The sequence below is a fragment of the Pseudomonas sp. GWSMS-1 genome (genome assembly GCF_049847425.1).
GTDB lineage: Bacteria > Pseudomonadota > Gammaproteobacteria > Pseudomonadales > Pseudomonadaceae > Aquipseudomonas.
In genome coordinates this window covers 3,811,857-3,923,601 of the sequence record NZ_JBMHHV010000005.1, presented here as the reverse complement: position 1 = coordinate 3,923,601, position 111,745 = coordinate 3,811,857, and the positions used below count along the sequence as shown (strand labels likewise).

Below are 111,745 nucleotides of genomic sequence, written 5' to 3'. Positions count from 1 at the left end.
AGATCAATCCACTGGGTGGTTGCTTGCCTATTTTGGTACAGATGCCGGTATTCCTGGCGCTCTACTGGACCTTGTTGGAAAGCGTAGAAATGCGCCAAGCCCCTTGGTTGCTGTGGATAACTGACCTGTCGATTAAAGACCCGTTCTTTATCCTGCCGATTATCATGGGCGCCACCATGTTTATTCAGCAGCAGCTCAACCCGACTCCGCCGGACCCGATGCAAGCCAAGGTTATGAAAATGATGCCAATCATCTTCACCTTCTTCTTCCTCTGGTTCCCTGCAGGTCTGGTGCTGTACTGGGTGGTCAACAACGTCTTGTCCATTGCGCAGCAGTGGTACATTACGCGCAAGATCGAAGCCGCAGCCAAGGCCGCAGATGCCTAAGCCGTGAGCGCTTCTAAGCTGTAACAAACGCCCCTTTTCAGGGGCGTTTTGCTATGTCGTTTTCAGGAGAACCGCATGCCAACCGTGACTGAAACCATTGCCGCCGTCGCTACTGCCCAAGGGCGTGGCGGGGTTGGTATCGTGCGTGTATCCGGCCCTATGGCCGGCCAGCTTGCAGCGGCCATTTGCCAGCGCGATTTGAAACCTCGCTACGCGCATTACGGCCCTTTCTTTGCCGATGCCGAGCAGGTGTTGGATGAAGGATTAGCGTTGTACTTCCCGGGTCCGAACTCCTTTACCGGTGAAGATGTGTTGGAACTGCAGGGGCATGGCGGCCCCGTGGTGCTCGACCTGCTGTTACGCCGCTGTGTACAACTCGGCGCGCGCTTGGCGCGACCGGGTGAATTCAGTGAACGTGCCTTCCTCAATGACAAACTCGACCTGGCTCAGGCCGAAGCCATTGCAGACCTGATCGAGGCCAGCTCTGAACAAGCCGCACGCAATGCCTTGCGTTCACTGCAAGGTGAGTTCTCCCGCCGGGTGCATGGCTTGACTGAACGCCTGATCAGCCTGCGCATTTATGTCGAAGCGGCTATCGATTTTCCTGAAGAAGAAATCGACTTTCTCGCCGATGGCCATGTACTCAGCCTGCTCGAAGGCGTGCGCAACGACCTCGCCGGGGTGCTGCGTGAAGCCGGGCAAGGTGCGCTGCTGCGCGATGGTATGACCGTGGTCATCGCCGGTCGGCCCAACGCCGGTAAATCCAGCCTGCTCAATGCACTGGCTGGACGCGAAGCGGCCATCGTTACTGAGATCGCCGGCACCACACGCGATGTACTGCGCGAACATATCCACATCGATGGTATGCCACTGCACGTAGTGGACACTGCCGGCCTGCGCGATACCGACGATCAAGTCGAGCGGATTGGTGTGGAGCGTGCGCTCAAGGCGATTGGTGAAGCCGATCGCATCCTGCTAGTGGTGGATGCCACAGCCCCGGAAGCGGACGATCCCTTTGCTCTGTGGCCCGAATTTCTTGATCAGCGCCCTGATCCAGCCAAGGTCACCCTGATTCGCAACAAAGCCGACCTGTCGGGCGAGTCGGTGGTACTGGAAGTCAGCAATGACGGCCACGTCACCATCAGCCTGTCGGCCAAATCGACTCAAGGCCTGGACCTGCTGCGTGAACACCTGAAGGCCTGCATGGGTTATGCACAGACCTCAGAGAGCAGCTTCAGCGCCCGTAGGCGTCACCTTGAGGCACTGCGCAAGGCCGCCACTCACCTTGAACATGGCCATACTCAGCTAACCCTCGCAGGCGCCGGAGAACTGCTCGCGGAAGACCTGCGTATGGCGCAACAGGCCTTAGGTGAAATCACCGGGGCCTTTAGCTCCGATGACCTGCTGGGGCGGATCTTTTCCAGCTTCTGTATCGGCAAGTAATCACCGCGTCGGTTAGCGACGGATACCCTTTCGCCTTCAAACAGCGCACTATTTTCAGTGCGTTGCGTACCCATCAGCAGGTCGATATTGCTGATGGGTGACGCCTGGGCGAGCTGTTTATCGTCTTCACTACCTCTCGCCTGTAACTGACCCTCCCTACGCCTCACGCCCACAACTTTTTATTTATGCCGTTCGGGTAGGCGTTTGTGTGGGCGAAAAGTACACCCTTAGTGATTTATTTCGCTGACTAAGCCCTGTGGAAAACTCGACCTAAGCCCTGCTCATAACCCTGTGATAAAACAGAGGATAAACACCCCTGTGGATAACCATCACTTTCATCCACAGCTTGCGTACGGCAATTGAACAGGCTGATGGCAGGATTGGCACAGCCTTTCAAAACTCTGTACATATTGAATTTACTGGCCTGTAGCAATCTATCCACAGAAAAGCCGTTACTCATTAATAAACATAAAAACAAAGCTTTATAAAAATTCATTCTTTTAATCTTTATTAACCGCCTGGTTAAAAAGGCCTTCAGGGCGGCTGGCTATTTTTTGTGCAAAGGCTTCTTTCACACTGGCTAACTCCCTATACTTGCCGCCTTTCCCGCTTTTCAATCCAAAAAGCCCCCCATTTCTCAACAGGCACGAGGTGCGTGGTGGATTTCCCTTCCCGTTTTCAAGTGATCGTCATCGGCGGCGGTCATGCCGGTACCGAAGCTGCACTGGCAGCTGCACGCATGGGGGTAAAAACCCTGCTGCTGACTCATAACGTGGAAACACTTGGGCAGATGAGTTGCAACCCAGCCATTGGCGGGATTGGCAAAAGTCACCTGGTCAAGGAAATCGACGCCCTCGGCGGTGCTATGGCTGAAGCCACAGACCGTGGTGGTATCCAGTTCCGGGTGCTGAACAGCCGCAAAGGCCCAGCCGTTCGCGCCACTCGTGCTCAGGCTGATCGCGTGCTGTACAAAGCGGCCATCCGTGAAACCCTGGAGAACCAAGCCAACCTGTGGATATTTCAGCAGGCAGCCGATGACCTGATCGTCGAAAACGACGAAGTCAAAGGCGTGGTTACGCAAATGGGCCTGCGTTTCTTCGCGGATTCCGTGGTGTTGACCACCGGCACCTTCCTTGGCGGACTTATCCACATTGGTCTGCAGAATTACTCTGGCGGTCGCGCCGGTGATCCACCTTCGATTGCCTTGGCGCAACGTCTACGTGAATTGCCGCTGCGCGTCGGCCGCTTGAAAACCGGAACACCGCCTCGCATTGATGGCCGTTCGGTGGATTTTTCGCTGATGACCGAGCAACCGGGTGACACACCAACGCCGCTGATGTCTTTCCTCGGTCGCGCTGAACAGCAACCGCGTCAGGTCAGTTGCTGGATTACCCACACCAACGCCCGTACCCACGAAATCATTGCCGCCAATCTTGATCGCTCACCGATGTATTCCGGTGTGATCGAAGGCGTCGGCCCGCGTTATTGCCCGTCGATCGAAGACAAGATCCACCGTTTTGCCGACAAGGACAGCCATCAGGTATTTATCGAGCCCGAAGGCCTGAATACCCATGAACTGTATCCGAATGGCATTTCCACCTCGTTGCCGTTCGATGTGCAGTTGCAGATCGTGCGCAGCATCCGCGGGATGGAAAACGCGCATATCGTCCGTCCCGGCTACGCCATCGAGTACGACTACTTCGACCCACGCGATTTGAAGTACAGCCTGGAAACCAAAGTGATTGCCGGGCTGTTTTTCGCCGGGCAGATCAACGGCACCACCGGTTACGAAGAAGCCGGTGCGCAAGGCTTGCTCGCGGGTTGCAACGCTGCGCTGCGCGCCCAGGGCAAAGACAGCTGGTGCCCGCGTCGCGATGAGGCTTACATCGGTGTACTGGTCGATGACCTGATTACCCTGGGTACCCAAGAGCCGTATCGCATGTTCACCTCGCGCGCCGAATACCGGTTGATCCTGCGCGAAGACAACGCTGACTTGCGCCTGACCGAAAAAGGCCGCGAGCTGGGCTTGGTCGATGATGTGCGCTGGGCAGCGTTCGCTGCCAAACGCGAAGCCATTGAGCTGGAAGAACAGCGCCTGAAAAATACCTGGGTGCGCCCGGGTACGACTCAGGGCGATGCGATTGCCGCGCATTTCGGCACACCGCTGACCCACGAATACAACCTGCTCAACCTGCTCGCGCGCCCGGAAATTGATTACGCCGGGCTGGTGACCATCACCGGCGGCGGTGCGCAGGACCCGCAGGTGGCCGAACAGGTCGAGATCAAGACCAAATACGCCGGTTATATTGACCGCCAGCAGGACGAAATTGCCCGGTTGCGCGCCAGTGAAAACACCGCGTTACCGATCGATATCGACTATGCAGGGATTTCCGGGCTGTCCAAGGAAATCCAGCACAAGCTTGGCAACAGCCGTCCAGAAACCCTCGGCCAGGCCTCGCGGATTCCCGGCGTCACCCCGGCAGCGATTTCTTTGCTGCTGATTCACCTAAAAAAACGCACTGCCGGTCAGCAGTTGGAGCACAGCGTTTGATGTCGTTGGTCACTACACGTCACGCCGAAGAGTTGCGCGAAGGCGCCCGCGAACTGGGCGTCGAACTCAGCGTCGAACAGCACGAGCAGTTGCTCGCCTATCTGGCATTGCTGATCAAGTGGAACAAGGCCTACAACCTCACTGCCGTGCGCGATCCGGACGAAATGGTCTCGCGCCATCTGCTCGACAGCCTGTCTGTGGTCGAATATGTGCGAGTGGCTGGGGATAACTGGCTGGACGTCGGCAGCGGCGGTGGTATGCCGGGTATTCCCCTGGCCATCCTGTTTCCCGAGCGCCAGTTCACCCTGCTCGATTCAAACGGCAAGAAGACTCGCTTCCTGACTCAGGTGAAGCTCGAGTTGAAACTGGCCAACCTGCAAGTTATCCACAGCCGCGTTGAAGAATTCACCCCAGTTGTTCCATTCAGCGGGATTTGCTCGAGGGCGTTCAGTTCACTGGAAGATTTCAGCAACTGGACCCGCCATCTCGGCGATGGCAATACCCAATGGCTGGCGATGAAAGGTGTGCACCCGGATGATGAACTGCAGGCCCTGCCTGCAGATTTCCGTCTCACGGCCACCCATGTACTCAAGGTTCCCGGTTGCCAAGGTCAGCGCCATCTGCTGATACTGCGGCGCTCGGTTTAGGGGGAACGGCAGCATGGCTAAGGTATTCGCAATCGCTAACCAGAAAGGCGGGGTGGGTAAAACCACAACCTGCGTGAACCTGGCGGCTTCCCTGGTCGCGACCAAGCGTCGCGTATTGCTGATTGACCTCGATCCACAAGGCAACGCCACCATGGGCAGTGGTGTGGATAAGCATGCGCTGGAGCACTCGATCTATGACGTGCTGATCGGTGAATGCAACCTGGTTGATGCCATGCAGTTCTCCGAACATGGCGGTTATCAACTGCTGCCGGCCAACCGTGACCTGACCGCTGCCGAAGTGTCGCTGTTGGAAATGAATATGAAAGAAAGCCGGCTGCGTAATGCGCTGGCACCGATCCGTGAGAATTACGATTACATCCTCATCGATTGTCCACCGGCACTCTCGATGCTCACCATCAACGCCCTGGTGGCCTCCGATGGCGTGATCATTCCCATGCAGTGTGAGTATTACGCGCTTGAGGGCTTGAGTGACTTGATCAACAGCATCCAGCGTATCGCTGAGTTGCTTAACCCAAGCCTGAAAATCGAAGGCCTGCTGCGCACCATGTATGACCCGCGCATCAGCTTGACCAACGATGTCTCGGCGCAGCTCAAGCAGCACTTCCCTGACACGCTCTACCAAACCGTAATCCCGCGCAATGTGCGCCTGGCCGAGGCGCCAAGCTTTGGTATGCCGGCGCTGGTGTATGACAAAAGTTCCCGCGGGGCCATTGCCTACTTGGCGTTGGCTGGCGAATTGGTCCGCCGCCAGCGTGTTAAAGCGCGCGGCGTAACCGCATAAGGAAATACCCATGGCTGTGAAAAAACGAGGACTGGGACGCGGTCTGGATGCCCTACTGGGCGGTTCAAGCGTCAGCGCATTGAAGGATGAAGCGGCGCAGGTCGACAGCCGTGAACTGCAGTACGTGCCACTGGATTTAATCCAACGCGGCAAATACCAGCCACGTCGCGATATGGACCCCACCGCTCTGGAAGAACTGGCGCAGTCGATCAAAGCCCACGGCGTCATGCAGCCGATCGTGGTGCGGCCGATTGGCGACGGGCGTTTCGAAATCGTCGCCGGTGAACGCCGCTGGCGCGCGAGCCAGCAAGCCGGTCTGGACAAAATCCCGGCCATGGTCCGCGAACTGCCGGATGAAGCGGCCATCGCCATGGCGCTGATCGAGAACATCCAGCGCGAAGACCTCAACCCCATCGAAGAAGCGATGGCGTTGCAGCGTTTGCAGCAAGAGTTCCAACTGACCCAGCAGCAAGTCGCCGACGCTGTGGGTAAATCACGGGTGACCATCAGCAACTTGCTGCGCCTGATTGCCCTGCCGGAAGAGATTAAAACTCTCCTGGCCCATGGCGACTTGGAGATGGGCCATGCCCGCGCTTTGCTCGGTTTACCGGCCGAACAGCAGACCGAAGGTGCGCGACACGTTGTCGCACGCGGTCTCACTGTGCGCCAAACCGAAGCGCTGGTTCGCCAGTGGTTGAACAGCCAAGATAAGCCCGCGACCGAGGTCAAAGCCGACCCGGACATCATCCGCCTGGAACAGCGGCTGGCCGAGCGCCTGGGCTCGCCGGTGCAGATCAAGCATGGGCAGAAAGGCAAAGGTCAGTTGGTGATCAGCTACAGCTCGCTGGATGAACTGCAAGGCGTGCTCGCTCACATTCGTTGAAACAATTGCACGTGTAGCGACTAGTCGGAAATCACTACCCAGCTGTTGAATGGGGGGGAACCGCCCCTATACTCTGCGCGCATTTCGTCGGCACAAACTATGCCAAGTTACTGATTTAAAGTGCCGGCGCCCGAGTTCAGCTTTCAGGAAAACCAGATGGACGTTCGCATGCCGAATCGCCTGCCCTTCCATCAGCTAGCTGTTTTTCCGGTACTGCTGGTGCAGCTCTTGGTTGTGCTGCTTCTGGCTCTGGTGTTGTGGCTGTGGCTAGGCACCGTAGCGGGTTACTCCGGGTTGTGTGGCGGCTTGATTGCTTGGCTGCCGAATGTGTATTTCGCCCACAAGGCGTTCCGGTTTAGTGGAGCGCGGGCTGCTCAAGCCATCGTCCGGTCTTTTTATGCCGGTGAGGCGGGCAAACTGGTTTTAACGGCAGTGCTGTTTGCACTGACCTTTGCAGGTGTGAAGCCTTTAGAGCCGCTAGCGGTATTTGGCGTGTTCTTCCTGACCCAACTGGTCAACTGGTTCGCACCGCTGCTGATGAAAAAAAGACTTTCGAGACCTTAAGGCGTTTGAGGCAACCATGGCAGAACAAACAGCTTCGGGCTATATCCAGCACCACCTGCAGAACCTGACTTACGGGCAACTGCCGAATGGTGATTGGGGCTTTGCCCACACCGCGCAAGAAGCAAAAGAAATGGGCTTTTGGGCGTTCCACGTCGATACCCTCGGCTGGTCCGTTGCCCTTGGCTTATTTTTCGTCCTGCTGTTCCGTATGGCAGCGAAGAAGGCCACCTCCGGTCAACCTGGCGGTCTGCAGAACTTCGTTGAAGTGCTGATCGATTTCGTTGATACCAGCGTCAAAGACAGTTTCCATGGTCGCAGCGCAGTGATTGCACCATTGGCGCTGACGATCTTCGTCTGGGTCTTCCTGATGAACGCCATCGACTTGATCCCGGTCGACTGGATTCCACAGTTGGCGATTCTGATCAGTGGCGATGCGCACATTCCATTCCGCGCCGTTTCCACCACTGACCCGAACGCGACCCTGGGCATGGCCCTGTCGGTATTCGCGCTGATCATTTTCTACAGCATCAAGGTCAAGGGCATTGGCGGCTTTATCGGCGAACTGACCCTGCACCCGTTCGGTAGCAAGAACCTGTTTGTGCAGGCGCTGCTGATCCCGGTCAACTTCCTGCTGGAATTCGTCACCCTGATCGCCAAGCCTATTTCCCTGGCTCTGCGTCTGTTCGGCAACATGTATGCCGGTGAGTTGGTATTTATCCTGATCGCTGTGATGTTCGGCAGCGGTCTGCTCTGGCTGAGTGCCTTGGGCGTTGCCTTGCAGTGGGCGTGGGCGGTATTCCACATCCTGATCATTACCCTGCAAGCGTTCATCTTCATGATGCTGACCATCGTCTATCTGTCGATGGCGCACGAAGACAACCACTAAGAACGCCTAGGCGCTCATAGTGGACGCCCGCAAGGGCACAGAAGCACCGGTTTTGTTTTACCGCTTTACCCTTAGAAAACCTTAACCAATACGACATAAAAAGTCGGGAGGAAAGATGGAAACTGTAGTTGGTCTGACCGCTATCGCTGTAGCACTGCTGATTGGCCTGGGTGCCCTGGGTACCGCCATTGGTTTCGGCCTGCTGGGCGGCAAGTTCCTGGAAGGCGCTGCGCGTCAGCCGGAAATGGTTCCAATGCTGCAAGTGAAAATGTTCATCGTCGCCGGTCTGCTCGACGCCGTGACCATGATCGGTGTTGGTATCGCACTGTTCTTCACCTTCGCGAACCCCTTCGTTGGTCAACTCGCAGGCTAATGCTCTGGAATCCCAGTAATGGGATTTCAAGTAATTGGTTTGACGGACAACGAACGAGCGAGGTGTTGGCGTGAACATTAATGCAACCCTGATTGGCCAGTCCGTTGCCTTCTTCATCTTCGTGCTGTTCTGCATGAAGTACGTGTGGCCTCCGGTCATTACGGCTTTGCAAGAACGTCAGAAGAAGATCGCAGACGGCCTGGATGCTGCTAGCCGTGCGGCTCGTGACCTGGAGTTGGCCCAAGAGAAAGTGGGTCAGCAACTGCGCGAAGCCAAAGGCCAAGCAGCCGAGATCATTGAGCAAGCCAAGAAACGCGGTACCCAGATCGTCGACGAAGCCCGTGAACAGGCTCGCGTCGAAGCTGACCGTGTGAAGGCTCAGGCTCAGGCCGAGATCGAACAGGAAATCAACGGTGTCAAAGACGCGCTGCGTGCCCAACTGGGTAGCCTGGCCGTTAGCGGTGCCGAGAAGATTCTGGGCGCATCTATCGACCAAAACGCGCATGCGGAGCTGGTTTCCAAACTGGCAGCCGAAATTTAAGCGAGGGCGCGATCATGGCAGAACTGACCACGTTGGCCCGACCTTACGCCAAGGCTGCCTTTGAGTATGCTCAGGCCCACCAGCAACTGGCCTCTTGGTCAGCCATGCTCGGCCTGGCTGCAGCGGTGTCGCAAGACAACACCATGCAAAGCCTGCTCAAAGCACCGCGTTTGACGAGTACAGACAAGGCCACCACGTTTAATGACGTGTGTGGTGACAAGTTCGACGCCCAGGTACGCAATTTCATTCACATCGTCGCTGAAAACGATCGCCTGGCCCTGTTGCCAGAGATCGTTGAACTGTTCGAGCTGTACAAAGCCGAGCAGGAAAAATCGATCGACGTGGACGTTACCAGTGCCTTTGCATTGAGCGATGAACAGCAAGACAAACTCGCCAAGGTTCTCAGTGCACGGCTCGGCCGAGAAGTGCGTCTGCACGCCGCGGAGGATGCCACCCTTATTGGTGGTGTCGTTATCCGCGCCGGCGACCTGGTTATCGATGGCTCAGTTCGCGGCAAAATCGCGAAGCTGGCCGAAGCATTGAAATCTTGAGTTTGAAGGGGCAGCAGAGCTATGCAGCAACTCAATCCTTCCGAAATAAGTGAAATCATCAAGGGGCGTATCGAGAATCTCGATGTCGCCTCTCAAGCCCGTAACGAAGGCACTGTCGTCAGCGTATCTGACGGTATCGTGCGTATTCACGGTCTCGCCGACGTTATGTACGGCGAAATGATCGAGTTCCCGGGCGGTGTCTACGGTATGGCACTGAACCTGGAGCAAGACTCCGTGGGTGCAGTGGTTCTGGGGGCTTATACCTCCCTGGCCGAAGGCATGAGCGCCAAGTGCACTGGCCGCATCCTGGAAGTTCCGGTTGGTCCGGAATTGCTGGGTCGCGTTGTCGACGCACTGGGCAACCCAATTGACGGCAAAGGCCCGCTCAACAACGTCGCTACCGACGCTGTTGAGAAGGTTGCGCCGGGCGTGATCTGGCGTAAGTCGGTCGACCAGCCGGTGCAAACTGGTTACAAGTCGGTTGATGCCATGATCCCGGTTGGCCGTGGCCAGCGTGAGCTGATCATCGGTGACCGTCAGATCGGTAAAACCGCTCTGGCCATCGACGCCATCATCAACCAGAAGAACAGCGGCATTAAGTGCGTATACGTTGCCATCGGTCAGAAGCAATCGACCATCGCCAACGTGGTTCGCAAGCTGGAAGAAAACGGCGCACTGGCTAACACCATTGTTGTCGCAGCTTCCGCTTCTGAATCCGCTGCACTGCAGTTCATTGCACCGTACGCCGGTTGCACCATGGGCGAATACTTCCGCGACCGCGGTGAAGACGCGCTGATCGTTTATGACGATCTGTCCAAGCAAGCAGTGGCTTACCGCCAGATTTCTCTGCTGCTGCGCCGTCCGCCAGGCCGTGAAGCCTACCCAGGCGACGTGTTCTATCTCCACAGCCGTCTGCTGGAGCGCGCTTCCCGCGTATCCGAAGAGTACGTTGAGAAGTTCACCAATGGCGCCGTGACTGGCAAGACCGGTTCCTTGACCGCTCTGCCGATCATCGAAACCCAGGCTGGCGACGTTTCCGCGTTCGTTCCGACCAACGTGATCTCGATCACCGACGGTCAGATCTTCCTGGAATCGGCCATGTTCAACTCGGGTATCCGTCCTGCGGTCAACGCCGGTATTTCGGTATCCCGCGTGGGTGGTGCTGCACAGACCAAGATCATCAAGAAGCTTTCCGGTGGTATCCGTACCGCTCTGGCTCAGTACCGTGAACTGGCAGCATTCGCCCAGTTTGCTTCTGACCTGGACGAAGCCACCCGTAAGCAGCTTGAGCATGGTCAGCGCGTTACCGAGCTGATGAAGCAGAAGCAATATGCGCCAATGTCGATTGCTGACATGTCCGTATCGCTGTATGCCGCTGAGCGTGGTTTCCTGGTCGACATCGAAGTTGCCAAAGTTGGCGCTTTCGAACAGGCCCTGATTGCTTACTTCAACCGGGATCACGCCGCTCTGCTGGCGAAGATCAACGAGAAGGGTGACTTCAATGACGACATCGATGGCCAGCTGAAAGCCGGTATCGAGAAGTTCAAGGCCACCCAAACCTGGTAAGCCGCAGTGGGGATCGCGAGGTCCCCGCTTGCTAACCCGATAGGTGTCAAATGGCAGGCGCAAAAGAGATTCGCAGCAAGATTGCGAGCATCAAAAGCACGCAGAAGATCACCAGCGCCATGGAAAAGGTGGCGGTCAGCAAAATGCGCAGAGCACAAATGCGCATGGCTGCTAGCCGTCCCTACGCGGAGCGTATCCGTCAGGTGATTGGTCATCTGGCCAACGCCAACCCGGAATACCGTCACCCGTTCATGATCGAGCGCAATGTTAAGCGTGTTGGTTATGTCGTGGTGAGCTCGGACCGTGGTCTGTGTGGTGGTCTGAACACCAACCTGTTCAAGGCTCTGGTCAAAGACATGGCGAGCAATCGCGAGCAAGGCGTGGAGATTGATCTCTGCGTGGTTGGCAGCAAAGGGGCGGCGTTCTTCCGTAACTTTGGTGGCAACATCGTTGCTGCGATCAGCCACCTGGGCGAAGAACCATCGATCAATGATCTGATTGGTAGCGTCAAGGTAATGCTCGATGCGTACCTCGATGGTCGTATCGATCGTTTGTCCGTGGTCTCGAACAAGTTCATCAATACCATGACGCAAAAGCCGACAGTGGAGCAGTTGATTCCGCTGGTGGCCGATCCGGATAAAGAACTCAAGCACCACTGGGATTACCTGTACGAACCCGACGCCAAAGAGCTTCTGGACGGCTTGATGGTACGTTACGTGGAGTCGCAGGTTTACCAGGCAGTGGTTGAGAACAACGCGGCTGAACAAGCGGCCCGGATGATCGCGATGAAAAACGCCACCGACAACGCTGGCGATATCATCAAAGACCTGCAGTTGGTTTACAACAAAGCACGTCAGGCAGCGATCACCCAGGAAATTTCGGAAATCGTCGGCGGCGCTGCCGCGGTTTAAGCACGGTTCAAATATTCAGAGGAACCAAAGATGAGTAGCGGACGTATCGTTCAAATCATCGGCGCCGTTATCGACGTGGAATTCCCGCGTGATCAAGTGCCGAATGTTTATGAAGCGCTGAAAGTAGTCGGCGCCGAAACCACTCTCGAAGTTCAGCAGCAGCTGGGCGACGGCGTGGTACGTACCATTGCAATGGGTTCGACCGAAGGCCTCAAGCGTGGCCTGAGCGTTGGCAGCACTGGCGCAGGTATCCAGGTACCGGTTGGGGTGAAAACCCTGGGCCGTATCATGGACGTGCTGGGCAACCCAATCGACGAAGCTGGCCCGATTGGCGAAGAAGAGCGTTGGGGCATTCACCGTGCCGCGCCTTCCTACGCTGAGCAAGCTGGCTCCAACGAACTGCTGGAAACTGGCATCAAGGTTATCGACCTGGTTTGCCCGTTCGCCAAGGGCGGTAAAGTCGGTCTGTTCGGTGGTGCCGGTGTAGGCAAAACCGTAAACATGATGGAACTGATCCGTAACATCGCCATCGAGCACAGCGGTTATTCCGTGTTCGCCGGTGTGGGTGAGCGTACTCGTGAGGGTAACGACTTCTACCACGAGATGAAGGACTCCAACGTTCTCGACAAGGTAGCCCTGGTTTACGGTCAGATGAACGAGCCACCAGGCAACCGTCTGCGCGTAGCACTGACCGGCCTGACCATGGCCGAGAAGTTCCGTGACGAAGGCCGTGATGTTCTGTTCTTCGTGGACAACATCTACCGTTACACCTTGGCCGGTACTGAAGTATCCGCACTGCTGGGCCGTATGCCTTCCGCAGTGGGTTATCAGCCGACCCTGGCCGAAGAAATGGGCGTTCTGCAAGAGCGTATTACTTCGACCAAGACCGGTTCGATCACTTCGATCCAGGCCGTCTACGTTCCTGCGGACGACTTGACCGACCCAAGCCCGGCGACCACCTTCGCCCACTTGGACGCCACTGTTGTACTGTCCCGTGACATCGCCTCCCTGGGTATCTACCCAGCGGTCGATCCACTCGACTCGACGTCGCGCCAGCTGGACCCGATGGTTATCGGCCAGGAGCACTACGACACCGCTCGCGGCGTTCAGTACGTGCTGCAGCGCTACAAAGAGCTGAAGGACATCATCGCGATTCTGGGTATGGACGAACTGTCCGAAACAGATAAGCAGCTGGTATCCCGCGCTCGTAAGATCCAGCGCTTCCTGTCCCAGCCGTTCTTCGTGGCCGAAGTCTTCACCGGTTCGCCAGGTAAGTACGTTTCCCTGAAGGACACCATTGCCGGTTTCAGCGGCATTCTGAAAGGTGACTACGATCACTTGCCAGAGCAGGCGTTCTACATGGTTGGCAGCATCGAAGAAGCTGTCGAGAAAGCGAAGAAACTGTAATCACCCGTGCGCCCGGTAACGGGCGCTTACGGTCTGTTTGCCCACCTCATCGTGTGCAAATAGATCGATAGTGAGGTTAGACATGGCTATGACAGTCCATTGCGACATCGTCAGCGCAGAAGGCGAGATCTTCTCCGGTCTGGTCGAGATGGTGATTGCGCACGGCAACCTGGGTGATATTGGTATCGCTCCAGGCCACGCGCCGCTGATCACCGACCTCAAGCCGGGTCCGATTCGTCTGGTCAAGCTGGGTGGCGAATCCGAGGTGTTCTACATCTCCGGTGGCTTCCTGGAAGTTCAGCCGAGTGTGGTGAAAGTTCTCGCCGATACCGTGCAGCGTGCTGCCGATATCGATGAAGCTGCTGCTCAGCTGGCCCTGCAGGCCGCTGAGAAAGCCTTGAATGAGAAAGGCGCGGAGTTCGACTACGGTTCCGCCGCCGCTCACCTGGCTGAGGTCGCGGCTCAGCTGCGTACCGTTCAGCAGTTGCGCAAGAAGTTCGGCGGTTAATTCCGCTGCTTCATCGCAAACGAGTAAAAGGGTAGCCTTGGCTACCCTTTTTCTTGCCTGTCATTTCATCTTTTCAGTTGGTTGTGTTGTGGAGTTATCCACAGGGAACAACCGACGCCTGCCCAGGACCCTCTTCTATGTCGCTCGATATCGTCATCCTCGCCGCCGGCCAAGGCACCCGCATGCGTTCGGCCTTGCCCAAGGTGCTGCACCCGGTTGCCGGTAAAGCCATGCTCGGTCATGTGATCGACACTGCCCGTCAGCTCAAGCCGAATGGCATCCATGTGGTGATCGGTCATGGCGCTGAGTTAGTGCGCGAGCAATTGGCGGCAGATGACCTGAATTTCGTCCTGCAAACGGAGCAACTGGGCACAGGTCATGCCGTGGCTCAGGCACTGCCGGCACTGACGGCCGACCGTGTGTTGATTCTCTACGGTGATGTGCCGTTGATCGAAGTCGGCACCCTAGAGCGTTTGCTGCAGCGCGTATCAGAACAGCAGTTGGGGTTGCTGACGGTCAACCTGAATGACCCAACTGGCTATGGCCGCATCGTTCGTGATGAAAGTGGGGTGGTGAAGGCCATCGTTGAGCACAAAGACGCGACGGCTGATCAGCGTCTGATCAGTGAAGGCAACACCGGCATTCTCGCCGTACCGGGCAAGCGCCTGGCTGACTGGTTGGGCCGCTTATCCAACAGCAATGCTCAAGGCGAGTACTACCTAACGGACGTGATCGCCATGGCGGTGGCCGATGGTCTGGTCGTCGCCACCGAGCAGGCGGCTGACGAAATGGAAGTGCTGGGCGCCAATGACCGCATCCAGCTATCGCAGCTGGAGCGTCACTACCAGTTCCGCGCGGCGCGCCGTTTGATGCTGCAAGGGGTGACCCTGGTTGACCCGGCGCGTTTTGATTTGCGCGGCGAAGTCACGGTAGGCCGCGATGTGTCGATCGACATCAACGTCATCCTCGAAGGTCAGGTCGTCATCGAAGATGGCGTGCAAATCGGCCCGAACTGCGTGATCAAGAACAGCACTCTGCGTAAAGGTGCCATCGTCAAAGCCAACAGCCATCTGGAAGGTGCCGACGTGGGCGAGGGTGCCGATTGCGGGCCGTTCGCCCGTTTACGTCCGGGTTCCGTGTTGGGTGCCAAAGCCCATGTGGGTAACTTCGTCGAGCTAAAGAACGCCAAGCTGGGTGAAGGCGCCAAAGCTGGCCATCTGAGCTATCTGGGCGACGCAGAAATCGGCGCACGGACCAATATCGGCGCCGGCACCATCACCTGCAATTACGATGGCGCCAACAAGTTCAAAACCGTGCTGGGCGAAGACGTGTTTATCGGCTCCAACAGCGCTCTGGTGGCTCCGGTGACACTCGGTGACCGCGCTACCACCGGTGCAGGTTCCGTAATAACCAGCGACGTACCGGATAACACCCTAGCCGTCGGCCGCGCCAAGCAGCGCAATATCGAAGGTTGGAAGCGCCCGACCAAGAAGTGAGGATGGACGTAGGATGAGTTAGCCGCGTATCGACGTAACCCATCGTCAGCATGGGTATCGCTGTGTTCAACCCATCCTAAGACCCGATGACAAAGGCGGCCTTGGCCGCCTTTTGTCGTTTTCAGGCTTGACGCAAAAGCTTCGTTAGGTTTTGATTCGCACCGATATCTTTCGAATCGAAACTTTTAATGTCGAAACGCAACACGCCACAACGCCGTCACACCATTCTTGCCCTGCTCGCCGAGCAAGGTGAAGTGAGTGTCGACGCCTTGTCGAAAGCCTTCGCGACCTCTGAAGTAACCATTCGCAAAGACCTCGCGGCGCTGGAAAAGAGCGGCCTACTGTTGCGTCGCTACGGTGGTGCGGTGCCCATGCCGCAGGAGCTGATCAGCGATGTTCAGCCGATCTCGCAGTACAAACAGGCCATCGCCCGTGCTGGCGTGGCGCGCATTCGTGAGCATGCGCGAATCATCATCGACAGCGGCACCACCACGGCGGCAATGATCCCGCAGCTAGGCTATAAACCCGGCTTGGTGGTGATGACCAATTCGCTGAATGTCGCCCGTGCCATCAGCGAACTGGAGCATGAGCCCATACTGCTGATGACCGGCGGTACCTGGGATCCGCATTCCGAATCCTTCCAGGGCCAAGTGGCCGAGCAAGTGCTGCGTTCCTATGATTTCGATCAGCTGTTTATTGGTGCTGATGGCATCGATCTGAACCGTGGCACCACCACCTTTAATGAGTTGCTTGGGCTTAGCCGGGTGATGGCGGAGGTGGCCCGCGAAGTGGTGGTGATGGTCGAGAGCGACAAGATCGGCCGCAAGATTCCCAACCTGGAGCTGCCCTGGGGCGGCATCCATACCCTGATCACTGACGAGCGCCTGGATAACCAGGCCCGTGAACAATTGACTGCGCGTGGGATCAAGCTGATCTGCGCCAGCGTCGAGGCTTAAGGAGAAGTTTATGTGTGGCATCGTAGGCGCAATCGCCGAACGTAATATCACCGCCGTGCTGGTTGAAGGCCTCAAGCGCCTGGAATACCGCGGCTACGACAGCGCCGGTGTGGCGTTGCTCAACGATCAGGGCGAACTGCACCGCAGTCGCCGTGTCGGCAAGGTCAGTGAGTTGGAGGCGGCATTAAGCCAGGAGCCGCTGGCTGGTCGCCTGGGCATCGCCCACACCCGTTGGGCCACCCACGGTGCGCCAAGCGAGCGTAATGCCCACCCGCACTTTTCTGGTAAAGAGCCCGGCAGTGAGCTGGCGGTGGTGCACAACGGCATTATCGAGAACCACGAAGAACTGCGTGCTCAGCTCAAGGGCCTCGGTTACACGTTCAGCTCCGACACCGACACCGAAGTGATCGTCCATCTGCTTGATCACACCCTCAAATCTCAGCCTGATTTGACCGCCGCGCTAAAACTGGCAGTTAAGCAACTGCACGGCGCTTATGGCCTGGCGGTTATCAGCGCCAAGCAGCCTGATCGTCTTATCGCAGCTCGCAGTGGCAGCCCGTTGGTGATTGGTCTGGGCCTGGGTGAGAACTTCCTCGCCTCCGACCAACTGGCACTGCGTCAGGTCACCGACCGTTTTATGTACCTTGAGGAAGGTGACATCGCTGAAATTCAGCGCGACAGCGTACAGATTTGGGACGCCTCGGGTGAGCCTGTAACGCGCGAGAGCGTGCAATACCACGAGGGTGCGGAAGCCGCCGACAAAGGCGAGTACCGTCACTTTATGCTCAAGGAAATCCACGAGCAGCCCAAGGTCGTGCAGCGTACCTTGGAAGGCCGTCTGGGCACTGATCATGTATTGGTGCAGGCGTTCGGCCCCCAGGCCGCCGAGCTGTTCGCCAAGGTCCGCAATGTACAGATCGTCGCCTGCGGCACCAGTTACCACGCCGGCATGGTCGCTCGTTATTGGTTGGAAGGTCTGGCCGGGATTCCCTGCCAAATCGAAGTGGCCAGCGAATTCCGTTACCGCAAGGTGGTGGTGCAGCCAGATACCCTGTTTGTCAGCATTTCCCAGTCTGGCGAAACTGCCGACACCCTGGCCGCGCTGCGTAATGCTAAAGAGCATTCACCTGGCAAGGGTGGCTACCTCGCCAGCCTGGCAATCTGCAACGTCGGCATCAGCTCGCTGGTGCGTGAGTCCGATCTGACCCTGCTGACCCAAGCCGGCCCGGAAATCGGCGTGGCGTCGACCAAGGCCTTCACCACCCAGTTGGTCGCACTGATGCTGCTGACCCTATCCCTCGGCCAGGTGCGCGGCACCCTGGATAAAACCCTGGAAGCCGAGTTGGTGGAAGAGTTGCGCCGGTTGCCGACCCGCCTCGGTGAAGCCTTGGCCATGGACAGTGTGGTGGAGAAGGTGTCCGAGTTGTTCGCTGAGAAGCACCATGCACTGTTCCTCGGCCGTGGCGCGCAGTACCCGGTGGCAATGGAAGGCGCGCTCAAACTCAAGGAAATCTCCTATATTCACGCCGAAGCCTACCCAGCTGGCGAGCTCAAGCATGGCCCGTTGGCGTTGGTAGACAGCGACATGCCGGTGGTGACCGTGGCGCCGAACAACGAGCTTCTGGAAAAGCTCAAATCCAACCTGCAGGAAGTCCGCGCCCGTGGCGGTGAGCTGCTGGTGTTTGCCGACGAGCAGGCGGGCATGAGCAATGGCGAAGGCACCCACGTGGTCAACATGCCGCACATCCACGACGCTCTAGCACCGATTCTCTACACTATTCCGCTGCAACTGTTGTCCTACTACGTGGCCGTGCTCAAGGGCACTGACGTTGACCAGCCGCGTAACCTGGCCAAGAGCGTAACGGTTGAGTAAGCAGGGGCGAGTTGATGCAGCGTGAAGAGATAAAAAATAAGCAGGCGCAGGGCGTAGTCTTTGATACGCATATCATCGTCAACCCGGCCAATACCCGGGAGTGGATCGTGCTGTTGAAGAAAGGCGCGGGCACCAGCTTCTTTCTGGTTGATGACCAGGAGCAGGTGGAGTCCTTCGCCGACCTCAATGATCTGATCGAAGAGTTACGCCTACTCGGCATCAAAGGCGCAGAGATTCATCTCTAACAGGCTGTCCACCAGGGTCACCCAATGCCCATTCGCTATGCGAGAAGTTTGACCGGCCGCACGCGCAGTGCGGCTGCCAACCGGCATCTGGGGTTTACCCTGGCCTTTGTTGCCGGCGCGATCAACGCCGGTGGATTTCTTGCCGTGCAGCAATACACTTCGCACATGACCGGCATTGTCTCGGCCATGGCCGATAACATCGCTTTGGGCGCGTATGAGCTGGTCTGGGGTGGCCTCGGCGCGGTGCTGTCGTTTCTGCTCGGCGCGGCGTGCTCGACGGTGATGATCAATTACTCACGGCGGCGGCATCTGCACAGCGAATACGCCTTGCCGCTGTTGCTGGAGGCCCTGTTGCTGCTGTGTTTCGGCTTTTTGGGTGCGTCACTGGCGTAGATTACCGGCCTGTTTGTACCGCTGACGGTGATGCTGCTGTGTTTCATCATGGGCCTGCAGAACGCGCTGATCACCAAGCTTTCAAACGCCGAAATCCGCACCACGCATATCACCGGAATCATCACTGATATCGGCATCGAGCTGGGCAAGCTGTTCTATTGGAATCGCACGCGCGGGCCTGAAATAGCCCGGGTGATGGCCGACCGTCAGCGGTTGCGGGTGCTCAGCCTGTTGGCGCTGTACTTCTTCCTTGGTGGGGTGATCGGCGCACTGGGTTTCAGCTACCTGGGGTACATCGCCACCGTGCCGCTGGCCTTGCTGTTGGTGTTGCTGGCCAGCGTGCCGGCGCTGGATGACCTGCTGTCACTCGCGCGGCGGGCGCTACGCCGCTGAAGTCGCCCGGTTGGTAATGCTCAAGCGTCTGACGACCTGAACAGATGACGATGCTCGGCGTTATACAGCGCCGAGTCGGCGAACTGTTCGGCGTGCAGCACGCGGCCGACGAGGATCAGTGCAGTACGGCGAAAGCCCTTGGCGCGCACCTGCTCCTCGATGGTGGCGAGCGTGCCACTGACCCAATCCTGATCCGGCCAGCTGGCCCGGTGCACCACCGCAATCGGACAGTCCGCTCCGTAGTGCGGCAGCAATTCGTCAACGATCTTACTTAGGTGTACCACGCCGAGGTGAATGGCCATGGTCGCACCGTGGTGCGCCAGATCACTCAGCTGCTCGCCCGCCGGCATCTCCGACTTGCTCGCATAGCGGGTGAGAATCAGCGTCTGTGACACCTCGGGCAGGGTCAGTTCGCTTTCCAGCAGGGCGGCGCAAGCAGCGGTGGCAGTGACGCCGGGAATGATCTGGAAGGGAATTTCCAGCCGACGCAGGTGGCGGATCTGTTCGCCAATCGCGCCATACAGCGACGGGTCGCCGGAATGCACGCGGGCCACGTCCTGGCCTGTGCTGTGCGCCTGGGCAATCAGCTCGATAATTTCATCCAGATGCAGTTCAGCGGTGTTCACCACCTGCTCAGCGCTATGGCCTTCCAACACCGCTGCCGGCACCAGCGAGCCGGCGTAGAGAATCACCGGGCAGCTGTGTAACAGGCGCTGGCCTTTGACGGTGATCAGCTCGGGGTCGCCGGGGCCGGCACCGATAAAGTAGACGGTCATGAAAAATCCTTGGCTGCAATCGACGCCAGCGCGCAGGTGGCGCTGGCATTACGGGTTTTGCCGCCGAGCAGGCGGGCAGGTTGGTCGCCTAGGCGTTCGGCCAGCGCCAGGGCGCAAGGTTCGGCGACTGCCGGACTACCGGTGGCGGCCAGGGTAATCGGCGAGCCTTGAACACCTAACTGATAGGGCTGCAGTTCTTCCGAGCTGAAACAGCTCAGCTGCAGGCCGAGGCGTTTGGCCAGTGCCTGCAGGGCCGGCTCGTCACGCTTGTGCGTGATGCTCGCCAGCCCCGCCAAGTTATCCACAGTCAGGCCATGCGCCTGCAGGCTGTCGAGCAGCAATGTGGATAAGTCCTCCAGGCTGCAGTCGCTGCGACATCCGAGCCCGGCGACCACTTGAATAGCAGCGGGGCAGTTATCGACAGGGCTGGGCATGATCTACGGCGCTCGGTTTGTGCGGCGGCGTAGCTGATCATGGCGGCTCTTACCGGTCAACCGTGATTGACCGGCCGTCATGGTCTGCGTAGCCTTGCCGCGTTCGAGGTTCTTCGCGGCTCTGCCGCGAAGCTAAGAGGGAACAAGGTGAATGCCTTGGCTGCCCCCGCAACTGTGAACGGTCGAAAGCCCTTCAATACACCACTGCCATGGGCGGGAAGGTAGAAGGGTCGCGCAGCGCGCAGACCGTGAGCCAGGAGACCTGCCTCGTCACGTTTTCGACAACCGGGCGGGGTGATCCGGTGGTGTTGGCTGACGCCCCGTGGCTGTCATGTCTGTGCCGCCTCCTGCTCGTCTTTCTTTCGACGTCACGCAGGACTCGCCATGCAAACCCTCGGCAAACTTCCCGTCACCATCGTTACCGGCTTTCTCGGTGCCGGTAAAACCACCTTGCTGCGCCACATGCTGGAAAACGCGGGCGGTCGGCGTATCGCTGTGATCGTCAACGAGTTCGGCGAGCTGGGCATCGACGGCGAAATCCTCAAACAGTGCTCCATCGGTTGCAGCGAAGAAGAAGCCAACGGCCGCGTCTTTGAGCTGGCCAACGGCTGTTTGTGCTGCACCGTGCAGGAAGAGTTTTTTCCGGTGATGCGCGAGTTGGTGGCACGCCGTGGCGACCTCGACCATATCCTGATTGAAACCTCCGGTCTGGCCCTGCCCAAGCCGCTGGTTCAGGCCTTCAACTGGCCAGAAATCCGTAACGCCTGCACCGTTGATGCGGTGATCACTGTGGTCGACAGCCCGGCTGTGGCCGCCGGCACCTTCGCTGCCTTCCCTGATCAGGTTGATCAGCAGCGCAAGCTTGACCCAAACCTCGACCACGAATCGCCGTTGCATGAGCTGTTCGCCGACCAACTGGCAAGTGCTGACCTAGTCATCCTTAATAAAGCCGACCTGCTCGACGCCGACGCCCTGGCAGCGGTGCGCGCCGAAGTGGCGGAAGAGTTGCCGCCAGCGGTGAAAATCATCGCAGCCCACGGCGGTGAACTGCCGCTGAACGTGCTGCTGGGCCTGAACTGCGAAACCGAGCTGCACATTGAAGGCCGCAAAACCCACCATGACCTAGAAGGGCATGAAGATCACGATCACGACGAATTCGACTCGTTCCACGTGGAACTACCGGAGGCCGAGGAGGCGCGTTTGCTGGGCGCATTGAAGGACGCAGTGGCCAAGCATGGCATTCTGCGCATCAAGGGTTTCGCGGCGATTCCCGGCAAGCCGATGCGCTTGCTGCTGCAAGGTGTTGGTCAGCGTTTCGACAAGCACTTCGACCGCGCCTGGCAGGCCGATGAAGCACGGGTCAGCCGCTTGATTGTCATCGGTCAGCAGCTTGATCAGGCCGCTATCACCGCTGAATTGCAGGCGGCACTGGCGAACTAAGCCCCCATGCACCTAATCCGTACCCAGCCTGGCAGCCAAGTGCCGGTCGACAGCATCGCCGACCTCGGCCAGACCCCGGCCGAGCTGGTGATTCTCTGCACCGGCGATTCGCAGCTGTCGTTGCTGGCAGAGGTGGCGCGGCAGTTACCCGAGGATTACCCGAGCCTGCGCCTAGCCAGTCCGGCGCAGCTGAGCAATCACGCCTCGGTGGACCTTTATGTCGAGCAGGTGCTGCAACACGCCAAGGTCATCCTGATTGCCGTGCACGGCGGCGTCAGTTACTGGCGCTACGGCATCGAGCGTTTGGTTGAGCTGGCCGAGCGCGGTGCGCGGGTGATTATGGTGCCTGGCTGCGACAACCCTGACCCCGAGCTGATGGGCCTGAGCAATGTGCCGCAGGCTGAGGCCGAGCGGCTCTGGCAGTTCCTCCGTCAGGGCGGCGCGCAGAATGCTCGGCAGCTGTTTAATTGCACCGCTAGCCAGTGGTTGCAACGAGACTATGCCTGGGTCGAGCCGCAGCCGTTGCCGCGCGTGGGCCTGTATCACCCGCAGCAGGCCAGCGCGGTGTTGGCCGACTGGCAGGTCAATTGGCAAGCCGCTGCGCCGGTGGTGGCGCTGCTGTTTTATCGCACCCAGGTGCAGGCGGCAAACACCGGCTTTATCGACGTGTTCTGCCAATGCTTGCAGGCTCAGGGTCTGAATCCGCTGCCGATTGCCGTGGCCAGCCTCAAGGAGGCCGCCTGCCTAGCCCAGGTCGAAACCTGGCTGGATGACACCGGCACGGCGCTGATCATCAACACCACCGCGTTCGCCTTGTCCAACCCGGAAGCGCCGAGTGCGCGGCCATTCCGCCGCGATATCCCGGTGCTGCAGGCCATTTGCTCGCTGGATAACCATGCGCAGTGGCACGCCAGCGCCCAGGGCCTGGGCTCGCGTGACCTGGCCATGCATGTCGTGTTGCCCGAGCTGGACGGCCGGCTGATCACCCAGCCGATCAGCTTTAAAGGCCTGGCCTGGCGCAGTGAGCGCAGCCAGAGCGATGTGGTGTGTTATCAGCCGCATTTAGCGGGGATGGATTTTGTCGCTGAGCTGGCGCGCAACTGGATCGCCCTGGCCGACAAGGCCAACGCCGACAAACGCATCGCCCTGGTGCTGGCCAACTATCCGACCCGCGACGGGCGCATCGGCAACGGCGTCGGCCTGGACACCCCGGCGGCGGCGCTGAACATCCTCCAGACCATGCAGCAGCAGGGTTACCCGGTGGATAACCTGCCGGCGAGCGGCACTGCACTTATCCACAGCCTGCTCGGCGGGGTGACCAACGACCTTGATAACCTGGACCTGCGGCCTTGCGCGCAAAGTCTGGCGCTGGACGATTACCTGGCGTTCTTCCACAGCCTGCCGCAAGCCAATCAACAGTCGGTGCTTGAGCGCTGGGGCGCACCTGAAACGGATCCGATGTTCCGCAGCGGGCGGCTGATGATCGCCGGCCTGCGCTTCGGCCTGACCTTTGTCGGCATTCAGCCGGCGCGCGGTTATCAGCTGGATGCAGCGGCGGTGTATCACGACCCCGATCTGGTGCCGCCGCATGGCTACCTGGCGTTCTACTGCTGGTTGCGTAAGGTGTTTGCTGCCGATGCAGTGATCCACGTCGGCAAGCACGGCAACCTGGAATGGCTGCCGGGCAAGAGTGTCGGTTTGTCCGCGCAATGCTGGCCGAGCGCGATTTTTGGCCCGCTGCCGAATATCTACCCGTTTATCGTCAACGATCCGGGCGAGGGCGCGCAGGCCAAACGGCGTACCCAGGCGGTGATCATCGACCACCTGATGCCACCGCTGACCCGCGCCGAAAGCTACGGTCTATTGCGTGATCTGGAGCGCCTGGCCGACGAGTATTACGAGGCCAGCCAGCTCGATCTGCGCCGCGCCGCCGAGCTGCGTGGCGAGATTCTGCTCAAGGTGCGCGAGGCCAGCCTGGATCGTGAATTGGGCCTGCAACTCAACGAAGACCCCAACAGCTGGCTGCCGCAGCTCGACGCCTATTTATGTGATTTGAAGGAATCGCAGATACGCGACGGCCTGCATGTATTCGGCGAATCACCGGCCGGCACGCTGCGCCGCGATACCTTGCTGGCGCTGCTGCGCATCCCCCGTGGCGACGGCCAGGGCAGCAATGCCAGCCTGCTGCGCGCCTTGGCCAGCGATCTGCAGTTGGACTTCGACCCGCTCGACTGCGACATGGCCGCGCCCTGGCAAGGCCCGCGCCCGGCGCTGTTGGCAGGGTTAAGCGATGAGGCCTGGCGCAGTGCCGGCGATACCCGCGAGCGTTTGGAGCTGTTGGCCCTACGCCTGATTGATACCGCAGATGGAGAAGCCGTGGGTGCGCAAAGTCGCCAGGTGCTGCAGCGTTTGCGTGAGCAGATCGCCCCCTTGCTGGATGCCTGCGGCGCGGCTGAGATGCACGGCCTGTTATCGGCCCTGGATGGGCGCTTTGTCCCTGCCGGGCCGAGTGGCGCGCCGAGTCGCGGTCGCCTTGATGTACTGCCCACTGGGCGCAATTTCTACAGCGTTGATGTGCGCAACCTGCCCACGCCGACGGCCTGGCGCATCGGCGTGCAAGCGGCGGATCGGCTGCTTGAACGGCATTTGCAGGACCACGGCGACCACCTGCGTCAGCTCGGCCTGTCGATGTGGGGCACGGCGACCATGCGCACCGGCGGTGATGACATGGCCCAAGCCCTGGCGCTGATGGGTGTGCGCCCGGTGTGGCAGGCCGGCAGCCAGCGCGTTGAACGCTTCGAGGTGCTGCCGTTGACGCAACTCGGCCGCCCGAGGGTGGACGTGACCTTGCGCGTTTCCGGGTTCTTCCGCGATGCCTTCAGCAACCTGATTCGCCTGTTCGATGATGCCGTGCAGGCAGTGGTTGACCTGGATGAGCCAGAGGACATGAACCCGCTGTCGGCGCAGGTTTGGCGTGAATCCCTGACCCTGCAAGACAGCGGCCTGGACGAAGCCGAGGCGCGCAAGCAAGCCGGCTGGCGGATCTTCGGCTCCAAGCCGGGGGCTTATGGCGCGGGCGTGCAGAACGCTATCGAAGAACGCCTGTGGCAAACCCGCGAAGACCTGGCCGAGGTCTACCTCAACTGGGGCGGCTACGCCTACGGCAAACACAGCGAAGGCACCCCGGCGCGGGCGCAGTTCGCCGAGCGTTTGGAGCAGATGCAGGCGGTGCTGCACAACCAGGACAACCGCGAGCACGACATCCTCGACTCTAACGACTACTACCAATTCCAGGGCGGCATGCTCGCGGCCGTGGAAACCCTGCGCGGGGCCAAAGTGGCCAGTTACCACGGCGACAACAGCCAACCGGATACCCCGCGCATCCGCACCTTGAAGGAAGAGCTGAATCGCGTGGTGCGCGCCCGCGCGGCCAACCCCAAGTGGATCGAAGGCATGAAGCGCCATGGCTACAAAGGCGCGTTCGAGTTAGCGGCGACCATCGACTACCTGTTCGCCTTCGACGCCACCAGCGAGCTGGTCGACGACCACCAATACGCGCTGCTCACCGATGCCTATTTGCTCGACAAAAGCACCCGAGACTTTATCCAGCAACACAACCCCGGTGCCTTGCAGGACATCCTTGAACGCCTGCTCGAAGCTCAACAGCGGGGCCTCTGGCAGGAACCGGGTGAGTACCGCGAGACCCTGGAAAACCTGCTGATCGACAGCGAAGAATCCTAGGGTAGATCGCTGTCGCGACACTCAGCGCAGGGCTAAAAACCTCGCGGCTAAAGCCCCTCCCACGGAGCAGCTAGTTCTGTGGGAGGGGCTTTAGCCGCGAACCGGTTGGGTTAAAACAGCTTCGCGAATGTCCGTGGCCACAGGCTGATCGATGCTCGCGCCGTCAGGGTTAAACCAGCTCGCGCATGCGCACGGCGGCGTCGACTAGCATGCGTTCGGTGCCGTCCCAGCCCAGGCAAGCGTCGGTGATCGACACGCCGTAGCGCAGCTCGCCGCCGAGGCTCTGGGCGCCATCGAACAGGTGGCTTTCGATCATCACTGCGCGTAAGGTGCCGTCGCCGGCCAGGCGTTGATCGAGCACGCTGCGCAGCACGTCGGGCTGGCGCAGCGGGTCTTTGCCGCTGTTGGCGTGGCTGCAGTCGACCATGATCCGTGGCGTGATGCCTTGGCGCTCCAGTTCGGCGCGCGCCGTGGCGATGCTGGCGGCGTCGTAGTTCGGCGCACCGTGGCCACCGCGCAGTACCAGGTGGGTGTCCGGGTTGCCCTGAGTCTGCACCAGCGCCGGATGGCCGTGCCCATCGACGCCGAAGTGCTGATGGGCATGCGCCGCCGAGCGCATGGCGTCGCAGGCGATACCGAGGCTGCCATCGGTGCCGTTCTTGAAGCCCACTGGCATCTCCAGGCCGCTGACCAGCTCGCGGTGCACCTGGGATTCGCTGGTGCGTGCGCCAATTGCCGCCCAGCCGAGCAGGTCGTCGAAGTAGCCCGCCACCAGCGGTTGCAGAATCTCACTGGCCAGCGGCAGGCCCAGTTCCAGCAAGCGCAGCATCAAGAGCCGCGAGCGGCGCAAGCCTGCGGCCATGTCGCCGCTGCCATCCAGCGCCGGATCGTAGACCAGGCCCTTCCAGCCCACCGTGGTGCGCGGTTTTTCGACGTAGGCGCGCATCACCAGCAGCAGGCGATCGCCCACCCGTTGGTTAAGGGCGGCCAGGCGCTCGGCGTATTCGAGTACGGCGGCATCATCGTGCAGGGAGCAGGGGCCGACCACCACCAGCAGGCGCGGATCGTGACCGTCGAGAATGGCGCGGATCGACTGGCGCTGTTGCTGCACCTGGCGCGCCAGGGCGGCAGAGAGGGGCAGCTCTTCGCGCAACTGGGTGGCGCTAGGCAAGGGCGAGGTGTGGCGACGGGCCGCTGTGGTGACCAGGTGCAGGTCGGCGGGTTTAACGGTGGAGCGGGAATTGACGGCTACGGACATGGTGATTTCCTCGGCCGGCGCGGATGTTACCGCGTGCGGCGTTCTAACTGGGGCGATGGGGTGTTCGATTGAGTGGATGTGCGGCGCTGCCGCCGGTAAATCGCCAGTCGTAGCGGTAATAGGTTTGGTAGGTGATGCAGTTGATATAGGCGCTCATGCTGAAATCCTCTGTGAACAATCGATGTGCCGGAAAAACAAAACCCCCGGTCGGGAGGCCGACCGGGGGTTTCGAGAAACTGTCTGGTGGCGACCCTGAGTTGCTAGGGCGCCTGTGGGGTATCAGGCGCGCTTGTGGCTAAACCAATACCCATAAAAATACGCAGCAGCCGCCATCACAGACGTCTGGGCACGCGCGATGACGATGCAGGCTGCATCGAGGCGGGTGCTGTTCAGGATCAGGGTTGGCGACATGGGAAGCTCCGTTGAATGGTTCTGAAGGTAATTCAGGGGGCGGGACGATTGCAAGCCCTAGGCGCGCGCTAAAGCGCTTGCCGAGGGTTTTTACTCAGGTGTGGATTAGGTTTTTTTCATCCGTCCTTGCACTGACGTGTGTCGCATTTCGCTCCTAATACCCGGGTTTAGCGCTTGAGTTTCGCCACGCGCCAGCCTTGCCCAACCGCCGGCCATAGCAGAACAGCACAATGGGATTCGACGACCCGCTGTTACAATGCCGGCCTTTGCCCAGCCGGATTGCGCCATGACCGATACCGCCCATTTCCCTCTCGCTGCCGTGGTCGGCGCTGACGATCTCAAGCTGGCGTTGTGCCTGGCGGCGATTGATCCGGCGATTGGCGGCGTGCTGATCGAAGGGCCGCGCGGCATGGCTAAATCGACTCTGGCCCGTGGCCTGGCCGATCTGCTAGCCAGCGGCACCTTTGTCACCCTGCCGCTGGGCGCGAGTGAGGAGCGCATCGTCGGCACCCTCGATCTCGACGCCGCGCTGGGCGAGGGCCGCGCGCAGTTCAGCCCCGGCCTTTTGGCCAAGGCCAATGGCGGCGTGCTGTACGTGGATGAGGTCAACCTGCTGCCCGATCACCTGGTCGACCTGCTGCTGGATGCCGCCGCCAGCGGGGTCAACCATATCGAGCGCGACGGCATTTCCCATCGGCATGCCGCGCGCTTTGTGCTGATCGGCACCATGAACGCGGAAGAGGGCGAACTGCGCCCGCAGTTGCTCGACCGCTTCGGCCTTAATCTGGCCCTGGACGCCCAGCCGCAACCGGCGCAGCGCGCCGAGATTGTCCGCCGCCGACTGGCCTTTGATGCCGACCCGCAGGCGTTTCTGCAGCGTTGGCAGGTGCAACAAAACGAGCTGCGCGAGCGTTGCCAGAGTGCCCGTGAGCGCCTGGCGGCGATTCCCTTGGCTGACGCCGCGTTGGAGCAAATCAGCCAGCGTTGTTTTGCCGCCGCCGTCGATGGTTTGCGTGCTGATCTGGTCTGGCTGCGCGCCGCTCGGGCGCATGCCGCCTGGCGCGGCGTCGAGCAGATTGCCGCCGAGGATATCGACGCAGTGGCAGACTTCGTTCTGCGTCACCGTCGCCGGCAGAATCCGCCGCCTGCCGCGCAGCCGCCACACTCTCAGCCCGAATCTCAGCCAAACAACAGTGCGCCCAGCGAACAGCCACAAGCGCCGCAAGGCGAAGGCCAGTGGGGCGAGTTACCCGCCCAAGTGCAAAGCCTCGGCGTCCGGCGTGAACCGCCACGCTGGACAAAAAAGCCCTAGGCATCCGCCCGCGCACAGCCCCAGGCGCGGATGCCCGGGCCGCTCCCGGCACACTCGGCAATGGTCGCAGCGGTGCCAGTCGCAGTGGCACTGCGGGTCGTATCGACTGGCCGGCGAGCCTGCTTAAAGGGCGTCCGCGTACTCGACAGGATTTGCTATTACGTCCGAGCAGCAGCAAGCCGGCTGAACTCTGGCTGGTGATCGTCGATGCCTCGGCCTCGACTCGCCGCCATGGTGCACTGAGCAAGGCCAAAGGTCTGCTCAGTGAAGTATTCGAGCAGGCACGCCGGCAACGTGCGCGCCTGGCCTTGCTGCACGCCACTGGCCGCCAGGCGCAGTGGCTGTGGCAGGGGCAGAAAGCCTCCCAGGCCTTGCAAGATTGGCTTGCCGAATTGGGCGCGGGCGGCGGCACGCCGTTGCTTGCCGCTGTGCAGCAGGCCGCCAACTGGCAGGCGCGGCGTCAGCGCTTACACCCGGGCGAAACGCAGCGGTTGTTGATCATCACCGATGGCCGTCTGCGTGACTGGCCGGCGTTAGCGCCAAGCGTTTGCCCGGCGCTGCTGGTGGACATTGAAAGCGCGCCGATCCGCCTCGGCCGCGCCCGCCAACTGGCCGCTGAGCTGGGCGCAGACTACCGACATATCGATTCGCTGCCGCTGTTAGCTGGCAGCCTGGAGACAGCCTTATGAAAACCCTGTTGATAATCGGCATCGGTGCCGGCGACCCGGACTACCTGACCGTGCAGGCGATCAACGCGCTGAACCGCACGGACGTATTCTTCCTGATGGACAAGGGCAGCGCCAAGGACAGCCTGATCGGCCTGCGCAAGACCATCTGCGAGCGCTTTATCCAGGGCCGCGACTACCGCTTTGCCAGCGCCGAGTGCCCGGAGCGGGTGCGCGATTTGCCGGACTATCGCGGCAGCGTGGTCGACCTTAATCAGGACAAACAGCAGGTGTTTGAAGGAATGATTCGCGAGCAAATGGCCGACTGCGAAACCGGGGCCTTTCTGGTCTGGGGCGACCCGGCGCTGTACGACAGCACCCTGCGCATCGTCGAACAGATCGTCGCCAACAGCAGTGAGCAGATCGAATACGAAGTCATCCCCGGCATCACCAGCCTGCAAGCCTTGGCGGCCAAGCATAAGGTCTGCTTTAACAGCATCGGCCAGGCCTTCCAGATCACCCCGGCGCGGCGCTTGGCTGAAGGCGGCTTTCCCGAGGGCGTGGACAGCGTCCTGGTGATGCTCGACGCCCAGGACACCTACCAACGCTTTGTCGACCAGCCCATGCATATCTATTGGGGCGCTTATATCGGCACCCCGGATGAAGTGCTGATCGCCGGCCCGCTAAGCGAAGTCGCCGACACCATCCGTACCCGTCGCGCGCAGCTACGCGAGCAGCATGGCTGGATTATGGATAGTTATTTGCTGCGCAAGCTCGGCGCTTAAACCGGCCGATAAGCGCGCCGTCTGTCCTGCATACCAGCAACAACTGGCCGGATCACCCTTGAGGCCGTAAAATCCGCGGCCCTTGTTATCTCGCCACGCCTTACAGGGCATGGCTTTTGGGCCATTTATGAAAGTACAACGTCTACGCACCGATGTCCTGGCTGGGCTGACCACCTCATTCGCCCTGGTGCCCGAGTGCATCGCCTTCGCCCTGGTCGCCCAACTCAACCCGCTGATGGGGCTCTACGGCGCCTTTATCATCTGCACCCTGACTGCCCTATTTGGCGGGCGGCCGGGCATGGTGTCTGGTGCTGCCGGATCGATGGCCGTGGTGATCATCGCGCTGGTGGTGCAACACGGCGCGCAGTACCTGCTCGCTACCGTATTGTTGGGCGGATTGCTGATGATCGCCTTCGGTCTGCTGCGTCTGGGCAAGCTGATCCGCATGGTGCCGCACTCGGTGATGCTCGGCTTCGTTAACGGCCTGGCGATCATCATTGCCCTGGCCCAGCTGGAACACTTCAAGGACGGCGAGGCCTGGCTTAGCGGCAACGCGCTGTATTTGATGCTCGGGCTGGTGGCGTTGACCATGGCCATCGTCTACCTGTTGCCGCGCCTGACCCGTAGCGTGCCGCCAGCGCTGGTGGCGATCCTCGGCGTGGGCCTGGCGGTGTACCTGCTCGGCCTGCCGACCCACACCCTGGGCGATATGGCGCAGATTGCCGGCGGCCTGCCGGAGTTTGCCTTGCCGCAAGTGCCCTGGACCCTGGAAACCCTGCGCATCATCGCCCCCTACGCGATCTTGATGGCCCTGGTCGGTTTGCTGGAAACTCTGCTTACCCTGAACCTGACCGACGAAATTACCGAGAGCCGTGGCTACCCGGACCGCGAGTGCGTGACCCTGGGCGCGGCCAATATGGCCTCCGGGTTGTTCGGCGGCATGGGCGGCTGCGCGATGATCGGGCAGACCGTGATCAACCTCAGCTCCGGCGGGCGCGGCCGTCTTTCTGGCGTGGTGGCCGGGGTGATGATCCTGCTGTTCGTGCTGTTTCTCTCGCCGCTGATCGAGCGTATCCCGCTGGCTGCGTTGGTTGGGGTGATGTTCGTGGTGTCGCAGCAGACCTTCGCCTGGGCCTCGCTGCGTGTGCTGCACAAGGTGCCGCGCAACGATGTGCTGGTGATCATCGCCGTGACCACCATCACCGTGTTCACCGATCTGGCCACCGCCGTGCTCTGCGGCATCGTCATAGCCGCGCTCAACTTCGCCTGGCAGCACGCCCGCGAACTCTACGCCGAGAGCCATCTGCAGGCCGACGGCAGCAAACTCTACAGCCTGCACGGCACGCTGTTCTTCGCCTCGACCACGGCCTTTCTCAACCAGTTCGACCCGGCCAATGACCCGGCCGAGGTCACCCTGGACTGTCGCCACCTGAGCTTTGTCGACTACTCGGCCATCGCCGCGCTAAAAACCCTGCGCGAACGCTACAGCAAAGCCGGCAAACACCTGCGCGTGCTGCACCTGTCCGAACGCTGCAAGCAACTGCTTAAACGCTCGGGCACGCACCACGATTGAACTCGTAGGATGGGTTGAGCGCAGCGATACCCATGCTGCTGCCAACCCGTCATCTATGAGCCGTCGTAATCCATGATGGGTATCACAGGCTCAACCAGCGTGGTCCGACCACATCCTACAGCTGTGGATAACTCCTCGGCGTATACACCCACTCGCCACCCTCGGCACGGGGGAAACGGCAGGTTTGGCTGGAGCCGATGATCACCAGGGTGCGCATATCGACCATTTCTGGCGTGAGTTCGCCCAGCGTCAGGGTACGCAGGGTTTCGCCGGGGCGGCCGATATCGCGGCCGAGGACCACCAGGGTCTCGGGCGTGCGCTGCTGGCGGACGATCTCCAGGGCAGAACCGAGCTGCCAGGGGCGGGCTTTGGAGATGGGGTTGTAGAAGGCCATCACCAGATCGGCGGCGGCGGCGTGGGCCAGGCGCTTTTCGATAATGGCCCAGGGTTTGAGGTTGTCGGATAGCGAGATCAGGCAGAAGTCGTGGCCCAGCGGCGCGCCGGCCTTGGCGGCGGTGGCCAGGGCGGCGGAAACGCCGGGGAATACCTGTAGATCGACGCGCTGCCATTCGGCGTCGCACGACTCGTGCAGGGCTTCCAGCACGGCGGCGGCCATGGCGAATACGCCGGGGTCGCCGGACGACACCACCACCACCCGGCGGCCGCTGGCGGCCAACTCGAAGGCATGGCGGGCGCGCTGCATTTCTTCACGGTTATCGGTGCAGTGGCGCACCTGTTCCGGGCGTAACGGGCCGGCCATGTTGATGTAGGTTTCGTAGCCGAGCAGGTCTTGCGCTTCATCCAGCGCCTGACGCGCGGCGGGCACCATAAATTCCGCCGCGCCGGGGCCGAGGCCGATCACCGTGAGGCGACCACGCGGGCGGCCAAGCTGCGTGGCGTCGATGGGCGCAGCGGCCAGCAGCAGGTGCAGATTGGCGTGTTGGCTATGCAGCGGCGGCAGTTGGCTGGCGTCGTCGATAAAGCGCAGCGGCAGTTTGAGCTGCGCGGCGGCGCTGTGCAGTTCGGCGTTGGCCATCAGCTTTGGTGCGGCCAGCAGGCAGGCCAGGCTTTGCGCGGCCAGGTTGCTGCTGTGCAGGGCTTGCTGCAGTTCGCTAAGCAAATCGGTGCCGGCGCGCTCGACCCATACGGCGACTTGCTGCGGGTGGATCAGCAGTTCATCGGCATTGGCCGCGCGGCTGTGCGGGCTGATATGGATCACCCGCGCGGCGTGGTTATCCACCGGCAACTTGGCCTGGGCCAGCCAGGGTGCATCACCCTCGATACGCACGGCCTGGCCGCCGAGCAGGTCGCTGACAAAGCCTTTGCCCTGCTCCAAGTCGGCCAGCACATAGCCGGATGGCGGCTCCAGCAGGCAGGTGCCGAAGCGCAGTTCGCCGCTGGTGGTGATCGCCGCGCTGACCTCTAGGTGCGCGGCAAGCTCCCGCGCCATGCGGTTGACCCCGCCGAGACCGCCGAGCAGCGGCACCACGGCGCTGCCATCTTCAGCCACGGCCAGCACCGGCGGCTCGCTGTCTTTCTCGCCCAGTACAGCGGCCAGGCTGCGAATCACAATGCCGGCGGCGCACAGCACAATCAGCGGCGTGCCGGCGCGGTAGAGCGTGCGCAGGGTGTCGCCAAAGTCTGCATAGATGCGCTCAACGTCCGTCACCCGGCTGCGCAGGCCGTGGATCTCGGCCTGTGGATAAAGCACCTGGATACGCCGCGCGCAAGGCAGGGCGGAGGGGCCGAGGATGATGATGGCGGGAGCGGCGGTCATAAGGTGTTCCATAGTTGGCGGGGCGCGGTGGGCGGATCAACCGCGCCATTTCTCGCCGGGAATGACGATCATCGAGAAATACGGCGAGGACATCGGCTCCACTTCATCCAGCGGCACGATGCGTTGGTTGCCCATGGTGGCGCGTTCGACGTAATGGGCACGCTGATCGATGCCCAGCTCCTGCAACACGCGACGGACTTTCTCGAAGTTGCGCCCCAGCTTCATGATCACGGCGGCTTCGGCGTCGTGCAGACGCTGCTTGAGTTCGGCCTCGGGCAGCACGCCGGAGAGCACGCTCAGGCTTTGGTTGCGGTACACCAGCGGGGTGCCGAGCACCGAGGCGCAGCCGAGCATGGAGCACACGCCGGGCACCACTTCCACCTCGTATTGGCCGGCCAGGCGGTCGTGTAGGTACATATAGGAGCCGTAGAAGAACGGGTCGCCTTCGCAGATCACCGCGACGTCCTGGCCGGCGTCGAGCCGGGCGGCGATCTGCACCGCGCAGGTGTCGTAGAAATCGCTGATCACATCTTCATAGCTCAGCGGCGCGGCGAGTTTTTCTGTGGTCACCGGGTACACCAGTGGCAGGCGCTGCTGCGTATCGGTCAGGTGCTGCTCGATGATGCCGAAGGCGTTACCGCCCTGGCCCTGGCTGGCTTTGGCCTTGGCCACGAAGTAACCGACCACATCGGCCGATTGCAGCAGGCGCAGGGCCTTGAGGGTGATCAGTTCGGGGTCGCCGGGGCCGACGCCGATCCCAAGCAAGCGGCCTTTTTGTACGCTCATCACTCCACCTCCGTAGCCAGGGCGTTGACCGCCGCTACCGCCATGGCGCTACCGCCGCGACGGCCACGCACGATCACATAGGGCACGCCGCGGCTGTCGGCTGCCAGCGCATCCTTGGATTCCGCCGCGCCGATAAAGCCCACCGGCATGCCGATAATCAGCGCCGGTTTTGGCGCGCCGGCGTCGAGCATTTCCAGCAGGTAGAACAGCGCGGTGGGCGCGTTGCCGATCACCACCACGCTGCCTTGCAGGTGCTCGCGCCAATGTTCCAATGCGACTGCCGAACGGGTATTACCCAGTGCGCGGGCCTGCTCAATCACGCCGTCGTTATGCAGGGTGCAGATCACCGGGTTATTCGCGGCCAGGCGCGGGCGGGTGATGCCCTCGGCGACCATCCGCGCATCGCAGAGAATCGCCGCACCCTTGGCCAGTGCCGCGCGGCCAGCGGCGCCGGCACCGGGCGAGAAGCGCAGGTCCTGCACCACATCGACCATGCCGCAGGCGTGGATAATCCGCACGGCGAGCTTTTCCAGATCGGCCGGAATGGCACTGAGGTCGGCCTCGGCGCGGATGGTGGCGAACGATTGGCGGTAGATTTCCTGACCGTCGCGGATGTACTCAAGCATCGCTGTTTCCTGTTGCGCAGTGGGCGGCGAACCAGTCGCCGGCCTCGTCGATAGTCATGGCGCTGGCCAGCAGTTGGCCGAAACCGGCCGCCTCGGGCGTGCGTTGATAAAGCTGGTAATGCCCGGCGCTGCTGGCCAGCAGAGTAAAGGGCGCGGTATGCGCGGCGGCGCAGGAGCGTGGGCAGGCGCTGAGATGCACCTGCGGCCGCGCTGTGCTGGCGCGCAGGCGCTTGGCGAGCAGCAAGGCGTCGGCTTTGCTGTCGGCCAGGCCCTTGGCGCAGGCGGCTGAGCCGGTGCAGGCGATCAGATTGCTAAGTGGTTCCTGCGCATCGATCAGCAGGCCCAGTTCGGCCAGTTTGTGCAGCAGGTAGTCTGCCGAGTGCTCGGGGATATTTGGTAGCAGCAGACCCTGCCAGGGTGTCAGGCGCAGGCTGGCATCGCCGTAGTGCTCGGCCAAATCGGCCAGGGCGTTGAGTTGTGTGGCGTCAATCCGCCCCAAACGCACGGTGGCGGCGACCATGCACAGCCCCGTCTGCTGCTGTGGATAAATACCGATTGCAGCGTGCTGGCTAGCCGGTTGGCGCTGCCATTCCAGCGGGGCCGGCTGGATGGCGAAGGGCAGGCGCGCCTGTAGCTGTTGCAGCAGTTGGCTGTGGGAAATCACGCTGAGCAGTTGACGCATACGACTGTGCGCGCTGCCGGCCAGCTTGAGAAACAGCATCAGCAGCTGCTCGATCAGTTCAGCGGCCTGCTCGACCCGAATCGCCCCGAGTGGCGTATCCGTTGGGCAACCGGCCAACCCGAACGCCAGCCGCGCCGGCGTGCCGGGCAGGGCGCTGAGCCAGATATCGTGCGGGTGTTCGAGCATTGCCAAGGCTTCGCCGCCGTCCAGCTGCAGGGCGAACTTGGCCGACAGCCCATGCAGCGCCGGGGTGTTCTGCAGCAGCTCAAGCAACGCGGCGGCCAGTGGGCGGGTGTCGAGCAGGGCCTGCGGATCGAGGCCGGCAGCGGGGCTGAGCAGCAGGTTGCGCACATCGTCGGCGGCCGGGTTGCTGGGGCCGAGATCGGCGGCGAGCAGGCGCTCGATCAGCTCGGCCTGTTGGCCGGGCAATACGCCACGAATCTGCAGATTGCTGCGGTTGGTCAGCTCCAGCACGCCGCTGGCGCAGCGTTTGGCGGCCTCGGCGATGGCGCGTGCCTGATTGCTGCTGAGCACTCCGCCGGCCAGCTTGACCCGGCAGATACCACCGTCCAGCGCCTGAACGATACGCAGCAGGCCGGGGCACGCGCTGGGGCGTGGTAGTGACGGATCGACGGTGGTGGAATGGTCGCGCAACGGGTTCACCAGCAACTAAGACGCGGCGACCGAACCAGCAGAGTTCACCCTGGCACAGGGGAACTCAATGGCATCGGTACACCCCGCCCGATGTTGGCACTCGCGACTAGCGTCGTCGGCAGGTCTCCTGGCTGACAGGTCATCATCTGCCGCGGCCTTCCCGGTTACCCAGTGGCACAGTTGCGGCAGACTCGCTGTTTACAGTTGCGGGGGCAGCCACGGTTTAACCGTGTTCCCTCTTAGGCCCGTTAGGGCACCGACGAAGGCTGTATTATGCCCGCTTTGTCTAACGCGCAGACACCCTTGCTCGTTAGGCGGGTACAGAGGAGTGGCTATGACAGCCTGGTTAACCCTGGTTGGGATCGGTGAAGACGGCTACGCCGGCCTGGGCGACGCGGCGCGCCAGGCGTTGAGCGAGGCGCACTGCATCGTCGGCGGTGCCCGTCATTTGGCGCTATTGCCGGCCGATCTGCCAGGGCAGCACGAACTGTGGCCCAGCCCATTCAGCCTGGAGCCGGTGCTGGCGCGACGCGGTACGCCGGTGTGTGTGCTGGCCAGCGGTGATCCACTGTTCTACGGGGTGGGCGCGAGCCTGGCGCGGCAGTTGCCGGCTGAAGAATTGCGGGTGTTCTCGTCGCCCTCGTCAGTGTCACTGGCCGCCGCCTGTATGGGTTGGCCGTTGCAGGAGGTGACGGTGCTGTCGTTGGTGGCGCGGCCGTTGGCGGCGCTGCAGGCGCAGCTTTTCCCCGGCGCGCGCTTGTTGCTACTGAGCAACGACGGCGACAGCCCGGCAGCGGTGGCCGAACTGCTGCGCGCACGTGGTTTTGGCCCCAGTCGCTTGACCGTGCTGGAGCATCTGGGCGGCGCTCAGGAGCGGCGTATCGACGGCTTGGCCAGCGATTGGTCGCTGCCACGGGTGGCCGACCTCAACCTGCTGGCGGTCGACTGCCTGGCCGACGCTGATGCGCGCTTGTTGCCCGTCACGCCGGGTTTGCCGGATGCGCTTTATCAACACGACGGCCAACTGACCAAGCGCGATGTGCGCGCGATCACCCTGGCGCGTTTGGCCCCGCAACCCGGCGAGCTGCTTTGGGATGTGGGTGCCGGTTGCGGCTCCATCGGCATCGAGTGGATGCGCGCGCACCCTAGCTGCCGGGCCATCGCCATCGAGGCCGACGCTGGGCGTCAGGCGCATATCCAGCACAACCGCGACACGCTCGGCGTGCCGGCTTTGCAATTGGTCGCCGGTCGTGCGCCCGAAGCATTGGCCGGATTGGCCGCGCCGGATGCGATCTTTATCGGTGGCGGGGTGACCATCCCCGGCGTGCTCGAGCAGTGCTGGGCCAGCCTGAAACCGGGCGGTCGGCTGGTGGCCAATGCCGTGACCCTGCAAAGCGAAGCCGCGCTGGTGGCCTGGCGCGAGCAGATGGGCGGCGAGCTGACTCGCATCAGCGTGGCCCAGGCGCAGCCGCTGGGTGGTTTCGACACCTGGCGCAGCGCCTTGCCGATCACTTTGCTGGAAGTATGCAAACCGTGAACCCTCGTATTCTGCTGCTCGGCGGCACCACCGAGGCGTTACGTTTGGCGCGCCGCCTTGGCCCTGAAAGCATCTACAGCCTGGCGGGTTTGGGCCGGGTGCCGGATGACTTGCCCTGCCAGGTGCGCGTCGGTGGTTTTGGCGGGGCCGAAGGCTTGGCGGCGTTTATTTACGAGCAGAGCATCGAGCTGCTGCTCGATCTGACCCATCCCTATGCCGCGCAGATCAGCGCCAATGCCGCCCAAGCTGCTGCGTTGAGCGGGGTGGCATGCTGGGCGTTGCGTCGTCCCGGTTGGCAAGCAGGAGAGGGTGATGACTGGCGCGAGGTGGACGATTGGAACGGGCTGGTTGCTGCGCTGCAAGACTTCCGTCGCCCGTTGTTTACTCTTGGCCGTGAGCCGTTGGCGCATTTGCACGAAATTCCCGCCCATCAACAGTGGGTCGTGCGCTGCCTGACAGCGCAGGAAGCCGTGCCGCGTGCCACAGTTATCGGCGCACGCGGGCCGTTTGATCTACACGGCGAGCGCGCGCTATTCGCTCTGCTGGGCATCGATGTGCTGATCAGCAAGAACAGCGGCAGCGCCTCCACCGAGCCGAAATTGCAGGTCGCGCGGGAGCTGGGTTTGCCGGTCGTGCTGCTGCGCCGGCCCGAGCTGCCAACGGTAGAGCGCGAGTTTCTCCAGCCAGACGCCCTGTGGGAGGCGCTTCAGCGGCGATTGGCCTGAAACGTAGCCAGGTAGGGTGGATGACGCTGTTTTCATCCACCATCGCAGTTGGTGGATGGGTGACGCGTCATCCACCCTACGGGTTCTGGGTTGCCCACCGCAAAACATCGCCTGCTAGACTGCCGCCCCGCTTTGGAGGCCGCCATGACCACGCCCGTTTCCCCTTACGCTCGCATTCTGTTTATCGGCCCAGGCCTCAGCCGTGGTGCGTCGGCTGAGCGTTTGCGCCAGCGCGTCGAGGCGCTGCTTGGCGAGGCGCATGTGCATGACAGCGAGCAGGATCTACAGCCGTTCTGGCTTGCGCTGGATGAGTCGCCGCGACCCTTGCTGGTGGTAGATTTGGAGCCGCGTGCCGATGCTGCTCACCGTGATTGGCTACGTGAGCAAATTGCCGAGCGCACTGATGGCGCGTCGGTGTTTGTGGTCTGCACGGCGATGGAAGACGCCTGGCTCGATGGCCTGCCCGCGCTGCTTGAACGCACGCAGCTGCACATGGCCTGCAGTGATGTACCCGCCGTGCCGGCGCAGCACGCCTGGTCGCACATTCCGCCGCACGCCCAGCGTCTGCTGCTGTGTAACGGCCCGCGCTGCACGCGCAAGGGCGCGCTCAGCCTGTGGAAAACCCTGCGTCAGCGCCTCAAGGCCGCCGGCAAGCTGGAGTGTGAGGGCGGTGTGCATATCACCCGCAGTCAATGCCAGTTCCCTTGCGACAGGGGGCCGACCGCGAGCCTTTATCCACAGGGCGAGTGGTTCGGTATTCGTGACGAGGCGGCGGTGATCCGCCTGGTCGACGAGCGCCTGGTGGCTGGCCGCGCGGTGCCCGAGTTGCGCATCGATCAGGATTGAGTGCGCGCGGCTTTTTTTCATGGCCGCTGTAACGCCAGCGCACCTCGTCGCTCTAGTTGAATGCCGGCACGCAAAACCTTGCGTGCGGCCAACCACGATCACCTGAGGATACGCACATGACTATGAAAACGACCGCTGCTGGTGCTGCTATCGCCTTCGCTGCGGCTTCCCTGTTTGCTGGCCTGACCAGCACCGTTGCAGTGGCTGAAGAGGCGGCTGTGCATTGCTACGGCGTGACCTCCTGCAAAGGCCAGAACGACTGCAAGACTGCCGAGAACAGCTGCAAAGGTCAGGCTGTCTGCAAGGGCCACGGCTTCAAAGCCATGACCCAGGCCGAGTGCGATGCGGCGGGCGGTACTGTCGGCGAGTAAGTGAGCCGGGGCGACCGTTTGCGGTTGCCCCGCATCACCGCGCAAGGAGTCAGTGATGAATGCTCAACGCGGCAATCTGGGCTTTGGCCTGGGCCTGCGCAGTACCTATTACCAAGCCATTCTCGAACAACGCCCGGCGATCGACTGGTTTGAGATCGTCTCGGAAAATTACCTGGTAGAGGGCGGTAAAGCCCTCTACTTCCTCGATGCCATCGGCGAGCAGTACCCGCTGGTGATGCATGGTGTGTCGCTATCGATTGGCGGCCCGCACGAGCTAGATCGCGATTATCTGCGCCGCCTCAAACACCTCGCGCAACGGGTGCAGCCGGCATGGATCTCCGATCACCTGTGCTGGAGCCGCGGCAATGCCCACCAGTTGCACGACCTGCTGCCGCTGCCCTATACCGAAGAAAGCCTGCAGCATGTGGCCGCACGCGTGCGCCAGGTGCAGGACGTGATCGAGCGGCCGCTGGTGCTGGAAAACGTCTCCAGCTACCTGCGCTGCGCCGATGATCAATTCAGCGAATGGCAGTTTCTCGCTGCGCTGAGCGAGCTGAGCGGCTGCGAGCTGTTGCTCGACGTCAACAATGTCTACGTCAGCGCGCGCAACCATGGTTTCGATGCCTGGGCATTTATCAGCAGCCTGCCCAAGCAGCGTATTCGTCAGCTGCACTTGGCGGGCCATAGCGATTACGGCAACTACCTGATCGACACCCACGATCAGCCGGTCAGCGATCCTGTCTGGCAGCTTTACCAGCGCACCTTGCAGCACCTGGGCCCGGTGTCCACCCTGCTTGAGCGCGATGACCATTTCCCGGATTTGGACGAGTTGCTCGGCGAGCTGAACAAGGCCCGTCAGGTGGCTAACGAAGCACTTCAAGGGACTGCACGATGCGCCTGAGTGACTGGCAGCACGAGGTGCAGGCCTACCTGCTCAATCCCGATGCCCAGCCGAACCCAGCGCTACAGGCGAGCCTGTTGGGCAGCGCGGCGTTGAGTGCCGAGCAGGGCTTGGCGATTTACCACAATGCCTACCGTGCGCGGCTGTTGGAGGCGTTGCGCGGTGATTACCCGGCTGTGCATGGCTGGCTCGGTGACGCGGAGTTCGACGCCCTGGCGTTGGCCTATCTCAGCGCCCATCCGTCGCAGCACTTCAGCTTGCGTTGGCTCGGTGCGCAGCTGGCGGACTTTATCGACGGCTATCTGGTACCGGCCCAGGCTGCGCCGCTGAGTGAGCTGGCGCGGCTGGAGTGGGCGTTTACTTTGGCGTTTGATGCCGTCGACGCTGCGCCCTTGAGCCTGACGCAGATGGCCGAACTGCCTGCTGAAGACTGGCCGACCCTGCAGGTACGCCTGCTGCCTAGCGTGCAATGGCGTGAGTGCCGGCATAACAGCCTGGCGATTTGGCGCGCGTGTAAGGAGCAGGGCGAGTTCCCCGGTAGCCAGGTATTAAGCGAGGGCGAGGTCTGCCTGATCTGGCGTGAACAGTTGATTAGCCGCTACCGCAGCCTGGCGGCGGATGAAGCTACGGCGTTGCAGGGCATGACCGAGCAGGGTTGGAGTTTTGCCGAACTGTGCGGCGAGCTGAGTGGGTTGGGTGAGCAGGCGCCGATACAAGCCGTGAGCTGGTTGCGCCAGTGGTTGAGCGACGGCGTGCTGCAGCGGTTTTATCCGGCCTGATCGCGACAGGTGTTTTGCCTTACCATGCCGGTTCTGCCTCGTTGCGAGCCGTGCATGCCTGCCTTTTTGCTGCGTTACCGCGTTGTCCTAATTGTCTTGCTGATCCTGCTGGGTTTACTGGCGAGCATCTGGCTGGCCGGACGTTATGCCGAGCAGCGTGCCTGGCAGGAGCGCAGCCTGGAGGCGCGCGGGCAGTTGCAGCTGTATGCGCAGTCGATCCACACCCTAGTCGAGCGCTTTCGTTCGGTGCCCGAGGTGCTGGCGCTGGACAGCGATATCAAGTCGCTGCTGCGTGCCCCGGATGACCTTTTGCTGCGCCGCAAACTCAACGAGCGTCTGGAGCAGCTCAACACGGCCGCCGGCTCCAATGTGCTCTACCTGCTTAATACCCAGGGCGAAACGCTGGTGGCCAGCAACTGGCGCGACTGGAGCAGTTTTGTCGGCAATAACTACGCGTTTCGCCCGTACTTTCAGGATGCTGTGCGCCAGTCCTCCGGGCGTTATTTCGCGGTTGGCGTGACCACCGGCATCCCCGGTTATTTCCTTTCCCATGCGGTGCGCGACGAGCAGGGCGTGGTGCTCGGCGTGCTGGTGGTCAAGCTGGAGCTGGAAGAACTGCAGCGCGAATGGGTCAGCCAGCCTGGCGTACTGCTGGTGGCCGACAGCTACTCGGTGGTGATCCTCAGCAACCGCCCGGCTTGGCGCTTTCTTGCCCTTGATGGGGTGAGCGAGCAAGCCCGCGCGGAGCTGGTGGAAGTGCGCAAATACGCCGAACAGGCCTTGCAGCCGTTAAGCAGTAAGTTGCGCCGGCAGATTGATAGCGACAGCCAATGGCGTTGGGTCGAAGGCCCGGATGGCCCGCGCGATTACCTCTGGCAGCGTCAGGCGTTGGGTGACGAAGGCTGGACCCTGCACCTGCTGCACGAGCCGAAAAGCCTGGTCAACAGTGTGCGCAGTTATCGCCTGGCGGCTGCCGGGGTGTGGATGACCCTGGCCTTTCTGCTGCTTTACCTGGCCCAGCGGCGCAAAAACCAGCGCTTGCAAGCGGGCATCCGTGAGCGCCTTGAACGTGAGGTGGCGCTGCGCACCGCCGAGTTGCGCCAAGCCCAGGATGGCCTGGTGCATGCGGCGAAGATGGCCGCACTGGGGCAGATGTCAGCGGCCATGGCCCATGAAATCAACCAGCCGCTGACCGCCATGCAGATGCAGTTGGGCAGCTTACGTCTGTTGCTCGACAGCGGCCGCCAGGACGATGTGCGTGAAGGCTTGCAGCGTATCGATGGCTTGCTGCAACGCATCGCCGGGCTCACCGGTCACTTGAAAACCTTCGCGCGCAAAAGCCCGGCCGGCCTCAGCGAACGGCTGCGCCTGAGTGATGTACTGGAGCAGGCCCTGCAACTGCTGGCGCCGCGCCTGCGCAGCGAGCAGGTGCAGCTACACAGTGAGATCGACACGGATGCGCGGGTGTTAGGTGATGCGATTCGCCTGGAACAGGTGCTGCTCAACCTGCTCAATAACGCCCTGGATGCCATGGCCGCTAGCGAGTCGCGGCAGTTGCAGATTCGTATCGAGCAGCAGGCTGGGCAGTGCCTGCTGAGCATTGCCGACAGCGGCGGCGGGATTGCCGCGGATGTGCTCGCGCATGTATTCGAGCCATTCTTCACCACCAAGCCTGTGGGCAGCGGGTTGGGCCTGGGCCTGGCGGTGTCTTACGGCATTGTGCGCGAGCTGGGCGGCAGTCTGGAGGCGGCCAATGGCGAGCAGGGCGCGGTGTTTACCCTGCGCCTGCCGGCGGCACCAAACCAGTAGGGTGGATGGCGCTCTTTACATCCACCATTGGGTCAACCTTGGTGGATGGATAAAGCGCCAGCTTCGCGCCCCGATCCACCCTACAAATTTTCAAGGCGCTACACTGCCGCCGATTAATCAGGAGGTGATATGAGCGGGCAGGTAATAGTCGTCGATGATGAAGTGGCGATCCGCGAGGCCGTGCAGCAGTGGCTGGAGTTGTCCGGCTTTAGCGTGCACAGCTGTGCCACGGCGCAGGCTGCGCTGGCGCTGGTTGACCGTGATTACCCCGGCATCATCATCAGCGACGTGCGCATGCCCGGCACCGATGGCCTGCAGCTGCTCGACAGCGTGCTGGAGCGCGACCGCGAGCTGCCGGTGATTCTGATCACCGGGCATGGCGACGTGCCGATGGCAGTGCAGGCCTTGCGCCAAGGCGCCTATGACTTTATTGAGAAGCCATTCACCCCCGAGCGCCTGCTCGACAGCGTGCGCCGTGCGTTGGATAAGCGCCGCTTGGTCTGCGAGAACCGTCAGCTGCGCCAGCAGTTCGCCCTCAAGGACCATATCGAGGCGCAGCTCCTTGGCGTCTCGCGGCCGATGGAAACCCTGCGCCGGCAGATCCTCGAACTGGCCGGCACCTCGGTGAATATCCTTCTGCGTGGTGACACCGGCAGTGGCAAGGAGCGGGTTGCGCGCTGCCTGCATGATTTCAGTAGCCGCGCCGGCAAGCCGTTTGTCGCACTGAACTGCGCGGCAATTCCCGAGCACTTGTTCGAGAGTGAATTGTTCGGCCATGAAAGCGGCGCGTTTACCGGTGCCCAGGGCAAACGCATCGGTCGCATCGAACATGCAGACGGCGGCACGCTGTTTCTCGATGAAGTGGAAAGCCTGCCACTGGCTCAGCAGGTCAAATTACTGCGTGTGTTACAGGAGAAAACCCTGGAGCGTCTTGGCTCCAACCGCAGCATTCAGGTCGATCTGCGGGTGATCAGCGCGGTCAAACCGGACCTGCTCGATGAGGTCAAAGCCGGACGGTTTCGTGAGGATCTGTATTACCGCCTGAACGTCGCCACCTTGCGCATTCCGCCACTGCGCGAACGCCGCGAGGACATTCCGCTGTTGTTCGAGCACTTCGCCCATCAGGCTGCGCAACGCCATGGCCGTGAAACCCCGGCCCTGGCCCCCGCCGAACTGACCCGCCTGCTCGCACATGACTGGCCGGGCAACGTACGTGAACTGATCAACGCCGCCGAGCGTCACGCCCTAGGCATTAGTGGCGGGGTAGAACCTGCGGACGCGCTGCCGGTGCAGTCGCTGGCCGAGCAGATGGAAACCTTCGAGGCGCAATGCCTGCACCGTGCCCTGCAGCACTGCCAAGGCAATATCGCCGAGGTGATGGCGCTGCTGCAGCTGCCACGGCGCACCCTCAACGAGAAAATGCAGCGCCATGGTCTGCAGCGCAGCAGCTACCGTCCGGCCGGCAGCAGCGACGAGGACTAGGGCTTACTCGTCGCTGTTCGCGTACTTATGCTGTCCGGTCAGCCTTAGTCCGGATGTAGGGTGGATGACGCTTCACCCATCCACCAACTGCCATGGCGGATGAAAACAGCGTCATCCACCCTACGAAGTCACAGGATCTGCGGATAACCGTAGGCTCTACAACCGGAGCAGTCGGCGGAATCTCGCTTATCTATGTTTTTGCAGTGGCGGATTTCCGCTTGTTATCGCGGCTAGGTTGGCCTTGCCGCGCAATGTAACCGCTCTAGCGCGGGCTTTTCTTTCGCTGGCACGGCATCTGCTATAGCTCTTGTCAGCCGCGCACTCGATTGCGCTGGCACTCATAAGAAAGGCAAGAGATGAACCCCATGAACTGCCACGTTAAATCTGCACGTCCAGCCTCCCCGGCAGCATCATCCTCTCTCTTGTGCACGTGGCCCCGGTCGCGTGTAGGCATTGCCTCTTTCCGTCACTCAGCGAATCCAGGCTCTGCACGGCCCTAGTGCCGTATAGCGTCTACAGTGAAAACCTCTGCATAAAGCCATAACAACGACGGAGTTTCTTCCATGCGAATGACCAAACGTTTTAGCCTATTTGCTGCTGCCGCAGCCTTTACCGCGAGCACCGCCGTACTCGCCGCACCGACCTTTATCAATATCCTTACCGGTGGCACCAGTGGTGTGTACTACCCAATTGGTGTGGGCCTGTCGCAGCTGTACAGCAACGGCATCGAAGGCTCGAAGACCTCGGTACAGGCGACCAAAGCCTCGGTGGAAAACCTCAACCTGCTGCAAGCCGGTCGTGGTGAGCTGGCCCTGGCCCTGGGTGACTCCGTGGCCGATGCCTGGAATGGTGTGGAAGAAGCCGGTTTCAAGGCACCGCTGAAAAAACTGCGGGCGATTGCCGGCACCTACCCGAACTACATCCAGATCGTCGCCAGCAAGGAATCCGGGATCAAGACCCTGGCTGACCTCAAGGGCAAGACCATCTCCGTGGGCGCGCCGAAGTCCGGCACCGAGCTTAACGCTCGCGCCATCTTCAAGGCCGCGGGCCTGAGCTACGACGACATGGCCAAGGTTGAATTCCTGCCATACGCCGAGTCGGTTGAGCTGATCAAGAACCGCCAGCTGGATGCCACCCTGCAGTCTTCGGGTCTGGGCATGGCTGCTATTCGTGACCTGGCAGCCACCCTGCCAATCACCTTCGTCTCGGTACCGGCTGAAATCACCGCCAAGATCGGCAACGCGGCTTACCAGCCAGCGTCTATCCCGGCCGGCACCTATGACGGTCAGGATGCTGATGTGCCGACTGTGGCCATCACCAATATCCTGGTGAGCCATGAGGGCGTATCGGAAGAAGTGGCCTATCAGATGACCAAGCTGATGTTCGACAACCTGGAGCGCCTGGGTAACGCCCATTCCGCTGCCAAGGACATCAAGCTGGAAACTGCCGCGAAGAACCTGCCGATCCCGCTGCACCCAGGTGCTGAGCGCTTCTACAAAGAAGCCGGCGCACTGTAAGGCTGCTGAAGGGTTGGCTGTGTAGGATGGGTCGGGCCGCGCAGGCTGAGCAACGCGATACCCATGCTGCACGGCTCAAGTCTGGAGAGACGCTTCAGCAGCGTTTGATGGGTTACGCCGCTGCGCGGCTAACCTATCCTACCCAGGCTCCACTGTCAGTAGAGTTGCGAATAAAACCGCCGTGCGCGTCACGGCAGGTTTTGTTGGCGACTCTTGTGCCATCGACGTTGTAATGAGAGCGTGACCTCCCATGAGTGAGCAAAACCAAGGCCTTGCTGCCAACCCCGGCGATTGGCCAAAAGCGCTGTTTTATGTCGCGCTGCTGTTCTCCATTTTCCAGATCACCACCGCTGCTTTTCACCCGGTATCCAGTCAGATTTTGCGTGCGGTGCACGTGGGCTTTCTGTTGATGGTGGTGTTCCTCAGTTTTCCGCTGCGCGGCAACGCGCGCCCCTGGCAACCGATGGCCTGGCTGCTCGGTTTGGCCGGTATGGCCACGGCTGCCTACCAGTGGTATTTCGAGGCCGACCTGATCCAGCGTTCCGGTGATTTGACCCAGAGCGATATGGTGATTGGCCTGCTGTTGATCGTGTTGGTATTCGAGGCCGCGCGCCGTGTCATGGGCATCGCGCTACCGCTGATTTGCGCACTGTTTCTGGTCTATGGCCTGTTTGGCCAGTACCTGCCGGGCGACCTGATGCACCGTGGTTATGACCTCGACCAGATCGTCAACCAACTGTCTTTCGGCACCGAAGGGCTGTACGGCACGCCGACCTATGTTTCGGCCACCTACATCTTCCTGTTTATCCTGTTTGGCGCGTTTCTCGAACAGGCCGGGATGATCAAGCTGTTCACCGATTTCGCCATGGGCCTGTTCGGCCATAAGCTCGGCGGCCCGGCCAAGGTCTCGGTGGTGTCGTCAGCACTGATGGGCACTATCACCGGTTCCGGCGTGGCCAACGTGGTCACCACCGGCCAGTTCACCATTCCGTTGATGAAGCGCTTCGGCTACAAGTCGGCATTTGCTGGCGGTGTTGAGGCGACGTCCTCGATGGGCAGCCAGATCATGCCGCCGATCATGGGCGCCGTGGCGTTCATCATGGCCGAGACCATCAACGTACCGTTTTTTGAAGTGGCCAAGGCGGCGTTGGTACCGGCCTTGCTGTACTTCGGCTCGGTGTTCTGGATGGTTCACCTGGAAGCCAAGCGCGCCAACCTGCGTGGCCTGCCGAAGGACGAGTGCCCGAATCCCTGGGCGGCGATCAAGCAGCGCTGGTACCTGCTGATTCCGCTGCTCATCCTGATTTACCTGCTGTTCTCCGGGCGCACGCCGTTGTTCTCCGGGATGGTGGGTCTGGCCCTTACGGCCATTGTGATCCTCGGCTCGGCAATCATCCTGCGGGTGTCGTCCAAGGTCATGCGCTTTGCCTTCTGGATCGCCCTGGGTGTGCTCTGCGCCGGGTTCTTCCAGCTGGGTATCGCGGTGGTGTTTGGCGTGGTGGCGCTGTTGGTGGCGATCTGCTGGTTTATCAAGGGCGGCCGCGACACGCTGGTGATCTGCCTGCACGCCTTGGTAGAAGGCGCACGGCATGCGGTGCCGGTGGGCATTGCCTGCGCCCTGGTCGGGGTGATCATTGGTGTGGTCTCGCTGACGGGCGTGGCCTCGACTTTTGCCGGTTACATTCTGGCGATTGGTCAGGACAACCTGTTCCTCTCGCTGATCCTCACCATGCTCACCTGCTTGGTACTGGGCATGGGCATTCCGACCATTCCCAACTACATCATCACCAGCTCGATTGCCGCGCCAGCGCTGCTGGAGTTGGGTGTGCCGCTGATTGTCTCGCACATGTTTGTGTTCTATTTCGGCATCATGGCCGACCTCACGCCGCCGGTGGCGCTGGCCTGTTTCGCAGCCGCACCGATCGCCAAGGAAAGCGGCCTGAAGATCAGCCTGTGGGCCATTCGCATCGCCGTGGCCGGGTTTATCGTGCCGTTTATGGCGGTATACGAGCCGGCGTTGATGCTACAGGGCGATAGCCTGCTGGCGACGCTCTATGTGGTGTTCAAGGCCGCGCTTGCCATCGGCATCTGGGGCGCGATCTTTACCGGCTTCTTGCAGATCAAAATGCCGTGGTGGGAGCGTGCGCTGGGCTTTGCCGCCGGTGCCAGCCTGATTTTGGCGACGCCCATGAGTGATGAGATCGGCTTTGCTCTGGCCGCCGTGTTTATTGCCCAGCACCTGTGGCGTGCACGTAATGCGCAGGTGGCGACTGCATGATTGGCTTGTGCCTGGGCTTGGCGGGTGTGGTGTGGGCCGAAGTGCCCACGCCCGACTTCACCCTGGCCTGGAAGCACACCATCGAGAAAATTCGCTGGGAAGAGGATTACCGCGTGATGCCTGAGGGGTTGTTGCTCGGCGAGGCGCGGGTCAAGGGTTCCGGGGCCGGTATGGAGATTCCAGACGGCGCCGAACTGCGTGAGGGCAGCTGGCACTACCAGCGTCAGCTACCGCCTTTGCAACCACTGCGCTTGGGGCGAACCCCCGAAGCAGGGGACTACCAACTGTGTTTCAACCAGCGTTGTCACTCGATGAGTGAATGGCTCGGCCCGCCACAAGCGACCCAGCCGGCGTTGGAACTTTGGAGCTGTGAGCAAAGCTCCCCGGCCGCTTCGGCGGCAGGCCAGGACGACGGCTAACCCTGCGTCCGCTCCCAAGGTCACAAGCCCTGGTGTGTTGTAGAGGAGAGCCCCCATTTGGCGTAGCCGGTGGGGGTTTTGTTCATTTGTGCGGCGCAAATTAACCGGCGTTACCCAGCCGTAAAGCGGCAGTGGCTTCTCAGTAGCCGCTGAGCGGGTTGACGATGCCGTGACGCTCTTTGAGCTTTTGCACCCATTCGGCCTGGTTGGTGAGAAAGGCATCGAACTGCTTAATCACCTCTGGGTGTTTGATGCTCGACAGGAAGTAGTGATCATCCTGATAGGGCAGGTCGGGGTCGAACACCAGGGATTCATTCTTTCTACTGTTGTACAGCTGATGGCGGATCACTTGCGGGTTGAGGTAAACGCCGTCAACCCGGTCACTCATCGCCATGGCCAGCAGCGAGTCGATCTGATTGGCCTGGATCAGAATGATCCGCCCGTTTTTGATGTCTTCCAGGTAGGGCCATGGCGTGAAGCCGCGCTGGGTACCCATGCGGTACAGCCGCGCCTTGCCCTTGCCGAGGTACTGCGGTTTGACCAGTACGCCGTCGATGGCCGGTGCAGCCGCCTGGCTGTAATACAGGGTGTGGCCCTGCTTCTGGTCGGCGTTCCAGCGCGGGTTATCCGGGTATTTGAAATTCACCCTGTCCTCGAGAAAGTCACTGAGCAGGCGTCGCACCGGCAGTGGCTGGTAAATAAATACATGGCCCTGATACGCGGCAAAGGCGTCGAGCAGGTCACGGCCATAACCCAGGTACTGGCCATCCTGCACGTCGGAGTAAGGCATATACGACTGCAGCTCGACGCCGACCTTGAAGGTCTCCGCCTGTGCCGGCGACAGCAGCTGGAACAATAGGCATGCCAGCAAGGGCAGCAGGAGTCTCATGGACGGCATCTCGCGCAGTGACCGGAAGGCCTTAGCCCAACGATAGCTAATTGCCTGGACGAGGGGGAGCGCTTTACCGCTGAGAGACCCAATCTGAACTATAAGTTAGCGTCTGGTAAATGCCGCGATTGTCCGCCAATACTGGCTATGCGCCGGCACGCAAAGGCCATGGCTGTTACCCTGTACCCCGCAGTCGCCGGCATGGCGGCTGTACGAGTAGGGCAATCCCGTCCTCGTGCGCGTAAAGCGTGCCACACGTCAAAGGAGTCCCCCATGGGTCAAAAACCTTCGTCTGACACGACCCCGCAACCAGAAGCGGCAACTCTGGAAGGTATCCCGGCTCCCACCGGCGAAGCCAATCTGATCGACACGGACTACGTGATCGGTCAGGACAACATCAAAGGGCAGTTCTCATTTGCCCTGGATATCCACGGCAAAGTCTTCACCATTTCGGCGCTCACCATCGTGCTGTTTGTGGTGCTGACCCTGGCCCTGCAAAACCAGGTCGAGCCTTTATTCAGTGCTTTGCGTGGCTGGCTTACCAGCAACCTGGCCTGGTTCTTCATCGGCTCTGCCAACATCTTTGTGCTGCTTTGTCTGGGCTTGATCGTCTCGCCGCTGGGCAAGGTACGTATTGGCGGTATGCAGGCCACGCCTGATTACACCTACACCGGCTGGTTTTCCATGCTATTCGCTGCAGGTATGGGCATCGGTCTGATGTTCTATGGCGTGGCGGAGCCGATGTCGCATTTCTCCGCGGCGCTGGGTGGCGTCAGCGTGGGTGAGGATGGCGTGCGCACCGATTGGGCACCGTTGGGGGCTGCCGCCGGTGATACCGCAAATGCTGCGCGTCTGGGCATGGCCGCGACTATCTTCCACTGGGGTCTGCACCCTTGGGCAATCTACGCGATTGTCGCGTTGGCGCTGGCGTTGTTCTCGTTCAACAAAGGACTGCCGCTGTCGATTCGTTCGATCTTTTACCCAATTCTTGGTGAGCGGGTGTGGGGCTGGCCGGGGCATATCATCGATATCCTCGCGGTATTCGCCACCCTGTTTGGCCTCGCTACGTCCCTCGGCCTGGGTGCTGAACAAGCGGCGGCGGGGCTGGACCAACTGTTCGGCATTGCCGCGACAGATCTCAGCAAGGTGTTGCTGATCATCGGCATTACCGCGATTGCTCTGCTGTCGGTACTGGCGGGTTTGGACAAGGGCGTTAAGCGTCTGTCCGAGATCAACATGGGCCTGGCCATCCTGTTGCTGCTGTTTGTCATCATTGCCGGCCCGACGCTGGCTATCCTGACAGGGTTCTTTGATAACCTCGGCGCTTACCTGCAATACCTGCCGGCGCTGTCCAACCCGATTGGCCGTGAAGACGCCAACTTCAGCCAGGGCTGGACTGCCTTCTACTGGGCCTGGTGGATCAGCTGGTCGCCGTTTGTGGGCATGTTTATCGCGCGGGTCAGCCGTGGACGTACCGTGCGTGAATTCCTGATTGCCGTGCTGCTGGTGCCGTCCCTGGTGTCGGTGCTGTGGATGACGGCCTTCGGTGGCACCGGCATCAGTCAGCTGGTCGGCGACGGCTTTACTGGCGTGCAGGATGCCGCGCTGGAGCTGAAACTGTTCGCCATGCTGGCAGAGCTGCCGTGGTCGGCAATCAGCTCGTTTATCGGCATCGTGCTGGTGATCGTGTTCTTCGTCACCTCGTCGGACTCCGGTTCGCTGGTCATCGACACCATCACCGCTGGCGGCAAGGTCAACGCGCCCGTGCCGCAGCGGGTGTTCTGGGTGATTATCGAAGGCGTGATCGCCATCGCTCTATTGCTCGGCGGCGGATTGGTGGCCTTGCAGGCCATGGCGGTATCGACCGGTTTACCGTTCACCATCGTGCTGTTGGTGGGCTGCGTGTCGATCGTCAAAGGCTTGATGAGCGAACCGCGCTAACGGCTTGTTGTTAAGTCGTACAAGAGCGCGCCTTCGGGCGCGCTTTTTTGTGCCCGTATGGTCTGTGAGGCTGGAACAGGACACCTGTAGGAGCGGCGGGGGCGCCTAGCCTTGGCCGCGATGTTTTCTCCCTGGCCGGTTTGCGGGAGAGAGCAATCGTAGGATGGGTTGAGCTTGGCGATACCATCAGTTAGCTATTTGGCCGAGGTGTTCGGCATTGCACCGTGTGTGCTGATGGCTCGTGGTGCGCCTCTCGGGCACCTAATCTTTTTGCTCCCGGAACGCCGGCAGAGCAACGAAAATTAAGTAAAAGAAACACGCCCGGCATCTGGCCCTGCCTGCTTCGGTTGAGCCCAAAGTAGGCGCTGTCGCAAGTGCTTATGAGCGGTAAGAAAGGAATGTGTGGCTCAAAGGCCTTCTATTACAAGCTGATAGGTATAAATCAATTATCAGTGGTGGTGGTTAAGTCTTGAGTGGGTTCAGCTTCTGCTTTCAAGCGGTCGGCTTTACTGATGTATGCGGACTTACGTTTTGGCGCCAATTTGGCACTGGCTTTTTTGGCATGTGCTTGTAAGAGCTGTTTGATTTTTTTACGACGGTTCATGTGTTCTGCTCGGTGATAAATGGTTGAAAATTAGCAATTGGAGAGAAACACGACAGGACGTGCGGCAAGCCAGAGCTGCTGGCGAAATGCCGACAGGATTGCGCCAGAAGCTAATTCATTAGAGTCAATGCTGTCCATTGCGTCGTCGATGGCGAGAATACAGCCAGGCCTTGCTTTTACTTTTCTTAAGTCAGCCACCGAAACATCAGCGCTTAGGGTGGTGTACCGAGCGACGTTGTAATAGCCGAGTAATGATGGGTAACGCGACGCTCAACCCATCCTGCGGTGCTGCAGACGCGGCTAAAGCCCCTCCCACGGATATTCGATATACACGCTGTATTGCTGACCACCGAAGGGCTAATGAATCGCAGCTAAGGACTAGGCGTCCCCACCGCTCCTGCAAGCGCTCACCTCAACTCCACAATTCCCCAACCGGCGTATTCACCGTATACCGCGTCGCCACTTGCGCTTGCAGCAGCTCGGCCGTGGCCAGGGCATCGGTCAGTGCATGGTGTGCCTGGTAGGGCGGTAGGTTGTAACGCAGGCGGCTGTCGGCCAGGCGAATGGACACCGGCTGGCGCCGCAGCAAACGCTCCCACCAGTTTGGTTGGCGGTGTAGGCGGGCCTCAAGCTGCATGGTGTCGATCACCGGGAATTGCAGGCCTTCGCCCAGGTGCTCACGCACCGCCTGATCGAGAAAGCTGCGCTCGATCGTGCGGTAGTGCACCACCATTACTTTGCCGGCCATGACGGTCAGCAGTTCGTCGAGAATCTGCCCTAGGCGCGGGGCGTGGCGGATATCTGAGTGGGTGATGTGGTGGAAGGTCACCGACTCGCTGCTCAGTTCACTGGCCGGTTTGACCACCCAGTAACGCGCGTCGCCACAGCGGATGCGTTGCAGGTTGAAGGGCATCAGGCCGAGGCTGACGATGGCGTGCTGGTTGGCGTCGAGCCCGGTGGTTTCCACATCCAGGGCCAGCAGCGGCACCTGTTCCAACGGGGTATCGGCGGCGACGCAGCCTGCTTGGTAGAAGGCTTGCAGGCGCGGGTCTTTGGCGCTGGCGGCCAGCTCGGCAAAGCGCGCCGCCCAGTCCAGCGGCGTGGCGAGCACGCTCATAGGCTTTTACCCGGCTGCGCGGGATAGCGGAAGCGCAGGAATTTCTGTGCATTGCTGAGTATCTGAAAGGCTTCTTTGAGGTTGTGGCGGTCACTGGCCGAGACTTTTTCCGGCTCGATGTAGTTGTTCGGCTCGTGGCCTTCCGCCAGCGCATTGGCCTGATGGCGGATGCGCACCATGCTGAGAAACTCCAGGGCGTAGCGCAGTTGGCTGATGGCTTCGGGCTGTAGCAGTTTGGTTTTGGCGATGGCGTCTAGGCGTTCCAGCGAGTTTTGCGCCTTGCTGCCGCAGGCCAGTGCGTGCACGCGGATCAGGTCGGTGAGCGGCGCGGTGCCGCGGCCTTTGAGGTTGATGATGTGTTTCTGCTGGCCGTCGGTTTCCATCACAAAGGTGCGAAAGAAGCCCAGCGGCGGTGTGCGGTTCAGGGCGTTGCGCGCCAGAGCGGCGAGAAAGGCCGGGGCGTTGCTGGCTTTTTCGGCGAGCAGCTCCTTGAGGTTCTCCGCCAGTTCGACTTCACCATGCACGCCGTCGAGGTCAAAGAAGATGCAGCTATTGAGCAGGGTTTGCGGGTTGGGCCGGTCGATCCACTGGCTGAAATAGCCGCGCCAGACCTTGAGTGGCTGCCGCCATTGGCGATTAGTGGCCATGATCCCGCCCTTGCAGTAGCTGTAGCCACAGGCGGCCAGGCCATCGCTGACGAATTTCGCTAACTCGGCAAAGTAGCCGTCGTGCAGGTCGGGGTCGAAGCGGTCATCGAGAATCAGCGCGTTGTCCTGATCGGTGACCACCAGTTGTTCGTCACGGGCCATCGAGCCGGCAGCTAGGAAACAATAGGGCACCGGCGGCGGGCCGAGTTTCTGCTCCGCCAACTCCAACAGGCGCTGGCTAAAAGCGCGACCAATGCCGGCCATGGCGCTGCCGATCATGTGCGCGGTGGCATGCTCGTTGGCCATGCGCACGAAGGTGCCGCGCAAGTCCGGTAGCAGCCCCTGCAAGCCGGCGACATCGGGCTGGTTGAAGATCGAGTTGACCAGGTACAGGCTGCTTTGCGACTCGTAGCGGATGATGTCCGAGAGGTTGATCATCCCGACTGGGCGGCGGCGTTGGACCACCGGCAGGTAGTGAATGTTATGGCGCAGCATGCTCAGCATCGCTTCGAACACGCTGTCATCGGCCTGGATGGTGATGGGATCGGGCGACATGACCTGGCTGACCGGTGTGGCCGCATCCAGCCCGACGGCCAGCACGCGCGTGCGCAGGTCGCGGTCCGTGAGGATGCCGACCATGGCGGCGCCGGGCGCGTCTCCGTCGAGCAGTACCAGCGATGAAACGCTTTGCTCGGTCATCAGTTGCGCGGCCTGTTGCACCGGGGTGTCCTGGCTGGCGCAGACGGGCTGTCGCGAGATCAGGGTGCGCACTTTGATCTGCATCAGATCGCTGGCTTTGCCCTGGCTCTCCACGGCCGACTTGAGGCGTGACTGGCCTTCGGCCTCAACGAAATCGGCGAAGCTATCGTGTTGCTCACACAGCTGGGCGAACAGGGCGGCCGGAATAAAGTAGATCAGGCTGTCTTCAATCGCGCGGGCCGGGAAGCGTACCTTGTTGCTACGCAGCAGGCCTGCCTGGCCGAAGATGTCGCCTTCACTCAGGCGGTTGTATAACTCGCCATTGCGCCGGTAGATTTCCACCGCGCCGCTGCGCACGTAATGCAGGTCGTGGATGTCTGCGCCATACAGGAGGATGTCGGTGCCGGCCTTGAAGTAGGCCACCTCGACGTGGCTCGCGATGTTGTCGAGGCTGTCCTCGGGCAGGGCATCAAAGGGGGGGTAGCGATTGAGGTGATCGCGGATCTCCAGGAGTTCGATCTGCATGGGTGCCTCGCGCGTTGTGGCACTACAGGATACGAGCATCGCGCCGCGATGTCCGCCTTGCTGGCGTATGCGGGTAGGCCGGCGCGTCCGTTGAGTACGGCTAGGGTGAATTGGCGGACAGATGACTAATCAGGGAGGGGGGATGCAAGAGTTAGGACTTTGGTGGGTGTTGGCGCTGTTGCTGGTTGTGGCGGGCCTGGGGATTTATTACTACAACCGCCTGGTATTCAACCGCGCGCGGGTGGCCGAGGCCTGGAGCGGCATTGATGTGCAGCTCAAGCGCCGCGCCAGCCTGATTCCGGCGCTGGTCGAGTGTGTGCGCCAATACATGAACTATGAACAGGGCACGCTGCAGGCGCTGGTGCAGGAGCGCATGCGCGCAGTGCAGCTGGCCGATTCGCCGCTGGGTGAGCGGGCGCCGGTGGAGGCGCATTTGAGCACGCAGCTGCGCCAGCTATTTGCCCTGGTCGAGGACTACCCGGCGCTCAAGGCCGATGGTCAGTTTCTCGACTTGCAGCGCACTATCACCGACGTCGAGAACCAGATACAGATGGCGCGGCGTTACTACAACGGTGCGGTGCGCGAGCTGAATGTGTTGGTGGAGTCGGTGCCGAGCAACCTGGTGGCGCGGCCCTTTGCTTTTATGCAGGCCGAGTACTTCAGCCTGGATGACCCACGTGACGCCCAGTCGCCCAAAATGGAGTTTTGACATGCTGCGAGTGTTGCGTTTAGCCCTGTTGAGTCTATGCCTGCTGCCGCTGTGGGCCACGGCTGCTGAGGTGATTGAGGACTTTGCCGTAACCCTGCAGGTGCAACCGGATGGCAACCTGCTGGTGACCGAGCGGATTACCGTGCAGGCCGAGGGAGAGCAGATCAAGCGCGGTATCTACCGTGATCTGCCGGTCAGCTACAGCTTGCCCCTGGGCCTGTTGCAGAGCAGCCCGATCACCCTGCTTGGGGTGAGCCGCGATGGCCAGGCGGAGCGGGCGCGGGTCGAGCAGAACGGCAGCTGGGTGCGCTATTACCTTGGCTCGGCCGACCATCTGCTGCAGCCGGGGCGCTATCAGTACGAACTGCGTTACCGGGTTGAGCGCCAGCTGTTGCATCACGCCACTACCGACGAACTGTATTGGAACGTTACCGGTAATGGCTGGAGCTTCCCGATTCAGCAAGCTTCGGTGGAGGTGCTGTTGCCGAGGGGCGCGCGGATCGGTCAGCGTGCCGCCTACACCGGTGGCTGGGGAAGCCAGGACAAGGCCTATGAAGTGGTCGAACAGCGCGATGATTACCTGCGCCTGATAACCACGCAGGGCTTGGCGGCCTACCAGGGCCTGACGGTCGCTGTGGACTGGCAAGCCGGGTTGGTTACTCGGCCGGGCATGGTCGAACGAGGCGGTGCCTTGTTGCGCGATAACCTCGGCCTGTGTCTGGGCGCGCTTCTGTTGATCGGTCTGCTGCTGTTCTACCTGCGCGCCTGGGATCGGGTTGGCCGCGACCCTGAGAAAGGCCTGATCATTCCGCTGTTCGAGGCCCCGCAGGGCATGAGTGCGGTGCAGGCCGGTTACCTCTGGCATCGCGGTTTGCAGGGGGCTTATCAGGATGCGCGGGCGTTCAGTGTGTGGCTCACCGATATGGCCATCCGCAAGCACCTGCATATCGAAGACAAGCCGCGCGGCGGTGGTTTTACCCTGGCCCGTGGTACCGGTGAGCGTGCCGATTTCAGCGAGGCAGATCGCGAGCTGCGTAAACGCCTGTTCCCGGCCAATAAGGAAGGCATCGCCTTGGAAATTGGCAGCAGCTACGAGCCGCGCCTGGCTGACGCCGTAGGCGGACTGAAAACCCAGCTGCAAAAACAGGGCAAGGCCTGGTTCAGCAATAATCGGGGTATCTGGACCTGGGGTTTGGTGTGGGCGATTGTCGGCTGCCTGATCATGGTGCTAACCGGTGCGCGCAGCGAAGACGATATGGCCGCCGGCTTGGCTGGGGTGGTGTTCTCCATAGGTTTTGGCGTGCCGTCGCTGTTTGTGCTGTACATGGCCTGGCATCAGCCCAGCGTGGGTAAGCAGATCGGCCTGGGCCTGGCGGGGCTGATGTTTGTCTGGCCGGTGCCGGTTGGCCTGTGGATGCTCAGCGATGCGGCGTCGGTGCCAGCCTTGCTGCTGCTCTGCGTGTATGTGCTGGTGGTGGTGCTGTTTTATTACCTGTTGCCGGCACCATCGGTCGAAGGGCGGCGTTTGCTGGACCAGCTGGAAGGCTACCGCGACTACCTGCAACTGGCGGAGAGCGATGTGCTGGCATTGGCAGGCAATGCCCCGGCGATGAGCATTGCGCTGTACGAGAAACACCTGCCCTACGCCATGGCCATGGGCGTGGAGGACAAGTGGAGCGCGCGTTTCAGTACGGCGCTGGCCAATGGCCTGATCGACCCGGCGCAGCGTGACTATCAACCCGACTGGTACCACAGTCGCAGCTCATTCAGCACGCCGCTGGCGATGAGTACCGCCTTGGCTGCTGGCCTGAGCAGCGCCACAGCACTGGCCTCATCGCCACCGTCGAGCAGTTCTTCAGGCGGTGGCGGTTCATCCGGCGGCGGTTCGTCCGGTGGTGGCGGCGGTGGTGGGGGAGGCGGCGGTTGGTAGAGCGCAGCTCAGCTATGTAGCGCAAGCTTTTGTAGGAGCGGGCTTGCCCGCGATCACGGTCAATGCAACAACATCGCGGCCAAGGCCGCTCCAACCGGGTATGGGTTCGCGTCGTCTGATCGCGGCCAAGCCTTCGGGCTTAAGGTTTTCGCGTTTCCTGCAGCTTGGCCAGTAAGGCTTCACTTTGTGCCCGCTGCTCGGCTTCGCTGAGCTGTGGGTTTTCCAGCACGCTGTCGAGCTGCTCGATCAGCTCGCTTTGTCGGTTGATCCGCTCATCCAGTTTTTCCAACTTGCGCTGGTTATGCCAGGTCCACAGCGCCAGGGCGCAGGCGGCCAGCACAACGGCGGCCAGCACGATTATCGTCACGGTGTTCATCGCAGCTCCAGAGTTTTGCGCATCAGCATGCGCGGCAAAATAACAGCGTCGCGCGTCACCGTCTGTGCCTGCTGCACAGAAAATCCCTGGCGGGCAAAAAACGCCTGCGCCACCAAACTGGCCTCGGTAAACAGTTCGCGGGTGCCCACCGCCTGCAGACGTCGCTCCGCTGCGACATACAAGGCGCTGGCGACACCCTGACGGGCAAAGCCGGGTGCGGTAAATAGCAGATCGATATGGCCATCAAGGCTGAAGCCGATAAATCCGGCGATAAACGGACCATCTTCGGCGATAAGCAGCTCAAGTGAAGCAAGGCGTGTTTGCCAGGCAGGCATGTCCGCAGCCGCCGGAGCCCAGGCCTGACGCTGTCCTGCGTCGTAGTACTGGATGGTCAACTGGCTGACCGAGGCCTGAAACAGCACAACCATGGCCGGTAGGTCCTGGGCTTGATAGGCGCGCAAGGTAAGTTTTGGCGTTGGCATGGCTGGCATCGAAAAGGCAGTGAGCTGTAGCGACAAGCTTGTCAGATTCGTCAGGCTGTTGCGACTCAGCCACGGCTAGCGGTGCAGGCGGGAATGCCCTGGCGTATTTAATCGTTCCACGTGAAACCCCTATGGATACTGGCTCTCAGCCTGTTTTCGTGCGTTTAGTGCGAAAACAGGACAGGTCATTCAGCGGTCATCGAGGTTCTGTTAAACAAATTAAGTGTTATGTTATAACTAATTACTTGCCGTGTCTGATCAATGCTGGAGCTTCCTGTTATGCCCAATCGTCTTCCTGTCACCGTGCTGTCCGGCTTTCTCGGTGCCGGCAAAAGCACCTTGCTCAACGCCATCCTGAAAAACCGTCAGGGCCTGAAAGTGGCGGTGATCGTTAACGATATGAGCGAGATCAATATCGATGGCAGCGAAGTTCAGCGTGATGTCAGCCTGAACCGCGCCGAAGAAAAGCTTGTGGAGATGAGCAACGGCTGCATCTGCTGCACCCTGCGTGAAGACCTGCTGGAAGAAGTCGGTCGTCTGGCCCGTGATGGCCGCTTCGACTATCTGTTGATCGAATCCACCGGAATTTCCGAGCCGCTGCCGGTGGCCGAGACCTTTACCTTCCGTGGCGAAGATGGTCAGAGCCTGGCCGACGTGGCGCGCCTGGACTGCATGGTGACGGTGGTCGACGGGGTGAATTTCCTACGCGATTTCCACGAGGCCGAGAGCCTAGCCAGCCGTGGCGAAAGCCTGGGTGAAGAGGACGAGCGCTCAATCACCGACCTGCTGATCGAACAGGTGGAGTTCGCCGATGTGCTGCTGATCAGCAAGATCGACCTGATCAGCAGCCACGAGCGTGAAGAGCTGATGGCCATCCTCAATGGCCTGAATACCCACGCCGAAATCGTGCCGATGGCCATGGGCGCAGTGCCGCTGGAGAAGATCCTCAATACTGGTCGTTTTGACTTCGAGCGCGCCGCCCAGGCACCGGGCTGGCTCAAGGAGCTGCGCGGTGAGCATGTGCCGGAAACCGAGGAATACGGCATCGCCTCCAGCGCCTACCGTGCGCGTAAACCGCTGCATCCCGAGCGTTTCTTCAATTTCATCAACCGCGAATGGAGTAACGGCCGTCTGCTACGCAGCAAGGGTTTCTTCTGGCTGGCCAGCAAGTATCAGGAGGCCGACAGCTGGTCCCAGGCGGGCGGTTTGATGCGTCACGGTTTTGCCGGGCGCTGGTGGCGTTTTGTGCCGAAAAGCCAATGGCCAGAAGATGAGGAAGGCCTGCAGGCGATCATGAAAAACTGGCAAACCCAGACTGGCGACTGCCGCCAGGAGCTGGTGTTTATCGGCCAGAACATCGACTTCGCCCAACTGACCGCAGAGCTGGATGCCTGCCTGCTGACCGATGCGGAAATGGCCTTTGGCGTGGACGCCTGGCGAGCGCTACCCGACCCGTTTGGCCCCTGGCATGAGCAGGCCGCCTGATGCTGGCGCCGATGGTGCGCCAGCCATTGCAGCAGGTCAGCAGCGAGCAGATCGAGGTGCTCGGCGAGGTGCTGCGCGAAGAGGTCAACCTGGCCGTCTGGCAGCGCCAGTTGCCGGCGCAGATCAGTGATTTCGCCAGCGCCCTGTTAGCTCAGGGCGAGCCGCTGGGGCACTCCATCGTGCTGGAGCTGGCAAACCCGGAGAGCACACCGAGCCTCAGTGGCTTGGTCGATGGTTACAGCGATCTGCCGGGTCAGGCGGCTTTTCTGCAGGACTTGAGCTGGCTGGTCAGCGCGTATGCCTGCCTGTTCGATGCCAAACGCATCGGTCTACGCCTGCGCATTTTGGATAAGGCCATGTGCCCGCGCTTTCACGTTGATCATGTGCCGGTGCGGCTGATCACCAGCTACGCCGGGGTTGGCAGTGAGTGGCTGGCGGAAGGCGTGATGGCGCGCCATCGCCTCGGTGATCCGGCTGCCGAACCCAGCGATACTGCGTTGATCAAGCGCGCCGAGACCGGCCATGTGTTGCTGGCCAAGGGCGAGAAATGGAGCGGTAACGAGGGCGGTGGCTTGATCCATCGCTCGCCGCAACCACCGGCCGGTGAGCGGCGCTTGTTGCTGACGCTGGATTGGTTGGCTTGAATTCAGGCAAAAAAATAGGCTGCGGATAAAGCAGCCTTAAGTACCAGAAAGGCATACCGGCGCGTGACCCGGTATGCAGGGGAGAGGTACCCAAGACCACTAGAACATAGACAGGGTGACGCTTTGATGACGGTTAGCGCGCCATCCACACGCCCTTGCTCTGCTTTTCGCAGAAGGGCTTGAGGTAAGTTGCATCGCTGGCCACGCCGTAATAATGCACATCCTGCTTGTACGGCGTGCCGCCAACCGTGGAGTTTCGGCACACGCCGAAGGCCCCCATCGGACACTGCTCGACAAACTCCACGGCCACCTTCTGGCCTTTTAGCTGCGGCTGGCAGAAGCCAGTACGGAACAGGTTGGGCGGGATGCTGCGGTTCTGCTGGCAGACCTTCACATCCAGGCGCTCAGCCTGGCTATGCACCACACAGGCTTCGCCCCAGGCCAGGCTGGACAGTGAAAACAGGCTCAGCAGCAAAAAAGCGCGCATCAATTGACCCTCCAAAAATATGCCGGCGACTCTAGCATTTTAATCAGTCTGCGTAGGGCCGCATCCTCCGGTGCTGTAGACCGTTAGAATGGCCACAACCGAAATCTACTTCCTGATGGACAGTGGCAAGCGCCGATCATGCTGAAAAATATTCCCACCCATTTGATTGCCGGGCCGCTCGGTGCCGGCAAGACCAGCCTGATCCGTAACTTGTTAGCGCAGCGTCCTGCGCATGAACGCTGGGCGGTGCTGATCAATGAGTTTGGTCTGATCGGTCTGGACGCCGCGCTGCTGAGCACTGACGACGATGGCGTTGCCTTGGGTGAAGTGGCGGGCGGCTGCCTGTGTTGCGTCAACGGTGTGCCGTTCCAGGTCGGCCTGAGCCGCCTGCTGCGTCAGGCCAAACCGGATCGCTTGCTGATTGAACCGTCCGGCCTCGGCCACCCTCTGGTACTACTCGAACAGCTGCGCGAAATCCCCTGGGCTGGCGTGCTGGCGGTACAAGAGCCGTTACTGGTGCTGGACGCTCAGGCTCTGGCCGCAGGTGTTGCGCTGCCGGAGAGCCAGCGGGCGACGCTCAGCCGTGCCGGGCTGCTCCTGCTGAACAAGGCCGAAGGGCTGGATGATGCGGCCAAGGCGCGCATCCAAACGCAGCTGCCAACACGCCCGATCTACTGGACCCGTCAGGGCGCACTGCCGCTGGCAGCGCTGCCTGGCTTTAGCACCCAGGCCGATAGCGGCGGCACGCTGGATAATCTGCCTACGGCAGCGGCGCCATTGCCGCAGCTGTGGCGCAGTCCGAATGAGCCAATCTGCCAGATTCAGCAGCAGACCGAAGGCTGGAGCATCGGCTGGCGCTGGCACCCCAGCCAGCAGTTCGAGCTGATGCGCGTCCAGCAGTGGCTGAGCAGCTTGCCCTGGCGCCGCGCCAAGCTGGTGCTGCATACCAACGCCGGCAGGCTGTCCGCCAACGCCCTCAACGGTGATGCCCTGCATTGGCAAAACAGCGAATGGCGTAAGGACTCGCGACTGGAGCTGATTTTTAGCGAAGCGCAGGAGGCTGCTGCACTGCAGGTAGCGTTTGCACAATGCTTGCTGCCCTGAGGCGAAACGCCTGCGGGTGTTGATAAACTGCGCGCACTTTTTTCCGGATAACCACCATGCAACTGCTTCCCTGGTCCCATGACTGCTCTGCCGGTTTTACCCTGCGCGGTTGGCACACGCCGCCTTCAGGCAAGCCGGTGCTGCATTTTTTGCACGGTAACGGCTATTGCGGACGGGTTTATACGCCGTTGCTGCAGCTGCTCAGCGAGGATTTCGATCTGTGGCTGTGTGATGCTCAGGGCCATGGTGAGAGTGACCACGGCGGACGATTCCATGGCTGGAATCGCAATGCCGAGATGGCGGTGGAAGCCTTTTCCGCAGGGTGCGAGCGCTTTGCCGATGCTCCGGTGTTTGCTCTCGGCCACAGCTTTGGTGGTGTGCTGACCAGCCTGATGCTGGCCCAGCAGCCGCAGCTGTTTCAGCGCGCGGTATTGCTCGATCCGGTGTTGTTTAGCCCGGCGATGATCGGGGTGATGGCGCTGTCCGATGTGGTCGGCCTGAGCCGGCGTACCACCCTGGCGAGCAAAGCATTAAAGCGTCGCAGCAGTTGGCCAGACCGCGCGGCTGCACACGCTGCGTTGCATGGCCGGGGGATGTTTCGGGGTTGGACCGAAGAAGCCTTTAGTGCCTACATCCAGCACGCGCTAAAAGACAGCGAGAAGGGCGTTGAACTGAAATGCCGGCCAAGCCGTGAGGCGGATATTTTCAGCTCCATGCCCAAACGCTTATGGCCGTCGCTGGGCAAGGTGACGACGCCGACTCAGGTGCTTTACGGCCAGCGCAGCTATCCCTTTGTGGCTAAGTCGGTGTCGCGCTGGTGCGCCAGCAATGGCCATGTCAGTGCCCATGTGGTGCCGGGCGGGCATTGTTTTATGCAAGAGCAACCGGCCGACAGCGCCGCTCGCGTGGTGCACTTTTTATTGCAGCGTGATTAGCGATCAGTCGCGGCGGGGGATGAGGCGCTCTTAGTGGCGCGGCGTGCTGTCATCCGCGTCGTGCCGCTGGCTGCGCCATTGCTGCATTTCAATCACCTGAGCGCTGGGCGCCGGCGGTTCGCGAAACGGATGTGGGGCCAGTTCGATGCGCCCCAACTGCTTACCAAAGAGGGTGATGCTGCCGATATGCCGCTGCTCGCCTGTAACGGTGAACTCGAAGCCATACACCCGTGCCAGGCGTTTGCGGCCCCGGCCATCGGGCAACAGCGCGAGCCGGCGCAGCGCGACATTTTCATCAAGCAGCTCGATGTCGGCCTTGGCACAGTGCTGCTTTACCAAAGCCAGCGCGTGCTCACGCAGGCCATGGGCGTGCCACAGCCAGGCGCAGGCAGTGGCGAACAGCATCACGAGAAACACATCGAAGAGGTCGATCATGCGGGCTCCGGCAGCAGCAGGCTAATGGCTTAGGCTTCTGCTTGGTTAAGCGCCTGATAGCGCTGTTGCAGTTCGTGGCGAATCTGCCGGCGTTGCAGGCCTTGGCGCTGGCGGCGTAGGCCGTCCGGGGTGTCGGGGGTTAAGGTCGGAATAACCACGGGCTTACTTTGTTCATCCATCGCAACCATGGTGAAAAAGCAGCTGTTGGTATGGCGTACCGAGCGCTCGCGGATATTTTCTGTGATCACTTTGATGCCGACTTCCATCGAGGTGCGGCCGGTGTAGTTGACCGAGGCGAGGAAGGTCACCAGCTCACCGACATGGATCGGCTCGCGGAAAATCACCTGATCCACCGACAGGGTTACCACGTAGCAGCCGGCATAGCGGCTGGCGCAGGCGTAAGCGACTTCATCGAGGTATTTGAGCAGGGTGCCGCCGTGGACATTGCCAGAGAAATTGGCCATGTCCGGGGTCATCAGTACGGTCATCGACAGCTGGGCGGTTCCGGCTTGCATAGCATGCTCTGTGTAGGAGTTTGTCCAACCATATCAGCTGTCGTTGGCCGTTGGCTGTGTGTAAGAGGGTGTGGACCGTTGAAAAATTTTGCCGCGGCTGTTGGCGCAAGGCAAGGCAGGCGAAAAAACACGGTAAATGAGTATTTTGAGACGCCGTGCCCAGGCCTGTTTTTAGCACAGCTACTTCAAAGGTGGCCGTTCTAAAAAGCGGCTAAGGCAGGTTGAACTGCTGGCGCAGTTGACTTAACTGCGCGGCCTCCTCAAGCAGGAAAAGGTCAAAGCGTTTGATCAGGTCGGGGTGTTGGTGGCTACTCAGATGTAAGCGGGTATTGACCTGCGGCAGTTGCGGGTCGAGTTGCACGCGGCCTGGGTCGAGGCCCAGCTCGCGCAGCTGGTGTTGCACGACCTGCAGGTTGGCGTAAATAGCATCCAGGCGATTGCGCTCAAGCATGCGAATCAAGCTTTGGATGTCCTTAACCTCTACCAGTTCAACACCGCCCTGAGTCATGGCGCTGCGCCAGGCCTCAGCCGTAAAGCCCCGAATAATACCTAGGCGTTTGACTGCAGGCATACCTAGGCCCAGTCGCTCAGGACGCACCAATGTTGCTTCAACAACCTGCACCACTGGCTGGCTGTAATAAAGGGCCTTGCCGCTATTATCTGCGCGTGCCCATACCGGGTTATCAGGGAACAGTAGGTCAAGTTTTTGTTCGCCGAGCATGTTGCGGTATAGGCGATTGATCGGTTGCGGGTGCAGCTCCAGTTCCAGCCCTTCGCGCTTGGCAAAGGCGCGCAGCAGAGCGATGCAGTAGCCATCGAACCCTTGGCTTTCCACCGCACTGTAGAAGGGATAGTAGTCGTGATTCTCCAGGCCCACGCGCAACGTTTCGGCCGTTGCGAGTGCGCTGTACAGCCAGCAGGCCAGGATAATGCAGAGGCGCATGGGCCACTCCGGGGTGCTCATAATCTGTATAGCGTAGCGGGTATCGTTTAAGCCGTCAGGCGTGGGTTAGGTACCAACGCCAGTCCTGCTCGCCGACTTCGCCCATAAACTGGCGGAACTCGGCCCACTTGATCGCCAGGAATACTTTGAGGAACTCCTCGCCCAGTGCTTCCTTGGCCCAGGTCGATTGTTCCAGGGCGCGCAGGGCGGTCAACCAGTCGGTGGGCAGGGTTTCGCGTGCTTGCTCGTAGCCGTTGCCGATGATTTCTTCCCCCGGATCGATCTGGTTTTTGATGCCGTGATGGATACCAGAAAGGATCGCCGCCGCTGCCAGATATGGGTTGGCGTCGGCGCCGCAGATGCGGTGCTCCACATGCCGGCTCTTAGCTGGGCCACCGGGTACACGGAACGACACGGTGCGGTTATTCACACCCCAGCTCTTGGCCAGCGGCGCGTAGCTGTTCGCCTGGAAGCGGCGGTAGGAGTTGGCGTTGGGACAGAAGATCGCCAGAGCGTCATTCAGCGTGGCCATCATGCCGCCGATGGCATGCTTGAGCAGCGGCGTGCCATGCGGGTCTTCCGATGCCATCAAGTTATTGCCATGCTCATCAGCCAGGCTTACGTGCATGTGCATGCCGCTGCCGGCTAGGTCGCCGAATGGCTTGGCCATAAAGCAGGCTTGCAGCCCGTGCTTGTTGGCGACACCTTTGACCAGGCGTTTGTAGCGCACGCCTTCGTCGATGGCTTGTAACGCGTCAAAGCGATGCTCTAGGGTCAGCTCGACCTGGCCGGGGGCGTATTCGGAAATCGCCGTGCGCACCGGCAGACCCTGCACTTCGCAGGCGCTGTATAGGTCATCGAGGAACGGCTGCAGCTGCTCCAGTTCGTACACGCCATACACCTGCGGCGCTTGCGGGCGCACGCCGTTGGCTTGCAATGCGGGTTGCGGACGGCCATTGGCATCACGGTTTTTATCCAGCAGGTAGAACTCCAGCTCCACCGCCATGACCGGGTGGTAGCCGTCGGCCTTCAACCGGTCGATGGCGCGGATCAGCACATGCCGTGGATCAGCCGGCGCAGCGGGCAGGCCTTGGGTCGGGTGCATGCTTACCTGCAGCTGGCCGGTCGGTTTGCTACGCCAGGGTTGCAGGGTCAGGCTGCCGGGGATCGGGTAGGTCCAGCAGTCGGCGTCGGCCACTTCCCAGACCAGGCCGCTTTCTTCCACGTCCTCGCCCTGAATGGTCAGCGCCAGAATCGAGCTGGGCAGCGGTCGGCCGTTCTCGTAGATGGCCAGCAGTTCCTCGCGGTGCAGCAGCTTGCCGCGTGGGATGCCGTTGGCGTCGATCAGCATCAGCTCAATCAGACGCACTTCGGGGTGGGCGGCAAGGAAGTCGTGGGCTTCCTGGGGGTTGGCAAATTGCATGGTGGCGATCTCTGTAGGGTGGATGGCGCTTTATCCATCCACCGGGTGTCTCGATTGTCGGTGTGGCCTGTTGGTGGATGAAAAAGCGTCATCCACCCTACGGTCTATTCGCGGGCGCCGGGGATGGCCAGCAGCTCGGTGAGGGCCTGGTCGAGCATGCTGATCAACTGATCCACATCGTCCGCCGTGGTGCTTGTGCAGCACAGGGTCATGTTGTGGAACGGGGTGATCAGGATGCCGCGGTTGATCAGGTACAGGTGCAGGGCCATCTGCAGTTCGTCGTGGAACGCTGCTTCAGCCTCGGCGCCAGTCTTCGGCGACAAAGGGCAGAACTGAAATTCACTGCGTGCGCCCAGCTCGGTCACCGACCACTTGAGGTCGTGCTTTCCGATCAGCGAGCGGAAGCCATCGGCCAGGCGCTTGGCCAGCGGCAGCATGTGATCATAGGCGGCCTGGGTCATCACCTGTTCCAGGTTGGCGCGCATGCAGTGCATGGCTAGGGCGTTGGCGGACAGCGTGGTGCCCATACCGCTGTGGCCATGGCCGTGGCTGTTTTCGCTGGCGCGTTGACGAGCGGCAGTCATGGCCTCGGCCATCGCTGCGCTGCAGCCAAAGATGCCGCACGGCACGCCGCCTGCAATCGGTTTGCCGACCACGAAGAAGTCCGGCTCGAGGTTCCACAACGTGGTGCAGCCACCCATGTCGGTGGAGATGGTGTGGGTCTCGTCGATGATCAGCAGCGCACCGTATTTACGGGTCAGCTCGCGGCATTTCTGCATAAAGCCCGGCTCGGGCAGAACCATGCCGATATTGGTCATCGCCGGCTCGCAGAGCAGGGCGCAAACATCGCCTTGAGCCAATGCGGCTTCCAGCGCCGCCACATCGTTGAAGGGGATCGAGCGGCTGTGCTGGGTCAGGTCATAAGCTTGGCCGAGCAGACCGGAGCGCTGCACGGTTTCGCCATCGCGGTAACGCACCATCACATCATCCACGGTGCCGTGGTAGCAGCCGTCGAATACCAGCAGGGTGTTGCGCTCGGTAATCGCGCGGGCCCAGCGCAGCACGTAGCGGTTGGAGTCAGTGGCGGTAGCGGTGACTTGCCAGAACGGCAGGCCGAAACGCGCGGCTAGCAGCTCGCCGCAGACTACGGCGTCTTCACCCGGCAGCATGGTGGTCAAGCCGTTATTGCCTTGCTCGGCAATGGCCTTGGCGATCGGGTCCGGCGAGTGGCCGAACATGGTGCCGGTGTCGCCCAGGCAAAAATCAATGTATTCGTGGCCGTCGACGTCATAGAAGCGTGCGCCCTTGGCACGCTCGACGAACAGCGGCACCGGCGTCGACCAGTCGGCCATCCAGTGCATCGGCACGCCGCCGTACAGCGAGTTGCGCGCCCGTTCGGCCAGGGCCACGGATTTTGGATTACGCGCAATAAAACGCTCACGCTCGCGCTGGGCGAAAGCTTCTACGGCGGATGGGCTGATACCACTGGCAGTCATGTTGAACACCTCGTTCGAATATCTGCACATGCTATTTTGTGATCACAGAAAACTCAAGCGTTGGTTTGGTCAGGCTTTATTGCTAGATTAAACCCATATTTGTGATCACAGGATGTTGAGAAATGGTCTTTGAACAGCAAGTCGCGCTGATCAGCGGTGCGGGCAGTGAATCGGGCATCGGCCTGGCGATTGCCCGCCGCCTGGGCCGTGCCGGAGCGCGCGTGCTGCTGACGGCCAGCAGCGCGCGGGTCGAGCTACGCGCCGCGGAACTGTGTGCAGAAGGTATAGACGCACGCGCCAAGGCGGCGGACCTGACCGATGAGCAGCAGGTTGCCGAATTGCTCGACTGGGCGCAGGCGCAGTGGGGGCAGATCGACATTCTGGTGAACAACGCCGGTATGGCCATGCAAGGCAGCCCCGAGCCGTTCGCCGAGCTGGCGGACATGGAGCTGGCGACCTGGAACTTGTCCATCGCGCGCAACCTCGGCACTGCCTTTCTGCTCACCCGCGCGGTGCTGCCGGGCATGCGTACGCGTGGCTACGGGCGCATCGTCAATATCAGCTCGACCACTGGCACCCGCGGCAGCAACCCTGGTGAGGCGGCCTACAGCGCAGCCAAGGCCGGCATGCTTGGCCTGAGCATGGGCCTGGCGCTGGAAGTGGCCAAGCAGGGCATCACGGTCAACAGCGTGGCACCGGGTTGGATTGCTACGGGTTCCAGCACCGAGGAAGAGCGCCACGCCGCCGAGTACACACCTATGCGCCGCGCCGGACGACCTGAGGAAGTGGCGGCTGCGGTGGCTTTTTTGGCATCGCGCGAGGCCAGCTATATCACCGGCGAGGTTATCGTGGTGGATGGCGGTAACTGCCTGATCGAGAACAAAGCCCCCTGAGCGATTTTGCGTCGGTCAGGCGTTGTTGCAGGGATACTCGAAAATGCTCATTGACTGTTTTTCCAGTATCCCTGCGCCTAGCCTGCCTCTAGCAGCACCACTCAGGCCAATTTCCTGAATTTCGGAGAACCCCATGCATAACTGCTCGCTGACCCTCGCCCAACTCCCTGCACCGCCGGCACAAGGACGCTGCTGAACCATGGCCGACAACCTGCAGGATCAACTCTACCAACGTATTCGTGAAGGCCTGCTGGCTGGGCGTTTCCAGCCCGGCGAGCGCTTGAAAATCCGTGATCTGGCCGCTGAATGGGGCACCAGCCCGATGCCGGTACGCGCCGCTTTGCAGCGCCTGGTCGCCGAGGGCGCGCTGGAAGGCGAGCCGCAGCGCTCGGTGCGCGTACCGCCGATGACTCGCGAGCGTTACCAGCATATTTTTCAGGTGCGCTTAGGCCTTGAAGGCCTGGCCGTTGAGCTGGCCACGCCGCGCCTGACCCCAGCCGACCTGGCCGTGTTGCGTGACTGTGTGGTGCGTATGGATCAGGCCATCGAGCAGCGCCAGGTGCAGGCCTATCTGGATGCCAACAGCCAGTTCCACCTGCGCCTCTACAGCGCTTGCGGCAATCCGGTGCTGCTGCGCAGCATCGAGTCGCTGTGGCTGCAGGTCGGGCCGTTTTTCAATCGACTGTTCACCGAAGCTGACCTGTCGCTGCGCCTCAACGACTTCCATGAAGACGCCTTCAGTGCCATCGAAGCGGGCGATGGAAAAGCGGCGCGTGAGGCCATGGAGCAGGACCTGAACTACTTCGCGCGCTTTCTGCTTAACCTGCTGGATCTGGAGCAAACCGCCAAGCGGCCTGAGCGGCCTGAGCGCGCTTGACGGGCGGCGTGACGGCTTAGCTCTCCAACCACACGTCGCGCACCCAGTGCCAGACCGACTCCCAGGTTTCGTCTTCATTGATTTCAGTGGTGTCGGCTTCCCACAGCAGCACGGTGCCGTCTTCTTCCACTACGTAGTAGTTGCCGTGGTCTTCGCACAGCGGTACGAACTCGCGTGGTACGCCGAGGGACCAGGCGGTGGCAGCGACTTCTGGCAGGTAGGTGTGCGATTGCGGGTCGGCGGCGGTCACGGGCTCCAGGCGGCCGTAGACCACGTCGCTGACTTGCAGCAGGTATTCGCGCAGGGCATAGGGCAGGTGGATAAGGATCTGTTCCTGGATCTCCACCAGCACTTCTTCTTCCGGAAGTTCCAGCGGCACCGGCACGGGTTCGTTGAGTTCGCGCAGTTGTTCGATGACTTCTTCCACGGGCGTTGTCTCTTTTGCAGGTAATACGGGAGCGTCTTATACCCTAGACGGGTCTAAGCAAAAAGCTGGCAAAGTGCTATCGTCCAGCTCAGGTGGTCGTCAATTTTTTAACGTCACTAAATGGTCTAGCCATGAAAAGCCCAACGCAAGCGTCTGAAGACGGCGTCATCAGTGAGGAGCAGCGGCTGCAGTTGCTGACTGCGGCAGGCAAACGTAATCGTCTTTTCATTATTGGCGTGGCCGCGCTGCTCGGCACCCTTATGCTTATTTCGGCTGGGCTGAATATCTACAGCCTGTTCAGCGCCGATGATGCACCGCGTATTGAGGCACTGGAGCAACAGGTTCTAACGCTTGAGCAACGCTTGTCGGTGCAGCAAACCGCCCTGAGTAATCTGGAAGCGTTGCTGGCCAGTCAGCAAGCCTCGCAGCTGACCGGTTTGTTCGAGCGCGCGGAAAACCCTGACAGCATCGTTCAAGTGAGCAAGGTGTTGCAGGCTCAAGAACGTGACTATCAGCAGGTGATGCAAGGTTTAAAGGTGGGCATGCGCGACCTGGCCAATATGTTGCCGGGCTCACGTAGTTGGCTGGCGGATTACCAGGAAGTGATTGATCGGGCGCAGCTCAACAGCCGTAAGCGCAGTGAAGAGATTCAGGCCTGGAGCGATAAGGCCTTGCAACCGGTCCCGGCGGCCAAGCCGCCGGGCACAACTGTCGATCCGGGCTAAGGCGTTAGCCCATGTGGAAGAAGGCCAGCTTGTTGCCATCGTGGTCGCGGAAATAAGCGCCATAGAAGCCAGGCATGCGCTCGCCGGGTTCGCCTTCGCTGGTTGCGCCGAGCTCGATGGCCTTGGCATATAGCGTGTCGACGCCTTCGCGGGAACCGCCGGGCAAGGCGACCATGTTGCCGTTACCTGGGTTAGGTGCTTGCTTGTCATAGGGCACGCATACGGCAAACATCGGTTGGCCTTGGGCAACGCCATAGAACGCGGCGCGGCCAATATCCATGACGATTTTGGCACCCATTTCTGCCAGCAGCGGGGTGTAGAAAGCTTTGGCTTTTTCCATATCGGCGGTGCCGACCATTGCGTATCCGATCATTGCTCAATCCTCGTGGTGGTGATGCTTAGGCAGCGCTCAGCTTGCGCTCAGAGTGAATCCGGCGCCAGCCCATCTGTTTGCTGAATGAGCGTGCAGAAAAAACCCGGGCATGCCCGGGTTTTCGGTGTTGCAGTTGGTATTAGCCGTTCTGGCGGATACCCGCGACCAGCCATGGCTGGTTGTCACCGGCCGCACGCTCCATGCGCCAGCTTTCGCTGAACGCTTCGCCTTGGTCGAAGCGCGAGGTTTTGGCCACGCCAGTGAAGGTCAGAGTAGCGACGGTTTTGTCGCTGAGGTCATCGACACCATCCAGCTGCACGTCGAGATCGTCGACATAGGTGGACTGGAAGCCATCACCCAAGTCAGCACGTTCGCGGCTGAGGAATTCCAGCAGCTGCGGAGTGACGAATTCGGCGATTTTGTCCATTTCGTTAGCATCCCAGTGCTGCTGCAAGCTGAGGAAGTGCTCACGGCCGGCGCTGACAAAGCTCTGCTCGTTAAACCAGGCTGGCGCATTGATCACCGGCTTGATCGCGGCAGCGGCGCTGCTGCCACCAAAGATCGAGGCGGGTGCTGCGGGCATTTCACGCTGCATTGGCGCGCCGTTGGCGGTCGCTGGACCGGCCTGACGACGGCGGGCGGCGAGGAAGCGGAACAGCAGGAAGGCGATCAAACCGAAGATCAGCATGTCCATGATCTGCAGGCCTTCAAAGCCGTCACCCATAAACATCGACGCCAGCAAACCACCTGCTGCGATACCGGCCAATGGGCCTAACCAGCGCGATGCGCCGCTGGCTGCAGCCGGTTGACGACCGGCAGCTGCTGGAGCAGCCGATTGCTGGGCTGGCGCTTGACGTGCTTGATGGCTTGGCGCGGAGCCGAAGGATTTGCTGCCGCCAAAGCGCTTGGCTTCGGCGTCGAAGCTCATGGTCAGGCCGACGCTGAGGCACATGGCCAGGGCAATGCTAAGGAAACGCTGCATGATTGGCTGTCTCTTGGTTATTGGATCTACGCGCGGCATCTTGCCCGGCGTGGTTAGCGCTGGCTAGCCATAGAATGTTTCCGGCTTTTGCCTTGCTGCGCTGAAGTGGCGGGTGAGCTGTGGCGAAAACCGCAAGCGCAACCCAGGGGCTGCGCTTGCGGGCTTGAGATACTGGGCGTTAGCGCCAGTTGTACAGCTCTTTCTCCGACAGCTCATGCATCAGGCTGGCTTGGGCCTGGAAGGCTTGCATCGAGGCCCAGATACGCCCGTTCAGTTCGTTTTGCCCAGCCAGCTCACCCAGCACCACGGTGCTTTCATGTTGCATGGCGGCCAGCACTTCATCAGGGAAGCGCTTGAGCAGGGTGCCTTGCTGTTTCAACTGATCCAGCGCCAGGGCGTTGTTGTAGACGTAATCGTCGAGCATGTCCTGGTTCGCTGCGCGGGTGGCTTCCGTCAGGATCGCCTGCAGATCGGCCGGCAGGCTGTCATAGGCTTTTTGGTTGATCAGCAGTTCCAGCACCGCTTGCGGCTCTTGCCAGCCTGGGTAGTAGTAGAACTTGGCCGCTTTGTGCAGGCCAAAGGCCAGGTCGTTGTAGGGGCTGACCCAGTCGGTGGCGTCGATCGCATTGGTTTGCAGTGCGGTGAACACTTCGCCGCCGGGCAGGTTGACGGTGGTGGCGCCGAGCTTGCTCAGCACTTCGCCGCCCAGGCCGGGCATGCGGATCTTCAGGCCTTTGAGGTCATCCAGCGAGTTGATTTCCTTGTTGTACCAGCCGCCCATCTGCATGCCGGTGTTGCCCACGGCCATCGGCTTCACGCCGTGCGGGGCATAGGCTTCCTCCCACAATGCCTGACCGCCACCTTTGCTTAACCAGGCGTTCATTTCTGGCGTCGACAGGCCGAATGGCACGGCCGTAAAGAACTGTGCGGCCGGTACTTTGCCCTTCCAGTAATACGCCGCGCCATGGCCCAGCTCGGCAGTGCCGCGCGACACCGCGTCAAATACTTCCAGCGGCGGCACGAGCTCGCCACCGGCATACACCTTGATGGTCAGACGGCCATTGCTCATGGCCTTGACCCGCTCGGCCAAGCGCTCGGCTGACGTGCCCAGGCCTGGGTAGTTCTTCGGCCAGGCGGTGACCATCTTCCACTGGAAGTTTTCTGCGCCAGGCGATCCTGCGGCAGGTGTGGTTGCTGCTGCCTGTGGGGCGGCGGCTTCTTCCTTGCAACCGCTCAGGCCAAGGGCGGCGAGCAGGGCGCTGGCGAGCAGCAGAGGGCGGCGGATCATTGGGGTTCCTTATGAGTTGAATGGACGGTTGGTCACAGCGCTTCCAGCTTGGCGTAACTAAGCATCAGCCACTTGCTGCCTTCGCTCTCGAAATTCACCTGCACCCGGGCCTGCGCACCGCTGCCTTCGAAGTTGAGGATGGTGCCTTCGCCAAACAGCGAATGCTGCACGCGCTGGCCGAGGTTGAAGCCGGTGTCCGGCACGGCGCTGCCGGCGAACAGGTGGCTGTCGTTACCCGCGCCGCCCATGTTGCGGCTGACCGCGCCGAACGGCCGGCTGACGCTGTTGGACAGGCGCACTTCCTGAATCAGTTGCGGCGGAATCTCGCGGACGAAGCGCGACACCTTGTTGTAGGTTTCGCTGCCATACAGGCGGCGGGTTTCGGCATAGGTGATCACCAGCTTGCTCATGGCGCGGGTGATACCGACGTAAGCCAGGCGGCGCTCTTCCTCAAGACGGCCGGGTTCTTCCAGGCTCATCTTGTGCGGGAACAGGCCTTCTTCCATGCCCACCAGGAACACCTGGGGGAACTCCAGGCCCTTGGCGCTGTGCAGGGTCATCAGCTGCACACTGTCTTCGTTTTCTGCGGCCTGGGTGTCGCCGGCTTCCAGTGAGGCATGGCTGAGAAAGGCCTGCAGAGGGCTCAGTTCGTCGTCTTCGTTGTTGTCGAAGGTGCGCGCGGCGCTGACCAGTTCCTCAAGGTTTTCGATACGGGCCTGGGCTTTCTCGCCTTTCTCGGCCTTGTGATAAGCAATCAAGCCGCTCTGCTCGATCACCGTCTGGGTCATCAGGTGCAGGGGCATTTCCAGCACTTTGGCGGCGAGATTCTCGATCAATTCGATAAACCCGGCCAGCGCACCTGACGCGCGTCCTGGCAGAGTCTTGGCGGCAACCATCAGACGAATGGCTTCCCACATCGACACATCATGGGCGCGGGCGTATTCGCGCATGGTCTCCACGCTCTTCTCGCCGATGCCGCGCGCTGGCACGTTGATCACCCGCTCCAGTGCCGCATCGTTGCCACGGCCGTCGAGCAGGCGCAGGTAGGCCATGGCGTTCTTGATCTCGGCGCGTTCAAAGAAGCGCTGACCGCCGTAAATGCGGTAAGGAATTTTCTCGCGTAGCAGGGCTTCTTCGAGCACCCGCGACTGAGCGTTGGAACGGTAAAGAATGGCAATTTCGCTGCGCTTGAGGCCGTCCTTGCGCAGGGCGTCCTCGATCGACTCGACCACGTAACGCGCTTCGTCGTGCTCGTTGAACGCCGAATACAGATTGATCGGCTCACCGTCGCCGTCTTTGGTCCACAGCTCCTTGCCCAGGCGCCCCTGATTATTGGCAATCAGCGCGTTGGCGGCCTTGAGGATGCCAGCCGTGGAACGGTAGTTCTGCTCCAGGCGGATGACTTCGGCGTCGGCAAAATCATCGGAGAACTGTTGGATGTTCTCGATCTTCGCCCCACGCCAGCCGTAGATCGACTGATCGTCGTCACCGACCACCATCAGGCTGTCACCACCCTTGGCCAGCAGGCGCAACCAGGCGTACTGCACGGCGTTAGTGTCCTGGAACTCGTCGACCAGGATGTGCCGGAAGCGCCGCTGGTAATGCTCCAGCAGGCCCGGCTTGTCGCGCCACAGGTCGAGGGCACGCAGCAGCAGCTCGGAGAAGTCGATCACTCCGGCGCGTGCGCAAGCAGCCTCGTAGCCTTCATAGATTTTCAACATGGTGGCGAGGAACAGGTCGCCGCCGGGCTGGATGTTCTTCGGCCGCAGGCCTTCATCCTTCTGCCCGTTGATAAACCACTGGGCTTGCTTGGGCGGCCAGCGTTGTTCATCCAGGCCGAGCTCGCGGATCACCCGCTTAACGATGCGCTGCTGGTCGTCGGAATCGAGAATCTGAAAGTTCTCCGCCAGCCCGGCTTCCTGCCAGTGCGCACGCAACAGGCGATGGGCCAAGCCGTGAAAGGTGCCCACCCACATGCCAGCCGGGCTCTGCCCGAGCATCTGCTCGATGCGGTGGCGCATTTCGGCGGCGGCCTTGTTGGTAAAGGTCACCGACAGGATGCTGTGTGGCGAGACGTCCAGCCGCTGAATCAGAAAGGCAATACGGTGCACCAGCACGCGGGTCTTGCCGGAGCCGGCACCGGCCAGCACCAACTGATGGCCAGGCGGCGTAGTAACCGCATGGTGTTGGGCTGGGTTGAGGGAGGTGAGTCGCTGATCAAGGTCATTTTGCATCGCGGCATTCTAGGGGGCGCAGCTGGGCAGGGCAAACCAGGCTGTCACGCCGATTGTTTTGGACGACTGGTGAGTCAGCTCAACGGGCGCAGTCGGGGTATGGCCGGACGCGGCAGAAGTCAGCTATTTACCCTGTGTGTGAGTGCACTTCTGGCTTGGGCGATGCGTCTAGCTCGGGTATGCTGCGCCGATATTTAGGCAACCATTATAAGAAAATCGCCTATGACTTCTGCGATCCCATTGACTGATTTAAATGGCTTAAAAGCGACTTCCGGCCCGGAAGTGACTCAGCTGTTTGCCACTGATATTGCTGCCGAGCGCATCCGTATGCTCTACCAGGGCTCGCGGGTGCCGACTCTGTTTATGCTGCTCAGCGGTATGGCGTGCACGTTCCTGTTGTGGGGGGGGCTGCCGCCGTTGTTGCTCGTGGGTTGGTCGGTCTGGCTGGTGATTCTGGCCGTGCTGCGCCTGGTGCAGGTGCGTGCATTCAACCATGCCTTGCCCAGCCGCCAGGCCGAGCGCTATTGGCGGCGCCTGTTCCTGCTAGGGGCCGGGGCGTCCGGGTTGACCCTGGCGTTTGCTGCCATCGCCCTGGTGCCTGCCGATGTGTTTTACCTGCAGGCCCTGGTCTATGGCCTGATTGCGGCGGCGATTCTCTCTGCCAGCGTGGCTTACGCGATCAGTTTTTCGGCTTTTCTGACCTTTGCCTTGCCCTGTCTGCTGCCTTCGATGGGCTATCTGCTGTTTAGCAACAATGCGCTACAACAGGGCTGGGGCCTGCTTGCCAGCATCCTGCTGCTGACCTTGCTGGTGCTCGCCTGGCAGGTCAACCGCCTGGTACAGCGCAGCTTGCTGCAGCGTTTCCACAATCAGGCGTTGATCAGCAATCTGGAGCACGCCAAGCGCCAGGCCGAGGGGCTCAACAGTGAGCTGGTGCATGAGGTGGAACAGCGCCGCCGCGCCGAGCGTGAGTTGCGCCATGCCCATGATGACCTGGAAATGCGCGTGGCTGAGCGCACGCTTGAGTTGGATGAAACCACCTACGCGCTGAGCAAGAGCCGCGCACGCCTGACCCTGGCCATTGAGGCCAGCGAGCTGGGCCTGTGGGACTGGGACCTGCAGAGCGATAAGGTGCACCACTCGCGCCTCAAGGAGATCTTCGGTCTGGAGCCGCATGACGTGCAGGTGATGCTGCGCGACCTCAAGCCGCGTTTGCATCCGGATGACCTGCCGGTGCTGCGCCGCGCGCTGGTCGAGCACATGAAGGGGCGCAGTGACGATTACCAGGTCGAATACCGCATTAAACATGCACAGGGCCATTGGGTGTGGATCGCCGACCGTGGCCGCGCTGTCGAGCGCGACGCCAAGGGGCGCGTGCTGCGCATGCTGGGTACGCGCAGCGACATCACCACGCGCAAGCTGCACGAACAGCAGCAGCAACTGGCCGCCACGGTGTTCGAAGCCGCCAGTGAAGGCATCGTGATTCTCGATCCCGACTACCGCCTGCTGTCGGTCAATCAGGCCTTTAGTGAAGTCACCGGTTATCGTCAGGACGAGGTAGTCGGCAAAAGCGCGATCAGCCTGATGAACAGCGGCGATAGCCGCCGGCAGTACCAGATGATTCGTCTGGAGTTAGAGAGCAGGGGTAGCTGGCGCGGTGAGTTGATTGAAACGCGCAAGAACGGCGAGTTGTATCCGCAGTGGCTGCAACTCAATGTGGTGCGCGATGCGCGCGGTAGTGTCAGTCATATCGTCGGTTTCTTCGCTGACCTGTCCTCGCGGCGCGAGGCCGAGGAGCGCCTGCGCTACCTGTCTCACTATGACGAGTTGACGGGCCTGGCCAATCGCAGCCTGTTCAAGCAGCGGTTGCATGAGGCCAGCCAGCGTGCTCGGCAGAATGGGCGCAGCATCGCCTTGCTGCACATCGATCTGGATCGCTTCAAACTGCTCAACGACAGCCTCGGCCATGAAGTGGCTGACCAGCTGCTTCGGCAGGTCAGCCGCCGCCTGACTCAGGCGGTGCCGGAGGCCGACACCCTGGCGCGTTTGTCTGGTGACGAGTTTGCCATCCTCATTGACGCCTACGGCAGCCTCTCCAGCCTGGCGCGCCTGGCCAGTCGTCTGCTCAGCAAATTGCGTGTGCCCATGACGGTGGGCGGCCACGAGTTGGTGGTCAGTGCCTCGCTGGGGATTAGTTTGCTGCCAGACAACGCGCGGGAAATTTCCGCGCTGATCAGTCAGGCCAATATGGCCACGCAGCACGCCAAGCACCTGGGGGGTAACACCTTCCAGTTCTTCACCGACAACCTGCAAGCCTGCACGTTGGAGCGTCTGCAGCTGGAAAATCAGCTGCGCAAAGGCATCCAAGAAGGCCAATTGGAGGTGTTCTACCAGCCCAAACTAGGCCTGGCGGATGACAGCCTGCTGGCCGCCGAAGCCTTGGTGCGCTGGCGTCATCCGCAGCTGGGGCTGGTGCCGCCGAGCGACTTTATCGGCCTGGCCGAAGAAACCGGGTTGATCGGTGCGATTGGCGAGTTCGTGTTGCGTCAGGCGTGTAAACAAGCCTGTGCATGGCGCGATGAAGGCCTGGCGCAGATTCGCGTTTCGGTGAACCTTTCAGTGCACCAGGTGCGCCAAGGCAACCTGCTCAGCCTGGTGCGTCAGGTGCTAAAGGAAACCGGGCTGGATCCGCAGTTTCTCGAGCTAGAACTGACCGAAAGCCAGCTGCTGGATAATGTCGAAAGTGTGATTAGTACCTTCCAGCAATTGCGCGATTTGGGGGTCAAGCTGGCGATTGACGACTTCGGCACCGGCTACTCCTCGCTGAGCTACCTGAAGCGCTTCCCAGTGGATTACGTCAAGATCGACCAAACCTTTATCCGCGACCTCACGCCCGGCAGTGAAGACGCCGCGATCACCCGCGCGATCATCGCCATGGTCCACAGCCTGGAGCTCAAGGTGGTTGCCGAAGGTGTGGAAACCCAGGCGCAGCTGGACTTTCTAAAAAGCCACCAGTGCGATGAAGTTCAGGGCTACCTGATCAGCAAGCCCGTGCCAGCCGAGCAGTTTGCGCAGTTGCTGCGTGAGCAGGACGCTGGTGTATGAAGACCCGTTAACTGCCTACTTTGGCTAGGCGTTAAAAAATAGTCTGATAGACAGCGGCGATTGAGCGGGGCGCTATGGCCAAGTCGATAAAGCCGCTGTTCCTGCAACGGACAAGCGGCCGTTTTCCTCACGCCACAAACAATAGTTTTAATACTAAGGCGTCATTCGACGGTAAACCCGCTGCAAACAAGACCCGAAGGCCTGTTCGCAGCGGGGGGATGCTTACAGGCTTTCGAGCTCTGGGTTGAGACGTTCAAGCACGCGCTTGCCTTGTCTGGCGTTGTCTAGCTTGGCTAGATCGCTGAGGCGCACACTTTCTGTAGGCTCAATGCTCAGCACGATGCCACTGACTTTTTCCATCAGGACGTCCTCGAGCAGGTCGCAGCTGTTATCCATGCTCTTCGGCAGGTCCTTACTCTCACGCTGGCAGTTCTTCACGGTGCGCTCGACCATCTTTGTGTAGTGCTCGCTGCGCTGGCTGTCAGCACTACCGGCGGTCGGGTCTAGCGGTGTGTTGTAGCGCTGGTAGAGCGCAATGCTGCGTTCGAGCATGCCGCGGTCCTGCAGGCTAACGCGAACATTGGCGAGTTCGGCCCGCTCAATGCTCCCGGTCAGCTCTTGCAGCTTGGCAATGAGGCGGTATGGGTTGTCCTCGCCGTCAAGATCATCCTCCAGGCGTTTTAGTTTGCGGTTGAGATCACGCTGTTTGCTCAGGCTGTAGCTCATGCGGCTGTCGAACAGTTCCGGCAAGGCGATGGCGATTTCGGCTTCTACCGTTCCGGCATCGTCGTCGACGTCAACGAATAGCTCCAAATCAAAAGGCTTGAGCGTTGCCAGCCCACTGCTGAGTGCGGGTTCGAAGTTGTGACTTGCGCGCGCCAGTTCGCGATCAATATTTCTGCTGGCCAATGCACCTAGGCCGCGCAAACCGTTGATGGCTGACGTGTCGGCTTCTATACCCTTGAGTTGCAGGCGCAGGCGGCTTTGGTTCTCATCACTGATTCGCTCGCTGATGATCAGCTCGGCGGCGCGCAGGGCGGGCTCATTCTTGCCCAGTTCTAGCTCCACATCGCGAATGCTGACGCTGCCTCCGAAAGGGCTGGCAGAGACTGAGCGCCAGCTGAGTTTTTCATCCAGCGAGACTTCATACACCCAGTCTTCCAAGTGTTTCTGAGCCTGCTTACTGCTGTAGGCGCTCAGGCCGAAGTAGCCGGCGGCCAGGATTACCGTGGCACTGGCACCGACGATCAGAGGAAGGTGCTTGTTCATACATCATCTCCTTGCAGCTCGGCGCGCTCTGGCCAGGCTTGCTTGACCAGTTCTTTGGCCTGTTCCGGGGTCCACTCGGGATCTCCGATTTCGTGACGCAGTAGCTTCAGCGGGTCGCGCAAGTCGGCGCATTCGCTTTCGCTACAGGTCTGCAGGGTGTTAGCGGTGATCAAGGTCAGCGGAAGCTGTTGATCATCCTGGCGACTAGTGTCCAGTTGAGCTTTACCTTTGACCAAGAACCAACCTTTGTCGGCGTCCTGTTCGCTCTCCTCCGTGTTGAGAACGGCCTGGTAGGGATAGTCGATAGCCCAACCGCCCTCGGTCTTGCCGCTGATGTAAACAATCTGGCTGTAGTCGCTGGCGCCACCTTTCAGCATGCGGGCATAGCTGCCGCCATCGAAGGGCGAGTAACTGGCGTCGCGGCTGATGCGCTGGTAAAGCTCTTGGGGCTTGCGGGTTTCTCGGCGCAGTTGGCGATACAGTTGCAACTGCTGTTCGGCTTGCTGGCCAAGCAGTTCGCGTTGGCGCTGTTCTTCGGCCTGCCGCCGTAGTTCAGCTTGGCGCAGTTGCTCGGCTTCTTTACGCTCGAAGGCGAACAGGTGATTTTCGGCGCGCTGGGGGTTGTACTCCCACTGTTTGCTGCGGTAGTTGCGCCCTAGGTTGATTTCATACATCCAGTAATCACGCTTGCCCTCATGCAGCCCTTGTTGCAGGTCGCGTATGGCGTAAAAGCGAATGTCGTTGATTGCAGGCGCGCTCTGGTCCAGACGGGTGGTGGCCAGGTCGATGGTCCGGCGGATGTTTTCCAGGTCGCGGAACAGCTCGCGGTTCTCGGTGAGCGCGACAAGTCCAGTGCTACCCGCGTTCCAGTTATTCCGGTAGCTGCTGTAACCCACGCGCAGTAGGTAATGAACCTTGCTGGCGGGTTCGCTGTGCAGCAGCAGCAACAGGTTTTTGCGTTCGTCGAAGCCGACGATGGGCAGGCTGGGGGCTTTGCCGCTGAACTCTAAGCCGGCCAGGTAGCTGCCATTGAACTGATGCAGCAGTGCGCCGTCACGACGGTTGATCGTCAGCGTGCCAGTGCCTTGGGCATAGCCGTCTGGGCCGCAGGTAATCGCCTTAGACGTGGCGCTGACGTTTTTCACACCGTCTTCGAGGACGAATGCCAGGCGGAAGCGACAGCCGTTCTGGTCGACGATTTCGCTGAGGAAGTTGGCCTTGGCCAGTACGTCGCGCTGCAAGGGTGGTTGCCAGCCCGATACGGCGAAATCCACCGAGAGCGGTGCTGGCGCAACAGGCGCAGTGGGCGGCACTGTTGCAGGTTCCGGGGTGGCAGTGGTTGCAGGCGTCGCGGCGGGTGCAGTGGCCGCGATCACCGCTTCGGCAGCACCTTCTCTGACAGTATCGGGCGCTGCTGCTGGCGGGGCTGAAGGCTCGCTGACAGCTATCGACGCTTGGCTTTCAGCCTGAGGGCTGGCTGCCGGTGCAGTGGCGAGGGCCGCTGCAGGTACTGCCGCAATAGGTGCAGGTGCCGGGGCATTCACAACCGCCTGCCAGTTACCGGCCTGGGTTGCGCTGCCGCTGGCCAGGCGCTGCCCCTGGCTATCGACGGTGTGCCAGCTGAGTTGGCTGGCGTTGGCGCATTGGGTGCCGATCAAGCCACCCAGTTTGGGCAGCAGGCGTTGTACCGCCTCAGTGCTGGCGGCCGCTGTGAAGGCGAAGCGCAGTTGCAAGTTAGGGCTGCACCAAGGCTGGCCGTCTGCATGATCGACAAAGACCTCGACGTTCTCTGCTTTGGAATAAGCCAGGCGATGGCTGGCGGCTTCTGCCGTTACAGCCAGCGCCAGCAGGCTCAGGGTTAGTAGACTTCTCATGCACCGCTCCATCAGATCAGCTCCCAGGCACCGTCAGCCGCCTGACAGGCTTTGACTGTCTGCTGTTCGCTGCTGCCCTTGGCGGTGACGTCGTAGTTAAGTGTGCGGCAGGTGGCTTGGGCGGTGACTTGCTGTTCAAGCGGTATGGCATCGAGATCGATAGCGTCGAGGTCGATACCCTTGCTTGAGGCTGTGGCCAAGTCGAGGCTATCGAGGTCGGTGGCGACATCGGCGACCGCGCTGCCAGCGCTGGTTTGCGTCGGGCGGGCTTTGACCTGCTCGACCAGTGGGGCATAGACGTAGCCTATGGTGACACCACGACGGCCAACCATGATCCAGTCGTTATCGGTACGGCCGATGGCGGTAAAGGTGGTATCGACCGGAAGGCCAGCGACTTTCTCGGCGTTAAGGTTAGGGGCATTACGCACGTTGGCCGACTTCACCGCACGATAGGGTTGGTTGATCAGCGTCATATTGGCTACGGGATGCACCTTGGGGCTGCGTTTGACGGCCACCTGGCGCTGCACCGTCTCGGTCTTGACCGGCGTGATGGTAGCGGTGGCGCCGCTGTGGGCAGAGGTCCACTGGCTGCTTTGGCCGTCCTGAGCGTTTTGCAGGGCCTGCTGGGTCTGCTGGGCAAGCGCTTCGCGGTCGCGAGTATCTAGTTTGGCGCCGATGGTCTTGCCTAAATATCCGCCCGCTAGAGCGCCGGCAATCATAGCGGCTGTACGACCACTGCCATTACCGACCTGGCTGCCGATTAGCACGCCAGCCGTGACACCAACCAAAGTGCCGATGTTTTCCTTGTTGACCCACTGGTTCTCGGAGAGGTTGGCGCAGCCTGCAGCAAGAACGATGGCGCTGCCGAGCAGCAGCACACTGGTTTTTTTGACGAAGCCCATTGGACAGATCCCTAGGTAATTTCGAGTCGGAGCCATTTGACTCAGGGACGCTAGAGGTACGACCAAATTGGGTTGTAGAAGCAACTCTTCCCTGAGTGTGTCGATTACACATAAAGTTTGATGGCATAACAATGGCTTAGAGACGATATATAGCGTTTTGTCCTGTCCGGGCTGGGTTTACGTATCGGTACTCGGCAGGTATTTCTGCTTTCCGGGCACCGGGGGGGCGGTTGCCGTGACGGCCCTGTATGCATTTCTAGGGTAGAAAAATGGCATGACTAAACTGCTTTGCAGACTGGTGCTTATGCATGAAAAGATGCTGCGTTTTTGTCAGGCAGTGCTTGTAGGCGAGAGCGCTAATACAGTTCTGCTACCCATTCATTTCGCTGCCTGTTTTGTGAGACTCACCTGTTGATGCTGTCCAAATGTCGCCCAGCCAATGCCACCTTGATCCTATTGGCCTCGCTCTACTGCGCGCAGGGTTTGCCCTCGGGGCTATTGGCCCATTCGTTACCCGTGCTGCTGCGTCAGCACGGCGTCGATCTTGCGTTGATCGGCCTGCTCAAGTTGCTGGCATTGCCCTGGTTGCTCAAGGTGCTTTGGGCGCCGTGGGTGGATCGCTTGGCATCGCCGCGGCTGGGCCATCATCGGGGTTGGATTCTGCCGTTGCAGATGGTTGTTATCGCCATCGTTACGGGTTTGGCGCTGATCAATCCCGAGCGGCTGTTCGACAGCTACTTTTTGCTGCTGATTGGCTTGTTACTGCTAGTTAACCTGGCCGCCTCGACCCAGGACATCGCTACCGATGGCTTGGCTGTGAGGCTGCTGCCGGAGCGCTGGCGCGGGCTGGGTAACAGCCTGCAGGTCGGCGGTTACAAGGTCGGCATGTTGATAAGTGGCAGTGGTCTGTTACTGGCGATGGATACCTTGGGTTGGCACCTTAGTCTGGGACTCGTAGCGGCGCTGCTGGTGCTGATGACGGTGCCGATCTGGCGCTTTAACGAGCAGCGCGAACTGCCGTTCCAGCCGGCGCAGGCAGAGCCTGCTGGGCCAGGCCTGTTATTGCGGCATTATCGCGGCTTGCTGTTGCAGCCCGGCATGCTCTTTTGGATTGCGGTGCTGCTGAGCTTCAAGCTGGGTGATGCGCTGGGTTCACCGATGATCAAGCCGATGCTGGTGGATCAGGGCTGGAGTAATGCCGAGTTGGGCCAGTTGACCTTGATCAGCAGCCTTGCCGGCATCGCTGGCGCGTTTATCGGGGGGCTGTTGTATGCCCGGATTGGCGCGCAGCGTGCACTTTTCGGGTTCGGTCTGTTGCAGGCTGTCGGGATTGCGGCCATGGCCCTGCTGGTAAATGCCGGTGGCAACAGTGCGCTGGTTTACTCCGTGGCGTTGTTCGAGCAAGCCGCCGATGGCATGTCCACGGTCGCCTTGTTCGCGGTGATGATGCACCAGTGCCGGCCGGAGCATGAGGGCGCCGATTTTACCTTGCAGGCCAGTGTGCAGCTGTTGCTGGCCGGCCTGGTTGGCGCAACCAGTGGTTTGCTGGCTAAGTGGCTGGGTTATCAGGCGTTGTTTGTATGTGCCGGGGGCTTGGGCCTGCTGGCATTGCCGCTGGTGCTGCTGTACTTCCGTCGGGCGCGGCCTGCGGCTGCAGTTCAGGTTCAGTAAGCCATCACGGCAATGGCCGTGATGGCGAATGACCGTGATGGCGGGTGATGGGTATCGTTGCGCTCAACCCATCCTACGGGCTATGCGTTGGACTATTCCATCCACTGCCGTTCATGACGTTCAAGCAGGTTGCTGGCCTGTTCCGGGCCGTCGCTGCCTGCTGGGTAGGGGCGTGGGCTCTGGTAGTGCTGGTGCCAGCCCTTGATGATCGGGTCGACCCAGTTCCACGCTGCTTCAACTTCGTCGCGGCGCATAAACAGCGTTGAGTCGCCTTCGATCACGTCGAGCAGCAGGCGTTCGTAGGCGTCCCAGCGGCGCTGCTTGTGGAAGGCGTCGGCCAGGTTGAGGTCGAGTTCCACGGGTTGCAGGTGCATGCCCTTGCCGGGACTTTTGCCCATCAGTTGCAGGCTGATGCGTTCTTCCGGTTGCAGGCGAATCAGCAGGCGGTTGGCTTCGCCACCACCAAACAGTTGATGTGGTACCGGCTTGAACTGGATCAGAATTTCCGACGTCTTATGCCCCAGGCGTTTGCCGGTGCGCAGGTAGAACGGCACGCCGGCCCAGCGCCAGTTGTCGATCTCGGCTTGTACGGCGACAAAGGTTTCGGTGTCGCTGTCGTTGTCGACGTTTTTTTCGAAGTAGTAGGCCGGCACTTCCTGGCCGCCGATCTTGCCGGCTGTGTATTGGCCGCGCACGGTCTTGTCTTGCACGTCGAGGCCGGTAATGGGTTTCAGCGCTTCGAGGATTTTCACCTTCTCGTTGCGTACCGCTTCGGCGTCGAAGCGCACCGGCGCCTCCATGGCCACCAGGCAGAGCAACTGCAGCAGGTGGTTCTGCACCATATCACGCATGGCCCCGGCTTTTTCGTAGTAGGCGCCGCGGTTTTCCACGCCGAGGGTTTCGCACACGCTGATCTGCACGTGGTCGATATGCCCGGTGCGCCAGATCGGCTCGAACAGCGCGTTGGCGAAACGCAGCGCCATCAGGTTCTGCACCGTTTCCTTGCCCAGGTAGTGATCAATGCGGAACACCCGCGACTCATCGAACACCGCGCCGATGGCCGCGTTGATTGCCTGGGCTGACTGCAGTGAGTGGCCGATGGGTTTTTCCAGCACGATGCGCGCCTTGGGCCCGGCCAGGCGGGCGACCTTCAGGTGCGAGGCAATGTCTTCGAACAGGTCGGGCGCGGTGGCCAGGTAGTAGATGCGTACGCGCTCATGGTCTTCGCCTAGGCGTTTGCCTAGGCGGCCGAAGTCGGCGCTCTGGCTGGCGTCCATCGCAAAGTAGTCGAGGCGTGCAGCAAAGCTGGTCCAGGTCTCGTTGTCGAAGTCTTTACGCGCCACTTGAGCGCGGCAATGGCGCTCGGCCAGGGCTTGATAAGCGCTACGGCTGTGGGCGCTGCGGGCCAGGGCAAGAATACGCGTATCGACGTGCAGACGACCGGCGCGGTGCAGGTGGTAGAGCGCTGGCAGCAGTTTATGCAGGGCCAGATCGCCGGTGCCGCCAAACACCAGCATGTCGCAGGGAATGCTCAAGGTGGGAACTCCGACTTGGTTTAGCAGTGCGGGAAAGGCGGTCATGTAGTATAACTACAAGACCACTACAACCCGTCGTACGCCGATCATAACCGAGTCAATACTCAGATGCGGCGTGCTTGATGGATTCGTTAGCCAAATGTCGAGCCTAAACCTGTGAACCTGTTGCAACACATTGCCCAGTCGCGCGATCTACTTCGCAAATCAGAACTCAAAGTCGCTGAACATGTTCTGCTCGACCCTGCGTCAGTCATGCACAGCTCTATGGCCGAATTGGCGCACAGTGTTGGCATCAGCGAGCCGACTATCGTGCGCTTCTGCCGGGCGATCGGCTGCACCGGGTTTCAGGACCTAAAACTCAAGCTGGCGCAGAGCCTGGCTGCCGGTGCCAGCTTTGGCCAGTTCGCGATTCATGAAGATGACTCGGTCGCCGACTTCAGCCTGAAGATTTTTGACACCACCCTGCACACCTTGATCGAGGTGCGCGAGAAGCTCGACACTCAGGCCCTGCAAAAGGCCATCGCTGCTATCGCCAACGCCCAGCGCGTCGAGTTTTACGGTTTTGGTGCGTCCGGCGCGGTGGCGGCGGATGCGCAGCACAAATTCTTCCGTTTGCTGCTGACGGCCGCGGCTTATTCCGACCCGCATATGCAGGCGATGAGCGCGGTGACCTTGAAGCCGACTGACGTGGCCATCTGCATCTCCCAGTCCGGGCGCTCCAAGGATTTGCTGATCACCGCCAACCTGGTGCGTGAGACCGGCGCGACGCTGATTACGCTGTGCCCGAGCCAGACCCCGCTGGCCGATTTGGCCACGGTCAACCTGGCCATCGACGTGCAGGAAGACACTGAGATCTACACCCCGCTGACCTCGCGCATCGCTCACCTGGTGGTGATCGACGTGCTCGCCATGGGCGTGGCCATGGCCCGCGGCCCAGGCCTGGTTAACCACCTCAAGAGCGTTAAGCGCAGTCTGCGCAGTCTGCGGCTGTCGCCGAAGACGCATAAGAGCAGCGAAGACTGAGGCGCTGCAGGCCGTTCAGTTGGTCGTCCGAATACGTCCCGGCGTGATCCGCGAGCCCACTCGTAGGGTTGCGCAGCGCTGAGCCCGGTTTCGGCGCGCCGCGGCTGATGTCATCGCCCCGTTATCGCGCGGCCATCAAACCGTCATATCCAGAGTCGATGCTGGTACTCCCTTATTCAGCTTGGGAGTTGCCCCTATGTCTGGCTATCTGGATAAACCGCAGGCTCATGAAAATAGCGACGCCAAAGCACGGCGCAAGATCCTCGATCAACGCCGCATGGAATACCGTCGCGCCATCGAGGCGCATGCCGAGCAGCGCCGTTTACAGCAGCAGTGGGTGGATTACCCCGAGCTGATTGCCGCTAACTACCTGGCTGGGAAGCAGGCGCCGGCTCAGCGAAACGCTCTGCCAGGGCGTTGATCAGGCTGCGTTGATCGCGCACGAAGGCGAAAAACGCCTGGGCCACCGGTGACAAGTATTTGCCGCGCGGGTGCACCAGGCACCAGCTGCGCAGCAGCGGCAGCTCGGCCACCGGCAGTTCACGCAGGGCGCCGCACTCCAGCTCGCGGCGCACCGCGTGGCGTGGCAGTAGCGCCAGGCCGAGGCCGGCGATCACCCCTTCACACTGTCCTTCTATAGAGCCGACTTCCAGGGTGTGGGCGAAGTGCGCACGCTTCTGGTGGCAATACTCTTCGCAGGCCTGGCGGGTGCCCGAGCCGGCTTCGCGGATCAGCAGCGGGAAGGGTGTGAGGTCTGGCAGGCTCAAGGCGCCCTGGCTGCACAGGGGGTGATCGGGCGGCGCCACGGCGATGATCGGGTTATTCAGGAAGGGCAGAAACTCCAGATTCATGTCCGTGGGCACCCGCGACATGATCAGCAAATCATCGCGATTGGCGTTCAGGCGCTTGATCGCCTGGCTGTGATTGGTGACCACCAGTTGTAAGTTAACTTCCGGGTATTGCCGGCGAAAAGCGGCGAACAGGTGAGGAATGAAGTACTTGGCGCTGGATTCGACCGCCAGGCTCAATTGCCCTTGCAGTGAACCCTGCAGGTCGGACAGCTGCATGTCGAAGCTTTCCAAACGCCCGAAAATATCCGCGCTGGCGCGTTGCAGGGCTTCTGCAGCCTCGGTTAGGTAGAGCTTCTTGCCGACGTAATCAAACAGCGGCTGGCCTATCAGTTCCTCCAGTTGGCGAATCTGCAGGCTGACGGCGGGCTGGGTCAGGGCCATCTCCTCGGCCGCACGGCTGTAAGACAGATGGCTGCACACAGAGCGGAATACCCGAAGCTGACGAAATGTCATACGCAGCAAAGACTTACGCACGCTTATTACCTATATGGCTGGCTGTTCTGCGGGCAACTATAAGTCTTAGCTAATACTAAACCCAATAAATATTGATTTTGGTTATTCACCCGCTCGGCGTAGTTTGGGCGCCTGACCGCCGTTGCTGTTGTGGTCACACGTCGACCGCTTTGTCGGTTGCCTGTTCACGTGATCGAGGATGCTGGCTCGTGATCAAGAAAATCCTGATAGCCAACCGCGGTGAGATTGCCGTACGCATTGTGCGAGCCTGTGCCGAAATGAATATTCGTTCGGTCGCAGTGTATTCCGATGCCGACCGCCATGCCCTGCATGTCAAACGTGCAGACGAGGCGCATGGCATTGGTGAGGACCCGCTGGCGGGTTATCTGAACCCGCGCAAGCTGGTCAACCTGGCCGTGGAAACCGGCTGCGATGCCTTGCACCCGGGTTATGGCTTTCTCTCGGAAAACGCCGAGCTGGCGGAAATCTGCGCCGAGCGCGGGATCAAATTTATCGGCCCGAGCGCCGAAGTGATCCGCCGCATGGGCGACAAAACGGAAGCGCGGCGCAGCATGATCAAGGCCGGTGTACCGGTGACGCCGGGCACTGAGGGCAACGTGGCGGATATCGCCGAAGCCCTGAGCGAGGGCGACCGCATCGGGTACCCGGTGATGCTCAAGGCCACTTCCGGCGGTGGCGGTCGCGGTATTCGCCGCTGCAACAGCCGCGAAGAGCTCGAACAAGCCTTCCCTCGAGTGATTTCCGAAGCCACCAAGGCCTTCGGTTCGGCGGAAGTGTTCCTGGAAAAATGCATCGTTAATCCCAAGCACATCGAAGCGCAGATTCTCGGTGACAGCTTCGGCAATGTGGTGCACCTGTTCGAGCGCGATTGCTCGATCCAGCGGCGTAACCAGAAACTCATTGAAATTGCCCCCAGCCCGCAGCTGACCCCCGAACAGCGTGCCTATATCGGCGACCTGTCGGTGCGTGCGGCCAAGGCGGTGGGTTACGAGAACGCCGGTACCGTGGAGTTCCTGCTCGCCGAGGGCGAGGTGTACTTCATGGAGATGAACACGCGGGTGCAGGTGGAGCACACCATCACCGAGGAAATCACCGGTATCGACATCGTCCGCGAGCAGATCCGCATCGCCTCGGGCCTGGAGCTGTCGGTCAAGCAGGAAGACATCATCCACCGCGGCTTCGCCCTGCAGTTCCGCATCAATGCCGAAGACCCGAAGAACAACTTCCTGCCCTCGTTCGGCAAGATCACCCGCTACTACGCCCCTGGCGGTCCCGGCGTGCGCACAGACACGGCGATCTACACCGGCTATACCATTCCGCCGTATTACGACTCCATGTGCCTGAAGCTGGTGGTCTGGGCGCTGACCTGGGAAGAAGCCCTGGCCCGCGGCCTGCGCGCCCTGGACGACATGCGTGTGCAGGGGGTGAAAACCACCGCCGCCTATTACCAGGAAATTCTGCGTAACCCGGAATTCCGCAGTGGTCAGTTCAACACCAGTTTCGTCGAGGCGCACCCTGAGCTGACCGAGTACTCGATCAAGCGCAACCCGTCGCACCTGGCCATCGCCATCGCCACCGCCATTGCTGCCCACGCCGGCCTGTAAGGGAAGGATCAGAACATGAGCAAGCCCGTTACTCACAAAAAAATCACCGTCACTGACACCGTCCTGCGCGATGCCCACCAGTCGCTGCTTGCCACGCGCATGCGCACCGAGGACATGCTGCCGATCTGCGACAAGCTCGATCAGGTTGGCTACTGGTCGCTGGAAGTCTGGGGTGGCGCGACCTTCGACGCCTGCATTCGCTTCCTCAAGGAAGACCCGTGGGAGCGCCTGCGCAAACTCAAGGCAGCGCTGCCCAATACCCGGCTGCAGATGCTCCTGCGCGGGCAGAACCTGCTCGGCTACCGCCACTACAGCGACGATGTGGTCAAAGCCTTCGTGGCCAAGGCGGCGGTCAATGGCATCGATGTGTTCCGCATCTTCGACGCGATGAACGACGTGCGTAACCTGCGCGTATCGATCGAGGCGGTGAAAGCCGCCGGCAAGCATGCCCAAGGCACCCTGAGTTACACCGTCAGCCCGGTGCACACGGTCGAAGCCTACGTGAAGCAGGCCAAGGCCATGCAAGCCATGGGCATCGACTCGGTGGCGATCAAGGACATGGCCGGGCTGCTGACGCCCTATGCGGCCTTTGACCTGGTCACGGCGCTGAAAGCCGAGGTTGATCTGCCGGTGTTTATCCACAGCCACGACACTGCCGGCATGGGCGCGATGTGCCAGATGAAGGCGATTGAAGCCGGTGCCGACCATATCGACACCGCCATCTCCAGCATGGCCTGGGGCACCAGCCATCCGGGCACCGAGTCGATGGTGGCGGCGCTCAAGGGCAGCCCATACGACACCGGTTTGGACCTGGCACTGCTGCAAGACATCGGCCTGTACTTCCATGCGGTGCGCAAGAAGTACCACCAGTTTGAAAGCGAGTTCACCACCGTCGACACCCGGGTGCAGGTCAATCAGGTGCCGGGCGGGATGATGTCCAACCTGGCCAACCAGCTCAAAGAGCAGGGCGCGCTGAATCGCATCAACGAAGTGTTCGCGGAAATCCCGCGCGTGCGTGAAGACCTCGGCTTCCCACCGCTGGTGACGCCGACCTCGCAAATTGTCGGCACCCAGGCGGTGTTCAACGTGCTGGCCGGCGAGCGCTACAAGACCATCACCAACGAGGTGAAGCTCTACCTGCAGGGCCGTTATGGCCTGGCCCCGGGCAAGATCAACGAGCAGCTGCGCAAGCAGGCGATCGGCAGTGAAGACGTGATCGACGTGCGCCCGGCGGACCTGCTCAAGCCGGAAATGGCCAAGCTGCGTGAGGAAGTGGGCAGCCTGGCGCACTCCGAAGAAGACGTGCTGACCTATGCCATGTTCCCGGATATCGGGCGTAAGTTCCTCGAAGAGCGCGCCGCCGGCAGCCTGACCCCGGAAGTGCTGCTGCCCATTCCCGAAGCAGGCGGTGTGGCCCCAGCCGGTGGCGAAGGCGTGCCGACCGAGTTTGTGGTGGACGTGCACGGCGAAAGCTACCGCGTCGACATCACCGGTGTCGGCGTGAAGAGCGATGGCAAGCGCCACTTCTACCTGTCCATCGACGGCATGCCGGAAGAAGTGGTGTTCGAGCCGCTCAACGATTTTGTTGCCGGCAGTGGCAACAAGCGTAAGCAGGCCAGTGCGCCGGGCGATGTCAGCACCAGCATGCCGGGCAATATCGTCGACGTGCTGGTTAAGGTCGGTGATACGGTCAAGGCCGGCCAGGCGGTGCTGATCAGCGAAGCGATGAAGATGGAAACCGAAGTGCAGGCGCCGATTGCCGGTACCGTGAAAGCGGTGCATGTGGCCAAGGGCGACCGGGTCAACCCGGGTGATGTACTGGTGGAAATCGACGGTTAACCTCAGAAGCCCCGGCTGTTTGAACAGGCATTTGAATGGCTTTTTTGGGGCTTCTTTTTACATCGCCAGCGCGCGGCTAAAGCGTGCGGGCAAGGGTTTTGGGCCACGTGCCTGAGTCCCGAGGGAGCCTTAGGGCTCCCTTTTTTTCGGTTATGCCCCGCTACGCTCAGCAAGGCTCTGTAGTCTGGCTGGGCGCAAACTGCGAGTATCAGCACGCTTGCGGAGGGGCATGACCTTTTATGTACGGGGTATGACGACACTTGCGTCTACCTTCAGGTGAATCGGCAGAGGTATGCACTGTGAGTCTGGATCCGGTTGTGCTGTTTTTTGTCTTCGGGCTGGTTGCTGGCCTGCTAAAAAGTGAGCTGAAACTGCCGCCAGCCTTGTATGAAACCCTGTCGATCCTATTGCTGCTGGCGATTGGTCTGCACGGTGGCGTGGAGTTGGCCGAGCAAGCCAGCTGGCAATTGCTCGGCCAGGCGGGGTTGGTGCTGGGGCTCGGCGTGGTGTTACCGCTGCTGGCGTTTGCCGTATTGCGCGGCCTGGGCTTTGACCGGGTCAATGCGGCGGCCGTGGCGGCGCACTATGGTTCGGTCAGTGCCGGTACCTTTGCCGTGGTGGTGGCCTACATGCTGGCCAAGGGCATCGAGTTCGAAAGCTACATGCCGCTGTTTGTGGCGATTCTGGAGATCCCGGCGATTCTGGTCGGCATCCTCCTGGCCAAGGGGCTGGCGCGCGATACCGACTGGGGCGAACTGGGCCGGGAGATCTTCCTCGGCAAGAGCATCATGCTATTGCTCGGCGGCCTGATCATTGGCGCAATCGCTGGCAAAGAGGGCATCAAGCCGCTGGAGCCGCTCTACACCAGCATGTTCAAACCGGTGCTGGCGTTCTTTTTGTTGGAAATGGGCCTGATTGCCTCCGGTCAGCTCGGCGCGCTGAAACAGTTTGGTCTGCGCCTGCTGGGCTTTGCCTTGCTGATGCCGCTGTTGGGCGCGCTGATCGGTGCGCTGTTGGCTCGCTTTATGGGCCTAAGCCTGGGCGGTACGGCGGTGCTGGCGACGTTGGCCGCGTCGGCCTCTTACATCGCCGTGCCGGCGGCGCTGCGGCTGGCCTTGCCGCAAGCTAACCCGTCGCTGTCACTCACCGCTTCACTGGGTATCACCTTTCCCTTCAACATTCTGCTGGGCATCCCGCTGTACCTGATGCTGGCTGAACAGCTTATTGCCTGGGGGTTCTGATATGAACGCACATGTGCGCACCCTGCTGACCGTGATTTGTGAAGCGGCGCTGGAGAAAAAACTGGAGGCTGACCTACCTGCCCTTGGGGCGCCCGGCTGGACCATTTCCGATGCGCGTGGCCGCGGTGGCCGTGGCGTACGCAGCGCGGGCTGGGAAGCCGAGGGCAATATCCGCCTGGAGATCATCTGTGCGCGGGATGTGGCTGAGCGCATTGCCGAGCATCTGCAGGCTCGCTACTACGAGAATTTCGCCATGGTCTGCTACCTCACTCAGGTGGAAGTGCTGCGCCCGGAAAAGTTCTAGCCGGCGCGTTGAGGTACGCCAGGGCTGTGTCGTCAACCGAGGGCTAGGCGGCGGGGCGCCATTGCTATGTGATCCGCTATGCCGCGTTGGCGTCTACCTGCCATCGTCCGAGGTGCGCTCGGGCCTTGTGGTGAGCCTGAGCATGCAAGCGCTGTTGAATGAAATTCTCGATCAAGTCCGCCCACTGATTGGTCAGGGCAAAGTAGCCGACTACATTCCGGCGCTGGCCGACGTGCCGGCCAATCAGTTGGCTATTGCGGTGTACAGCAACGACGGCGAGCTCTACTGCGCCGGCGACGCGGATACGGCGTTTTCCGTGCAGAGCATCTCCAAAGTCTTCAGCCTGGTACAGGCCATTCAGCATTCCGGCGAGGATATCTGGCAGCGCCTGGGCCATGAGCCCTCCGGTCAGCCGTTTAACTCGTTGGTGCAGCTGGAGCTTGAGCGCGGTCGGCCACGTAATCCATTTATCAATGCTGGTGCGCTGGTGATCTGCGATATCAACCAGTCGCGCTTTGCCGCGCCCGTGCTGTCGATGCGCGATTTTGTTCGGCGCCTGGCCGGTAACCCTGAGGTGCTGGTGGACAGCCGGGTCGCCGACTCGGAATACCAGCACCGCGCGCGCAACGCCGCGGCGGCGTACCTGATGCAATCCTTCGGCAACTTCCATAACGACGTCGAGGCGGTGCTGCGCAGCTATTTCAGTTACTGCGCGCTGCGCATGAGTTGTGTCGATCTGGCGCGGGCGTTCGGTTTTCTGGCCAACGGTGGCTTTTGCAAACACAGTGGCGCGCAGATTCTTACGGCGCGGCAGAGCAAACAGGTCAACGCGATCATGGCCACCAGTGGCCTGTATGATGAGGCGGGTAACTTTGCTTACCGCGTCGGCTTGCCGGGAAAAAGTGGCGTTGGCGGCGGTATCGTCGCGGTAGTGCCGGGGCGTTTTAGCGTGTGCGTGTGGTCGCCGGAGCTGAATGCCGCCGGTAACTCTCTGGCCGGAATTAAAGCGCTGGAGTTGCTCAGCGAGCGGATTGGTTGGTCAGTGTTCTAGGGGCTGACTCGGATCTGCTGCGAGTGCGCAAATCGTAGGGTGGGTTAACGGCGCTAGCGACTCTCTACCAGACGGCTCGGTGGCAGTGCGGCGTGTAACCCACCAGGCGGTATCAGCCCATACGGTGGGTTACGGTGCAGCCAAAGGCGAGTTAGCCGATGCTGATGCACTCGGCACCTAACCCACCCTACGTGCCGTGGATTAGCCGATTACGCGATTCAGCCAGCAATCAGCTCCTTGGCAGCCTGACGGTGGTCGGCGATCAGCTGCGCCACATCCAGCCCTTCGATTTGCCCGTCGATCACCCGCCATTGGCCGCCGATCATCATCCGATCGGCCTTGTCGGCGCCGCACAGCAGCAATGCCGAGATTGGGTCGTGGCTGCCGGAGAAGCGCAGCTCATCCAGCTTGAAGAAGGCCAGGTCGGCCTGCTTGCCCACCGCCAGTTCACCAATGTCGCTGCGCCCCAGCAGCTTGGCCGAGCCCTTGCTGGCCCAACCCAGCACCAATTCCGGGGTGATTTTCTCGGCACCGTAGCGCAGGCGTTGGATGTACAGAGCCTGACGCGCTTCGAGAATCATGTTCGAGGCATCGTTGGAGGCAGAACCGTCGACACCGAGGCCGATGGGCGCGCCGGCGGCTTCCAGGTCGAGGGTCGGGCAGATGCCGGAGGCCAGGCGCATGTTCGAGCTTGGGCAATGGCAAATGCCGGTGCCGGCCGCGCCAAGGCGTTGGATTTCATCCGGGTTGAAGTGGATGCCGTGGGCCAGCCAGGTGCGCGAGCTGAGCCAGCCGACACTGTCCAGGTAATCCACGGTGCGCAGGCCGAAGCGCTGCAGGCAGAAGTCCTCTTCGTCGAGGGTTTCCGCCAGGTGGGTGTGCAGGCGTACGTCGAGTTCTGTGGCCAGTTCGGCGCTTTGGCGCATGATGTCTTGGGTCACCGAGAACGGTGAGCAGGGCGCCAGAGCGATCTGGATCTGCGCGCCGTCGCCGCGTTGGTGGTACTGCTTAATCAGGCGTTGGCTGTCGGCCAGGATCACCTCACCTTGCTGCACGGTTTGCTGTGGCGGCAGGCCACCGTCGGCCTCGCCCAAGCTCATCGAGCCACGGGTGAGCATGGCGCGCATGCCCAGTTCGCGTACCGCTTCGACCTGTACGTCGATGGCGTTTTCCAGGCCACCGGGGAACAGGTAGTGGTGGTCAGCGGCGGTGCTGCAGCCGGACAGCAACAGTTCGGCCAGCGCGACTTTACTGGCCAGGGCGAGTTTCTCTGGGGTCAGGCGCGCCCATACCGGATACAGGGTCTTTAGCCAGGGGAACAACGGTTGGTTGACCACCGGGCCCCAGGCACGGGTGAGGGTTTGATAGAAGTGGTGGTGGGTGTTGATCAGCCCCGGCAGAACCACATGCTCGCGGGCATCGAAGGTCTGATCGCAAGGCAGGGATGGCTGTTGGCCGGCCTTGAGCAGTTCGCTGATGACACCGTCTTCAATGACCAGGCCGCCGGCGGCGTCGAGGGTGTTGGCGGTAAAAATCGCGAGGGGGTTTTTGATCCAGATACGGGTAGCAGCCATTGAGTTGGCTCCTCTGAAGGTGGGTTCAGGTTAGCCAGCTCAGTGTTTACCCTGTCTGCTGATCCAGGTGCGCGTGTGGCTCAGTGGCCGGCGTGGCGCAGACGATAGCGCCATCATTTACCGGCGGCAAGACCAGGGTCAGAATTTCTGACCAGAAGGTCAGGGGCTTAAAACAGTTTGCGGTACTGGATAAACCCCGAGCGCTCGGCGATGCGTTCATACAGCAACATGGCGCGGCTATTGCTCTCATGGGTCAGCCAGTAGGTGCGTGAGCAGCCTTCGGCTTTGGCCTGCTGGTAGACGTGTTCGATCAGCTTACGACCGGCGCCGCTGCTGCGCACATCCTTACTGATAAACAGGTCCTGCAGGTAGCAGTAGTCGCCAACCGTCCAGGTCGAGCGGTGGTAGATCCAGTGCACCAGGCCAATGGCTTTGCCCTCGTGCCAGGCCAGCGCGGCATGCATCGGCTCGGCGGGGTCGAGAAAGCGCTGCCAGGTTATGTCGCTGGTCGCGGCGTTAATATCGGTCATGTAGAAACGCTGATAGCCCTGCCACAGGGGCAGCCAGGCGGCATGATCGGCGTCGGTTATCGGACGGATTTCGACGGGAATGCGGATGGGCATGCTGGCAACCTCGTTGGTTTAGTAAAGCCCTTACAGCCTAGCTGCAAGAGCCCAGCCTTCAATCGGCGCGTTCACCACAGACATCCAGGGCAAACCAGTGTTCCACTTCGGTTTGGCTCAGGCCCGCGCCGAGCAGGGCGAACAGTTTACCCAGTGCGGCTTCGCGGGTCATACCGCCCGCAGAGATCAGCCCCGCATTGGCCAGTTGACTGCCGGCGGCATACACGCCGAATTCAACATGCCCGTGCGGGCATTGGCTGATGGCGGCGAGCACCACGCCTCGATCATGCGCCGCCTTGAGCACACCGAGCAGCTCGGCATCATCCGCCGGCCCGGTGCCGCTGCCGTAGCATTCCAGCAGCAGACCTTGTACGCCGCTGTCGAGCAGGGCACGTACATGGCTGGCCTGGATGCCGGGATAAAACGGCAGTACGGCCAGGTTGACCGGCTGACGCGGCTGGCGATAGTCGATGCTGGTCGGGATGCTTTCGGCGCGTGCACTCTGGCGTTGGCGCGGCAGTACGTGGAAGGCGTCGAAGGCGTCGCTGCGCAGCTTGCTGACCCGTGCGCCATGCAGCAGCGCGCCATTGAAGTACAGGTGCACGCCCGGCGTGACGCCGGCTTGCAGCGCGCGCATGGCGCCGAACAGGTTGCCCCAGGCATCGCTGCCTTCGGCCCCGGCCGGCAGCATCGAGCCGCTGAGCATCACCGGCACCGGCAGGCCGAGCAGGAGAAAGCTCAGGGCGGCGGCGCTGTAGGCCAGGGTATCGGTGCCGTGCAGCAGCAATACGCCGTCGCAACCGTCGCGCTCGATACCGGTGCGAATCGCTGCGACCATCGCCAGCCAGTTGTGCTGGTTCATATTGGCGCTGTCGATGGGGGTAGCAGCTCGGCAAACGACCATTGCGGCAGTGGTTGGGCTTCCAGCGCTTGCTGGCTGCGCAAGCGCGCTTCGAAGCCGGACGCGGGGGCCAGGCCATTGGCGCTCATTTGCATACCGATGGTGCCGCCGGTGTACAGCACCAGGAGTTTTTTACAGCCCATCAGGGGTCTCCGTTTTCCTTGTTCTTATAAGAAAACAGGGGGCTAAGCCCCCTGTTTTTCATAGCCTGCGCAGCGTGTTAGCGCTGATGCACGCTGTTGCCGATTTCGGCTTGTTTGGCTGGCGACGTCGCGGTGTGCGCGTTAGCCGCCCAAACGGCTGGGTCGAGGTCCAGGTCGGCGAAGTTTTTCGCGTCCAGTACCGGCGACCCCACGCCTGCCTTGATCTGGCTGTCGTAATCGCGCATCAGACGCAGGCCGACCTTGAACAGCAGCGCCAGGGCAACCAGGTTGCAAATGGCCAGCAAGCCCATGGTCACATCCGCAAAGGCGAATACGGTGCCCAAATCCTGTACCGAGCCCCACAGTACCAGAGCGATGACCAGTACGCGGTAGACCATCACTGGAGCACGTTTCTTGCTGAAGAAGCCCAGGGCGTTTTCACCGAGGTAGTAGTTGTAGATCAGGGTGGTGAAGACGAACAGCAGCAGGGCGATGGTGACGAACACCCGGCCCCATTCGCCCACCACGCTGGCTACGGCCGTCTGGGTCAGGACTACACCGGCGATGTCCATGCCTGGCTGATAGACGCCCGACAGCAGGATGATCAGCGCGGTGCAGCTGCACAGGATGATGGTGTCGATAAACACGCTGAGCGACTGCACGATGCCCTGTGCAACCGGGTGCTTGACCTCGGCCACGGCGGCGACGTTCGGCGCACTGCCCAAGCCGGCTTCGTTGGAGAACAGGCCGCGCTTCACACCCATGATGATCGCCGCGCCAATGCCACCGGCAAACGCCGGCTCCAGGCCGAAGGCGCTGTTGAAGATCAGTTTGAGCGTGGCGGGGATCGCCTCAACGTTGCTGCCAATCACGAATACCGCCATGGCGATGTACGAGAAGGCCATCACGGGCACCAATACGTCGGCGAACTTAGCGATGCGCTTGATGCCGCCGAAGATGATCAGGCCGATGACCACGGTCAGGATCAGGCCGCTGACATAAGTCGGCATGCCAAAGGTGTCATGCATCGAACTGGCGACGGTGTAGGACTGCACCGCGTTGAAGCCGAAGCCGAAGGTCACCAGCAGTAGGATCGACACCACGATGCCCAACCAGCGCTGGCCGAGGCCGTGCTGGATGTAGAAGGCCGGGCCACCGCGGTAGGTGCCGTCGTCTTCGCGGCGCTTGTACAGCTGAGCGATGGAGCATTCGAAGTAGCTGGTGGCCATGCCGACCAGGGCTACGACCCACATCCAGAAGATCGCGCCTGGGCCACCGAGCATGATGGCCACCGAGACACCGGCGATGTTGCCGGCACCCACGCGGCCAGCGACTGAAAGCATCAGTGCCTGGAACGAGCTGAGCTGGCCTGGCTGGCGCTGGAAGGCTTCGGCGAAGATGCGGAACATGCTGCCAAAGTAACGAAACTGGACGAAACGCGAGGCGATGGTGAAGTACAGACCCAGGCCGATCAGCATTACGATCAGGAGCTTGCTCCAGATCAGGTCGTTGAGAATATCGAGCATGGCAGGGCAGTCTCTCTTGTTGTTGTGTGAGGGGAATTTGCTAGGGGCGGAATAGTTCAGCAGGCGCGTTCGTCATGCAATTTCGCAGGTGGCGGCGAGATGACGCGAGTTGATGCTAGAATCGCGTCGCTCGCATCACCGGAAAATCCACCATGTCCGACCATCTAGGGCTCAATCTCAAGCTGTTGTGCAGCCATTACCGGTCGATTGCCGAGGTGTGCCGCAAGCTGGCGATTAACCGTGCCCAGTTCAACAAATACCTCAGCGGGCAGAGTCGCCCAACGGCCTACAACCTCAAGCGCATTTGTGATTTTTTCGGGGTCGAGGGCTACGAGCTGAGCCTGCCGAGTGAGCAGTTTGCCGACCTGATCGGCGCGCGCAGCGGCAGTCAGGAAGCGCGGGTGGTCACCGATCCCTTGCTGGAGTTGTTCCAGCCCCTCGGCGCGCATTCCAGCAGCCTGTCGCGTTACTGCGGCTACTACTTTGAATACGCCAACTGCATGTCGGTGCCGGGGCAGATTCTGCTGTCGCTGGTGCACCTGCGCGAGGAGCGCGGCAGCTACCTGTTTGAGCGTCAGGAGCGTCAGGAGCCGTCACGCGCCGACAATGGCAAGGCCGAGGATTGGGTACGCTGCCGCTACCTGGGCGCGGCCTTCTACCTGCAGGATCGGTTGTTTCTGATCGACTACGAGTCGCTGACCGGCAACGAGATGAGCCAAACCATCCTGATCCCCAGCTTCAAGAGCCGCATCAGCCGCCTCAATGGCCTGAAAACCGGGGTCTCCAGCGGCGACTTACGCACCCCAGCCTGCACGCGGGTGGTCTGGGAGTTTCTTGGCAACGACATCAACCGGGTGAACGCCTACCGCCAGGTGATGCTCTACAGCCCGGATGACCCGCGCATCGATGCTGATATCCGGAAGCGTCTGGCCGGCGCGCAGATCCGTAACGGCCTGTTTGAGATCGAGTAAGGCGCAGCCGCTCAGCTCAAGCGTGCCGCGAGCGCCTGGTCTGCGGCGACAGAGCTGGCACTGAGGCCTTTATGCACGCCGTCGCGATCAGCGGCCGTGCGGTTCTGGCTGAGCTTCCATTGGCCCTCAAGGCGCTGGATCGGCAGGGCGAAGCCGACAATGGCGCGCAGCATCGTGTCGATATAGTCCGTGGGCGCATCACTGACCGCCCAGGGCCGCTCGCGTCCGGCCTCATGCTGGGCACTGAGACGGCTGACCAACTGCAGCAGCCCCGCGCTGTCTTCAATCAGCTGCGCCTGACCGCGAGCGTGCACGGCGATGTAGTTCCAAGTGGGCACGGCTTTGCCGTGTTCGACCTTGCTCGGATACCACGCGGGGCTGATGTAGGCCTGTGGCCCCTGGAAGATGGCCAGGGTTTCGCCCTGCAGCAGCTCACGCCAGTGTGGGTTGGCCCGGGCAAAGTGGCCGTAGAGGGTGCCGAATTCGCCCTCGTCGGCGGCCAGCAGGAGCGGTAGGTGGCTGGCCTGTAGGCCGTTTGCACCCTGGTTTACCAGCGTTGCCAGTGTGCAGGCGTTGATCTGCTGATGCAGCAGGGCGAGGTCGTTTTGGCGGAACGCGGGTGGCGTGTACATGGCGGGACTCCGGCGGCGAGGCCCCATCCTAGCGCGCGGTGCCGGGCCGGATAAGCGCCAGTTGCGGTGACTTTGACCGGCACAGTCTGCGTCGCGCGTTGAGTCAGCCGCTGGCCTTTAGCCAAGGGCGGTTTTATTCATGCGGGACGTCTTTATCGAGCAGATCATTGCCTGGGTCGGATTGGATTTCCGCGTCCACTTTCTGCTCCAGGTGTTTGTCTGGCGAGACATCCAGCACGCCATCCGCTTGCTCAGCGCGGCTTGCCGGGCGCTCTTCTTTGGCTGAACGGCTTGCAACCGGCGGGCTGCCGGCAGGCTTGGCATCCAGCGCGCTAAACAGCGCGGTGTTGACCTCGGGATCGAAGCGCAACCGATAGATCGGCTCCGGCAAGGTGAAGCCCTGTGCTTGCAGCGCACGCATGGCAGCGCGAATGGCCAGGCTACGGGCTTTGGCAAAATTGGTTTGGCGCTGATCGATCCAGGCGTAGAAGGTCAGCACGATGTTGGAGTCGCCCACCGTGTTGATCAGCGCGTCGGGCTCGGGCTCTTGCAGGATAAAGTCGAGGCTGCTGACAGCGTCCAGGCCCGCCTGCATCGCGGCCACTGGGTCATCGTCGGCATCCACGCCGAGTTCGAACTCAAAGCGCCGTTCCGGGTTGGTCGAGTAATTGAGGATGATGCCCTTGAACACTGCCGCATTGGGAATGCGCATATGGTTGCCGTCGAGGGTCATTAAAATCGTGGCGCGCGAGGTCAGGCGCACGACGATGCCCTCGATGTCATTGATGATCACGTGATCCTTGGCGCGGAACGGCTGGCGCAGGCTGAGCATCACGCTGGAGATGTAATTCTCCACCGTATCGCGCACGGCAAAACCGATGGCCAGGCCGATGACCCCGGCGCCGCCGAGAATGGTGGTAATAACCGCTGCAGCGCCCAATAAATTCAGCGCGAGGATAATCCCCAGCAACAGGATGACCACGCGCGTGGCCTGGGCCATAAGGTCAGCAAGAAAGGGATTGGGCGCTATTTTTCGCCATAAAAACTGCCGGCCGGCGATGAAGTTGCCCAGCAGGACAAAGGCGGTTAAAACCAGTAGCGCCAGGCCAATCAGCGGCAATGCTTTTATAAAGTTCACGCTTTGCGTGCGCAGGCGCTCAATCACCGGCCGCACGTTATCGGCCACGGCCAGGGTTCTGTTCATCTCGTCGGTTACCGTGACCACCCCGGCGAGCCGGCCTGCTAGGCGCTGGGCTTGCTGCGCCGCTATTTCATTGGCCACCTCGCCCCGCAGAATGACCACGCCGCCACCGACATACACCGTCACGCCGCGCAGCGGCTCCAGTTCGGTAAAAATATTCTCGATGCGCGCCTGAATCGTCTCATCGCTCTGCGTCGCCTCTGCTTCGATAGCCGCCGTGGCGACGGGCTCGGAAAGGCTCGCGTCTTCGCTTTGCGCCCAGGCAACGTGGCCCGGCAATAAAACAGTCAGCAGTGCTAATGCCAGCAGCGTATTGCGCGAGGGCAGGGTTGAGAACGTCATCGCAGGCGGCTCCGAAATAAGGCGACAGTAAAAACACTAGCCTACACGGATGCGCCAAACGCTGACTGACCCCGTGCACGGCGGGTCGAGAGGGCGGCGGCAAGTCAATAGCACAACGCCCCGTGAACACGAGGCTCACGGGGCGTTGTAGGGGCAGCGTTGGTCGCTTTACTGCGGGTTGTCGCTGTTATAGATGGTCTGATCCAGCTCGTTCTCGCTGCGCCCGACCAGGGTGGTGGTCATCAGGTCGCCGGCGACGTTGACCGTGGTGCGCGCCATGTCGAGGATGCGATCAATGCCAGCGATCAGCGCTACGCCTTCCAGCGGCAGGCCGACCGAAGTCAGCACCAAACCGAGCATGATCAGCCCAGCGCCCGGTACACCGGCAGTGCCCACCGACGCCAGGGTGGCGGTGAGGATAATCATCAGGTACTGCGCGCCATTCAGCTCAACCCCGAAGGCCTGGGCAATAAACAGGGCCAACACACCTTGGTAGATGGCCGTGCCATCCATGTTGATGGTGGCGCCTACCGGCAGCACGAAGCCCGCCACACCTTGCGATACACCGAGGTTTTTACGCGCGCATTCAATCGATACCGGCAGGGTGCCAGCGCTGCTGGAGGTGCTGAAGGCCACGGCCAGCGCGGGCGCCACGCCCTTGAAAAAGCGCAGCGGGCTGAGGCGCGCGAGCAATGCCAGCAGGCCGCCATAGACCAGCAGCATGTGGGCGATGCTGGCCAGGTAAATGACCCCGATCACCTCGGCCAACGGCAGCAACACTTCGATGCCATGGGAGGCCACCACGCCGGCGATCAGCGCGAACACGCCAATGGGCGCACAACGCATCACCAGGTCGGTGAGCTTGTAGAACACCTCGGCCAGACTGTTGAACAGCTTGACGGTCGGCGCCGCCTTTTCGCCAATCAGGTTCATGCTCACGCCCAGGGCAATGGCGAACACAATGATCTGCAGGATATTGCCTTCGGCAAAGGCGGCGACCGGATTGGTGGGTACGAGGCCGACCAGAATCTGTACCAGCGAGGGCGCCTGCTTGGCTTCCTGCACGCCGCTGGCGACCATGTTCATGCCTTCGCCGGGGCTGAACAGGGCGCCGAAGAGCAGGCCGATGCTCACCGCAAAGGCGGTGGTGAGCAGGTAGATGCCGATGGTTTTAACGCTGATACGGCCGAGCTTGGCGCTGTCGCTCATGGCGGTGATGCCGGCCACCAGGGAGACGAATACCAGCGGCGCAATGAGCATCTTGATCGCGTTGAGGAACAGCGTACCAATCGGCGCGAGCAGCAGGGCGTTGCTCTTGAACAGCACGCCGGTGAGCACGCCAAGGCCGAGGCCGATAAGGATTTGTTGCCACAGCGGCATGCGCCCTAGGAAGCCTAGGGAGAAGGTGGTGTTCTGACTCATGGTGGTTACCCGGATTGTCGTTGTTGTGGGGCCGTCTGCTACGGCCTTGAGCGATGCCGTCCGGCTGGCTGGGGCGTAAAGGCCTGATCTATGGCCAAAAAAACGCGCCGCATCCTTACGGATGCGGCGCGTTGTGGTGCTCTGTGTGTCAGGTGGTTAGCGATACCTGTGGTGCAATGGTCACAGGTTTTGCTGGCTGTGGCGACTGTTGCGTTGTGCCGGGCAGGTTCTGGCTATAGAACACCGGCACGCTAGGCCACAGGCGGCGCGGCGGATGAATAGCGAGAAAGCCGATGGGCGCAGGTTGCTGGTGCATGACGACGCTCCTGGCTCAAGGCTTTAGGGGGACGAGACGTGGAGCAATCATGTTTTCCGGGCGCAGGATGTCGGCCAGTTCGGCGTCGCCCAGCAGCTTCTCTTCACGCACCAGCTCCAGCACGCTGCGACCACTTTCCAGCGCCACCTTGGCGATGCGCGTGGCGTTTTCGTAGCCGATGTAGGGGTTGAGTGCGGTGATCAGGCCGATGGAGTTTTCCATCAGTTCGCGGCAGCGCGCTTCGTTGGCCGTGATGCCGTCGATGCACAGCTCGCGCAGCATATCCATGGCGCGGGTCAGCAGGCGGATCGAGTCGAAGATCTTGTAGGCGATCAGCGGCTCCATCACGTTGAGCTGCAGTTGGCCCCCTTCGGCCGCCATGGTCAGCGCCAGGTCGTTGCCGATTACTTCAAACGCGACTTGGTTGACCGCTTCCGGGATAACCGGGTTGACCTTGCCGGGCATGATCGAGCTGCCTGGCTGGCGCGCCGGCAAGTTGATCTCGTTGATCCCGGTGCGTGGGCCGCTGGAGAGCAGGCGCAGGTCGTTGCACATCTTCGACATTTTTACCGCGGTGCGCTTGAGCATGCCGGAGAACAGCACGAACGCGCCCATGTCCGAGGTGGCTTCAATCAGGTCAGCGGCCGGGGTCAGCGGCTGGCCGCTGATGATCGCTAGGCGCTTTACGGCCATCAGCTGGTACTGCGGGTCGGCGTTGATGCCGGTGCCGATGGCGGTGCCACCCAAGTTGACTTCGGTGAGCAGGGTTGGCGCCAGCAGTTTGAGGTGCTGCAGGTCTTCGCTGAGGGTGGTGGCGAAGGCACGGAATTCCTGGCCGAGTGTCATCGGCACAGCGTCTTGCAGCTGGGTACGACCCATCTTCAACACGTGGTTGAACTCCAGGTGCTTTTTCGACAGCGACTGGATCAGCTTATCCAGCGCGGTCAGCAGGCTTTCGTGGCCCAGCAACAGGCCCAGGCGAATGGCGGTCGGGTAGGCGTCGTTGGTCGACTGCGCCATGTTTACGTCATTGTTCGGGTGCAGCTGCTTGTAGTCACCTTTTTCGAAGCCCATGGCCTCGAGCGCGATGTTGGCGATGACTTCGTTGGCGTTCATGTTGGTCGAGGTGCCGGCGCCGCCTTGAATCATGTCGACCACGAATTGATCGTGGAACTCGCCCTGAATGATGCGTGCGCAAGCGGTGCTGATCGCCGTGTGCTTGGCCGCAGATAGGTGGCCCAACTCGCGGTTGGCATCGGCTGCCGCCTGCTTGACCATGGCCAGTGCGACCACCAGCTTCGGGTAATGCGACAGCGTCACACCGGACAGGCGGAAGTTCTGCACGGCGCGCAGGGTCTGAATGCCGTAATAGGCTTCAGCGGGAACGTCGAGGGTGCCGAGCAGGTCTTTTTCAAGGCGGGTTGATGCAACAGCGGACATGATGGTTACTATCTCAGGAAGTGCGGCATAGGCCGCGATGCCCCGTAGGTTAGGGGCTGTGGCCTGATACTGGCCAATGCTGTTAATCGCTGGGTCATGCATAATCGGCATAATGTGAGTGTGACTCTTAGGCTCGCTCGGCGCATGAGCAGCCTAAAACTAGATACCTGAGGCAGTGCGACAGTTATCGAGAAAATTCCCTGAATTACCGAGCGTTTACGCGATTAAATCCGGATTACGGAATGAGCGATGAATCTAGAAAGTAAATGGCTGGAAGATTTTGTCACCCTGGCCGCCACCCGCAGTTTTTCCCAGGCGGCGCAAAAGCGCTTCGTCACCCAGCCGGCCTTCAGCCGGCGGATTCGCAGCCTGGAAAACATGCTCGGGCTGACCCTGGTGGATCGCAGCTGCACGCCAGTCGAGTTGACTGAGTCCGGCCAGCTGTTTCTGGTCACGGCGCGCAGCATCGTCGAGCAGTTGGGTGAGGTGGTGCGCCACCTGCACAACCTTGAAGGCCAGCAGGGCGAGGTGATGCAGATAGCCGCGGCGCATTCGTTGACCCTGGGGTTTTTCCCCCAATGGATCGCCCGCCTGCGTCGGGAAGGGTTGCCGTTGACTACCCGCCTGGTGGCGACCAACGTCGGCGAAGCGGTGCATGCGCTGCGTGACGGTGCCTGTGATCTGATTCTGGCCTTTTATGACCCGGACGCCGCCCTGCAAATGGACCCGGAGATTTTCCCTTCGCTGCACCTGGGCCGTACTGAAATGCTGCCGGTGTGTGCGGTGAGCGAAGACGGTGCGCCGCTGTTCGATCTCGACAATGGTCAGAGCGTGCCGTTACTGGCCTACAGTGCGGGCGCGTTTCTCGGGCGCTCGGTGAACCTGCTGCTGCGTCAGCGCGCGCTGCGTTCCACCACGGTGTATGAAACGGCAATGGCCGACAGCCTGAAAAGCATGGCCTTGCAGGGGATGGGCGTGGCCTGGGTGCCGCGCTTGTCGGTCAGCGGCGAGCTGGCCCGTGGTGAGTTGGTGGTGTGCGGTAATGAGCAGTGGCAGGTGCCGCTGGAAATACGCCTGTACCGCTGCGCCTTGGTGCGCAAGGCGTCGGTACGCTTGCTGTGGCGCAAGCTGGAAACTGGTGAGGTCGGTGGTTAACGCCGTGTGTTGAAGATCGCCGGCGCAGCCGATTAGCCGCTGCGCCGTGATGACCTCAGGTGCCGGATTTGATGGTGTTCCAGGCGCGGGTGCGAACGCGCTCAATCTTTTGCGGCAGCGGCTGCAGTACGTAAAGGGTCTTTTGCGCTTCGGCGGTTGGCGTCAGGCCAGGGTTGTCGCGGATCTCTGCGCCCACCAATGGCATGGCGGCCTTGTTCGGGTTGGGGTAGCCGAGGAAATCGCTGATCGGCGCGACGACCTTGGGATCAAGCAGGTTGTTGAGGAACTCGTGGGCCTCAGCAACGTTCTGCGCGCTTTTCGGAATAGCGAACGAGTCGTACCACAGCGGTGCGCCTTCTTTCGGCAAGCGCCAGTCGACCACCACGCCGTTGCCAGCCTCTTTGGCGCGGTTGGCGAACTGGTAGAAGCTGCCCGAGTAACCGATGGCCACGCAGATGTTGCCGTTGGCGATATCGGTCATGTACTTGGCGGAATGGAAATAGGCGATGTTGGGGCGAATTTTCAGCATCAGCTCGGTGGCTTTTTTGTAGTCATCCGGGTTTGTGCTATTCGGGTCCAGGCCCAGGTAGTGCAGGGCAATCGGCAGGATGTCGCCGGGCGAGTCGAGCATGGCCACGCCGCACTGCTTGAGTTTGCTGATGTTCTCTTCTTTGAAGATCAGGTCCCAGCTGTCCACAGGCGCATCGGCACCCAGCGCTTCTTTGACTTTGTCTACGTTGAAGCCGATCAGCACAGTGCCGTACATATAGGGTACGGCGTACTGGTTGCCGGGGTCGTTGGCGGTCATCAGTTCGAGCAGGCCGGGGTCGAGGTTTTGCCAATTTGGCAGCTTGCTCTTGTCCAGCTTCTGGAACACCCCAGCTTTGATTTCGTTCTCAAGGAAGGTGTTGGTCGGCACCACTAGGTCGTACCCGAGTTGCCGGTCAGCAGCTTGGCTTCCAGGCCTTCGTTGGTGTCGAAGATGTCCCAGGTCAGTTTGATGCCGGTGTTGGCGGCAAAGTCCTTGGGCACCGAGGGCAACATGTAGTCAGCCCAGTTGTACACGCGCAGTTCGCGTTGCGGCGTTGCGGTTTCGGCCTGCGCGGCGCTGGCCAATAGCGTTGCACCGCAGACAGCGGTGGCGAGTAGGTGTTTGATTGTTTTCATCGTTCTTCACCCTTTAGACATTGTGAAATATGTAGGGTGGATGGCGCTTTATCCATCCACCAGGCATTTGGCAAACCCTCATTGGCATTTATCGCGTTATCGGTGGACGAGAAGAGCGTCAGCTACGCGCCCCGATCCACCCTACGCGCCCTCGAAACCTTCCAGTACGTTGACGGCGTTGACGCCAATGGCCTCGACCGCATAACCCCCTTCCATGACAAACAACGTCGGCTTGCCCAAGGCGGCGATGCGCTTACCGATGGCCAGGTAATCCGGGCTGTCGAGTTTGAATTGGGAGATGGGGTCATCCTTGAAGGTGTCCACACCGAGCGATACCACAATGACCTCGGCGTCGTAGTCGGCGATGCGTTGGCAGGCCTCATCCAGCGCCGCGCTCCACACTGCCCAGGGGCTGCCCATGGCTAGCGGGTAGTTGAAGTTGCAGCCTTCACCGGCCCCTTCGCCGCGTTCATCGGCGTAGCCGAGGAAGAATGGGAATTCCTCGGCCGGGTCGCCATGAATCGAGGCGAAGAGCACGTCGTTGCGGGTATAGAAAATGTCCTGCGTACCGTTGCCGTGGTGATAGTCGACATCGAGGATCGCCACCCGTTGTTTGCCCTGGTCGATAAAGGCTTGGGCGGCGATGGCGGCATTGTTCAGGTAGCAGTAGCCGCCCATCAGCTCGCCGGCGGCGTGGTGGCCCGGCGGACGGCACAGGGCGAAGGCGCTGTGTGCACCGTTTGCGATGGCTTGTTGGGCGCTGAGGGCGACTTGCGCGGCGCTGTAGGCGGCTTGCCAGGTGCCAGCGGTAATCGGCGCGCCACCGTCGAAGCTGTAATAACCCAGCTGGCCGTGCAGGTCCTTGGGGATTACCGCGCGCAGGGTGCGGGCTGGCCAGGTGAAGGGCAGCAGGTCGCCGCTGCCGTTTTGTGCCTGCCAGCGGCTCCAGGCGCCCTGAAAGAAGTCCAAGTAGGCGGCGCTGTGGATGCGCTCAATTGGCGCACGGCCGAAATCCTGTGGTGGGCGCACCTCACCAAGCTGGCGAGCTTTGACGCGCTGCAGAATGTGATCGGCGCGTTGTGGCTTCTCGAAACAGGGCATCAACTGGCCATCGATCAGCTCGCAGCTGCCGTGGTGCAGGTGATGGTCGTCGCTGTAAAAGGTCAGCATGCAGGTGGCTCCCAGGCTTGTTGTTCTAGCCATCATTGTTCGCCGCTAATGCGCTGCGAAAGAACGCTGACAACGGCCAAAAGGGGATCGAAGTGGCCAGATTTAACGGCCATAAATGGCCAATGCAGCTATCTCGAGGGGCAGACTGTTCAAACTGTTACAAACCATGAACCTGCCGTTTCTATCGCGTGGATGGATGTCATTATCTCCGCCGCCACGCCACCGCCCTTTTTCGTGATAGAGGATGTAGAACATGTTTAACCAGGCCCGCAGGTTTGCACCTAAGTTGCTGCCGCTGGCATGTGCGTGGTGTGTCACGCCCGTGTTGGCCGATGTGCAATGTTCCAGTGCGGCGCGCGCGACCTGGATGGACGAATCAGATTTTCGTCAGCAGATGAAAAGCCAGGGCGTGCAAATCACCAAGTTCCGCATCACCCCGGGCAACTGCTACGAGATTTACGGGTTCGACGAAAACGGCAAGAAGGTTGAAATCTATTACAACCCGGTCAACGCCGCTCTGGTCGCTGAAATTACCCCGGTTGCGATGGCTGCACCATGATCAAGATCCGTGCAGTGCCTGCGTTGCTCATTGTTGCGGCCGTGGTATTTGCCGTTGCCTGGCAAGGCGCTCCGCCGCATAAGCTGGCCGATTTTGCGCCTGCCATCACCCCTTCGGTAACGGCCGCTACGCCGCAGATTACTGCGCACTTCGCCTCTTCTGATATGGAGGATTTCGTCCACTCCGCCTCGATTACCGGCTTGCCCGGCGGCGATCTGATGGCGGCCTGGTTCGCTGGCACCCGTGAAGGCGCCGCCGATGTGCAAATTCGCGCTGCTCGTTTTGACGCCGCCAGCGGCCAGTGGAGTGCAGAGCGCGTGTTGGCCAGTCGCGACTCCACCCAGCGTGCCGTGGGCAAGCACATTCGTAAGTTGGGTAATCCGGTGATCAGCCTGGCGCCGGATGACCGCCTCTGGTTGTTCTATGTCTCAGTATCGATTGGCGGCTGGGCTGGCAGTGCGGTCAACGCCATGGTCTCCGACGACCTCGGCGAAACGTGGTCGGCACCACGCCAACTGGTCACTAGCCCGTTCCTCAACATCAGTACCCTGGTGCGCGCCGCGCCGGTATTCCATGCCGACGGCAGCATCGGTTTGCCGGTGTACCACGAGTTTCTTGGCAAGTTTCCTGAGTACCTGCACCTGAGCGCCAGCGGCGAGGTGCTGGGTAAATACCGCATCGGTAAAGGCCGATACTCGCTGCAGCCAACCGTGGTGGCGTTGGATGAGCAGCGTGCGGTGGCGTTGCTGCGCTATGCCGGCGACCAGCATCACCGCGTGTTGGCTAGCCACACTAACGACAGAGGTCGCACGTGGAGCACGCCGCAACCGCTGGAGCCGAGTAACCCCAATTCGTCGCTGGCTGCAGTCGCTCGTCCAGACGGCAGCCTGCTGGTGGCGATGAACGATCTGGAGGACGGTCGCTTCCGCCTGACCCTCTACGCCACCGATAGCCAGCTGGAGAACTGGCGCACCCTCGGTGAGTTGGATGAGAGCCCTAACCCCTGGGGAGAACCCATCCCGCAAGCGGATTTTACCGCCGTTATCCGTGAGAAGTTCCGCGCCAGTGGCGGCACGCGTTTTACCGAGCCGGAATCGCTGTTTCTTGAGCGGGTCACTGCGCGCATGTGCAGCACCAATGGCTGCGACTTTGATTATGAATACCCCTACTTTGCCCGTGATCGCGCCGGCACCTACCATCTGGTCTACTCATGGAACGATATGTTCATCAAACACTTGGCTTTCAACGAAGCCTGGCTAGCGGAGCGCCGTCCGCATGACTGACTTTTGGATGCCCCATCTGGCCTTCACTCTGTTGGCATTTCTACTGCTCGCGCGCTTCGGTCGCAGTCGGCCACTCCAAGCCGGCAAGCTTTTCACTTGCCTGCTGTTGAGCCTGGTACCGTTGCAGGGCATCAGCCTGGCGCTGCAACTGCGCACTTACATTGGTGACTTGTCGATCAGCAGCCTGGTGCTACTGGCCTGGGCGACGCTAAGCCGGTTTGGTCTGGCGCCGGTAAGTAGCCAGGATCGTCTGGCCAGCCTGGCGCTATTCGCCGGCCTCGCTGTGCTGCTCTACCCGGCAGCGCTGGGCCTGAGTTACAGCGACCCCTACCAGCTTGGTTATGAGCCGCGCCCGATGTTGCTAGTAATGGGCCTGTTGTGTCTGGTGCTGATCATCCAGCGCAGCTGGCTCGGCGCCGTGGCGCTGGTGCTG

At 61.1% G+C, this 111,745-nt stretch carries 100 protein-coding genes, 3 pseudogenes and 2 riboswitches (2 of these 105 only partly in view); of the genes and pseudogenes, 61 read left to right on the top strand and 42 right to left on the bottom strand.

Annotated features, from left to right (window positions below; genetic code table 11):
• Positions 1-386 carry the end of a membrane protein insertase YidC gene (gene yidC, locus ACEPAJ_RS21910; RefSeq protein WP_425917903.1) on the top strand. 1,366 nt of this gene lie to the left of the window's left edge, so the window shows 386 of its 1,752 coding nt (coding positions 1,367-1,752); the start codon falls outside the window, past its left edge; the stop codon is at positions 384-386.
• A gap of 75 nt (positions 387-461) precedes the next feature.
• Entirely contained in the window at positions 462-1,829 is a 1,368-nt protein-coding gene (gene mnmE / locus ACEPAJ_RS21905; RefSeq protein ID WP_425917901.1) for a tRNA uridine-5-carboxymethylaminomethyl(34) synthesis GTPase MnmE, read from the top strand.
• 247 nt (positions 1,830-2,076) lie between these two features.
• On the opposite strand, the gene ACEPAJ_RS21900 is transcribed toward mnmE, so the two are convergent.
• Complete coding sequence (locus ACEPAJ_RS21900; protein WP_425917899.1) at positions 2,077-2,325, bottom strand: hypothetical protein; 249 nt, start codon at positions 2,323-2,325, stop codon at positions 2,077-2,079.
• 162 nt (positions 2,326-2,487) lie between these two features.
• On the opposite strand from ACEPAJ_RS21900, the gene mnmG reads away from it, so the two are divergent.
• The 18 genes and pseudogenes from mnmG to ACEPAJ_RS21810 all read left to right on the top strand — a co-directional run.
• Positions 2,488-4,380, top strand: coding sequence for a tRNA uridine-5-carboxymethylaminomethyl(34) synthesis enzyme MnmG (mnmG, locus tag ACEPAJ_RS21895; protein WP_425917897.1), 1,893 nt, complete (start codon positions 2,488-2,490; stop codon positions 4,378-4,380).
• Positions 4,380-5,027: a 16S rRNA (guanine(527)-N(7))-methyltransferase RsmG gene (gene rsmG, locus ACEPAJ_RS21890; RefSeq protein ID WP_425917895.1), complete on the top strand. Its 648-nt coding sequence runs from the start codon at positions 4,380-4,382 to the stop codon at positions 5,025-5,027. Before mnmG ends, rsmG begins: the two co-directional genes overlap by 1 nt.
• Positions 5,028-5,040: 13 nt before the next feature.
• Entirely contained in the window at positions 5,041-5,829 is a 789-nt protein-coding gene (locus ACEPAJ_RS21885) for a ParA family protein (RefSeq protein ID WP_274088521.1), read from the top strand.
• A 10-nt stretch (positions 5,830-5,839) separates the two neighbouring features.
• On the top strand, positions 5,840-6,712 hold the full coding sequence (locus tag ACEPAJ_RS21880) for a ParB/RepB/Spo0J family partition protein (protein ID WP_274088522.1): 873 nt from the start codon (positions 5,840-5,842) through the stop codon (positions 6,710-6,712).
• Between the two features lie 156 nt (positions 6,713-6,868).
• Positions 6,869-7,276 carry a F0F1 ATP synthase subunit I gene (locus tag ACEPAJ_RS21875; protein ID WP_425917892.1) on the top strand — a complete coding sequence of 136 codons (408 nt, stop codon included), beginning with the start codon at positions 6,869-6,871 and terminating at the stop codon, positions 7,274-7,276.
• Positions 7,277-7,292: 16 nt separating this feature from the next.
• Positions 7,293-8,162, top strand: a complete 870-nt coding sequence (atpB, locus tag ACEPAJ_RS21870) for a F0F1 ATP synthase subunit A (protein ID WP_425917890.1) — start codon at positions 7,293-7,295, stop codon at positions 8,160-8,162.
• 115 nt (positions 8,163-8,277) lie between these two features.
• Positions 8,278-8,535, top strand: coding sequence for a F0F1 ATP synthase subunit C (gene atpE, locus ACEPAJ_RS21865; protein WP_002555987.1), 258 nt, complete (start codon positions 8,278-8,280; stop codon positions 8,533-8,535).
• A gap of 70 nt (positions 8,536-8,605) precedes the next feature.
• Positions 8,606-9,076, top strand: coding sequence for a F0F1 ATP synthase subunit B (locus tag ACEPAJ_RS21860; RefSeq protein ID WP_090240971.1), 471 nt, complete (start codon positions 8,606-8,608; stop codon positions 9,074-9,076).
• Positions 9,077-9,090: 14 nt separating this feature from the next.
• Positions 9,091-9,627 (top strand): F0F1 ATP synthase subunit delta, encoded by a 537-nt coding sequence (locus ACEPAJ_RS21855; protein WP_425917885.1) that lies wholly within the window; start codon positions 9,091-9,093, stop codon positions 9,625-9,627.
• A gap of 21 nt (positions 9,628-9,648) precedes the next feature.
• Complete coding sequence (gene atpA / locus ACEPAJ_RS21850; protein ID WP_274088526.1) at positions 9,649-11,193, top strand: F0F1 ATP synthase subunit alpha; 1,545 nt, start codon at positions 9,649-9,651, stop codon at positions 11,191-11,193.
• A 50-nt stretch (positions 11,194-11,243) separates the two neighbouring features.
• Positions 11,244-12,104, top strand: a complete 861-nt coding sequence (gene atpG, locus ACEPAJ_RS21845; protein ID WP_274088527.1) for a F0F1 ATP synthase subunit gamma — start codon at positions 11,244-11,246, stop codon at positions 12,102-12,104.
• 30 nt (positions 12,105-12,134) lie between these two features.
• Positions 12,135-13,511 carry a F0F1 ATP synthase subunit beta gene (gene atpD / locus ACEPAJ_RS21840; RefSeq protein WP_425917882.1) on the top strand — a complete coding sequence of 459 codons (1,377 nt, stop codon included), beginning with the start codon at positions 12,135-12,137 and terminating at the stop codon, positions 13,509-13,511.
• Positions 13,512-13,593: 82 nt separating this feature from the next.
• A complete protein-coding gene (locus ACEPAJ_RS21835; protein WP_339904275.1) occupies positions 13,594-14,019 on the top strand; it encodes a F0F1 ATP synthase subunit epsilon in 426 nt (141 codons plus the stop codon).
• 137 nt (positions 14,020-14,156) lie between these two features.
• Positions 14,157-15,515, top strand: coding sequence for a bifunctional UDP-N-acetylglucosamine diphosphorylase/glucosamine-1-phosphate N-acetyltransferase GlmU (glmU, locus tag ACEPAJ_RS21830; RefSeq protein ID WP_425917877.1), 1,359 nt, complete (start codon positions 14,157-14,159; stop codon positions 15,513-15,515).
• A 188-nt stretch (positions 15,516-15,703) separates the two neighbouring features.
• Positions 15,704-16,471 carry a DeoR/GlpR family DNA-binding transcription regulator gene (locus ACEPAJ_RS21825; RefSeq protein ID WP_274088531.1) on the top strand — a complete coding sequence of 256 codons (768 nt, stop codon included), beginning with the start codon at positions 15,704-15,706 and terminating at the stop codon, positions 16,469-16,471.
• A 10-nt stretch (positions 16,472-16,481) separates the two neighbouring features.
• A complete protein-coding gene (glmS, locus tag ACEPAJ_RS21820; RefSeq protein ID WP_425917874.1) occupies positions 16,482-18,344 on the top strand; it encodes a glutamine--fructose-6-phosphate transaminase (isomerizing) in 1,863 nt (620 codons plus the stop codon).
• Positions 18,345-18,358: 14 nt separating this feature from the next.
• Complete coding sequence (locus tag ACEPAJ_RS21815; RefSeq protein ID WP_425917872.1) at positions 18,359-18,589, top strand: hypothetical protein; 231 nt, start codon at positions 18,359-18,361, stop codon at positions 18,587-18,589.
• A gap of 24 nt (positions 18,590-18,613) precedes the next feature.
• Positions 18,614-19,342, top strand: a pseudogene (locus tag ACEPAJ_RS21810) (YoaK family protein); the annotation flags it as partial.
• Between the two features lie 53 nt (positions 19,343-19,395).
• Here ACEPAJ_RS21810 and cobM read toward each other — a convergent pair.
• Both cobM and ACEPAJ_RS21800 read right to left on the bottom strand, forming a co-directional pair.
• Positions 19,396-20,151, bottom strand: a complete 756-nt coding sequence (cobM, locus tag ACEPAJ_RS21805; RefSeq protein WP_425917870.1) for a precorrin-4 C(11)-methyltransferase — start codon at positions 20,149-20,151, stop codon at positions 19,396-19,398.
• Positions 20,148-20,585: a cobalamin biosynthesis protein gene (locus ACEPAJ_RS21800; RefSeq protein ID WP_425917868.1), complete on the bottom strand. Its 438-nt coding sequence runs from the start codon at positions 20,583-20,585 to the stop codon at positions 20,148-20,150. Before ACEPAJ_RS21800 ends, cobM begins: the two co-directional genes overlap by 4 nt.
• Before the next feature lie 89 nt (positions 20,586-20,674).
• A riboswitch (cobalamin riboswitch) is annotated at positions 20,675-20,869 on the top strand.
• Positions 20,870-20,969: 100 nt separating this feature from the next.
• On the opposite strand from ACEPAJ_RS21800, the gene cobW reads away from it, so the two are divergent.
• The gene (gene cobW, locus ACEPAJ_RS21795) at positions 20,970-22,025 is read left to right on the top strand and encodes a cobalamin biosynthesis protein CobW (RefSeq protein ID WP_425917866.1); all 1,056 of its coding nucleotides are present in this window, start codon (positions 20,970-20,972) and stop codon (positions 22,023-22,025) included.
• 6 nt (positions 22,026-22,031) lie between these two features.
• Positions 22,032-25,766 carry a cobaltochelatase subunit CobN gene (gene cobN, locus ACEPAJ_RS21790; protein ID WP_425917864.1) on the top strand — a complete coding sequence of 1,245 codons (3,735 nt, stop codon included), beginning with the start codon at positions 22,032-22,034 and terminating at the stop codon, positions 25,764-25,766.
• A gap of 169 nt (positions 25,767-25,935) precedes the next feature.
• Here the strand turns inward: cobN and ACEPAJ_RS21785 are convergent, their stop codons facing one another.
• Both ACEPAJ_RS21785 and ACEPAJ_RS21780 read right to left on the bottom strand, forming a co-directional pair.
• Complete coding sequence (locus ACEPAJ_RS21785) at positions 25,936-27,024, bottom strand: 3-deoxy-7-phosphoheptulonate synthase (RefSeq protein WP_425917862.1); 1,089 nt, start codon at positions 27,022-27,024, stop codon at positions 25,936-25,938.
• Positions 27,025-27,303: 279 nt separating this feature from the next.
• Positions 27,304-27,435: a hypothetical protein gene (locus ACEPAJ_RS21780; protein WP_425917860.1), complete on the bottom strand. Its 132-nt coding sequence runs from the start codon at positions 27,433-27,435 to the stop codon at positions 27,304-27,306.
• Positions 27,436-27,721: 286 nt separating this feature from the next.
• On the opposite strand from ACEPAJ_RS21780, the gene ACEPAJ_RS21775 reads away from it, so the two are divergent.
• The 4 genes from ACEPAJ_RS21775 to ACEPAJ_RS21760 all read left to right on the top strand — a co-directional run bounded on the left by ACEPAJ_RS21775 (position 27,722) and on the right by ACEPAJ_RS21760 (position 31,770).
• Entirely contained in the window at positions 27,722-28,747 is a 1,026-nt protein-coding gene (locus ACEPAJ_RS21775; RefSeq protein ID WP_425917858.1) for an ATP-binding protein, read from the top strand.
• A gap of 2 nt (positions 28,748-28,749) precedes the next feature.
• On the top strand, positions 28,750-29,436 hold the full coding sequence (locus ACEPAJ_RS21770; RefSeq protein WP_425918145.1) for a vWA domain-containing protein: 687 nt from the start codon (positions 28,750-28,752) through the stop codon (positions 29,434-29,436).
• Entirely contained in the window at positions 29,433-30,197 is a 765-nt protein-coding gene (gene cobF, locus ACEPAJ_RS21765; protein ID WP_425917856.1) for a precorrin-6A synthase (deacetylating), read from the top strand. Before ACEPAJ_RS21770 ends, cobF begins: the two co-directional genes overlap by 4 nt.
• Positions 30,198-30,324: 127 nt before the next feature.
• Complete coding sequence (locus tag ACEPAJ_RS21760; RefSeq protein ID WP_425917854.1) at positions 30,325-31,770, top strand: SulP family inorganic anion transporter; 1,446 nt, start codon at positions 30,325-30,327, stop codon at positions 31,768-31,770.
• A gap of 115 nt (positions 31,771-31,885) precedes the next feature.
• Here ACEPAJ_RS21760 and cobJ read toward each other — a convergent pair whose 3' ends face one another.
• The 4 genes from cobJ to cobG are packed head-to-tail and all read right to left on the bottom strand — an operon-like array spanning position 31,886 to position 36,295.
• Entirely contained in the window at positions 31,886-33,547 is a 1,662-nt protein-coding gene (cobJ, locus tag ACEPAJ_RS21755; RefSeq protein WP_425917852.1) for a precorrin-3B C(17)-methyltransferase, read from the bottom strand.
• Positions 33,548-33,583: 36 nt separating this feature from the next.
• Entirely contained in the window at positions 33,584-34,336 is a 753-nt protein-coding gene (locus ACEPAJ_RS21750) for a precorrin-2 C(20)-methyltransferase (protein WP_425917850.1), read from the bottom strand.
• Positions 34,333-34,959 carry a precorrin-8X methylmutase gene (locus ACEPAJ_RS21745; RefSeq protein ID WP_425917848.1) on the bottom strand — a complete coding sequence of 209 codons (627 nt, stop codon included), beginning with the start codon at positions 34,957-34,959 and terminating at the stop codon, positions 34,333-34,335. Before ACEPAJ_RS21745 ends, ACEPAJ_RS21750 begins: the two co-directional genes overlap by 4 nt.
• Entirely contained in the window at positions 34,952-36,295 is a 1,344-nt protein-coding gene (cobG, locus tag ACEPAJ_RS21740; RefSeq protein ID WP_425917846.1) for a precorrin-3B synthase, read from the bottom strand. Before cobG ends, ACEPAJ_RS21745 begins: the two co-directional genes overlap by 8 nt.
• Positions 36,296-36,395: 100 nt before the next feature.
• A riboswitch (cobalamin riboswitch) is annotated at positions 36,396-36,571 on the bottom strand.
• 58 nt (positions 36,572-36,629) lie between these two features.
• Here cobG and cbiE point away from each other — a divergent pair.
• The 11 genes from cbiE (at position 36,630) to ACEPAJ_RS21685 (ending at position 48,959) form a co-directional block, all read left to right on the top strand.
• Positions 36,630-37,832, top strand: a complete 1,203-nt coding sequence (cbiE, locus tag ACEPAJ_RS21735) for a precorrin-6y C5,15-methyltransferase (decarboxylating) subunit CbiE (RefSeq protein WP_425917844.1) — start codon at positions 36,630-36,632, stop codon at positions 37,830-37,832.
• Positions 37,829-38,557 (top strand): cobalt-precorrin-6A reductase, encoded by a 729-nt coding sequence (locus ACEPAJ_RS21730; protein ID WP_425917842.1) that lies wholly within the window; start codon positions 37,829-37,831, stop codon positions 38,555-38,557. The genes cbiE and ACEPAJ_RS21730 overlap by 4 nt, the downstream gene beginning before the upstream one ends.
• 144 nt (positions 38,558-38,701) lie before the next feature.
• Positions 38,702-39,403 (top strand): (2Fe-2S) ferredoxin domain-containing protein, encoded by a 702-nt coding sequence (locus ACEPAJ_RS21725; RefSeq protein ID WP_425917840.1) that lies wholly within the window; start codon positions 38,702-38,704, stop codon positions 39,401-39,403.
• A 116-nt stretch (positions 39,404-39,519) separates the two neighbouring features.
• A complete protein-coding gene (locus ACEPAJ_RS21720) occupies positions 39,520-39,774 on the top strand; it encodes a hypothetical protein (protein WP_425917838.1) in 255 nt (84 codons plus the stop codon).
• 55 nt (positions 39,775-39,829) lie between these two features.
• Positions 39,830-40,675: a DUF692 domain-containing protein gene (locus ACEPAJ_RS21715; protein WP_425917836.1), complete on the top strand. Its 846-nt coding sequence runs from the start codon at positions 39,830-39,832 to the stop codon at positions 40,673-40,675.
• Positions 40,666-41,454, top strand: a complete 789-nt coding sequence (locus tag ACEPAJ_RS21710) for a DNA-binding domain-containing protein (protein ID WP_425917834.1) — start codon at positions 40,666-40,668, stop codon at positions 41,452-41,454. Before ACEPAJ_RS21715 ends, ACEPAJ_RS21710 begins: the two co-directional genes overlap by 10 nt.
• 54 nt (positions 41,455-41,508) lie before the next feature.
• Positions 41,509-43,263, top strand: a complete 1,755-nt coding sequence (locus tag ACEPAJ_RS21705) for an ATP-binding protein (protein WP_425917832.1) — start codon at positions 41,509-41,511, stop codon at positions 43,261-43,263.
• Positions 43,264-43,392: 129 nt separating this feature from the next.
• Positions 43,393-44,745, top strand: coding sequence for a sigma-54-dependent transcriptional regulator (locus ACEPAJ_RS21700; RefSeq protein WP_425917830.1), 1,353 nt, complete (start codon positions 43,393-43,395; stop codon positions 44,743-44,745).
• Between the two features lie 563 nt (positions 44,746-45,308).
• A complete protein-coding gene (locus ACEPAJ_RS21695; protein WP_425917828.1) occupies positions 45,309-46,262 on the top strand; it encodes a TAXI family TRAP transporter solute-binding subunit in 954 nt (317 codons plus the stop codon).
• Positions 46,263-46,512: 250 nt separating this feature from the next.
• On the top strand, positions 46,513-48,540 hold the full coding sequence (locus ACEPAJ_RS21690) for a TRAP transporter permease (RefSeq protein ID WP_425917825.1): 2,028 nt from the start codon (positions 46,513-46,515) through the stop codon (positions 48,538-48,540).
• Entirely contained in the window at positions 48,537-48,959 is a 423-nt protein-coding gene (locus tag ACEPAJ_RS21685; protein ID WP_425917823.1) for a DUF1850 domain-containing protein, read from the top strand. The genes ACEPAJ_RS21690 and ACEPAJ_RS21685 overlap by 4 nt, the downstream gene beginning before the upstream one ends.
• A gap of 139 nt (positions 48,960-49,098) precedes the next feature.
• Here the strand turns inward: ACEPAJ_RS21685 and ACEPAJ_RS21680 are convergent, their stop codons facing one another.
• Positions 49,099-49,848 carry a substrate-binding periplasmic protein gene (locus ACEPAJ_RS21680; protein ID WP_425917821.1) on the bottom strand — a complete coding sequence of 250 codons (750 nt, stop codon included), beginning with the start codon at positions 49,846-49,848 and terminating at the stop codon, positions 49,099-49,101.
• Between the two features lie 273 nt (positions 49,849-50,121).
• On the opposite strand from ACEPAJ_RS21680, the gene ACEPAJ_RS21675 reads away from it, so the two are divergent.
• Positions 50,122-51,789: a BCCT family transporter gene (locus ACEPAJ_RS21675; RefSeq protein ID WP_425917819.1), complete on the top strand. Its 1,668-nt coding sequence runs from the start codon at positions 50,122-50,124 to the stop codon at positions 51,787-51,789.
• Positions 51,790-52,231: 442 nt separating this feature from the next.
• Here ACEPAJ_RS21675 and ACEPAJ_RS21670 read toward each other — a convergent pair whose 3' ends face one another.
• The 3 genes from ACEPAJ_RS21670 to ACEPAJ_RS21660 all read right to left on the bottom strand — a co-directional run bounded on the left by ACEPAJ_RS21670 (position 52,232) and on the right by ACEPAJ_RS21660 (position 55,381).
• Positions 52,232-52,393: a DUF2986 domain-containing protein gene (locus tag ACEPAJ_RS21670; RefSeq protein WP_425917817.1), complete on the bottom strand. Its 162-nt coding sequence runs from the start codon at positions 52,391-52,393 to the stop codon at positions 52,232-52,234.
• A gap of 412 nt (positions 52,394-52,805) precedes the next feature.
• On the bottom strand, positions 52,806-53,510 hold the full coding sequence (locus ACEPAJ_RS21665; RefSeq protein WP_425917815.1) for a 3'-5' exonuclease: 705 nt from the start codon (positions 53,508-53,510) through the stop codon (positions 52,806-52,808).
• A complete protein-coding gene (locus ACEPAJ_RS21660) occupies positions 53,507-55,381 on the bottom strand; it encodes a DUF294 nucleotidyltransferase-like domain-containing protein (protein ID WP_425917813.1) in 1,875 nt (624 codons plus the stop codon). Before ACEPAJ_RS21660 ends, ACEPAJ_RS21665 begins: the two co-directional genes overlap by 4 nt.
• Before the next feature lie 142 nt (positions 55,382-55,523).
• Between ACEPAJ_RS21660 and ACEPAJ_RS21655 the strand changes: the two genes are divergently transcribed.
• On the top strand, positions 55,524-56,090 hold the full coding sequence (locus ACEPAJ_RS21655) for a LemA family protein (protein ID WP_425917811.1): 567 nt from the start codon (positions 55,524-55,526) through the stop codon (positions 56,088-56,090).
• Between the two features lies 1 nt (position 56,091).
• The gene (locus ACEPAJ_RS21650; protein WP_425917809.1) at positions 56,092-58,020 is read left to right on the top strand and encodes a DUF2207 domain-containing protein; all 1,929 of its coding nucleotides are present in this window, start codon (positions 56,092-56,094) and stop codon (positions 58,018-58,020) included.
• A gap of 139 nt (positions 58,021-58,159) precedes the next feature.
• Here the strand turns inward: ACEPAJ_RS21650 and ACEPAJ_RS21645 are convergent, their stop codons facing one another.
• Together ACEPAJ_RS21645 and ACEPAJ_RS21640 are read right to left on the bottom strand one after the other, a co-directional pair.
• Positions 58,160-58,396, bottom strand: coding sequence for a hypothetical protein (locus ACEPAJ_RS21645; RefSeq protein WP_425917807.1), 237 nt, complete (start codon positions 58,394-58,396; stop codon positions 58,160-58,162).
• Entirely contained in the window at positions 58,393-58,878 is a 486-nt protein-coding gene (locus tag ACEPAJ_RS21640) for a GNAT family N-acetyltransferase (RefSeq protein ID WP_425917805.1), read from the bottom strand. The genes ACEPAJ_RS21645 and ACEPAJ_RS21640 overlap by 4 nt, the downstream gene beginning before the upstream one ends.
• Before the next feature lie 279 nt (positions 58,879-59,157).
• Here ACEPAJ_RS21640 and zigA point away from each other — a divergent pair, with 279 nt between their 5' ends.
• Together zigA and ACEPAJ_RS21630 are read left to right on the top strand one after the other, a co-directional pair.
• On the top strand, positions 59,158-60,363 hold the full coding sequence (gene zigA, locus ACEPAJ_RS21635; protein WP_425917803.1) for a zinc metallochaperone GTPase ZigA: 1,206 nt from the start codon (positions 59,158-59,160) through the stop codon (positions 60,361-60,363).
• A complete protein-coding gene (locus ACEPAJ_RS21630) occupies positions 60,363-61,007 on the top strand; it encodes a DUF1826 domain-containing protein (RefSeq protein ID WP_425917801.1) in 645 nt (214 codons plus the stop codon). Before zigA ends, ACEPAJ_RS21630 begins: the two co-directional genes overlap by 1 nt.
• 133 nt (positions 61,008-61,140) lie before the next feature.
• On the opposite strand, the gene ACEPAJ_RS21625 is transcribed toward ACEPAJ_RS21630, so the two are convergent.
• Positions 61,141-61,494, bottom strand: coding sequence for an NADH:ubiquinone oxidoreductase (locus ACEPAJ_RS21625; RefSeq protein ID WP_425917799.1), 354 nt, complete (start codon positions 61,492-61,494; stop codon positions 61,141-61,143).
• 138 nt (positions 61,495-61,632) lie between these two features.
• Here ACEPAJ_RS21625 and ACEPAJ_RS21620 point away from each other — a divergent pair, with 138 nt between their 5' ends.
• Entirely contained in the window at positions 61,633-62,598 is a 966-nt protein-coding gene (locus tag ACEPAJ_RS21620; RefSeq protein ID WP_425917797.1) for a CobW family GTP-binding protein, read from the top strand.
• A 56-nt stretch (positions 62,599-62,654) separates the two neighbouring features.
• A complete protein-coding gene (locus tag ACEPAJ_RS21615; protein ID WP_425917795.1) occupies positions 62,655-63,533 on the top strand; it encodes an alpha/beta fold hydrolase in 879 nt (292 codons plus the stop codon).
• A gap of 30 nt (positions 63,534-63,563) precedes the next feature.
• Here the strand turns inward: ACEPAJ_RS21615 and ACEPAJ_RS21610 are convergent, their stop codons facing one another.
• The 5 genes from ACEPAJ_RS21610 to ACEPAJ_RS21590 all read right to left on the bottom strand — a co-directional run bounded on the left by ACEPAJ_RS21610 (position 63,564) and on the right by ACEPAJ_RS21590 (position 68,345).
• Complete coding sequence (locus ACEPAJ_RS21610) at positions 63,564-63,968, bottom strand: DUF3301 domain-containing protein (protein WP_425917793.1); 405 nt, start codon at positions 63,966-63,968, stop codon at positions 63,564-63,566.
• Between the two features lie 29 nt (positions 63,969-63,997).
• Positions 63,998-64,483, bottom strand: coding sequence for an acyl-CoA thioesterase (locus ACEPAJ_RS21605; RefSeq protein ID WP_425917791.1), 486 nt, complete (start codon positions 64,481-64,483; stop codon positions 63,998-64,000).
• A gap of 211 nt (positions 64,484-64,694) precedes the next feature.
• Positions 64,695-65,426 (bottom strand): substrate-binding periplasmic protein, encoded by a 732-nt coding sequence (locus ACEPAJ_RS21600; protein WP_425917789.1) that lies wholly within the window; start codon positions 65,424-65,426, stop codon positions 64,695-64,697.
• 55 nt (positions 65,427-65,481) lie between these two features.
• Positions 65,482-66,849 (bottom strand): glutamine synthetase family protein, encoded by a 1,368-nt coding sequence (locus ACEPAJ_RS21595; protein ID WP_425917787.1) that lies wholly within the window; start codon positions 66,847-66,849, stop codon positions 65,482-65,484.
• A 104-nt stretch (positions 66,850-66,953) separates the two neighbouring features.
• Positions 66,954-68,345: an aspartate aminotransferase family protein gene (locus ACEPAJ_RS21590; RefSeq protein WP_425917784.1), complete on the bottom strand. Its 1,392-nt coding sequence runs from the start codon at positions 68,343-68,345 to the stop codon at positions 66,954-66,956.
• A gap of 122 nt (positions 68,346-68,467) precedes the next feature.
• On the opposite strand from ACEPAJ_RS21590, the gene ACEPAJ_RS21585 reads away from it, so the two are divergent.
• Both ACEPAJ_RS21585 and ACEPAJ_RS21580 read left to right on the top strand, forming a co-directional pair.
• Positions 68,468-69,238, top strand: coding sequence for an SDR family NAD(P)-dependent oxidoreductase (locus ACEPAJ_RS21585; protein WP_425917782.1), 771 nt, complete (start codon positions 68,468-68,470; stop codon positions 69,236-69,238).
• A gap of 199 nt (positions 69,239-69,437) precedes the next feature.
• A complete protein-coding gene (locus ACEPAJ_RS21580; RefSeq protein ID WP_425917780.1) occupies positions 69,438-70,115 on the top strand; it encodes a GntR family transcriptional regulator in 678 nt (225 codons plus the stop codon).
• Between the two features lie 16 nt (positions 70,116-70,131).
• Here ACEPAJ_RS21580 and ACEPAJ_RS21575 read toward each other — a convergent pair whose 3' ends face one another.
• The gene (locus ACEPAJ_RS21575) at positions 70,132-70,542 is read right to left on the bottom strand and encodes an SMI1/KNR4 family protein (protein WP_425917778.1); all 411 of its coding nucleotides are present in this window, start codon (positions 70,540-70,542) and stop codon (positions 70,132-70,134) included.
• 131 nt (positions 70,543-70,673) lie between these two features.
• Between ACEPAJ_RS21575 and ACEPAJ_RS21570 the strand changes: the two genes are divergently transcribed.
• Positions 70,674-71,267, top strand: a complete 594-nt coding sequence (locus ACEPAJ_RS21570; RefSeq protein ID WP_425917776.1) for a hypothetical protein — start codon at positions 70,674-70,676, stop codon at positions 71,265-71,267.
• Between the two features lie 4 nt (positions 71,268-71,271).
• Here ACEPAJ_RS21570 and ACEPAJ_RS21565 read toward each other — a convergent pair whose 3' ends face one another.
• The 4 genes from ACEPAJ_RS21565 to uvrD form a co-directional block, all read right to left on the bottom strand.
• Entirely contained in the window at positions 71,272-71,640 is a 369-nt protein-coding gene (locus tag ACEPAJ_RS21565) for a VOC family protein (RefSeq protein ID WP_425917774.1), read from the bottom strand.
• Between the two features lie 139 nt (positions 71,641-71,779).
• Positions 71,780-72,622: a Tim44 domain-containing protein gene (locus tag ACEPAJ_RS21560; RefSeq protein ID WP_274088075.1), complete on the bottom strand. Its 843-nt coding sequence runs from the start codon at positions 72,620-72,622 to the stop codon at positions 71,780-71,782.
• 178 nt (positions 72,623-72,800) lie between these two features.
• The gene (locus tag ACEPAJ_RS21555; RefSeq protein WP_425917772.1) at positions 72,801-73,910 is read right to left on the bottom strand and encodes a TRAP transporter substrate-binding protein; all 1,110 of its coding nucleotides are present in this window, start codon (positions 73,908-73,910) and stop codon (positions 72,801-72,803) included.
• A gap of 32 nt (positions 73,911-73,942) precedes the next feature.
• Entirely contained in the window at positions 73,943-76,144 is a 2,202-nt protein-coding gene (gene uvrD, locus ACEPAJ_RS21550; RefSeq protein ID WP_425917770.1) for a DNA helicase II, read from the bottom strand.
• Positions 76,145-76,366: 222 nt separating this feature from the next.
• On the opposite strand from uvrD, the gene ACEPAJ_RS21545 reads away from it, so the two are divergent.
• Positions 76,367-79,249, top strand: a complete 2,883-nt coding sequence (locus ACEPAJ_RS21545; RefSeq protein ID WP_425917768.1) for a putative bifunctional diguanylate cyclase/phosphodiesterase — start codon at positions 76,367-76,369, stop codon at positions 79,247-79,249.
• 222 nt (positions 79,250-79,471) lie between these two features.
• Here ACEPAJ_RS21545 and ACEPAJ_RS21540 read toward each other — a convergent pair whose 3' ends face one another.
• From ACEPAJ_RS21540 to ACEPAJ_RS21530, 3 genes are read right to left on the bottom strand one after another with little or no spacing between them, the layout of a single operon-like run.
• On the bottom strand, positions 79,472-80,518 hold the full coding sequence (locus ACEPAJ_RS21540; protein WP_425917766.1) for a hypothetical protein: 1,047 nt from the start codon (positions 80,516-80,518) through the stop codon (positions 79,472-79,474).
• Entirely contained in the window at positions 80,515-82,392 is a 1,878-nt protein-coding gene (locus ACEPAJ_RS21535; protein WP_425917764.1) for a hypothetical protein, read from the bottom strand. Before ACEPAJ_RS21535 ends, ACEPAJ_RS21540 begins: the two co-directional genes overlap by 4 nt.
• An 11-nt stretch (positions 82,393-82,403) precedes the next feature.
• Positions 82,404-83,294 carry an SH3 domain-containing protein gene (locus tag ACEPAJ_RS21530; RefSeq protein WP_425917762.1) on the bottom strand — a complete coding sequence of 297 codons (891 nt, stop codon included), beginning with the start codon at positions 83,292-83,294 and terminating at the stop codon, positions 82,404-82,406.
• 414 nt (positions 83,295-83,708) lie between these two features.
• On the opposite strand from ACEPAJ_RS21530, the gene ACEPAJ_RS21525 reads away from it, so the two are divergent.
• Positions 83,709-84,965, top strand: coding sequence for an MFS transporter (locus ACEPAJ_RS21525; protein WP_425917760.1), 1,257 nt, complete (start codon positions 83,709-83,711; stop codon positions 84,963-84,965).
• Positions 84,966-85,057: 92 nt separating this feature from the next.
• On the opposite strand, the gene zwf is transcribed toward ACEPAJ_RS21525, so the two are convergent.
• The gene (gene zwf / locus ACEPAJ_RS21520; RefSeq protein WP_425917758.1) at positions 85,058-86,545 is read right to left on the bottom strand and encodes a glucose-6-phosphate dehydrogenase; all 1,488 of its coding nucleotides are present in this window, start codon (positions 86,543-86,545) and stop codon (positions 85,058-85,060) included.
• 111 nt (positions 86,546-86,656) lie between these two features.
• Here zwf and hexR point away from each other — a divergent pair, with 111 nt between their 5' ends.
• Positions 86,657-87,523 carry a transcriptional regulator HexR gene (gene hexR, locus ACEPAJ_RS21515; protein WP_274088065.1) on the top strand — a complete coding sequence of 289 codons (867 nt, stop codon included), beginning with the start codon at positions 86,657-86,659 and terminating at the stop codon, positions 87,521-87,523.
• Between the two features lie 196 nt (positions 87,524-87,719).
• Positions 87,720-87,944, top strand: a complete 225-nt coding sequence (locus ACEPAJ_RS21510) for a PA3496 family putative envelope integrity protein (protein ID WP_274088064.1) — start codon at positions 87,720-87,722, stop codon at positions 87,942-87,944.
• On the opposite strand, the gene ACEPAJ_RS21505 is transcribed toward ACEPAJ_RS21510, so the two are convergent.
• Positions 87,886-88,848, bottom strand: coding sequence for a LysR family transcriptional regulator (locus tag ACEPAJ_RS21505; RefSeq protein ID WP_425917756.1), 963 nt, complete (start codon positions 88,846-88,848; stop codon positions 87,886-87,888). The genes ACEPAJ_RS21510 and ACEPAJ_RS21505 overlap by 59 nt on opposite strands.
• Positions 88,849-89,036: 188 nt before the next feature.
• Here ACEPAJ_RS21505 and ACEPAJ_RS21500 point away from each other — a divergent pair, with 188 nt between their 5' ends.
• The 5 genes from ACEPAJ_RS21500 to glsB all read left to right on the top strand — a co-directional run bounded on the left by ACEPAJ_RS21500 (position 89,037) and on the right by glsB (position 94,887).
• On the top strand, positions 89,037-90,452 hold the full coding sequence (locus tag ACEPAJ_RS21500; protein ID WP_425917754.1) for an acetyl-CoA carboxylase biotin carboxylase subunit: 1,416 nt from the start codon (positions 89,037-89,039) through the stop codon (positions 90,450-90,452).
• Between the two features lie 15 nt (positions 90,453-90,467).
• Positions 90,468-92,291 carry a sodium-extruding oxaloacetate decarboxylase subunit alpha gene (gene oadA, locus ACEPAJ_RS21495; RefSeq protein WP_425917752.1) on the top strand — a complete coding sequence of 608 codons (1,824 nt, stop codon included), beginning with the start codon at positions 90,468-90,470 and terminating at the stop codon, positions 92,289-92,291.
• Positions 92,292-92,590: 299 nt separating this feature from the next.
• Positions 92,591-93,532, top strand: coding sequence for a sodium-dependent bicarbonate transport family permease (locus tag ACEPAJ_RS21490; protein WP_425917750.1), 942 nt, complete (start codon positions 92,591-92,593; stop codon positions 93,530-93,532).
• Position 93,533: 1 nt separating this feature from the next.
• On the top strand, positions 93,534-93,836 hold the full coding sequence (locus tag ACEPAJ_RS21485; protein WP_274088059.1) for a P-II family nitrogen regulator: 303 nt from the start codon (positions 93,534-93,536) through the stop codon (positions 93,834-93,836).
• Between the two features lie 142 nt (positions 93,837-93,978).
• Entirely contained in the window at positions 93,979-94,887 is a 909-nt protein-coding gene (glsB, locus tag ACEPAJ_RS21480; RefSeq protein WP_425917748.1) for a glutaminase B, read from the top strand.
• Between the two features lie 218 nt (positions 94,888-95,105).
• On the opposite strand, the gene ACEPAJ_RS21475 is transcribed toward glsB, so the two are convergent.
• From ACEPAJ_RS21475 to ACEPAJ_RS21460, 4 genes and pseudogenes are all read right to left on the bottom strand, one after another.
• On the bottom strand, positions 95,106-96,461 hold the full coding sequence (locus ACEPAJ_RS21475) for an 8-oxoguanine deaminase (protein ID WP_425917746.1): 1,356 nt from the start codon (positions 96,459-96,461) through the stop codon (positions 95,106-95,108).
• Positions 96,462-96,628: 167 nt separating this feature from the next.
• On the bottom strand, positions 96,629-97,084 hold the full coding sequence (locus ACEPAJ_RS21470; protein WP_425917744.1) for a GNAT family N-acetyltransferase: 456 nt from the start codon (positions 97,082-97,084) through the stop codon (positions 96,629-96,631).
• 58 nt (positions 97,085-97,142) lie between these two features.
• Positions 97,143-98,128, bottom strand: a pseudogene (locus tag ACEPAJ_RS21465) (asparaginase).
• Positions 98,129-98,205: 77 nt separating this feature from the next.
• Positions 98,206-99,654, bottom strand: coding sequence for an alanine/glycine:cation symporter family protein (locus ACEPAJ_RS21460; RefSeq protein WP_425917742.1), 1,449 nt, complete (start codon positions 99,652-99,654; stop codon positions 98,206-98,208).
• A gap of 152 nt (positions 99,655-99,806) precedes the next feature.
• Between ACEPAJ_RS21460 and ACEPAJ_RS21455 the strand changes: the two genes are divergently transcribed.
• Positions 99,807-100,625, top strand: a complete 819-nt coding sequence (locus tag ACEPAJ_RS21455; RefSeq protein WP_425917740.1) for a helix-turn-helix domain-containing protein — start codon at positions 99,807-99,809, stop codon at positions 100,623-100,625.
• Between the two features lie 11 nt (positions 100,626-100,636).
• Here ACEPAJ_RS21455 and ACEPAJ_RS21450 read toward each other — a convergent pair whose 3' ends face one another.
• From ACEPAJ_RS21450 to aspA, 5 genes are all read right to left on the bottom strand, one after another.
• The gene (locus ACEPAJ_RS21450) at positions 100,637-101,257 is read right to left on the bottom strand and encodes an FMN-binding negative transcriptional regulator (protein WP_425917737.1); all 621 of its coding nucleotides are present in this window, start codon (positions 101,255-101,257) and stop codon (positions 100,637-100,639) included.
• A 133-nt stretch (positions 101,258-101,390) separates the two neighbouring features.
• Positions 101,391-102,800, bottom strand: coding sequence for a mechanosensitive ion channel family protein (locus tag ACEPAJ_RS21445; RefSeq protein ID WP_425917735.1), 1,410 nt, complete (start codon positions 102,798-102,800; stop codon positions 101,391-101,393).
• Positions 102,801-102,968: 168 nt separating this feature from the next.
• Positions 102,969-104,222 carry a dicarboxylate/amino acid:cation symporter gene (locus tag ACEPAJ_RS21440; RefSeq protein WP_425917733.1) on the bottom strand — a complete coding sequence of 418 codons (1,254 nt, stop codon included), beginning with the start codon at positions 104,220-104,222 and terminating at the stop codon, positions 102,969-102,971.
• A gap of 148 nt (positions 104,223-104,370) precedes the next feature.
• Complete coding sequence (locus ACEPAJ_RS21435; RefSeq protein ID WP_322949212.1) at positions 104,371-104,538, bottom strand: hypothetical protein; 168 nt, start codon at positions 104,536-104,538, stop codon at positions 104,371-104,373.
• Positions 104,539-104,553: 15 nt separating this feature from the next.
• Positions 104,554-105,978 carry an aspartate ammonia-lyase gene (aspA, locus tag ACEPAJ_RS21430; RefSeq protein WP_425918143.1) on the bottom strand — a complete coding sequence of 475 codons (1,425 nt, stop codon included), beginning with the start codon at positions 105,976-105,978 and terminating at the stop codon, positions 104,554-104,556.
• Positions 105,979-106,227: 249 nt separating this feature from the next.
• On the opposite strand from aspA, the gene ACEPAJ_RS21425 reads away from it, so the two are divergent.
• Entirely contained in the window at positions 106,228-107,133 is a 906-nt protein-coding gene (locus ACEPAJ_RS21425) for a LysR substrate-binding domain-containing protein (RefSeq protein WP_425917731.1), read from the top strand.
• A gap of 55 nt (positions 107,134-107,188) precedes the next feature.
• On the opposite strand, the pseudogene ACEPAJ_RS21420 reads toward ACEPAJ_RS21425, so the two are convergent.
• A pseudogene (locus ACEPAJ_RS21420) lies at positions 107,189-108,300 on the bottom strand (polyamine ABC transporter substrate-binding protein).
• A gap of 141 nt (positions 108,301-108,441) precedes the next feature.
• Entirely contained in the window at positions 108,442-109,470 is a 1,029-nt protein-coding gene (locus tag ACEPAJ_RS21415; protein ID WP_425917729.1) for a histone deacetylase family protein, read from the bottom strand.
• A 253-nt stretch (positions 109,471-109,723) separates the two neighbouring features.
• On the opposite strand from ACEPAJ_RS21415, the gene ACEPAJ_RS21410 reads away from it, so the two are divergent.
• The 3 genes in view from ACEPAJ_RS21410 to ACEPAJ_RS21400 are tightly spaced (each overlapping or abutting the next) and all read left to right on the top strand, a layout consistent with a single transcriptional unit that may run on beyond the window.
• A complete protein-coding gene (locus tag ACEPAJ_RS21410; protein ID WP_425917727.1) occupies positions 109,724-110,029 on the top strand; it encodes a PepSY domain-containing protein in 306 nt (101 codons plus the stop codon).
• The gene (locus ACEPAJ_RS21405; protein ID WP_425917725.1) at positions 110,026-111,312 is read left to right on the top strand and encodes a sialidase family protein; all 1,287 of its coding nucleotides are present in this window, start codon (positions 110,026-110,028) and stop codon (positions 111,310-111,312) included. Before ACEPAJ_RS21410 ends, ACEPAJ_RS21405 begins: the two co-directional genes overlap by 4 nt.
• On the top strand, positions 111,305-111,745 hold the 5' portion of the coding sequence (locus ACEPAJ_RS21400) for a hypothetical protein (protein ID WP_425917723.1). The gene runs 171 nt beyond the window's last position; the window shows 441 of its 612 coding nt (coding positions 1-441); its start codon is at positions 111,305-111,307; the stop codon falls past the right edge of the window. The genes ACEPAJ_RS21405 and ACEPAJ_RS21400 overlap by 8 nt, the downstream gene beginning before the upstream one ends.

What these genes read in the sequence shown, in the direction of transcription:
- mnmE (WP_425917901.1), top strand. Translation starts at nt 462, where the DNA reads ATGCCAACCGTGACTGAAACCATTGCCGCCGTCGCTACTGCCCAAGGG.
- ACEPAJ_RS21900 (WP_425917899.1), bottom strand. Translation starts at nt 2,325, where the DNA reads ATGAATTTTTATAAAGCTTTGTTTTTATGTTTATTAATGAGTAACGGC.
- rsmG (WP_425917895.1), top strand. Translation starts at nt 4,380, where the DNA reads ATGTCGTTGGTCACTACACGTCACGCCGAAGAGTTGCGCGAAGGCGCC.
- ACEPAJ_RS21885 (WP_274088521.1), top strand. Translation starts at nt 5,041, where the DNA reads ATGGCTAAGGTATTCGCAATCGCTAACCAGAAAGGCGGGGTGGGTAAA.
- ACEPAJ_RS21880 (WP_274088522.1), top strand. Translation starts at nt 5,840, where the DNA reads ATGGCTGTGAAAAAACGAGGACTGGGACGCGGTCTGGATGCCCTACTG.
- ACEPAJ_RS21875 (WP_425917892.1), top strand. Translation starts at nt 6,869, where the DNA reads ATGGACGTTCGCATGCCGAATCGCCTGCCCTTCCATCAGCTAGCTGTT.
- atpB (WP_425917890.1), top strand. Translation starts at nt 7,293, where the DNA reads ATGGCAGAACAAACAGCTTCGGGCTATATCCAGCACCACCTGCAGAAC.
- atpE (WP_002555987.1), top strand. Translation starts at nt 8,278, where the DNA reads ATGGAAACTGTAGTTGGTCTGACCGCTATCGCTGTAGCACTGCTGATT.
- ACEPAJ_RS21855 (WP_425917885.1), top strand. Translation starts at nt 9,091, where the DNA reads ATGGCAGAACTGACCACGTTGGCCCGACCTTACGCCAAGGCTGCCTTT.
- atpA (WP_274088526.1), top strand. Translation starts at nt 9,649, where the DNA reads ATGCAGCAACTCAATCCTTCCGAAATAAGTGAAATCATCAAGGGGCGT.
- atpG (WP_274088527.1), top strand. Translation starts at nt 11,244, where the DNA reads ATGGCAGGCGCAAAAGAGATTCGCAGCAAGATTGCGAGCATCAAAAGC.
- atpD (WP_425917882.1), top strand. Translation starts at nt 12,135, where the DNA reads ATGAGTAGCGGACGTATCGTTCAAATCATCGGCGCCGTTATCGACGTG.
- ACEPAJ_RS21835 (WP_339904275.1), top strand. Translation starts at nt 13,594, where the DNA reads ATGGCTATGACAGTCCATTGCGACATCGTCAGCGCAGAAGGCGAGATC.
- glmU (WP_425917877.1), top strand. Translation starts at nt 14,157, where the DNA reads ATGTCGCTCGATATCGTCATCCTCGCCGCCGGCCAAGGCACCCGCATG.
- ACEPAJ_RS21825 (WP_274088531.1), top strand. Translation starts at nt 15,704, where the DNA reads ATGTCGAAACGCAACACGCCACAACGCCGTCACACCATTCTTGCCCTG.
- glmS (WP_425917874.1), top strand. Translation starts at nt 16,482, where the DNA reads ATGTGTGGCATCGTAGGCGCAATCGCCGAACGTAATATCACCGCCGTG.
- ACEPAJ_RS21815 (WP_425917872.1), top strand. Translation starts at nt 18,359, where the DNA reads ATGCAGCGTGAAGAGATAAAAAATAAGCAGGCGCAGGGCGTAGTCTTT.
- cobM (WP_425917870.1), bottom strand. Translation starts at nt 20,151, where the DNA reads ATGACCGTCTACTTTATCGGTGCCGGCCCCGGCGACCCCGAGCTGATC.
- ACEPAJ_RS21800 (WP_425917868.1), bottom strand. Translation starts at nt 20,585, where the DNA reads ATGCCCAGCCCTGTCGATAACTGCCCCGCTGCTATTCAAGTGGTCGCC.
- cobW (WP_425917866.1), top strand. Translation starts at nt 20,970, where the DNA reads ATGCAAACCCTCGGCAAACTTCCCGTCACCATCGTTACCGGCTTTCTC.
- cobN (WP_425917864.1), top strand. Translation starts at nt 22,032, where the DNA reads ATGCACCTAATCCGTACCCAGCCTGGCAGCCAAGTGCCGGTCGACAGC.
- ACEPAJ_RS21785 (WP_425917862.1), bottom strand. Translation starts at nt 27,024, where the DNA reads ATGTCCGTAGCCGTCAATTCCCGCTCCACCGTTAAACCCGCCGACCTG.
- ACEPAJ_RS21780 (WP_425917860.1), bottom strand. Translation starts at nt 27,435, where the DNA reads ATGTCGCCAACCCTGATCCTGAACAGCACCCGCCTCGATGCAGCCTGC.
- ACEPAJ_RS21775 (WP_425917858.1), top strand. Translation starts at nt 27,722, where the DNA reads ATGACCGATACCGCCCATTTCCCTCTCGCTGCCGTGGTCGGCGCTGAC.
- cobF (WP_425917856.1), top strand. Translation starts at nt 29,433, where the DNA reads ATGAAAACCCTGTTGATAATCGGCATCGGTGCCGGCGACCCGGACTAC.
- ACEPAJ_RS21760 (WP_425917854.1), top strand. Translation starts at nt 30,325, where the DNA reads ATGAAAGTACAACGTCTACGCACCGATGTCCTGGCTGGGCTGACCACC.
- cobJ (WP_425917852.1), bottom strand. Translation starts at nt 33,547, where the DNA reads ATGACCGCCGCTCCCGCCATCATCATCCTCGGCCCCTCCGCCCTGCCT.
- ACEPAJ_RS21745 (WP_425917848.1), bottom strand. Translation starts at nt 34,959, where the DNA reads ATGCTTGAGTACATCCGCGACGGTCAGGAAATCTACCGCCAATCGTTC.
- cbiE (WP_425917844.1), top strand. Translation starts at nt 36,630, where the DNA reads ATGACAGCCTGGTTAACCCTGGTTGGGATCGGTGAAGACGGCTACGCC.
- ACEPAJ_RS21725 (WP_425917840.1), top strand. Translation starts at nt 38,702, where the DNA reads ATGACCACGCCCGTTTCCCCTTACGCTCGCATTCTGTTTATCGGCCCA.
- ACEPAJ_RS21720 (WP_425917838.1), top strand. Translation starts at nt 39,520, where the DNA reads ATGACTATGAAAACGACCGCTGCTGGTGCTGCTATCGCCTTCGCTGCG.
- ACEPAJ_RS21715 (WP_425917836.1), top strand. Translation starts at nt 39,830, where the DNA reads ATGAATGCTCAACGCGGCAATCTGGGCTTTGGCCTGGGCCTGCGCAGT.
- ACEPAJ_RS21710 (WP_425917834.1), top strand. Translation starts at nt 40,666, where the DNA reads ATGCGCCTGAGTGACTGGCAGCACGAGGTGCAGGCCTACCTGCTCAAT.
- ACEPAJ_RS21705 (WP_425917832.1), top strand. Translation starts at nt 41,509, where the DNA reads ATGCCTGCCTTTTTGCTGCGTTACCGCGTTGTCCTAATTGTCTTGCTG.
- ACEPAJ_RS21700 (WP_425917830.1), top strand. Translation starts at nt 43,393, where the DNA reads ATGAGCGGGCAGGTAATAGTCGTCGATGATGAAGTGGCGATCCGCGAG.
- ACEPAJ_RS21695 (WP_425917828.1), top strand. Translation starts at nt 45,309, where the DNA reads ATGCGAATGACCAAACGTTTTAGCCTATTTGCTGCTGCCGCAGCCTTT.
- ACEPAJ_RS21690 (WP_425917825.1), top strand. Translation starts at nt 46,513, where the DNA reads ATGAGTGAGCAAAACCAAGGCCTTGCTGCCAACCCCGGCGATTGGCCA.
- ACEPAJ_RS21685 (WP_425917823.1), top strand. Translation starts at nt 48,537, where the DNA reads ATGATTGGCTTGTGCCTGGGCTTGGCGGGTGTGGTGTGGGCCGAAGTG.
- ACEPAJ_RS21680 (WP_425917821.1), bottom strand. Translation starts at nt 49,848, where the DNA reads ATGAGACTCCTGCTGCCCTTGCTGGCATGCCTATTGTTCCAGCTGCTG.
- ACEPAJ_RS21675 (WP_425917819.1), top strand. Translation starts at nt 50,122, where the DNA reads ATGGGTCAAAAACCTTCGTCTGACACGACCCCGCAACCAGAAGCGGCA.
- ACEPAJ_RS21670 (WP_425917817.1), bottom strand. Translation starts at nt 52,393, where the DNA reads ATGAACCGTCGTAAAAAAATCAAACAGCTCTTACAAGCACATGCCAAA.
- ACEPAJ_RS21665 (WP_425917815.1), bottom strand. Translation starts at nt 53,510, where the DNA reads ATGAGCGTGCTCGCCACGCCGCTGGACTGGGCGGCGCGCTTTGCCGAG.
- ACEPAJ_RS21660 (WP_425917813.1), bottom strand. Translation starts at nt 55,381, where the DNA reads ATGCAGATCGAACTCCTGGAGATCCGCGATCACCTCAATCGCTACCCC.
- ACEPAJ_RS21655 (WP_425917811.1), top strand. Translation starts at nt 55,524, where the DNA reads ATGCAAGAGTTAGGACTTTGGTGGGTGTTGGCGCTGTTGCTGGTTGTG.
- ACEPAJ_RS21650 (WP_425917809.1), top strand. Translation starts at nt 56,092, where the DNA reads ATGCTGCGAGTGTTGCGTTTAGCCCTGTTGAGTCTATGCCTGCTGCCG.
- ACEPAJ_RS21645 (WP_425917807.1), bottom strand. Translation starts at nt 58,396, where the DNA reads ATGAACACCGTGACGATAATCGTGCTGGCCGCCGTTGTGCTGGCCGCC.
- ACEPAJ_RS21640 (WP_425917805.1), bottom strand. Translation starts at nt 58,878, where the DNA reads ATGCCAACGCCAAAACTTACCTTGCGCGCCTATCAAGCCCAGGACCTA.
- zigA (WP_425917803.1), top strand. Translation starts at nt 59,158, where the DNA reads ATGCCCAATCGTCTTCCTGTCACCGTGCTGTCCGGCTTTCTCGGTGCC.
- ACEPAJ_RS21630 (WP_425917801.1), top strand. Translation starts at nt 60,363, where the DNA reads ATGCTGGCGCCGATGGTGCGCCAGCCATTGCAGCAGGTCAGCAGCGAG.
- ACEPAJ_RS21625 (WP_425917799.1), bottom strand. Translation starts at nt 61,494, where the DNA reads ATGCGCGCTTTTTTGCTGCTGAGCCTGTTTTCACTGTCCAGCCTGGCC.
- ACEPAJ_RS21620 (WP_425917797.1), top strand. Translation starts at nt 61,633, where the DNA reads ATGCTGAAAAATATTCCCACCCATTTGATTGCCGGGCCGCTCGGTGCC.
- ACEPAJ_RS21615 (WP_425917795.1), top strand. Translation starts at nt 62,655, where the DNA reads ATGCAACTGCTTCCCTGGTCCCATGACTGCTCTGCCGGTTTTACCCTG.
- ACEPAJ_RS21610 (WP_425917793.1), bottom strand. Translation starts at nt 63,968, where the DNA reads ATGATCGACCTCTTCGATGTGTTTCTCGTGATGCTGTTCGCCACTGCC.
- ACEPAJ_RS21605 (WP_425917791.1), bottom strand. Translation starts at nt 64,483, where the DNA reads ATGCAAGCCGGAACCGCCCAGCTGTCGATGACCGTACTGATGACCCCG.
- ACEPAJ_RS21600 (WP_425917789.1), bottom strand. Translation starts at nt 65,426, where the DNA reads ATGCGCCTCTGCATTATCCTGGCCTGCTGGCTGTACAGCGCACTCGCA.
- ACEPAJ_RS21595 (WP_425917787.1), bottom strand. Translation starts at nt 66,849, where the DNA reads ATGCAATTTGCCAACCCCCAGGAAGCCCACGACTTCCTTGCCGCCCAC.
- ACEPAJ_RS21590 (WP_425917784.1), bottom strand. Translation starts at nt 68,345, where the DNA reads ATGACTGCCAGTGGTATCAGCCCATCCGCCGTAGAAGCTTTCGCCCAG.
- ACEPAJ_RS21585 (WP_425917782.1), top strand. Translation starts at nt 68,468, where the DNA reads ATGGTCTTTGAACAGCAAGTCGCGCTGATCAGCGGTGCGGGCAGTGAA.
- ACEPAJ_RS21580 (WP_425917780.1), top strand. Translation starts at nt 69,438, where the DNA reads ATGGCCGACAACCTGCAGGATCAACTCTACCAACGTATTCGTGAAGGC.
- ACEPAJ_RS21570 (WP_425917776.1), top strand. Translation starts at nt 70,674, where the DNA reads ATGAAAAGCCCAACGCAAGCGTCTGAAGACGGCGTCATCAGTGAGGAG.
- ACEPAJ_RS21565 (WP_425917774.1), bottom strand. Translation starts at nt 71,640, where the DNA reads ATGATCGGATACGCAATGGTCGGCACCGCCGATATGGAAAAAGCCAAA.
- ACEPAJ_RS21560 (WP_274088075.1), bottom strand. Translation starts at nt 72,622, where the DNA reads ATGCAGCGTTTCCTTAGCATTGCCCTGGCCATGTGCCTCAGCGTCGGC.
- ACEPAJ_RS21555 (WP_425917772.1), bottom strand. Translation starts at nt 73,910, where the DNA reads ATGATCCGCCGCCCTCTGCTGCTCGCCAGCGCCCTGCTCGCCGCCCTT.
- uvrD (WP_425917770.1), bottom strand. Translation starts at nt 76,144, where the DNA reads ATGCAAAATGACCTTGATCAGCGACTCACCTCCCTCAACCCAGCCCAA.
- ACEPAJ_RS21545 (WP_425917768.1), top strand. Translation starts at nt 76,367, where the DNA reads ATGACTTCTGCGATCCCATTGACTGATTTAAATGGCTTAAAAGCGACT.
- ACEPAJ_RS21540 (WP_425917766.1), bottom strand. Translation starts at nt 80,518, where the DNA reads ATGAACAAGCACCTTCCTCTGATCGTCGGTGCCAGTGCCACGGTAATC.
- ACEPAJ_RS21535 (WP_425917764.1), bottom strand. Translation starts at nt 82,392, where the DNA reads ATGAGAAGTCTACTAACCCTGAGCCTGCTGGCGCTGGCTGTAACGGCA.
- ACEPAJ_RS21530 (WP_425917762.1), bottom strand. Translation starts at nt 83,294, where the DNA reads ATGGGCTTCGTCAAAAAAACCAGTGTGCTGCTGCTCGGCAGCGCCATC.
- ACEPAJ_RS21525 (WP_425917760.1), top strand. Translation starts at nt 83,709, where the DNA reads ATGCTGTCCAAATGTCGCCCAGCCAATGCCACCTTGATCCTATTGGCC.
- zwf (WP_425917758.1), bottom strand. Translation starts at nt 86,545, where the DNA reads ATGACCGCCTTTCCCGCACTGCTAAACCAAGTCGGAGTTCCCACCTTG.
- ACEPAJ_RS21510 (WP_274088064.1), top strand. Translation starts at nt 87,720, where the DNA reads ATGTCTGGCTATCTGGATAAACCGCAGGCTCATGAAAATAGCGACGCC.
- oadA (WP_425917752.1), top strand. Translation starts at nt 90,468, where the DNA reads ATGAGCAAGCCCGTTACTCACAAAAAAATCACCGTCACTGACACCGTC.
- ACEPAJ_RS21485 (WP_274088059.1), top strand. Translation starts at nt 93,534, where the DNA reads ATGAACGCACATGTGCGCACCCTGCTGACCGTGATTTGTGAAGCGGCG.
- glsB (WP_425917748.1), top strand. Translation starts at nt 93,979, where the DNA reads ATGCAAGCGCTGTTGAATGAAATTCTCGATCAAGTCCGCCCACTGATT.
- ACEPAJ_RS21475 (WP_425917746.1), bottom strand. Translation starts at nt 96,461, where the DNA reads ATGGCTGCTACCCGTATCTGGATCAAAAACCCCCTCGCGATTTTTACC.
- ACEPAJ_RS21470 (WP_425917744.1), bottom strand. Translation starts at nt 97,084, where the DNA reads ATGCCCATCCGCATTCCCGTCGAAATCCGTCCGATAACCGACGCCGAT.
- ACEPAJ_RS21460 (WP_425917742.1), bottom strand. Translation starts at nt 99,654, where the DNA reads ATGCTCGATATTCTCAACGACCTGATCTGGAGCAAGCTCCTGATCGTA.
- ACEPAJ_RS21455 (WP_425917740.1), top strand. Translation starts at nt 99,807, where the DNA reads ATGTCCGACCATCTAGGGCTCAATCTCAAGCTGTTGTGCAGCCATTAC.
- ACEPAJ_RS21450 (WP_425917737.1), bottom strand. Translation starts at nt 101,257, where the DNA reads ATGTACACGCCACCCGCGTTCCGCCAAAACGACCTCGCCCTGCTGCAT.
- ACEPAJ_RS21445 (WP_425917735.1), bottom strand. Translation starts at nt 102,800, where the DNA reads ATGACGTTCTCAACCCTGCCCTCGCGCAATACGCTGCTGGCATTAGCA.
- ACEPAJ_RS21440 (WP_425917733.1), bottom strand. Translation starts at nt 104,222, where the DNA reads ATGAGTCAGAACACCACCTTCTCCCTAGGCTTCCTAGGGCGCATGCCG.
- ACEPAJ_RS21435 (WP_322949212.1), bottom strand. Translation starts at nt 104,538, where the DNA reads ATGCACCAGCAACCTGCGCCCATCGGCTTTCTCGCTATTCATCCGCCG.
- aspA (WP_425918143.1), bottom strand. Translation starts at nt 105,978, where the DNA reads ATGTCCGCTGTTGCATCAACCCGCCTTGAAAAAGACCTGCTCGGCACC.
- ACEPAJ_RS21425 (WP_425917731.1), top strand. Translation starts at nt 106,228, where the DNA reads ATGAATCTAGAAAGTAAATGGCTGGAAGATTTTGTCACCCTGGCCGCC.
- ACEPAJ_RS21415 (WP_425917729.1), bottom strand. Translation starts at nt 109,470, where the DNA reads ATGCTGACCTTTTACAGCGACGACCATCACCTGCACCACGGCAGCTGC.
- ACEPAJ_RS21410 (WP_425917727.1), top strand. Translation starts at nt 109,724, where the DNA reads ATGTTTAACCAGGCCCGCAGGTTTGCACCTAAGTTGCTGCCGCTGGCA.
- ACEPAJ_RS21405 (WP_425917725.1), top strand. Translation starts at nt 110,026, where the DNA reads ATGATCAAGATCCGTGCAGTGCCTGCGTTGCTCATTGTTGCGGCCGTG.